The following is a 113,038-nucleotide window of genomic DNA, read 5'->3' on the forward strand; positions in this document are numbered from 1 at the left end:
GGCGCTCACCGAGGGCAGCCGCCGCAGGGTGTTGTCGGCGGTGCTGGTGAGCCCGGCGCCCCACTCGGAGCCGGGATCGACGCCGACCTGGCCGATCGAGTCGACCACGGTCGTGCCCTTGCGCAGCACGATCGCGTCGTCGCCGTTGTAGAGCGATCCGCCGTAGGTCTGGTCGGCCTGGGCGAGGATCGCCGGCGCGGCCGTCGAGGCGGCGAAGACGAAGACGTCACCGGGGGCGACCGTGCCGGTCAGCGGCACGTTCGTCGAGGTGGTGGCGCCGTTGAAGAAGAGTTGGAGCTGGTAACCGGCGGCGGCCAGGTCGATCGGCGCGCCGGTGCCGTTGTAGAGCTCGACGGCCTTGTTGTTGGACGAGCCCTCGACGTACTCGGAGATGAACAGGTCGGTAGGCGCGGCGCTGGCCGCGGGGGGTGCGATCCCGATGGCCGTGACGGAGACGGCGGCGGTGGTCGCGAGCGCGGCGAAGGTGCGGCGCGTGCGCATGGAGCCTCCACGATGGGTGGACAGGAACTAACGCACGTTAAGTGCCGTTCCGGTCCGCCGTCCATCCCCCGGGCAGCCGTTTGATGAATATCCGTCAGCGCTGGTTGTCGAGCCGGTGCACCAGCTCGGCCACGTCGACGCTGTATTCGCACCAGTCCCGGTCGGGGCGGTAGCCCAGCTCCGCGTTGACCTTCAACATCGCCTCGTTGGCCTGCGCGTTCCAGGTCTGCACCTCGGCCAGCTCGGGCTCGGCGGACCGCAGCTCCAGCAGCATCCGGGCCTTGATGGCCCGGTCGATGCCGTAGCCCCGGTGGTCGCGGACCACGATGGTGTCGTACTGGTCGGCCCGGGTCGGGTGCTGCGCCGGCACCACCACCTCGGTCAGCCCGGCCACCTCGCCGGTCTGCTCGTGCAGGGCCAGCACGATGTAGGGCTTCATGCCCCGCCGGTGCAGCGTGTCGAGGCTCTCCCGCAGCCGCTGCGGGTCGTAGGAGCTGGGCCGCAGCTCGCCGTCGTCGACGTCACGCACCTCGGCCTTCGCCCGCGCGTACGCCTCGATCAGGTCGTCCGGCGGCCCGCCCGGGCAGAACTCGACGTGGTAGCCGGCGCCCACCTCGGTGGCCATCTCGGCCAGCGCCGGCCACTCCACCGTGCCCAGGTCGAGCACGCTGCGGGTCTCGACGTATTCCCTGGTGAAGCCGAGCGCCTCGTAGAACGCCACGGCCGGGGTGTCGCCGACCACCTCCACGCCGATCGACTGGAAGCCCTCGTCCCAGACCCGGCGGGCGGCCACCCGGACCAGCTCGCGGCCGAGCCCGGTGCGCCGCAGCTCCGGGCGGACCAGCACCTCCAGCACACCCATGCCGCCGAGGAGCAGCACGTTGACGTGACCGAGCATCGGCCCGGGCGTGCCGTCCGCGGTTGGGTCGCCCTCGGCGACCCAGGAGATCCGGCGCTCACCCGGCATGACCTCGGAGAGGTACTCGCGCAGGGAGCTCGCCCGCCAGGGCGGATCCTGCGGCAGATCGGCCGCCAGCACCGCGTTCAGCGTGTCCAGCAGCGACGCGATCTCGGCGGACGACGCGGTCAGCGGGTCCCACTCGCGCACCATCACCCGTCTAGCTTGCCGTCAACGGCTGCCCGGGGGAAGGGTCCAGTCCGTGAATGTACGCGACCGGTCACGTCACGTACCGCTGAGCCGTCCGTATTCGTCGGCCTTGTCGAAGACGTCCTGGGCATAGCGGCGTACATCGTTGTAGGACAGGATGGCGCCCCACCAGTCGCCCGGGATGGTCATGTTCCGGCCGCCCTTGCACAGGTAGCGGCCGGCGGCCAGGGCCGCGTCGTCGATGTCGTGCGGGTTCCTGACGCCGTCGTTGTCGGCGTCCGCGCCGATCTCCTGCCAGGTGCTCGGGATGAACTGCATCGGGCCGAGCGCCTTGTCGTAGACCGGGTCGTGGTCGAGCTGGCCCCGGTCGGTGTCGAGGATCCGGGAGCGGCCGCCCTGCCCGTCGAGCGGGGCGCCGAGGATCTCCGGCGCGGCGACGCCGTCTGGCCGGAGCGTGGCTTTGTTGGCCGACCCGTGGCGGGACTCCACGTAGCCGATCGCGGCCAGCGTGGTCCAGCTCAGCTGGCAGCTGCGCTGCGTCTGGGCGAGCACCAGCTCGGCGTAGCCGTACGCCTGCATGGCGACCTGCGGGATGCCGGTGGCCGCGCTCACCTGCTGCGCCCAGCCGGCCAGCGCGTCCGCCGGCCGGGCGGGTGTCACCGGGCCGACGACCGGGCCGGTCGGCGTGCCACCCGGCGTGGCCGTGAGCGTCGGGAGGGGGGTGCCCGGCAGTCCCGTCGCGCCGGGGCCCACCGGGACGCCGGTCGCCCCGGGCGCCGCGCCCGTCTGGGGTACGCCCAGCACCGGGGCGTTCGTGGTGGCGTCGACGGCCACCGGCTGCGGCTTGCGGACCGCCGCGGGCACCAGCAGCGCGCCGGCCGCGGCGGTGGCCGCGACCAGGGCGAGCAGGAAGAGAGCGGGCAGGGTCGTGCGCCCGCTGGGCCGGCGCGACCAGGCGCGGGTGGCCCGGGCCGCGCCGACGGCGAGCTGCCGGGGCGGCACCCCGACCGCGTGCGCGAACGGCACCCGCCGCCGTCGACCGGCCACCGGCTCGACGGTCGGTGCGGCCTCCGCGGCGACCGGCTCCGTCTTCGGCTCGGCCTCCGCGGCGACCGGGTCCACCTTCGGACCGGCCGGCTCGGCCTTCGGGTCGACCGGCTCCGCCGGCGGGTCCACGGGCGCCGTCTTCGCATCCGCCCTGCCGTCGGCGGCCGGCTCGGGTGCCGGGTTGCTGCGGGGGCGGGGGACGGGGCCGGCGCCGCCGTCGGGCGGCGCGGCCGGTCGCAGGGGCCGAACCGTCGATCGCTGCTCGCCGTCCACCACCCGTCGAGTATCACCCATGGCTGTCGGGGCGTCAGGTCCGGTCGTACGCTGATGGCATGCCCCGCTACGACTTCCGCTGCCGCGCATGCGGCGACACCTTCGAGGTCAACCGCCCGATGGCCGAGGCCGGCCAGCCGGCCTCCTGCCCGCAGGGACACGCCGACACGGTGAAGCTGCTCTCCACCGTCGCGGTCACCGGCCGGGGCGGCTCCGGGCCGGTCGGCGGGCCGTCCGCCCCGGCGGGCGGCGGCTGCTGCGGTGGCGCCTGCGGCTGCTGACGACCCCGCCCACCCTCGGCCCGCCGGTCGGTCCGGCCTGCCGCCCGTGTGATCCTTTGGCACCTTGGGTCGGAATCTGCCCGACCGTTCTCACGATGCGTGACCGCGTGACCATAGGGCAGCATGAAGCCGACGTCACGGGGCGGAGGTTCCACGCATGTCGCCACGGATCGACCTCCCGAGCGGTTGGGTGACCTTCGTCTTCACCGACATCGAGGGCTCCACGCGGCTGGCCCAGCTGCTCGGTCCGGGCTACCGCCCGGTGCTGCGGGAACACCGCCGGCTGCTGCGCCACACGCTGGCCGGCACCGACGGGGCGGAGCTGCTGACCGAGGGCGACTCGTTCTTCCTCGCCTTCCCGGACGCGGCAACGGCGGTGCACGCCTGCCTCACCGCGCAACGCGCGCTGGCCGGCCACGACTGGCCCACCCCGGAGGCCGCGCCCCGGGTCCGGATGGGCCTGCACACCGGCTACGCCGAACCCCGCGACGGCGAGTACGCCAGCCCCGAGGTGCACCGGGCGGCCCGGGTGGCCGCCGCCGCCCACGGTGGACAGGTGCTGTGCTCCGCCGCGACCGCCCGGCACGCCGACCCGCTGCCCGACGGAGTGTCCCTGTTGGACCTCGGGCTGCACCGGCTGCGCGGCTTCGACGACCGGGAACGGTTGTTCCAGCTCGTCGCGCCCGGCCTGGAGCGGAGCTTTCCGCGGCCGCGTACCGCCGACGCGGTGGCGCACAACCTGCCCACCCAGGTCACGTCGTTCGTCGGCCGGGAGGCCGAGCGGGCCGAGCTGCGGCGGCTGGTCGAGACGTACCGGCTGGTGACCGTGCTGGGCGCGGGCGGCGCCGGCAAGACCCGGCTGGCGGTGGAGCTGGCCTCCGGGGTGGTCGAGGCGTACCCGGACGGGGTGTGGTTCGTCGACGTCGCCGCGGTGACCGACCCGGGGCTGGTCGCGTTCGAGATCGCCGCCGTGCTCGGGCTCCGCCCGGAACCCGGCCGCCCCATGGTGGACACCCTCGTCGAGTACGCGGCGGCGCGGCGGATGCTTGTCGTGCTGGACACCTGCGACGCCCAGCCGGCCGCGTCGGCCGAGGTGATCTCCCGGCTGCTGGCCGGTGGCCGGGGCGTGCGGGTGCTGGCCACCAGTCGGGAGTCGTTCGGCGTGCCCGGCGAGGTGGTGTGGCGGATCCCGCCACTCTCGGTGGACCCGGGGCCGGACGGCGGGGCGAGCGACGCGGTGGCCCTGCTGCTGGACCGCACCACGGCGGCCCGGGGCGGCCGCGCGCCGGACCCCGCCGAGCAGGCCGACCTGCGCCGGGTGGTGCGCCGGTTGGACGGTCTGCCGCTCGCCATCGAGCTGGCGGCCGCGCGGCTGCGGGTGCTCTCGGCCGGGCAGCTCGCCGAGCGTCTCGACGACATGCTGGGCACCCTGGACGCCGGGCGGGAGGAGCTGGAGCCGGGCCCGGTGGAGGTCGGCTGGACCGGCAACCAGCAGGACACCGTCGACCTGGTGGCCGCCGCGACCGGGGCCGCTCCGGCCACCCCGGCGAGCCGGGCGGTGCAGCGCTCGGCGAACGAGCGGCACCTGACCATGCAGGCCACGGTCACCTGGTCGTACCGGACGCTGGGTGCGCGCTCGGCCCGGCTGCTGCGCTGGCTGGCCGTCTTCGCCGGCCCGGTGGACCTGCCCACCGTCCAGTGGCTGCTCGACGACGACCCGCTCGACCCGCTGTCGGTGCTGGTGGACAAGTCGATGGTGCTGGCCGAGCCGCACGCCTCGGGCAGCACCTACCGGATGCTGGACCCGATCCGGGCGTACGCGGCCCGCCGGCTCATCGAGGCCGGTGAGGAGCAGCACGCCCGGGACCGGCACGTCGCCTGGTCCCGGCACGCCCTGGACCGCGCCCACCTGGGCCCGGACGGCCGGCCGGTCACCCTCTCCCTGTACGCGCTCGACCCGCTCGCCGGGGAGCTGCGGGCCGCGCTGCGCTGGTGCGCCACGGGCGGCAGCGCCCGCTCCGGGCTGCGCCTGGCCGGGGGGCTGGACCAGTGGTGGCGGGAGCGCGGGCTGGCCCGGGAGGGGCGGCTCTGGCTGTTCCGGCTCTACGGCCGGATCGCCGAGACCGGGGAGCCGATCCCGGAGGCCGAGCTGGCGGCGGCGTACCACATGCACTCGCTGCACGCCGGGGCGGACGGCGAGTTCGCCGAGGAGCTGCGCTACTCGCAGCGGGCCGAGGCGGCCGCCCGGCAGGCCGGCGACCTGGGGCTGCTGGCCCGGGTGCTCGCGGGCCGGGCCGCGCCGCTCGTCGACATGGGACAGTTCGTCGAGGCGGAGCGGGTCTGCCGGGAGGTCATCGACTGGGCGTACGCCCAGGACGTGGTCTCCGACGCGCTGCTCGCCGTCTACAACCTGGCCGAGCTGCTCTGGCGGCGGGGCGCGCTGGACGAGGCGGCCGAGGTGCTCGGCGCCGCCCGCCCGGTGGAGGCGGCCCGCCCGGTCGAGCGGGGCCGCCGCTCGGTGGACATGCTGCTCGGCCTGGTGGCGCTGGCCCGGGGCGATCTCGTCGCCGCGCACGAGCACCTGCTGGTGGCGCTCCGGTCCCGGATGAGCCACGGCTACCTGGGCCGGGCCTGCGACACGTTGAACGCGATCGCGGTGCGCTGCGCGCTGGGCGGGGAGCCGGCGAGCGCCGCCCGGCTCTTCGGCGCGGCCCAGGCGACCCGGGCCAGCCTGCGCGCCACTCCGGGCATCTACGGCCCGTACTGGCTGGCCCGCCAGGCGGAACTGCGGCGCACCCTCGGCGACGCCGCCTTCGACGCCGCCTACGCCAGCGGCGCCGCCCTCCGTCTGGAGGAGGCCGCCGCCCTGGCCATGGACCTCGAACACCCCGACCTGGCCACCCCCGACTCACCCCGCTTCACGGCCCCCGCCCCGCGCCGCTCCACCGCGAGTTGATCAAGAGGTTCGCGTCGGGATCCCGGCCTCCCGGCGACGCGAACCTCTTGATCGACGACGAGGAACAGGGTCAGCGCAGGGCGGCTCGGCGTTCGGCGTCGGCCTTCATGCGGGCGGCGCGGTCGAGGTCGGCCTGCTGGACGGCCGCCACGGAGCCGAAGACGCTTACCGCTTCGTAGTAGGTCCAGGCCAGGCTGTAGCAGGCGGGCCGCACGATGGTGCTGTAGGTGGCGCAGACCCGCTTCAGGTCGGCGTAGAAGGCGCTGTCCAGCCGGGACTTGTTGGCCGAGAACTGGCCCATGGCCTTGTAGTTGCGGTAGCCGAAGTCGTGCCGGTAGCAGGAGAGGCTGAAGTTGAAGCCGAGTGGGTTGTCCGGGCTGGACGAGCAGTAGTCGGTCGACCAGTCGAAGGCGTACTCGGTCCAGGCGGACTTGTTGAGCCGGGCGGAGTTCCAGGCGCTGTAGCTGCTGGCGCTGGTCTGCGTCCAGCTGGAGAGCACGGCGAGCTTCTGTTCGGTGCTCACCGCGGCGGCGGCGGGGGTGGCCACGCCGATGGCGGTGAGCAGGGCGATCGTGCCGGCGGCGAGCAGGGTGCTGAGACGTCGGTACACCGGTACCTCCCCGGGGGTGGTGGGTCAGATGTCGATGATTTTCGATCACCTGCGGAACCGGGGGCGATGCTCCGGACGACGTGTTGGTGACATGCGTCGAAACAGACGAATGCCTTGCGCGAGCGGGCCCGAACCATATACTCGTGTACGAGTAATCGGATGCGAGGAGGACGGCGGTGGCGAAGCGACGCCCGGTCCGCAACCTGCTGGCCCTCGCCGTGCTCGCGGCCCTGGCCGAGCGGCCCCGCCACCCCTACGAGATCGCCACCGTCCTGCGCGCCCGCGGCAAGGACCAGGACATGCCGATCAAGTGGGGCTCGCTCTACACGGTGGTGGCGAACCTGGAGCGGCACGGCCTGCTGGCGGCGGTGGAGAGCGGCCGGCAGGGGCGGCGCCCGGAGCGCACCGTCTACCGGATCACCGACGCCGGGCGCGCGGAGCTCGTCGACTGGACCCGGGAGCTGGTCGCCGTCCCGGAGCGGGAGCAGCCCCGGTTCGAGGCCGGCCTGTCGGTGCTCGGCGTCCTCGGGCCCGACGAGGCGATCGAGCTGCTGCGGCAGCGCCTCGACCGGCTGGAGGGCCAGCTCGCCGCGCAGCGGGCCGCGCTGGCCGGCCACGCCCGCGAGGTGCCCCGGATCTTCCTCATCGAGGCCGAGTACGACCTGGCCGTCCGGGAGGCCGAGGCCACCTGGGTGCGCGGCCTGCTCGACGAGCTGACCACCGGCGCGCTGCCGGGGGTGGCCGAGTGGCGGGCCTGGCACGAGACCGGCGCGGTGCCGCCGGATTGGGCGGACCTGGCGGAGAGGGGGACCGAGCCGCACTGAGAGCGGACCCCGGCGGGGGTGCGGGAACACCACCGCCGGGGCCCTGACCTGCGAACCGAGACCGCGGGAACGGCAACCCGGCCGCGAGGTGGCAACCGCAACGATAACCGGGCTCCCGTCCCCGGGTCGGTTCGTGCCCGCACGACCCGAGACCGGAGGAAGAGATGAGCACGAAGGACCTGCACGCGCCCAAACGCAAGCTGCTGCCCGAGATGGAGGGGCGGACCGCCCGTTGGTACGCCCGCAACCGCGGCTCCGCCGCGCAACTGGCCGAGTACCGGCGGCAGGCCGCCCGGCTGGCCGAGGGGCTGCCGCCCGGGGCGGCGGTGCTGGAGGTGGCGCCCGGCCCCGGCTACCTGGCGATCGAGCTGGCCCGGCTGGGGGCGTACCGGATCACCGGGCTGGACGTCAGCCGGACGTTCGTGGAACTGGCGGGGGAGGCGGCCCGGCGCGCCGGGGTCGAGGCGACCTTCCGCCAGGGCGATGTGCACGAGCTGCCCTTCCCGGCGGACTCGTTCGACCTGGTCGTCTGCCAGGCGGCGTTCAAGAACTTCGTGCGCCCGGTCCGGGCGCTGGACGAGCTGCACCGGGTGCTGCGGCCGGGCGGCCGGGCGGTGATCCACGACCTGCGGGCCGACGCCTCGCCGGCGGACATCGAGCGGGAGGTGGCCCGGATGGGGCTGGGCGGGCTGGACGGCTTCTGGACCCGGTCGGCGCTGCGGATGCTGCGCCGGCGGGCGGTCACGGCCGGTGCCTTCGCCCGGCTCGCCGCGGAGAGCGCCTTCGGCGGCGCCGAGGTGGACCGGGACGGGCTGATCGGGCTGGAGGTCCGGCTGCGCAAGGCCGGCTGAACACGGCGACGCCCGGGACCCGCGAGCGGGCCCCGGGCGTCACCGGTCGGGTCAGCGCACGAAGCGCGGCGGGCTGACCGGGCCCTCGTTCCAGAGCCGGTCCAGCGCGGTCACGTAGTAGGTGTGCGCGCCGGCCGTCGCGGTGGTGTCCACCCAGGACTGCACGTCGCCGTCCGTGCCGCGGACGGTGGCGACCAGGTGGGACGCGTCGGCGAAATCGCAGCGGTCGGCCAGGCCGACGCCGTCGAACCGGTAGATCGCGTACGAGGTGGCCTCCCCGAACGGGCCCTCGCCGTCGGCCGGCTGCCGCCAGCTCAGGTGCACCCCGTCGTCCTGCCGCTCGGCGCGGGTGACCAGCGGCATGAGCAGCGGCTTGGACGGCAGCTGCGACATGGTCGGCACCAGCGCCGGGCGGGAGTAGTGCTCGGCCGCGTAGATGTCGGTGGCGCCGAGCCGGTTCGCCCGCACCTGCACCGCGGAGAAGTGCACGTTGCCGAGCACCTCCGGGTACGACCGGTTGAGCGTCAGGTGGTTCGACAGCTCCTGCGGGTTCATCCAGAAGGAGCCGTACGCCGGTTCACCGCTCTTGTAGTCGGCCTGCCCGATGTAGAGCTGGACGTCGGTGCCCCGCACGGTCTCCGCCCACCACGGCACCAGCCGCGCGTAGTCGGCGGCCGGGTACTGGCCGATGTACCAGTAGAGCTGCGGCACGATGTAGTCGATCCACTCCTCCTTGACCCACTTGCGGGTGTCGGCGGAGATGATGTCGTACGACTGCGAGCCGGTGGTGTCCGAGCCGTTCGGGTCGGCCGACTTGTTGCGCCAGATGCCGAACGGGCTGACCCCGAACTTCACCCACGGCTTCGCCGCCTTGATCTTGCCGCTCATCTCCTGGATCAGCAGGTTGATGTTGTCCCGCCGCCAGTCGGCCTTGTCGGTGAAGCCCCGGTTGTACTGGGCGAAGGTGGCGTCGTCCGGGTACTGGTACGTGCCGCTCGGGTACGGGTAGAAGTAGTCGTCGAAGTGCACGCCGTCGATGTCGTACCGCGTGACCGCGTCCATCATCGCGGTCTGCACGAACTCGCGGACCTCGGGGATGCCGGGGTTGTAGTAGAGCCGGCTGCCGGCGACCCCGGCCGGCGGGTAGGCGAACACCCAGTCCGGGTGCTGGCGCACCGGGTGGTTGGGGGCGAGCTTCGAGATGTCGGCGCCGGCGCCGCCGGGAGCCGGCATGGAGACCCGGTACGGGTTGAACCAGGCGTGGAACTCCAGGTTCCGCTTGTGCGACTCCTCGACGAGGAAGGCCAGCGGGTCCCAGCCCGGGTCCTTGCCGCGGACCCCGGTCAGGTACTCCGACCAGGGCTCGATCTCCGAGGGCCAGAACGCGTCGGCGGTCGGGCGGACCTGGACCACGACGGCGTTGTGGTGGAGCTTCTGGGCCAGGTCGAGCCAGGCCAGGTATTCGGCCTTCTGCTTGGCGACCTGGTCCGGGGCGGTCCAGGAGTCCTTGCTGGGCCAGTCGATGTTCGTCACCGAGGCGATCCACATGGCCCGGAACTGCCGCTTGGGGACGGCCGGGTCGGTGACGCAGGTGGTCGCGGTGGAGTCGGTCGCCGTGTCGCTCTCCGCGGCGCTCGCGGGGGTGCCGGCGACGAGCGCGCCGAGCAGCGCCACGGCCAGCCCGGCGGCTCTGAGCCGAGTTGCCTTCATGCGGTGCGGTCCCTTCGTTGGAACTCACGGGGGCGGTGTCGGGTGGCGGCGGACGGGCGGCGCATCCGGCAAGATTCGCCGCACAGTAACTGTCCCCGGTAGAAAACTTTCATCAATCGGGACACGACGCAAGACCTGCAGACGGATCGATGTGCAGGTGGGGCCGAACGTCCGAGGGTGAGCCGGGACACGGCCCGAATCGTGACCTGTCCGACACCTCCCGTATCGGGTTAGCGCGTCAGGGCCCTGGGTAGCTTGCCCGGTCACGGACCGCCACCGTGGTGGTCGCACGGGAGGTGGTCATGTCCGTCCTGCGGACGAAACCGATCCGGGACGTGCTCGCCCAGGGTGAGGCCGACGGCGAGGACGGCCGGCCCGGACTGCGTCGCCGCCTCGGCGCGATCGACCTCATGGGCTTCGGCATCGGCATCGTGATCGGCACCGGCATCTTCACGCTGACCGGTATCGAGGCGAAGAACCACGCCGGCCCCGGCGTCGTGATCTCGTTCGCCATCGCTGGCGTGGTCGCGCTGCTCGCCGCCCTCTGCTACGCGGAACTGGCGTCCAGCGTGCCGACCGCCGGCAGCGCCTACACCTACGCGTACGCGACGATGGGCGAGATCGTCGCCTGGATCATCGGCTGGGACCTGCTGCTGGAATTCGCGCTCGGCTCGGCGGTGGTGGCCCGCGGCTGGTCCGGCTACCTCGCCGAACTGTTCGACCTGCCCAGCGCCTGGTTCGCCGAGGAGGGCAGCGTCGTCAACCTCGGCGCGATCGCCATCGTGCTGATCCTCGGCGTGGTCGGCATCGTGGGCATCCGCGAGTCCGCCCGGGTGACCAACCTGCTGGTCCTGGTCAAGGTCGCCATCTGCGTCTTCATCGTGGTCGCCGGGGCGTTCTTCGTGAAGGCCGCCAACCTCAGCCCGTTCATCCCGACCACCGAGCCGGCCGGGGGCGGGGAGGACGGCATCCGGCAGCCGGTCACCCAGGCCCTCTTCGGGCTGGAGCCCTCCGTCTTCGGCTTCGCCGGGGTGCTCACCGCCGCCGCGGTGGTGTTCTTCGCGTACACCGGCTTCGAGGCCGTGGCGAACCTCGGCGAGGAGACCCGCAAGCCCCGCCGCGACCTGCCGCTGGGCCTGCTCGGCACGCTGGGCGTCTCGACGGTGCTGTACATCGGCGTCTCGCTGGTCCTGGTCGGCATGGTCCGCTACACCGACATCGACGAGGGCGCCCCGATCGCCTCGGCCTTCGAGGCCGTCGGCGCCGGCTGGGCCGCCATCCTGGTCTCCATCGCCGCCGTCGCCGGCCTGACCAGCGTTATCCTGGTCGACCTGGTGGCCATGGGCCGGATCGGCTTCGCCATCGGCCGGGACGGGCTCATCCCGCCGTCGATCGCCAAGGTCCACCCGCGCTGGGGCACCCCGTACCGGATCTCCGCGATCATGACGGTCGGCGTGGCCCTGCTGGCCGGCTTCCTGCCGCTCTCCGCGCTGGCCGACCTGGTCAGCATCGGCGCGCTCTGCGCGTTCGTGCTGGTCTCGATCGCGGTGCCGATCCTGCGCCGGCGGCGCCCGGAGCTGGAGCGGCCGTTCAAGGTGCCGTTCTCGCCGGTGCTGCCGATCGTCTCCGCGCTGGCCTGCCTCTACCTGATGCTCAACCTGTCGGTGGAGACCTGGCTCCGGTTCCTCGCCTGGATGCTGCTCGGCGCGATCATCTACTTCGGCTACGGGCACCGGAAGAACCGCCTGGCCCGCCGCGAGCACCGGGCGGACCCGGAGCCGGCCGCGACGAGCTGACCGACCCCCGGAGGACGACGTCGCGGTATCCGGGCACCGGGGATACCGCGATGTCACGTCTTCGGCTCAGGGGCGCGGCTGGGGCTCCGCCGTCGGGCCCTTCACCACGGGCCGGCCGTCGGTCCAGACCACCTCGTCGAGCCAGACCTGGCGGCCCGGGTCGGTGCTGCCCTCCTGCCCGGGCGGCCAGGCGTGGTACAGCAGCCAGGTGCGGCCGTCCTTGGAGACCATCGAGGCGTGGCCCGGGCCGGAGGCGACCGCGTTCGACCTCAGGATCGGGTTCTCCGCGGCCTTCACGCACGGCCCCGTCGGGCTCTCGCAGACCGCGTAGCCCTCGGCGTAGCTCGCCTGGTCGTAGGCGTTGGCGGCGAAGAAGAGCAGCAGCTTCCCGTCGTGCCGGTGGAAGAACGGGCCCTCGATCAGCGTGCCCTCCCACGGCTCGGTCTGCTTGAGCAGCTTCGTCGGCGTGCCGACCAGCCGCAGCCCGTCCGGCGAGAGGCGCTGCGACCAGAGCCAGGTGTCCACGCCGATGGCGTTGCCGTCGTTCTTCCAGAGCAGCCACAGGCTCCCGTCGGCGTCCCGGTACGGGCTGGCGTCGATCGAGCCGCCCAGCTCCGCCTGGCAGAGCAGCGGCCCCTCCGCGTCGTCCCGGTACGGCCCGAGCGGGGTGGCCGCCACCGCCCGGCCGAGGCACTGCCGGCCGGAGGCCCGGTCGGCCACCGTGTAGTAGAGGGCGAACCGGTCCGGGGCGAGCTGGATGACCTCCGGCGCCCAGGTCTTCCCGGCGTCGGCCCAGGCCGGCAGCTCCGGCAGCGCGTCACCGGCCGGGGTCCAGTCGACCAGGTCGGGCGAGGTGAGCACCGGGACGTTCCGGCCGCCCGAGTTGGTGTGGAACAGGTACCAGGTCTCGCCGACCCGGATCGCCTGCGGGTCGGGGGCATCGGTCCGGACGACCGGGTTGGTGTACACGGGTGCGCCCTCCGGCGTACTCGACGGGGTTTCTCCGCTGCTGCAACCGGCGACGAGCAGCGCGGCGGTCAGGGCCGCCGCGCCGCGTCGCCGGATCCGCCGGTCGATCATCCCTTGAGGCCGCTGCGGGACACGCCCTGGATGATGTGCCGCTGGGCGAGCACGAACAGGATCAGCACCGGCACGCTGGCCAGCACCGCCCCCGCCATGATCACCGGGTAGTCGGTCACGTAGGCGCCCTGGAGCAGGCCCAGACCGGCCGGCAGGGTCAGCCGCTCGGGGCTGAACAGCACGTAGACCGGCCACAGGAAGTCGTTCCAGTTGGTCAGGAACGACAGCACCGCGAGGGTGGCCAGCGCCGGCTTCGACAGCGGCAGCAGCACCCGGGTGAAGACCTCCCACTGGTTCGCCCCGTCCAGCACGGCCGCCTCCTCCAGCTCGGCCGGGATGGAGAGGAAGAACTGGCGCAGGAAGAAGACGCCGAAGGCGCTCGCCGCGCCGGGCACCACCACCACGGTGAGGCTGTCGATCCACCCCAGCTGATCGGCGATCACGAAGTTCGGGATGATCAGCGAGGTGGGCGGCAGGAACAGCGTCCCGACGATCAGCGCGAAGCTCAGCTTCCGGCCCCGGAACCGCAGCCGGGCCAGGGCGTACGCGGCCATCGACGCGGTGACCAGGACCAGCAGCGTGTGCAGGCTGGCGGCGAGCATGCTGTTGACGAACCAGCGCAGCACCGGGTTGGCGGTGTTGCCGAGGATCTGGTCGTAGCCGTAGGTGGAGAACGGGTTCGGCAGCCAGCTCGGCGGATCCTGCTGCGCGTCGTCGTACGTCTTCAGGGAGGTCAGAGCCATCCAGACCAGCGGGGTCACGAACACCGCGGTGATCAGGACCAGCGCGGCGTAGCGCACGGCCCGACGCACGTTCGTCATGGTCGTCCCCCTCAGTCTTCCCGGTAGCGGAACAGCCGGAAGTTGACGATGCTGACCACCGCCAGCATCAGCGCGAAGAGCACGCTCATCGCGGACGCCTGGCCCACGTCGTAGTTGCGCAGCCCCTCGTCGACGATCCGCCAGACCACCGTCCGGGTCTGCTCACCCGGCGCGCCCTGCGTGATCAGGAAGGACTGCCCGAAGACGTTCGCCGAGGCGAGGATCGTCGTGGTGAGCACGAACAGCAGCACCGGGCGCAGCCCCGGCAGGGTGACGTGGCGGAACCGGTCCCAGGCGCCCGCGCCGTCGACCCGCGCCGCCTCGTACAGCTCGGCCGGGATGTCCTGGAGCCCGGCCAGGTAGATCACCGCGTTGAAGCCGCAGGTCCACCAGACCGTCACGCCGACCAGGGACACCCAGGCCCACGGCACGTCGGTCACCCAGGGGGTGTCCGCGGGCAGCCCGACCGCGCCGAGCAGCCGGTTCACCAGGCCGAGGTTCGCGTCCAGCAGGAAGCGCCAGAGCAGGCCGATCACCGCGACGCCGAGCACGTAGGGGGCGAAGAAGGCGGCCCGGAAGAACGTCCGGCCGGGGAACTTCTCGTTCAGCAGCAGGGCCAGGCCCAGCGGGACCACCACCAGCAGCGGCACCGACAGCACCGTGAAGATCGCCGTCGCCCGGACGGCGGCCCACCAGTCCGCGTAGTCCGCCGAGTCGCTGGAGAACAGGTCGCGGTAGTTCTCCAGCCCGACGAACGGCCGGTTCGGCAGCTGGAGGTCCCACTGGTGCAGGCTGAACCAGACCCCGAACAGGATCGGCGCCAGCCCGAAGACCAGGAAGAGAACCAGGTACGGCGCGAGGAAGAGGTAGGGCGTCGCCCGGTGCCCCCGTTCCGTCACGCCCCGGCGGCGGGCGCGGCCCGCCGGGGGCGGCGCGTCACCACGCGCCGCCCCGACCTCGATCACGTCCGCCACGGCGGATCAGCTCCCGTACTTCTTGCGGTTGTCCTCGAGCTGCTTGTTCGCCTTGGCCACGCCGTCGTCCAGCGCCTGCTTCGGCGACTTCTTGCCGAGCGCGGCCTCGTTGAAGGCGTTGTAGAAGGTGACCATGACCTCGCCGAGACCCGGCGCGGCCGGCGGGAAGGCGGCGTACTCCAGCTCGGGAGCGAGCACGCTGATCTCCGGCAGGGCCTTGAACTCGGCGCCCTCCCTGACCTCCTTGCGGGCCGGGATCTGGCCACCCTTGGCCCAGTCGAGGGAGTGCTCGCTGAGCCAGTTGATGAAGACCTTGGCCCCGGAGACCTTGTTGTTGTCGGCGCTGCGCTGCTTGACGATCGTGAAGTTGTGCGAGTTCGCCCAGGCGGCCTTCTGGCTGCCGATCTGCGGCAGCGGCGCGACGCCCCACTGCAGGCCGGCGCTCTTCTTCAGGTCGTTGATCTGCCAGATGCCGTTCCAGTTGAAGGCGTTCTTGCCGCTCTTGAGCGCCAGGTAGTCGGCGTCCTGGCCCACGTTGGCGGGGGAGAAGCCCTGCTTGATCATGTCGACCAGCCAGGTGCACGCCTCGACGGCCGGGTCCGAGTTGAAGGTCGCCTTCGCCACCTCGCCGTCGAAGAGCGTCCCGCCCCACTGGTGCAGGAGGCTGTAGAAGGTCATGCCGCCGGTGAACTGGAACGGGCTGACCCAGAAGCCCTGGATGCCCGACTTCTTCAGCTCGGTGAGCGCCGCCGTGTACTCGTCCTTCGTCGTCGGCGGCTTGTTCGGGTCGAGGCCGGCCTTCTGCATGACGGCCTTGTTGTAGTAGAAGCCCAGCGGGTGCATGTCCAGCGGGATGCCGTACCGCTTGTCGTGGTAGAGGCCGCCCTTCCACACCGTCGGGGCGAAGTCGCCCTCGCTCAGCTGCAGGGCCGTGGCCACGTCGTCCAGCTCGGTGATCACGCCGCGGGCGGCGAAGGTGGCGAGCTGGTCCATGTGCATGACCGCGATGTCCGGCCCGTTGCCGCTGGAGACCGCGCCGGGCAGCTTGCTGTAGTAGTCCTGCCACTCGTAGGTGATCACGCTGACGGCGATGTTCTGGTGCTCGCTGTTGAACTGCTCGACCAGCTTCTTGAAGATGTCGCCGTCGCCGCCGGTGAAGCCGTTCCACAGCTTCAGGTCGACCTTCGGGCCGGTGTACGCCTTGCCGCCGTTGCCGGCCGCGGTGGACCCCTTGGTGCTGCTGCCGCCGCCGCAGCCGGCCAGCGTCAGCGTGGCCGCCGCGCCGAGCCCGACGCCGAGGCCGAGCAGCCGGCGCCGGCTCATCTCGTTCTGGATCATGCTTACTCCTTGGGGGACGGGATGCAGTATTGCCTGGTCACGACTGAGGTGCGAAGCGCAGCAGGTTCCAGGAGCAGGCGGGCAGCGCCACGGAGCACCGGCCGCCGTCGGGGGTGGGGGTGGTGAGCTGCCGGGGCGTCACCCGGGTGGGCTCGGCCTCGGTGTTCGTGGCGGCCGGGTCGGCGCCGGCCGCGAGGGTGACGTGTTCGACCGCGCGCAGGCCGGGCAGGCCGCGCAGGTCCAGGTCGACCGGGAGCTCGTTCGGGCCCCGGTTGACCGCGAAGACGGCCAGCTCGCCGGTCTCCTCGTCGTGCACGGCGACGGTGTCCAGCACCGGCACCTCGCCGTACCGCTTCGTCTCGTAGGTCGGGCCGACCGGCTCGGTGCGCAGCACGGTGCCGCGCGCGTGCCGGGCGGTCAGGGCGAACGGGTGGAAGATGCTCTGCCGCCAGGCCGGCCCGCCGGTCCGGGTCCGGATCGGGGCGATCACGTTGGCGAGCTGGGCCTGGCAGGCCACCCCGACCCGGTCGGCGTGCCGGAGCAGGGTGATCAGCAGGTCGCCGACCACCACCGCGTCGACCGCGGTGAAGTCGTCCTCGATGAGGGCCGGCGCCTCGACCCAGCCGCGCCGGTCTAGGTCGGCCTGGAGGCGGGACTGGTACCAGACGTTCCACTCGTCGAAGGAGATCTTCAGCTTGCGCTTCTGCCGCTGCTTCGCGGCCACGTGGTCGGCGGTGGCGACCACCTCGCGGATGAAACTGTCCATGTCCACGGCCGAGGCCAGGATGCTGGCCCGGTCGCCGTCGGACGGGTCGTAGTAGGTGTGGGCCGAGATGTAGTCGACGTGCTCGTAGGTGTGCTCCAGCACGGTCGCCTCCCAGGAGGCGAAGGTCGGCATCCCGCGGTTGGAGCTGCCGCAGGCGACTAGGCTGATCGAGGGGTCGATCATCTTCATGGCGCGGGCGGTCTCCGCGGCGAGCCGGCCGTACTCGTCGGCGGTCTTGTGGCCGACCTGCCACGGGCCGTCCAGTTCGTTGCCGAGGCACCAGAGCCGCACCCCGTACGGCTCCTCGGCGCCGTGCTTGCGGCGCAGGTCGGACAGCTGGGTGCCGCCCGGGTGGTTGGCGTACTCCAGCAGGTCGCACGCCTCCTGCACGCCGCGGGTGCCGAGGTTGACGGCCATCATGGGCTCGACGCCGGCCTCGGCCGCCCAGGTCATGAACTCGTCCAGCCCGAAGGCGTTGGTCTCGACGGTCTTCCAGGCCAGGTCGAGCCGGCGCGGGCGGTCGCCGACCGGGCCGACGCCGTCCTCCCAGCGGTAGCCGGAGACGAAGTTGCCGCCGGGGTAGCGGACGACGGAGACGCCCAGCTCGCGGGTCAGCTCCAGCACGTCGCGCCGGAAGCCGCGCGGGTCGGCGTCCGGATGGCCCGGCTCGTAGACCCCGCCGTAGACGCAGCGCCCCATGTGCTCGACGAAGGAACCGAAGAGGCGACGGTCGGCCGTGCCGACGGTGAAGGTCGGGTCGATCGTCAGCTGCGCGTTCGGCACGGGTGCCACCCTTTCCTCGGTGCTGTCCCGGTGACCTCGGTCACCGGTGTCCCTGGTTTGTACAACGTTGTAAGCAACGATGTAAAGGGGTCGTTACGTCGTCGTGACGCGGTAGAGTGCGCCCCAGCAGTCACCCGGGAGGAAGTTCAGTGCGGCACAGGCTCAAGGACGTCGCGGAACGGGCCGGCGTGTCGGTGAAGACCGTCTCCAACGTGGTCAACGGCTACCAGCACGTCCGCGCGGACACGCGCGCCCGGGTCGAGGCGGCCATCGCCGAACTCAACTACCGGCCCAATCTCTCCGCCCGCAACCTGCGCAAGGGGCGCACCGGGGTGATCGCCCTGGCCGTGCCCGAGCTGGACATCCCCTACTTCGCCGAGCTGGCCCGGCACGTGGTCACCGCCGCCGCCGAGCACGGCTGGACGGTGCTGATCGACCAGACCGGCGGCGGCCCCGAGCAGGAACGCAAGGCCGCGAGCGGCATCGGTGACCACATGATCGACGGCCTGATCTTCAGCCCGCTCGCGCTCACCGCCGACGACCTCGCCGGCCTCGACGGCATGCCCATGGTGCTGCTCGGCGAGCGGGTCGACCACGGCCCCGCCGACCACGTGGTGGTCGACAACGTGGCCGCCGCCCGGGAGATCACCACCCACCTGGTCGGGCTCGGCCGCCGCCGGATCGCCGCGATCGGCTCGCAGCGCACCCCCGAGGGGGCCAGCGCCCGGCTCCGCCTGACCGGCTACGCCGCCGCGCTGGCCGACGCCGGCATCGCGTACGACGAGCGGCTGGTGGCGCCCGCGCCGGCCTGGCACCGCGCGGACGGCGCGGCCGCCATGCGGCACCTGCTCTCCACCGGGGTACGCCCCGACGCCGTCTTCTGCTTCAACGACACCCTGGCCCTCGGCGCGCTGCGCGCCCTGCACGAGGCCGGCCTCCGGGTGCCCGACGACGTCGCCGTGGCCGGCTTCGACGACATCGAGGACGGCCGCTTCTCCATCCCCACCCTCAGCACGGTGGCCCCCGACAAGGAACGCATTGCCCGCCTGGCGGTAGAACTCCTGGCCAACCGCCTGACGGCCGACCCGGAAACCCCACCCCGCGAACTGGTGGCCCCACACCGCCTGGCCCTCCGCGAATCCGCCCCCTGACTCGCCCCTCCTCGGCCCGGCGCGCCCCGTCTCGATGATCATGAAGTTGTTGTCCTCGCCTGCGGCGTGTCGTGGCAACAACTTCATGATCGACGCGCGGGTGGGTCAGTCGAAGAAGCGGGCCAGGTGGGACTTCGGCGGGGGTGGGGCGTCCGGTGCCAGGGGGGTCAGGTCGGCGAAGATGGAGGCGCCGTCGCAGCCCACGTGCAGCGGGTACCAGCGCGGGGTGCCGGGCGGGCGCTGACCGCAGACGCCCTTGATGGTCTGCACGTCCAGCAGGCGGACGTGGGTCGGGTCGGCGACCGCGTTCACGTGCCGCCACCAGGGGCTCATCACGTGCAGCACGCCACCCGGGCGCAGCACCCGGTGGCACTCGTCCAGCAGCGGCAGGAAGTCGATCAGGTGCTCCAGGATGTGCACCGCGAAGAACACGTCCACCGAGTCGTCGGCCAGCGGCAGGGAGCCGGACAGGTCCGCCACCGCGTTCACCCCGGGCGCCGGGTAGATGTCCAGCCCCAGGTTGCCCGGCCACTGCTTGGTCGCCCCGCAACCCAGGTCCATCACCACGGGCGCGCGCCCGGCGACGCTCACCCGGCACCAGACGCCGAGCACCCCGGCCAGCCGGCCCACCAGGTCCCGGACCAGCCGTAGCTGGGCCGGGTCGGCGACCGCGCCGTCGAGGTGGGCGACGCCCCGGTCGAAGCGCACCTCCACGGTCAGCCCGCGCAGCCGCTCGTCGTGCCGGGCCAGGTCGGCCCACGCCTCGGCGAGGAAGCCGTCGACCTCCCGCAGCCGCTCGCCCGACAGTGCGGATTGCGCCATCGCCACCATGCGCCCACCTCCGGGCGGCGCGATACCCGCATCCCCGCCCGATATGCCTCACCTGCCCGAATCCGGGCCGCCGCCAGCCGGCGGCGGCGGTCAGCCGGCGATGGTGCGGCGGGCGGTGCGGGAACCGCGCATCCGTTGGCGGGGCTGCGAAGCGGCCGCCTTCGGCCGCTTCAGGTGGTAGCGGTGCAACTCGTTGTTGCCGGGCAGCGACGGGTCCTCGCTCATCGCGACCAGTTCCCAGCCCTGGTCACCGGCCCGGTTCAGGTGGGCCAGCGCGGTGTCGCCGTACGGCGTGACGTCGATCATGGAGCCGTCCGGGCCGTACCAGATGAAGACGACCTCCCACCCGATGTCGGTGGTGGCGGCCTGGCGGCGGCGGACCAGCAGCGCGTACTCCCACTTGAGCATGGGGTCATTCTCACCCCGCGCGCCCGGGTCGGCACGGATCAATCCTCGGCGATCCGTCCGTCCGCCACCCGCAGCCGCCGGTTCACGCTCACCGCGTCCAGCATCCGCCGGTCGTGGGTCACCAGCAGCAGGGTCCCCGGGTAGCCGGCCAGCGCCGATTCCAGCTGCTCGATCGCCGGCAGGTCCAGGTGGTTGGTCGGCTCGTCCAGCACCAGCAGGTTCACCCCGCGCCCCTGCAGCAGGGCCAGCGCGGCCCGGGTCCGCTCGCCGGGGGACAGGGTGGCCGCCGGCCGCAGCACGTGGTCGGCCCGCAGGCCGAACTTGGCCAGCAGCGTCCGCACGTCCGCCGGGTTCAGGTCGGGTACGGCAGCGCCGAACGCGTCCAGCAGCGGCTGGTCGCCGAGGAAGAGCCCCCGGGCCTGGTCCACCTCGCCCACCACCACGCCCGGGCCGAGCGCGGCGTGCCCCTCGTCCAGCGGCAGCCGGCCGAGCAGCGCGGCCAGCAGGGTGCTCTTGCCGGAGCCGTTCGCCCCGGTGATCGCCACCCGGTCGGCCCAGTCGATCTGGAGGTCCACCGGGCCGAGGGTGAAGTCGCCACGGCGTACGACGGCGCCCCGGAGCGCGGCCACGACGGCGCCGGCGCGGGGCGCGGCGGCGATCTCCATCCGCAGCTCCCACTCCTTGCGCGGCTCCTCGACCACCTCCAGCCGCTCGATCAACCGCTCGGTCTGCCGGGCCTTCGCGGCCTGCTTCTCGGTGGACTCGGAGCGGAACTTGCGGCCGATCTTGTCGTTGTCGGTGGCCTTGCGGCGGGCGTTCTTCACGCCCTTCTCCATCCAGGACCGCTGCGTCCGGGCCCGCGCCTCCAACTGGGCCCGGGTGCCGGCGTACTCCTCGAACTCCTCGCGGGCGTGCCGGCGGGCCACCTCGCGCTCCTCCAGGTAGGCCGCGTAGCCGCCGCCGAAGTGGTTGACCTGCCCCTGGTGCAGGTCCAGCTCGACGATCCGGGTGACCGTCCGGGTGAGGAACTCCCGGTCGTGGCTGACCAGCACCGTGCCGGCGCGCAGCCCGGTGACGAACCGCTCCAGCCGGTCCAGGCCGGCCAGGTCCAGGTCGTTGGTGGGCTCGTCGAGCAGGAAGACGTCGTACCGGCTCAGCAGCAGCGAGGCCAGCCCGGCGCGGGCCGCCTGGCCGCCGGACAGGCCCGTCATCGGGTGCTCCAGGTCGACGCGGAGCCCCAGCTCGGCGGCCACCTGCTCGGCCCGCTCGTCCAGGTCCGCCCCGCCCAGGTCGAGCCAGCGCTCCAGCGCCGTGGCGTACGCGTCGTCCGCGCCCGCCGCGCCGGCGGTCAGCTCCTCCGTGGCGGCGTCGAGCGCCGCCTGCGCCGCCGTCACCCCGGTGCGGCGGGCCAGGAAGTCCCGGACCGTCTCGCCCGGCCGGCGCTCCGGCTCCTGCGGCAGGTAGCCGACGGTGGCGGCCGGCGGGTTCAACGCCACCGAGCCCTGCTCCAGCGGCTGGAGCCCGGCGAGGGTGCGCAGCAGGGTGGACTTGCCGGCGCCGTTCACCCCGACCAGCCCGACCACGTCGCCCGGGGCGACCACCAGGTCCAGGTCGGTGAAGAGGAGGCGGTCGCCGTGCCCGGCGGTGAGGTCCTTGGCGATCAACGTGGCGCTCATGAGGAGACCGAGCCTACCGGCGCGGCGAATCGGTTGACCCGCGCTCGGGGCCGGTCCGGGGTGAGGAAGACTCACAGCCGTGGTGACCACTCTGGCGATCGACTGCGGGGGCGGCGGGATCAAGGCCTCCGTGCTGGACGCCGCGGGGACGATGCGGGCCCGCCCCCTGCGCGTTCCCACGCCGTACCCGCTGCCGCCGACCCTGTTCGTCAAGACGCTGCTGGACCTCGGCGGCCGGCTGCCCGCGGCGGACCGGCTCACCGTCGGAATGCCCGGCATGATCCGGCACGGCGTGGTGGTGGCCACCCCGCACTACGTGACCCGCTCCGGCCCGCGCAGCCGGGTCGACCCCGACCTGGTCGCCGAGTGGTCCGGGTACGACGTGCGCAGCGCCCTGGCCGAGGCGTTCGGCGTCCCGGCGCTGGTGCTCAACGACGCCGAGGTGCACGGCGCGGGCGTGGTCGCCGGGACCGGCTGCGAACTGGTGCTGACCCTCGGCACCGGGCTGGGCAGCGCGCTCTTCGACGGCGGGGTGCTCGCCCCGCACCTGGAGCTGTCGCACGCCCCGGTGCGCTGGAACACCACCTACGACACCTACGTCGGGGAGCCGGAACGGCGGCGGCTCGGCGACGCGTTCTGGTCCCGGCGGATCCGCCAGGTCGTGGACGGCCTGCGGCCGGTCTTCCGCTGGGACCGGCTCTACCTGGGCGGCGGCAACTCGCGGCTGATCCGGCCGGAACAACTGGCCCGGATGGGCGACGACGTCGTGGTCGTCCCGAACACGGCCGGCATCGTCGGTGGTGTCCGGGCCTGGGACCTGGTGGGCGACCGGTTCGACCCGACCCCCTGAGCGCGATCACACCCGAAGGAACACTCGCGGTACGGCTGGTGTTGTGCCAGCGTCGGACAAAGGGCTGGCGCGACACGAGGAGGTGCGTCGAGTGGATCTTCTGGCGGAGTACCGGCGGGCGACCATGTTCTTCGAAGCAGGTGACCCGACCGGAGCGGCCCGGCTGCTCGAGCCCATCGTCGAGGCCGAGCCCGGCAACTCCTCGGTCCGGCAGCTGCTGGCCCGGGCGTACTTCCAGTCGGCCCAGCTCAACCGGGCCGAGGAGCAGCTGCGCGAGCTGGTCGACCGGGACCCGAGCGACCACTACGCGCACCACGTGCTGGGCCGGACGCTGGAGCGGATGAACCGCCCCGCCGACGCGCTGCGGCACCTGCGCATCGCGGCGGCCATGTACTCGACCAACGCCGACTACACCACGGCGCTGCGCCGGGTGGAGGGCAAGGTCGGCGGCCGCTGACGGTCGACCACGAAGGGCAGCCCTGCCGGGCTGCCCTTCGTCGTACCTACGATGGGCTGGTGAAGCTCAAGCTCGACCTCCACGACATCTACAACCGCGGCCACGACATCGACCGCGCGCTGCGCGGGATCATGGACGAGGCGGTGGCGAAGAAGGCCACCCTCGTGGAGATCATCCCCGGCAAGGGGTCCGGCCAGCTCAAGAAGAAGGTGCTGCGCTTCCTCGACCAGAAGGACGTCAAGCAGCTCTACCACCGGGTCGAGAAGGACTCGAAGAACTTCGGCCGCCTCTTCGTCCACTTCCGCTGGAAGTAGGAGCGGGCATCGGCGCCGGTCGTCTTCGGGCAGCGCGGTTCACCGGCCCGGCAGAGCCGGCGTCACCAAAGTTCGCAGTCCGGGGGATGCGCGGCGTACGGGTTGGTATGCCTGTGGGGTGGCGGAGCGTGGGAACAGCGAGCAGTCCGCAGCAGACGGCGAGGGGCCGACCGAGGATGGTGGGACGGCGCCTCGACCATCGCCGGCGGCGCGGCTGGGTCTGCTGCTCGGCGCGTTGGGGGTCGTCTACGGCGACATCGGCACAAGCCCGCTGTACGCGCTGAAGACGGTCTTCACCCTCGACCGCAGCCTGACCCCGGACGCTCCCGACGTGTACGGCGTGATCTCGTGGGTCTTCTGGTCGATCATCCTGATCGTGTCGGTGAAATACGTCATTTTCGTCCTGCGGGCCGACAACGAGGGCGAGGGCGGAGTGATGGCCCTGGCCGCCCTCGCGCGACGGGCGCTGATCAAGGCCGGCGAAAGGCGCGCCGCCGCGGTGCTGGCGCTCGGGGCCTTGGGCGCCGCTCTGTTCTACGGCGACAGCGTGATCACCCCGGCGATCTCGGTGCTGTCGGCGGTCGAGGGGCTGGAGGTCATCTCCCCGCGGTGGGCGGTGGTGGTCCTGCCGGCGTCGGCGGTGATCCTCACCCTGCTCTTTGCCCTCCAGCGTTGGGGTACCGGACGGGTCGGGGCTGTCTTCGGGCCGATCATGCTGCTGTGGTTCGCCTGCCTGGGCGTCGCCGGCGCGGCCGAGGTGGTACGTCACCCGAGTGTGCTGGCCGGGCTGTCACCGACGTACGCCGCCCTGTTCGTCGTGGAACACCCGGTCATCGCGTTCATCGCGATGGGCGCCGTCGTGCTGGCGATCACCGGCGCCGAAGCTCTCTACGCGGACATGGGGCACTTCGGCCGCGCCCCGATCCGCCGGGCCTGGTTCGCGATCGTGTTTCCCGCGTTGACGCTCAACTACCTCGGCCAGGGCGCGCTGATCCTACGCACACCGGAAAGCCGGCAGAATCCGTTCTTCCTGTTGCTCCCGGACTGGGCGCAACTGCCGATGGTCCTCGTGGCCACCGTGGCCACCGTCATCGCCTCGCAGGCCGTGATCACCGGGGCGTTCTCGGTTTCCCGGGAGGCCATGCGGCTGGGCTTCCTGCCACACCTGCGCATCCGGCAGACCTCCCGCCGCGAGTACGGGCAGATCTACGCCCCGGGAGTGAACTGGAGTCTGTTCGCGGCGGTCCTGGTGGTGGTGTTCGCGTTCGGCTCGTCCACGAACCTTGCCGCCGCCTACGGGGTTGCGGTGACCGGCACCTTCATGATCACCACGACCCTGGTCCTGGTGGTGGCGCGGGCGCGGTGGCGCTGGGGCACCGGGCGGCTGGTGCTCTTCGGGGTCGTCTTCGGCAGCATCGAACTGACCTTCTTCACCGCGAACCTGGCCAAGGTCACGCACGGCGGTTGGCTGACGCTGCTCATCGCGATCTGCCTGTTCACGGTCCTGCTGACCTGGCGGCGCGGGGCCGACCTGGTCACCGCCCGGCGGACGGAGCGGGAAGGACCGCTCCCCGATTTCATCGACACCCTGCACGCCACGAACATCCCCCGGGTGCCGGGCACCGCGGTGTTCCCCCACCCGAACAAGGAGACGACGCCGCTGGCACTTCGCGCGAACGTGGCTCACAACCACGTTCGGCACGAGAGGATTGTGATCATCACCGGTCGTACCGCCAACGTCCCGCACATTCCTTGGGACGCACGGCTGACGATCGACGACCTCGGCGACCCGGATGACGGCATCATCCACATCACCGCCGTCTTCGGCTTTCAAGACCCCACCGACTTCCCCGAGGTCCTGCGCCGGGCCGCCGTTCACCCCCTCGCCAGGGGGATAGCCCTCGACGAGGTCTCCTACTTCGTTTCGAGGATCACCCTGCGTTGCACCCGTCAGCCGGGTATGGCCGTCTGGCGAAAACGTCTGTTCATCGCTCTCGCCCACAACGCCGCCAGCCATGCCGAGTTCCTGCACCTGCCCGAGGAACGCACCATCGTCCTCAGCGCCGAGGTCCCGGTCTGAACCTGCGATCGCGTCGCAGGTCAACGTCCTGGTCTTCGCCGACCCGCGGGAAGTGGCCGCACCGCAAGGCCGGGATCACCGGCGCCGGTCGCCGGCCGACAGGTGGGGCGCGAGGTAGCGGATCATCGGCCCGTCCGGGTCCTGGTAGTCGAGGACGATGTCCGGGTCACCGCCCGCCGGGAACCCGTCCTGGGCGGGAACGCCGGTCACCCGGACGTCCACGCACAGCACGTCACGACCGGTCCCGGTGGCGGGCCCGCCAGTGATGACCACGACGCCCGGCTGTCCCCGTTCGCCGGCCGGGAAGCCGGCCTCTCCCGGCTCCGACCCGGCCGGGCGGCAGCGGCAGACGCGGCCCCGGGCGTGCAGGGCCTGTGCCAGGTGGTCCGCCACGGCGAGGCGGGACGCGGGGCAGGCCACCTCGATCCGGAGGCCCTTGTCGACCGACGCCGAGACGATCGCGTCGGCGATCGTCGCCAGGGCTGCCCGCTCCCTCGCGATCGCGGAGAGGTCGGGCAGGGAGGCGCTGTTCGCCCAGCTTGGCTTCACCTTCCTACAGGCGGGAGCGACCCGGCTGCCCGTTACATCGTGGGCGGTACGGGAACGCCGATTTCGGGACGGGCCACCCCGAAGCGGCCGATAATCCTCGGGGACGCAGCGTCGCCCGCGACCCGGCGTCGACGGGGGCGGGAGGCCGGGCATGACGACCGGAGGCAGCGGCGAGCTGGTGCGCCGGCCGAACGGTTCGACCCGGGCGACCCTGCTGGAGCTGCTCTTCGACGTCGTCTTCGTGGCGGCGCTGGCGCTGGTCTCGATGCTGATCGCCGAGCGGGCCTCGTGGAACGGCCTCGCGCCGGTCGTGATCATGCTGATGGCGGTCTGGTGGACCTGGTCGATCACCTCGACCACCACCGACTTCTACGATCCGGACCAGCGGCCGATCCAGGGCATCCTGATGATCACCATGCTGGGTGCCGTGGTGACGGCGGCGGCGCTGGCCGTCGACTCGCACGCGCTGGTCTTCGCGGTGGGCTACGTGATCCCGCACCTGGTGCGTGGGGTGGTGCTGGTCGGCGTGCTGCACCGGCACCGGCACATGGCCGAGCAGCGGGCCGCCCGCTTCCTCTTCTGGTTCGTGGTCTCCAGCTTCTTCTGGGTCGGTGGCGCGCTGCTGCCGGACGGCTGGTCCTGGACGCTCTGGGTCGTCGCGGTGACGATGGACTACGTCTCGGCCGCGGCGCGCTACCCGACGCCCGGCCTCGGCCGGGTGCCCTTCGGGCAGTACGAGAAGACCACGGAGCACCTGGGCGAGCGCTACCAGCAGTTCGTCATCCTGGCGCTCGGCGACATCATCCTGGTGCCGACGCTGGAGATCGCCCGGTCCGAGTTCACCCTGGCCCGGGCGACCGCGTTCCTGACCGCCTTCATCGCCATGCTGCTGCTCTGGCAGGTCTACGTCCTGGGGGCGGGCGACATCGTGCGGACCGCCGCCCCGCGGCTGTTGCGGCGGGCGACCCGGCTCGCGCCGTACACGCACCTGGTCATGCTCGCCGGCATCGTCTGCACCGCCGCCGCGTTCGACCTGGTCGTCGAGCGGCCCACGGGCGACACGCCGCGGCGGTGGATCGCGCTGATCTTCGGCGGACCGGCGCTCTTCCTGCTCGGCCGCACCCTGTTCACCTACAAGATCGTCGGCACGGTCCCGTGGCACCGGGTGTTCTGGCTGCTGATCCTGGTGGCCGCGATGCCGTGGGTGGGTGGCTGGCCGCCGGTGCTGGTCACCACCCTCGTCGTGCTGATGCTGGCGGGGGTGGTGACCGGCGACGCCCTGGGCGGGCGGTCGAGCCGCCCCGGGCTGAGGGGGCGTCCCGGTTGATCATGTTCAGCCGATTGGCGGGCCCCCGTCGCCCGATTAGTTGCCCAGGGTAACTGATTGTCTGACAGCAAGCACCGAGGTGGTTGATCTTGTAGAGGCGTCCGCCGTGACACTCTCTGCCCGGGTCGCTCCCGCCTCGGGGGCGTCGCCATGACCTGCGGAAACAAGCACCAGTGAGCCTCCGGCCCGGAAAACCCGCCGGAGGCTCACGATCGTCCATGGAAAGGCACAACGAATGTCGCAGCCGACCCCGCCCCCGCCGCCTGGGTTCGCCCCCGCGCCCCCGCCGAAGAAGGGGATGTCGACCGGGCTGAAGGTCTTCCTCATCATCGCCGGCCTGGCCGTCCTGCTCTGCGGCGGCGGCTTCGTGGCCTGCACCGCGCTGGTCGGCAAGGCGGCCAGTGACGTCAGCAAGAGCCAGGAGGCGAAGGCCGGGCACGTCGAGCTCAAGTCGTGTGAGGCCGAGTCGGCCGGCGACGAGTTCCTGGCGAACGTGAAGTTCGACGTCGAGGTGAACAACACCAGCAAGGACCAGAACACGTACCTCGTGGACGTGTTCGTGCTCGACGCCAAGGGCACCCGGGTGGGCAGCACCACCACCATCGTCTCCGACGTGCGACCCGGCCAGAAGGCCGTCGAGCAGGGCATGGTCGTGCTGAGCCAGAAGGTGACCGGCGACGTCTCCTGCAAGATCGACAAGGTCTCCTGACCCGCTGAACCGTGGCCCCCGGGCGATCCCCCGGGGGCCACACGGCTCGCCGCCGGCAGCGTCAGCCCTGCTTGCGGACCCGGTAGGCCAGGTGGGTGACCCCGTTGCCCTGGACGACCCTGTTGGGGCCCTCCAACAGGACAGGGGCGATCTTCAGGCCGGCGAAGAACGGGATGCCGTCGCCCAGCAGGACCGGGACGAGGTCGACGTGCACCTCGTCGAGCAGGCCGGCCTCCAGCACCTGCGTGGCGATGGTGCCGCCGTTGACGCCGACCTCCTTGTCGCCGGCGATCGCCTTCGCCCGGTCGATCGCGGCCTCGATGCCGTCGGTGACGAACACGAACGACTCGCCCTCCCGGTCCCAGCCGTCCGGCACGTGGTGGGTGACCACGACGACCGGCACGTCCATCGGGTGCCGGCCGCCCCAACCGTTCGTCATGTCGAACAGCCGCCGGCCGACGACGAGCGCGCCGGTCCGCTCGGTCAGCGCGCGGATGTGTTCCGCGCTCGCCGCCGACGTGTGGAAGCTCAGGTCCGGGTTGGCCGTCTTCGTCTCCACGTCGCCGTTGCCGTACCACTGGAAGAGGTGTTCGAACCCGCCGTGGGTCGCGTCGGCGATGTAGCCGTCCAGCGACATGGTGGCTCCGGTCGTCACCTTCGTCATGATCTGCTCCTCGGGATCGTGGGTCTGTCCTTCACCCGGGGGTAGAAGCTGGCTCAGCTCCCCTCGACATCCGTCCCGGAACTTCTTCTACAGGAGATAGGTCCGCGCCACCGCCAGCATCTCCGAGCTGTGCGAGCCGACCACGCCGACGTCCGCCGGCCGGGCCCGGAACCCGGGCAGCCCGCCCAGCCCGTCGCTGGCGTCCATCGCCCGCAGGTTCACCTGTCCCGCCTTCGGCACCAGGGTCAGGGTGACCTCGACGCCCTCCGGCGGCGGGGCGTGGAAGACGACGCCGAAGCCCCACCGGCCGTCGCGGGCCTTGACCGGCACGTCCCGCCCGGCCACCGTCGCCGAGCGCACCTCGGCCGTGGACGTGTCCACGTGCAGGGTCAGCAGCCGGACCGGACGCTGGGGCAGCACCCGGACCCGCAGCACCCGCTGGTCTCCCGAGCGGGTGTCGGAGATCGTCTCCAGCTTCGGGGCGGGCAGGTCCGCCGCCTGCGCCGGCCCGGCCCGCAGCTCACCGTCACCCAGCCCCGGGAAGTCGTCGGCCACCGAGACGGTGCCGTCGACGTAGCCGTCGGTCCACGGCTGCGGGTCGTCCTCGTGGCTGAGCCACCGGGCCGTGCCGGTGCCGGCGTCGAGGGCGTACATCAGGTGGGTCGGCACGGGGTGGGCGGCGTCGAAGCGGTCCACGGCCAGGCCGACGCCGGCGAGCACCACGGCGGCGAGCGCGGCGGCGCCGGCCGGCAGCACGCCCAGCCGGCGGGCCCGCAGCGCCCCCAGGCCGCGCTGGCCGCCGGCCTGCGGGTGCAGCAGGTCCACCACGGGCAGCGCGGCCAGCCCGAGCAGCACCGCGAAGAGCGCCGCCACCCCACCCATGCCCATGCCGAGCGCGGGGAAGAGCAGCACCACGGTGGGCAGCAGGATCACCACGCCCACGGCGCCGGCCAGGGTCACCGCGACCACCGGCCAGGGGCCGTCCTGCCGGGTGGCCAGCGCCGCCATCCCGGCCAGCGCGCCGGCCAGGGCGGGCAGGGTCGTCAGGTACGCGCCACCGGGCACCAGCACGGCGAGCAGCACCCCGAACAGGGCCAGCCAGACCAGCCCGCCGAAGGCCAGGGCGGCCGGGCCGGCCCAGCGGCGGGTCAGCGCGTACCAGGTGAACAGGATCGCGGCGGCGAGCGCGACCACGGCGAGCCGGTACCAGACCGGCCGGTACGGGTCGAGCAGCTCGGCGTAGCCGGGGCGGACGGTGGTGACCGCGGTCCAGAGCAGCCACGCGCCCAGCGGGGCGGCGACGACCGGCACCAGGGCCAGCCCGGCGCCGGCCGCGAGCCGTCCGGCGGTGGCCCGGCCGTGCCGGCGCAGCAGCCAGCCGAGCACGCCGACCGCGAGCAGGGCGGCCAGCGCCAGCGGCAGGGTCAGCCAACCGGGGTAGCGGACCAGCCCGCCGGGCACCGGGAAGTAGGTGTCGTCGTGGTCGGAGCCCAGGTCGCGCAGGTCGGTCCGGCCGAACTCGCGGGCCAGACCGAGGGCGTTGTCGCCGTGCATCTGGAGGCTGCCCCGGTTCATCGCGGCCGGCACGTCGAGCGGGGTGTGGTAGACCGCGCCCCCGTCGATGTACGCCGAGTTCAGGCCGACGAACCGCTTGTCGAGGAACGCGGTGAAGTCGGTGTCGTTGGGCAGCGCCCGGTAGATCTCCACCGCGAACGAGGTGCCCACCGGGTGCGGGGCGGCCCGGCCGAAGGCCTCCACCAGCTTCGCGTTGTTCCGGGACGTCTCGAACATGATCACGGGACCGGTGGAGCCGCGCGCCTCCAGGTTGAGCACCACGCCGCCGTCGGCGGCCAGCGGGTGGTCGGCGGCGAAGCCGGCGGCTCCGCACAGGCACGCCTCCTCCGCGTCGGTGAGCACGAGGACCACGTCGTTGCGGGGACGCGGGCCGGCGGCCAGCGCCCGGGCCACCTCCAGGATGGTGGAGGTGCCGGCCGCGTCGTCGTTGCCGCCCGGCCCGGACTGCACCGAGTCGTAGTGGGCCACCAGGAAGACCCGCCCCGTGGGGTCGGTGCCGGGCAGCCGGGCCACCACGTTGCGCACCCGGGCCAGGGTCGCGCCGCCGGCCGCCCCGCTGAGCTGCCCGGCCTCCGGAGCCACGGTGTCCTGCACCTCGGTCTCCAGGCCCAACCCGCGCAGCACGCCCACGACGTGCTCGCGGACCTGGTCGTTGGCGGCGCTGCCGGCCACGTGCGGCCGCGCCCCGATGACCTTGACGTTCTGGTACGCCCGCTCGGCGCTGAACGCGTCCGCGGGCGCGTCGGCGGGGCGCGGCGCCGGGGTGGCCAGGTCGACCAGGACGCCGGCGCCGACGGCGAGCAGGGCGGCGAGCGCCGCGAGCGCGGCGGGCAGCCGCCGACGCGGCCGGGACAGCGCCCGGTCCGCTGGCCGGGTGGGACGGATGCCCGGCCGCGCCGGCGCACGGTCGACGGGGCGGGTGGGGGGTACGCCCACGGATGACTCCTCGGGGTGGTTCGGGGGTGGGCATCATCCTGCACCCCCGCGGCCTGCGGCGGCACTCCCGCCGGCCGGTGCGCTCCGGGTCGCGGGCGGGTCGCGGCGTAACATCGGTCCCCGGCCGTGCCGCTGTCCGTGGGGTGGGTTTCGCTCGCCCCGCCCGCGCCGACTCCGGTCGTGTTGTGTGCGACCGTTGTCTGATACAGGATCAGCAGGGCATTCGGAAGGAGCCCCGACATCACCAGCGAACTCCCGCGTCTCGCGGCGGTGACCCGGCCGCACCGGGGGACCGGTATGCCGGGTGCCCCCGTCGTGCCGCAGGCCGGGCTCGGGCACTACGCCAGCGTGCCGCCCGGCGAGCGGCTGCGGGTCCTGCTGGTCGAGGACGACGAGGGCGACGCCTTCCTGGTCGGCGAGCTGCTCGCCGAGACCAACTCGATGATCGACCTGCTGATCGCCACCAGTCTCAGTGAGGCCCGGCAGCGGGTCATGGGGGTCGACTGCGTCCTGCTCGACCTGGGTCTGCCCGACGCGCAGGGCCTGGACGGGCTCCGCCAGGTGCTGGAGATGGCCAGCGGGGCGGCGGTCTGCGTGCTCACCGGCCGCTCCGACGAGCACCTGGGCATCGTCGCGGTCGCCGAGGGCGCACAGGACTACCTGGTCAAGGGGCAGGTCGACGGGGTCCTGCTGACCCGGGCGCTGCGCTACGCGGTCGAGCGCAAGCGGGCCGACGAGAACGCCCGCCGGCTGCGCGAGGTGGAGCTGCGCCAGGCCGAGTCGGCGCGCCTGGAGCGCGGCCTGCTGCCCCAGCCGCTGATGACCACCGACCAGGTGTCGGTGCACACCTTCTACCGGCCGGGCCGGCACGCCGCGCTGATCGGCGGCGACTTCTACGACGTGGTGCAGACCCGGCCGGACCGGATCGACCTGATCGTCGGCGACGTCTGCGGCCACGGCGTGGACGAGGCCGCCCTCGGCGTCGAGCTGCGGGTCGCCTGGCGGGCCCTGGTCCTGGCCGGGGTGCCGGACGACGAGGTGCTGCCCGCGTTGGAGCAGGTGCTGATGAGCGAGCGCCGGCTCCAGGAGATCTTCGCCACGGTGGCCACCGCCCGGCTCGACCTGGCCGCCGACCGGGCCACCGTGCGACTCGCCGGTCATCCGCCGCCGCTGCTGCTCAGCGGGGGTAAGGTCGCCCCGGTGCCGGCCAAGGGCGGTCTGCTGCTGGGCGTACGGCCGCGCCGACCCGTTGCCTTCGACCTGGAGTTCGACACCGATGACTGGTCCCTGCTGATGTACACCGACGGCCTCATCGAGGGTCGGGTGGGCACCGGTGACGACCGGCTGGACGTGCCGGGACTGACCGATCTGCTCGCCGACCCCGCCAACCGCGCGGTGCCCCTGGCCGAGCTGCCCGCCTGGCTGGTCGGCCGCGCCGAGCAGCTCAACGGCGGCCCGCTCGCCGACGACGTGGCCATGCTGCTGGTCAGCCGCGGCGGTGGCCGGTGAGCGCGAGGAGTGAGCCGGTTCTGCGAGCCCCGCAGTCGCGAACGGAGACTGTTCGGTGAGCGCGAGGAGTGAGCCGGTTCTGCGAGCCCCGCAGTCGCGAACGGAGACTGTGCTGTGAAGGCGTACCAGCAGGGGTGGACCCTGCGGCGGCGGGTCGGCGCGCTGCTCGGCGTGGTGCTGGTGCTGCTGCTCGGGCTGGCCGCGGCCGAGGCGACCCTCGCCGCCAAGAACCGGCAGAACATCGACGCGGTGCTGCTCAAGACCGGCCCGCTGCGGGTCCAGGCGCAGGAGCTGATGAGCGCCCTGCTCGACCAGGAGACGGCCGTCCGCGGCTACGCGGTGAACGCCGACCGCAAGGACCTGGAGCCCTACCAGGCGGGTGTGGACCGGGAGCGGGACACCTTCGCGGAGATGCGGAAGCTGGCCGTCGACTACCCGGACGTGCTGGACGCGCTGGACGTCGTCGAGCAGCGGTCGGCGCAGTGGCGGTCCGGCGTCGCCGAGCCGGTGATCAGCACCACCGAGCGCAGCGGCCCGGCCGCCGGCCAGGCGCTGATCACCGACCAGACCCGGCAGCAGTTCGACGGCATCCGGTCCGCGGTGGACGGCCTCCAGGGCGAGATCCTGGAGGTCCGGCAGGAGACCGCCGACAAGGTCAACGCGACAAGCAACGTGCTGGTGGTGCTCCTGATCATCGCGGCCCTCGTGGTGGCGGTGGCCGGCGCGGTGCTGCTGCTCTCGCTGGACCGGATCCTGATCCGGCCGCTTGCCGGCCTGGTCGGTCAGGTGCGCGAGGTCGCTTCGGGCGACTACCGGCACCGCATCGAGGGGTCCGGCCCGCCGGAGTTCCGCCTGCTCGCCGACGACATCGACATCATGCGGCAGAAGATCGCCCGGGAGCTGGACGAGGTACGCGAGGCCCGCGAGCGCATCGAGTGGGTCAACAGCCAGCTCCAGAAGCAGGCCGAGGAGCTGACCCGCTCCAACCGCGACCTGGAGCAGTTCGCGTACGTCGCCTCGCACGACCTCCAGGAGCCGCTGCGCAAGGTGGCCAGCTTCTGCCAGCTCCTCCAGCGGCGCTACTCGGGTCAGCTCGACGAGCGGGCCGACCAGTACATCGCCTTCGCGGTGGACGGCGCGCAGCGGATGCAGCGGCTGATCAACGACCTGCTCGCGTTCTCCCGGATCGGCCGGCTCACCACCGGCTTCACCGAGGTCGACCTGAACAAGGTGATGGGCGATGTGGCGGGGCAGACCGAGGCGGCCCGGCAGTACGCCGACGCCGAGCTGACCTGGGACCGGCTGCCGGTGATCCGCGGCGAGGAGCCGCTGCTGACGAACCTGCTGGCCAACCTGGTCAGCAACTCGATCAAGTTCCGCCGGCCGGACGTGCCGCCGAAGGTGCACGTCTCCGCCCGGCTGGTCGACGACGAGTGGGAGATCAGCTGCCGGGACAACGGCATCGGGATCGAACCGGAGTTCGCCGACAAGATCTTCGTGATCTTCCAGCGGCTGCACTCCAAGGACGCGTACCCGGGCACCGGCATCGGGCTGGCCATCGTCAAGAAGATCGTGGAATACCACGGCGGCCGGGTCTGGGTGGACACCGAGACCCCGGAGGGCACCACGATCCGGTTCACCCTCCCGGCCCTGCCGGAGGACGTCGAGGCGGCGCGGGCGGCGGAGCGGGCCGCGGTTGAGGAGTCGACCGGGGACCCGGAGACGACCGGGGACGACGGCGCCGAGGAGGCCGCGGTGAGTGTGGCGCGGCAGCCGGACGGCGCGGGACGCGAAGAGACGCCCGAGGGGGCGGCCCGGGACGGTACAACGGGTGGCATGAAGGAGACGGTGGGATGACCGCGCCGGCGGACGGCAAGAGCCCGATCGAGGTCCTGCTCGTCGAGGACGACCCGGGTGACGTGCTGATGACCCAGGAGGCGTTCGAGGAGCACAAGCTCCGCAACCGCCTCACGGTCGTCTCGGACGGCGCCGAGGCGCTGGCCTACCTGCGCCGCGAGGGCCAGTACGCGGACGCGGTGACCCCCGACCTGGTGCTGCTCGACCTGAACCTGCCCCGCCGGGACGGCCGGGAGGTGCTGGCGGAGATCAAGAAGGACGAGCAGCTCTGCCGGATCCCGGTCGTGGTGCTCACCACCTCCCAGGCCGACGAGGACATCCTGCGCAGCTACCAGCTGCACGCCAACGCCTACGTGACCAAGCCGGTGGACTTCGAGCGCTTCATCTCGGTGGTCCGCCAGATCGACGAGTTCTTCGTCAGCGTGGTCAAGCTGCCGCCGCGTGGCTGACCCGCTGCTGGAGGAGGTCGGCGCGCTGCTGCGGGAGGCCGCGGCCGACGTCGTGGTGCCGCTGTTCCGCCGCCTCGACGACGCCGACATCTCCGAGAAGGCACCCGGTGAGGTGGTCACCGTCGCCGACCGCAAGGCCGAGGCGTTGATCTCGGCCGGGCTGCGCCGGCTGCGTCCCGATTCCGTGGTGGTCGGCGAGGAGGCGGTTGCCGAGGACCCGAGCCTGCTGCGGCACCTGCGGGGTGCCGGTGACGTCTGGCTGGTCGACCCGGTGGACGGCACCTCCAACTTCGCCGCCGGCCGGCGCCCGTTCGCCCTGATGGTGGCGCTGCTGACCGACGGGGTGCCGGCCGCCTCGTGGGTCTACGACCCGCTGGACGGCACGATGGCCACCTGCCGGGCGGGCGACGGCACCTGGCTGGACGGCACGCCGGCCCGTACGGCCGGGCGGGAGTCGTTGCCCGGCGCGCTGCGCGGCACCGCCATGACCCGTTTCCTGCCCCCGGACTTCCGCCGCAGCGTGGAGGCGGGCGGCGAGCGGCTTGGCGAGCTGCTGCCCGGCCAGCACTGCGCCGGCCGGGAATATCTGGACGTGCTCACCGGCGCGCAGCAGTTCGTGCTGTTCTGGCGCACCCTGCCCTGGGACCACGCCCCGGGCACGTTGCTGGTCCGGGAGGCCGGCGGGGTGGCCCGCCGTTTCGACGGCACCGACTACCACCCGGCCGACGACGGCAAGGGCCTGCTGGTCGCGGCCAGCGAGGAGATCTGGGACGAGGTCCGGGCCGCCCTGCTGGGCGGCTGACGGTGCGGTCCGCGACGGCCCCGGCACGGTCCGTCGACGATCCGCGTCCACCGAGGTCGGGGGCGTGGCGCGGAGCGTACGGTCCGGTATCGTGACCGGCGGTCTCCGCCAGCAGGCCGCCGCCCGGCGCCGGTGGAGCCGCCGCCGCGCAAGGTCGACTCGGGGGCCGGCGGTCGACGGAAGGACCTTCACGTGCCCAGGACCAGGCTCACCCGCCGGCGCGTCCGCCGGTCGTTGTTCGCCCTGCTCGCCGCGACGGCCCTGCTGCTGGGCGCCGGTCCCGCCCCCGCCGGGGCGGCCGCCGCGGCGCCCACCCCGAGCGCCCCGAACGAGGGCGGCAGCAAGCAGCTCCGGGCGGCCCTGGAGGCGGCGGCGAAGGGCCACATCGAGGCCAAGAACCGGCTGGACAACTCCAAGCGCCGGCAGGCCGCGCTGACCGGCCAGCTCAAGCAGCTGGAGGTACGCCTGGTGGAGCTGACCGCGCAGGTCGGCGAGGTGGCCGGGCAGTCCTACCGGCTGGGCCGGCTGACCCCGGTGTCGATGCTGCTGGCCAGCTCCGACCCGGACGCGTTCCTCCAGCGGGCGGCCGAGCTGGACATGATGGCCCAGCGGGACAGCAAGCGCCTGCACGACCTCAACGAGGCGAAGTCCCAGGCGGCCGAGGCCAAGGTGGCCATCGACACCGAGGTCCGGGAGCAGCAGAAGCAGCTCGCCGTGCTGGCCAAGAAGAAGCGGGACGCCGAGGTGGCGCTCGCGAAGGTCAGCTCCGGCTCCGGCTCCGGTTTCAGCGGCGGCTCGTCGTCGGCCAAGCCGGCGCCCCGCAACCCGGACGGCTCGTGGCCGTCGGAGTCCTGCTCGGTGAACGACCCGACGCCGGCCGACGGCTGCATCACCCCGCGCACCCTGCACATGCTCCAGCAGGCCCAGGCGGCCGGCTACAAGCGTTACGTTTCCTGTCACCGCAGCGGCGGGGACGGCGAGCATCCCAAGGGCCGGGCCTGCGACTTCTCCGCCGCCACAGGCGGCTTCGAGGACGTCTCCGCGACTGGCGGCGACAAGTCCTACGGGGACAGCCTCGCCTCCTGGGCCAAGAACAACGCCAGCCGGCTCGGCATCATGTACGTCATCTGGTACCGCCAGATCTGGATGCCGAACACGGGCTGGCGGGCGTACAGCGGGGGCGGCAGTCCCGCCGCGGACCACACAAACCATGTTCACATCTCGATGTATTGACCTCTCCTTCGAGGAACGCTGCGTAGCATCGCCACGGTGAGCAGCACATCGTCCGACGTCGTCGCGGAGCCGGCGCCGAGCGCGCCGGTCCCGCCCCGGGCCCTGCCGAACGGGCTCGCCGCGTTCCTGGTCTTCCTCTCCAGCGGGGCGGTGCTGGTGCTGGAGACGGTCTCGCTCCGCCTGGTCGGCCCGTACGTCGGGGTGACCCTCCAGGTGACCAGCTCGGTGATCGGCATGGCGCTGGCCGCCATCGCGTACGGGGCGTGGATGGGCGGTTGGCTGGCCGACCGGCGGGACCCCCGCACCCTGCTCGCCCCGGCCCTGGTGCTGGCCGGCATCGCCACCGCGGTCACCCTGCCGGTGGTCCGGTACGCCGGTGAGGCCCTGCGCGGCGGGGCGGCGAGCGCGGTGCTCCTGCTGACCGCGCTGGCGGTGCTGCTGCCGGCGGCGCTGCTGGCCGGAGTCACCCCGCTGGTCGTGAAGCTCCAGCTCGCCGACCTGCGCCGCACCGGCCAGGTGGTCGGCCGGCTCTCCGGCATCGGCACCCTGGGCGGCATCACCGCCACCCTGGCCACCGGCTTCGTGCTGGTGGCGGCGCTGCCCAGCACCGTCATCGTGCTGGCGCTGGCCGGCGTGCTGGGGGTGACCGGGCTGGTGCTGGGGGCGTACCTGCGCCGGGGGTCGGGGACGGGGCTGCCCGGTCCGACCCGCGCGAAGGCGGCCCTGGCGGTGCTCGGCCTGGCCGGGGCCGGCCTGTCCGCGGTCGCCCCGAACCCGTGCGACGTGGAGACCGCGTACCACTGCGCCCGGGTGGAGGTGGACGGGCAGTGGACCCAGGGGCGGACGCTCTACCTCAACTCGGCGGAGCACTCGTACGTGGACCTGGCCGACCCGACCCACCTGAAGTACGCGTACACGCAGTGGATCGGCCTGGTCGCGGACCTGGCCCGGCCGCCGAAGCAGCGGATGGACGCGCTGCATCTGGGCGGCGGCGGCTTCACCATGCCGCGCTACCTGGCCGCGACCCGGCCGGGCAGCGACAACCTGGTCTTCGAGATCGACGGCGGCCTGGTCGAGCTGGACCGGCGGGAGCTGGGCGTGCGCACCGGGCCGCAGTTGCGCGCCCGGGTGGGGGACGCGCGGGTGCTGCTCGGCGCCGAGCCCGCCGACAGCCGCGACTTCATCGTCGGTGACGCGTTCGGTCACCTGGTGGTGCCCTGGCACCTGGCCACCCGGGAGATGGCCGCCGACATCCGCCGGGTGCTCCGCCCGGACGGGATCTACGTGCAGAACGTCATCGACCACCCGCCGGGCCGGTTCATCCGGGCCGAACTGGCCACCGTCGCCGCCGAGTTCCGCAACGTCGCGCTGATCGCCCCGCCCGGCGCGATCGCCGGGCAGCACGGCGCGAACTTCCTGATCGTGGCCTCGGACGCGCCGCTGCCGCTGGCCGGGATCCCGGCCCAGCTGCGGCTGCTCCCCGAGCCGGCCCGGCTGCTCGACGGGGACAAGCTGGCGGCGTTCGTGGGGGACGCGCTGGTGCTCACCGACGACTTCGCCCCCGTGGACCAGCTCCTGGCGACCGCCTGAACGGGTGACTTTGCTGACCGATTTCGACCCTCCAGGTGTACGAGGGCCGACCACGGGCAACTGGACCGACCATGGGTGCAGCGGTCAGGAACGGCGCGCAGCTGCTCGGTGAGCGGTATCGGCTGGTCGAGCAGCTCGGCGCGGGGGGCATGTCGGTCGTCTGGCGCGGCTACGACGAGGTGCTCGGCCGGCAGGTGGCGATCAAGGTGCTCGCCTCGCGGCTGGCGAGCGACAAGGCGTTCCGGCATCGGATCCGGATCGAGGCGCAGGCCGCCGCGCGGCTCTGCCACCCCAACATCACCAACGTGTACGACTACGGCGAGTCCCAGCAGGTCGGCCTGACCGTCCCGTACGTGGTGATGGAACTGGTCGACGGCGGGCCGCTGAGCAGCCGGCTCGGGCGGGGCGGTCAGCTGCCCTGGCGGGAGGCGGTGACGATCGGCGCGGAGGTGGCGTCGGCGCTGGCCACCGCGCACGCCCGGGGCGTGGTGCACCGGGACGTGACCCCCGGCAACGTCATGCTCACCTCGACCGGGGTGAAGGTCGTCGACTTCGGCATCTCGGCGCTGGTGGGGGAGAGCGAGAAGGGCCCGGACGGCGCGCTGCTCGGCACGCCCGCCTACCTGGCCCCGGAGCGGCTGGACAACGGCCAGGTCTCCCCGGCCACCGACGTCTACGCGGTCGGCCTGCTGCTCTACCGGATGCTCACCGGCCGGCTGCCCTGGCGGGCCAGCACCACCACCCAGATGCTCCGCGCCCACATGTACAACGAGCCGGACCCGATGCCCCCGGTGGTGGGCCTCCCCGACGAGGTCGCCGAGCTGGTCCGGCGCTGCCTGGCGAAGCGCCCCGAGGACCGCCCGGCGACCGCCGAGGTGGCCCGTACGCTGGCCGAGGCCGCCGGGATCGCGGCGATCGTGCCGGTCTCCCCGGCGCTCGGCCAGTTCGACCCGGCGCTGACGGAGAACGCGGGCACCACCATCCTGCCCTGGTCCACGGCGACCGACGCGCTGCCCTTCTCGGCCGTCCGCACCCGTACCCGCCGTGCCGCGGCCCGCCGGCGCAAGGTGGAGGCCGGGGTGGCCGCCGCCGGCCTCATCGCGGTCACCGCGACCCTGTGGGGGATGACCTCGAAGAGCCCGGCCAGCGGTGGGGTGGAGCCGACGGAGGTCCGGATGGGGCTGCCCGAGCCGGTCCCGTGTGCCGTCGACTACGTGCTCCGCCGCGACTCCGGCAAGGACTTCACCGCAGACCTGACCCTCACCAACACCGGCACCCGCGAGCTGCGCGACTGGACCATGAGCTTCACCTTCCCCGGGAAGCAGACGGTCGGGACGGCCCAGCCGGCGGTACGCCAGCAGGGCAACACGGTGCTGCTCCAGGCGCCGGCCGCGGAGGCCGCGCTCGCCCCGGGCGCCTCGAAGAAGGTCTCGCTGACCGGCAGCTACACCGGAAGCAACCCCCTGCCGGTGCAGTTCAAGGTCGGGGACAGCACCTGCGGCGTGCAGGTGTCCGGCGTGGCCGGCTCGGTGCCGACGACGACGCCGCCGACCACCACGCCGCCGGCGAAGGCGCCCGCGAAGGCACCCGCCAAGACCGCCGCGAAGAGCGGCACCGCCGGCAAGGCCAAGACCGACAAGGCCGGCAAGGGCAAGGAGAGCGGTAAGGGAAAAGGCAGGTAGCCCGGCCGAAGGGGGGTGGGCACGGCGGCAGGGACAAGAAGAAGTGACGGTCAGCCCAGCGCGGCGAACTGCTGCACCCGGGCGATCGCGCCCTCCACGATGAGCACGCTGTCCGGCTGGAGGACGGTGTCCGGGCCGGCATAGTGGAACGGCTCGCCGGGGGGCTTCGCGCCGATGACCATCACCCCGTACCGGTCGGTCGGGGTCAGCTCGCGCAGCGGCCGGCCGACCAGCGACGCGGGCACCCGGACCTTGGCGATGGCGAAGTCGTCGTCGAACTCGATGAAGTCGAGCATCCGGCTGACGATCAGGTGCGCGACCCGTTCGCCGGTCTCCGCCTCCGGAAAGATGATGTGGTGCGCGCCCACCGAGTGCAGGATCTTGGCGTGCTTCTCCGAGGTGGCCCGCCCCCAGATCTGCGGGATGCCCAGCTCGGTCAGCGCCAGCACGGTGAGCACACTCGCCTCGACCGACTTGCCGATGGCCACCACCACCCGCTGGAAGTCCGCCACGCCCACCTGGCGCAGCACGTTCTCCTCGGTGGTGTCCGCCTGCACCACCCGGTCCAGCCGGGACGCCCAGCGCTGCACCCGGTCCTGCTCGTGGTCGATGGCGAGCACATCCTGGTCGAGTTGCAGCAGCGAGCCGGCGAGCCGGGAGCCGAACCGGCCCAGGCCGATCACCACGACGCTGTTGTCGTCCGTCCTCCTAGCCGACAATGGGTTGCTCCTCCGGGTAGCGGTACAGGTGTCGCCGGGTGTTCAACGCGATCGCGGACCCGAGGGTGAGCGGGCCGACCCGGCCGATGAACATCAGCACGATGAGCACGTACTTGCCGGGCCGCGACAGCTCCGGGGAGAGGCCGGTGGAGAGGCCCGTGGTGCTGAACGCGGAGGTCACCTCGAAGAGCGCCGCGAAGTTGCGCAGGTCGGCGGTGAACACGATCAGCAGGATCGTCCCGAGGACGACCAACGCCACGCTGAGCAGCGTCACGGTGAGCGCCTGGCGCTGGCTGGCCGTGGCCACCCGCCGGCCACCCACGTTCACGTCCGGCTCGCCCCGCAGCTCGGCCCAGATCACGAAGCCGAGCAGGAAGAACGTGGAGACCTTGATGCCGCCCGCGGTGCTGGCGCTGCCGCCGCCGATGAACATCAGCACGATGAGCAGCGGGTAGCTCTCGTTGCTGAGCTGGTCCACGTTGATCACGTCGAACCCGCCGGTGCGGCTCAGCGCGATCTGGGTGAACGAGGCCAGCACCTTGCCGGGGGTGTCGTAGGTGCCGATGGTGGCGGGATTGGTCCACTCGGAGAGCAGCAGGAAGCCGAAGCCCAACCCGATCAGCGCGACGGTGCCCCAGATGGTCAGCTTCGTGGCGACCGCCCAGCGGTTCGGGCCGCGCCACTCCCGGACGGCCTCGAACAGCGCCGGGAAGCCCAGGCCGCCGACGATGGCGCCGAGGCTCAGCGGCAGCGCCACCCACGGGTCGCGGGAGAAGGCGACCAGGCCGTCCGAGTAGAGGGTGAAGCCGCCGTTGTTGAACGCCTGGATCGCGTGGAAGGCGGCGTACCAGAGCGCCCGCCCGGGTGGATAGTCGTAGACCAGCCAGAGCCGGCCGGTGATGATCGCGGTCATCACCGCCTCGGTGGCGAAGACCGTCGCGATGATCCGGACCAGCAGCCAGCCGACGTCGCCCACGCCGAACTCCGCGGTCTCGGCCTGCACCAGCAGCCGGTTGCGCAGGCCGAGCTGCCGGGACACCACCAGGATCACCAGCGCCGCGACGGTCAGGATGCCCAGGCCGCCGAGCTGGGTCAGCACGGTGATCATGGCCAGGCCGAAGTCGTTCCAGTAGTTCGGCGTGTCGTTGACGGCGAGGCCGGTGACCGAGACCGCCGAGGTCGAGGTGAACAGCGCGATGACGAACGGGGTGAAGCGGCTCTCGCTGGTGGCCTGGGGCAGCATCAGCAGGCCGGTGCCGAGCAGGATCACCGCCAGGAACCCGAACGGCACCAGCCGTACGGGATTCCGGAGCAGGCGGCGCACCAGGTCATCTTCCGCCCGGACATTCACCGGCAGGTCAGGAACCGACCAACTGCCGCCGAACGTTCGCGTGCCGAGGTGACCGGGTCAGCCGGCGCTGAGCATGCCCTCGTGCGCCTTGGCCCGGGAGCTGGCAAGCTCCCGGGCGAGCGCGGTCAGCCCGGCAGCGAGGCACGTCCGCGCCAGCACCGCAACTGTCTCCCGCTCAGCCTCGTACCAGTCGATCGGCGCCGCGGCGGCCGACGGCGGAGGCGCCGGCGTGACCCGGGAAGCGAGTTCGGCCCCGCCGAGCAGCCCGCCCGCTCGCCGGTGGCACGCCAGCCGGTCCAGCGCGAGGAAGGTCAACCCGAGACGGCTCAACCCGTCCGCCCACTCGCCTTGGTCGATCTCGGCCTCGCGCCGCTCCCTGGCGAACAGACGGGTGACGTCGTGGAGGCGGAACCGTGGCCGACCGGCCGGATCCGGACCGAGTGTTTCCAGCAGGCGAGCGTCGATCAGTTCGTCGAGGGCTGCGGCACCCCTGGCCGGAGTGGTGCCGAGCAGCGCGGCCGGGAACCACTCCGGGAACGAGGGCACCTCCAGCGCGCCGAGCAGTGCGAAGGCCCGCCGGGCCACTGGACTGAGCGCTCCGTACGCCAGTTCGAGACCGGGCCGGAGCGCAAGGTCGCCATGGCGCAGCTCGTCCAGCCGACGCCGCTTGTCGGCGAGGCGGTCGGTGAACGTCTCCACCGTCCAGCACGGACGGGCCGCCAGCCGGGCGGCCGCGATCCGCACCGCGAGTGGCAGCCCGCCGCAGATGGCCACGAGCTGACGGGCGGCGGCGAGGTGAGCGTGAATCCGCTGGGCACCGACCACCCGAGACATCAGCTCGACCGCCGTCGCCGCGTCCAGCGGGCCGAGATCGATGGTCGTGATGCCGGGAATTCCGGTCAACGGCAGCCGGCTCGTCAGGAGCACGGCGCTGCCGTCCGACGGGATCAACGGTTCGATCTGCCGATGTCCTGCCGCGTCGTCGAGGACCAGCAGCACTCGCCGGCCGGCGAGGCTGGCCCGAAACAGCGCCGCACGGGCGTCCAGCCCGGTGGGCAGGCCCGTGCCGACGTAGCCCAACGTGTACAGCAACTGCCCAAGCACCTCGCCCGGGTCGTCGCTGGTGCCGCGCAGTGACGCGTACAGCTGTCCGTCGGGAAAGTGCGGGGCCAGGCGATGAGCCGCATGCACCGCGAGCGCCGTCTTGCCGACGCCGGGTGGCCCTGACACCGAGGCCAGGCGGACGGCTCCGGTGTCGAGGCAGCTGAGTGCGGAGCACAACTCCGCCACCTCGTCGGCTCGCCCCACGAAATCGGGCAGGTCCGCCGGCAGTTGCCGCGGCGGCATGTCTCCCTGGGCGGGCGCCGGTCGAGGGGGCACCTCCGCGAGGACGTCTCGCGCGGAGCCTTCGTCCCGGCGACTCGCCCAGAAAAGGGCGTGTCCGGCACTGACGAAGTCGGCCCGCTCGTCGCCCGTCAGCGCGAGCGCGGTGGCGAGCTGCTCGATCGTCTGTGGTCGGGGAGCACGCCCCGCCCCGCGTTCGATCGCTCCGACTGAACGTGTGCTGATGCCCGCCCGCTCGGCAAGCGCCTCCTGCGTCAATCGACGCCGTATGCGGTGCCGCCGCAACAGGCCGACGAATCTGTCCGACATATTGACTCCCCGTGATGTATCTCGAATCGACGATACTCGAAGGCGCCGTCCGGTGGTGGGGTTCGAAAGGGGCTCGGTCAGAACTGAGCCTTACGTTGTCGAGCCGCGTCATTCTCGTCGTCTCGCCTCCCGGCGCGGGAGACATTCCCGGCCGGCGCCCTCCTCGACGTCCTTCGAAACGTCCGGCGCAACGTCATGGTGCGGTAGTGATCCGACGACTTGGATGAATGCATCGGTTGCACCTGGCGACCCTTGAGTGAGGAGGTTCCGGTGACTCGAATGGTGACGACGCTCGCCGATCGGATCGTCGGCATGGTGGTGCCCCGGGTGGAGGCCCGCGCGAGCGACACCTGCTACGAGAAGTTCTGCTACTGCCGCGGTCTCTCGCTGTACACCCAGTGGTGCTGCCCGGCGTACCCGTGCAAGCCGTGCCGGTACGTCGGCGAAGGCTGCTGACAAGGCGAAACGGCCCGTCGGAGCCGGGCGCCTCAGCCGGCTCCGACGGGCGCCAACCCCCCGTACCCGCGTCCGTCCTGTTGACGAGGAGCCCGATGGACTACTCAGCTGTTGCCACCGCCCTGGTAGGGGTGCTGGCCGCCGTCAATCTTCTGTTCACCTTCGGTGTCATCCGTCGGCTGCGCGAGCACACCGCCGAGCTTGCCAAGCTACGCAGCGGCGGGGCTGGGCGTGACGACAGCGCCGTATCGTTGCCGGCAGGCTCCCGTATCGGCGACTTCCTCGCCGAGAGCGTCGACGGACATCCGGTCACGCTCGACTCGCTGGGCAGCCGGCCGCTGGTCGGCTTCTTCTCCCCGTCCTGCTCCCCGTGCAAGGAGCGGCTTCCCGGTTTCGTCGCGCACGCGGCCTCCCGGCCCGGTGGGCGGGACGGCATCCTGGCCGTCATCGCTGGCAGCCCGGACGAGGCCGCCGCCCTGCTCGAGCAGTTGCGGCCGGTGGCGACCGTCGTGGTGGAGCCCGATCGGGGCCCGGTGCAACAGGCCTTCGCCGTGGACGGCTTCCCTGCCTTCGTGCTGGCGGAAGGTGGCCGGGTGCAGGTGTCGGACTTCGAGCTTGCCTCGATCACCGACGCCGACGCCGCAGCGCTGCCGTCGGCTCGCTGAACCGACGCCGATGGTCGTTCGCGCCGCCAACCGTGCGCTGGCAATCGCTCGTCGCGCGGCGCCGGCACAACTCGCCGGCTACCTGTCCGCCCAAGTCCTCGGCGGACTGACCCCGCTGGCCGTGGCATGGTTGACCAAGGCGGTCGTCGACCGGCTGGCCGCTGGCACGGTGAGTTGGTCGGACATCGTGGGCCTCGCCGCGACACTCGCCGCGATCGGTGTCGCGGCGGCGCTCGCTCCACACGCCATCCGCTATCTCAGGCTGGAAATGGAACGCCGGGTACGCCTCGACTGCACGGGCCGGCTGTACGCGGCCGTCGACCAGTTCATCGGCCTGCGGAGATTCGAGGACCCGGCCTTCCTGGACCATGTGCAGACCGCCCAGTCCGCCGGCATCAACGGTCCCGGCGAGGTGGTCGACAGCGGGTTCGGGATGCTGCGATCGTTGATCACTGTCCTCGGCTTCGCCGGCACGCTGCTCCTGCTCGGCCCGTGGATGGCGGTGGTGGTGCTGGCCAGCGCGGTACCAGCCATGGTGGCCGAGATCGCGGTCAGTCGACGCCGGGCTGCCATGGTGGCGCGAATCGGGCCGGCGCAACGACGGGAGCTTTTCTTCTCCAGCCTTCTCACCAACCCGGACGCCGCCAAGGAGGTCCGGCTCTTCGGAGTCGGCCGCTACCTGTGGCGGCGCATGACCACGGAGATCGACACCATCAACCGGGAGCACCGCCGGATCGACCGACGCGAGCTGGCGGTGCAGGCGGTGCTGGCGTTGCTGAGCGCAGGGGTGACTGGCGCCCTGCTGCTGTTCACGGTGCGGTCCGCCGTGCGCGGCGAGCTCTCGGTCGGTGACGTCGTGCTGGTCGTGGCCGCGGTCGCCAGCGTCCAGGCGGCCCTTGCCGGTCTGGTCACCGACACCGTCTCGGCCTACCAGGCGCTTCTCCTGTTCCGCCATTACCTCACCGTGGTCGACGCGGGGCCCGACCTCCCCGTTCCCGCCCATCCTCGACCCGTTCCTCCGCTGCTCCAGGGAATCGAGCTGCGTGACGTCTGGTTCCGCTACGCCGACGATCAGCCGTGGGTCCTGCGCGGAGTGAACCTCCTGATCCCGGCAGGATCGACCACGGCAGTGGTGGGTCTCAACGGTGCGGGTAAGTCGACCCTGGTCAAGCTTCTCTGCCGGCTCTACGACCCCACCCGGGGTGCGGTGCTGTGGGACGGCGTCGACCTGCGGGAATTCGATCCCGTCAGGTTGCGGGAGCGGATCCGTACGGTGTTCCAGGATGCGCTGGCCTATGACCTGACCGCTCGGGAGAACATCGCCCTGGGCGACCTCACCGCCCTGACCGATCAGGCCCGGATCGAGGCGGCAGCACGCACCGCCGGCATCCACGACGTCCTGGCCAAGCTGCCCCGCGGATACGAGACCCTGCTGACCCGGATCTTCTTCGCCGAGTCCGAACACGGTGATGCCGAGACCGGTGTCGTGCTCTCCGGCGGCCAGCAGCAACGCCTGGCAATCGCGCGGGGCCTGATCCTCGGTCGGTCGGACCTGCTCATCCTCGACGAACCGAGCTCGGCGCTGGACGCTGAGGCCGAACACGACGTGCATGCCAGGCTGCGTGACGCACGGCGAGGCCGGACGGGTCTGCTGATCTCCCACCGGCTCGGCGTGGTGCGGGAGGCAGATTCCATCGTGGTGCTCGCCGAGGGCGAGATCACCGAACGTGGCAGCCACGATGAGCTCATCGCCGCGGAGGGCGCGTACGCGGCCCTGTTCGAGTTGCAGGCGGCGGGTTACCGCGCCCCGACCGTGGAGGCCGCGGCATGAGTATGACGTTGTTCGGGGCGGGCCTGCTGCTCGTCGCTGGCCTGGTGGCGCTGCGAGCGCGGATGACGCTTGTGACAGTCGTCGGGATGAGCATGGCACCCACGCTCCTTCCCGGCGATCGGGTGGTGGTCCGGCGGCTGCCGACCGCCCGGATTCGGCGGGGAGACGTCATAGTGCTCCGGGTCGCGGGGCCGTGCCGGCCCGGCGACCGGAAGGACGAAGCGAAGACCCCCTGGCTGGTCAAGCGGGTCGCGGCTGGCCCAGGCGAGCCGATGCCCGCGGTACTGCCGACCTGGACGCGGGGCTCCGGCGTCGTCGAGCCCGCAACGTTCGTGGTGCTCGGGGACAACCCGGGCCTGAGCCGGGACTCGCGGCACTTCGGCGCTGTGCCGGCCGACGGGGTACTCGGCGTGGTGGTCCGCAAGGTGGGCGGTGGTTCGGTGACGGCACCTGCGAGCGCCAACGGCCCCGCACCATCGAATCCGCCCGTGCCGCCAACCTACCGATCAGTGACGGACATCGGCGTGAACAGCTGAACCAGGTCGTCCAGCCTGATCGTCACCAGCGCCATGATCAGCCCGAACGGAGCCATGAGCGCGAGCGTGCCGGCGTCCGGGGTGGGCCCCCGCAGGACGGCGTAGACCCCTACAAGAGCCAGCAGACCCAGCACGGCGTTTCGTGCCACATGGTGCCACCCGAACGGAGCGGCCCCGCTGCCACCGAAGCAGCGGCACGAGGCTGTCAGCCCTCGCCGCAGGACCGCGCTGATGGCTACCGCGAAGCCGGTCAGAAGCGCCGAGGCCAGGCCCATCCCAGCCGCGGTAAATGCCGGCGACGGGAGCGTCAGAAGCAGGCCACACGCCACAATTTCCGCCCCCACCACGGTCAGTGCCAATGGGGTGACGAGGTGAGGCGGCACAATTCTGAGGGCTGCCACGGAAGTCGAGAACTCACGAAAGCGTCGACTGTCCCTAACCTTGCTCACAGCGGCGACGAGGAACACCGCGAGAAGGAGGAATCGAATTAACGCGGCCACATATGACACGAGCTGTTCCCCCCGATTCGATGGACCCTGCGTCCGAAGCCTGCGTCGTAAAGACTGATGCTCGCCCTCCCGGGTGCCGGTCCGGTGCCGCCCACGTGGTGAAAACGCATTGACCCGCGTCGGGCCCCTTAGATTATGACCAACTTCTGCTCCGAATGGGGGGCAGGTCGACGGGCAGGCTCTGTGCGCCCGTTCGTGCCGGATGCCGGAGCGGGCTTGCGCGCCAGGTCATCTCCCTTCCGGAGATTCACCGGCAGGTCAGGAACCGACCAACTGCCGGCCAACCCGGGCCGGTCTGCTGTGCGTACCCCTCGACGACAGGAGACGGCGTTGCGACGTACCCTTTCCGCCCTCGGCGTGGCCGGCGCGCTGCTCGCGGCGGCCGTGGTGGCCCCGGCGGTGGCCGCCCAGGCCGACCCGGAGCCCCGCGCCGAGCGGTCCCGCGCGGTCCAGCGACCCATCGTGATCGGCCACCGCGGCGCCAGCGGCTACCGCCCGGAGCACACCCTGGAGGCCTACCGGCTGGCGATCCGCCAGGGCGCCGACTTCATCGAACCGGACCTGGTCTCGACGAAGGACGGCGTGCTGGTCGCCCGGCACGAGAACGAGATCTCCGGTACCACCGACGTGGCCGCCCACCCGGAGTTCGCGGCCCGGAAGGCGACGAAGACCATCGACGGGGTCAAGGTCACCGGCTGGTTCACCGAGGACTTCACCCTGGCCGAGCTGCGGACGCTGCGCGCCAAGGAGCGCCTGCCCCAGGTGCGGGTGGCCAACACCGCCTTCGACGGCAAATTCCCGGTGCCGACCTTCCAGGAGGTCATCGACCTGGTCCGCGCCGAGTCGAAGGCCCGGGGCCGGACCATCGGTGTCTACCCGGAGACCAAGCACCCCAGCTACTTCGCCTCGATCGGGCTCGCGCTGGAGGAGCCGCTGGTCGCCACGCTCAAGGCCAACAAGCTGACCCACCGCAACGACCCGGTCTTCGTGCAGAGCTTCGAGACGGCCAACCTGCGCAAGCTCGACCGGATGATCGACGTGCGGCTGGTGCAGCTCATGGACGCGGCTGGCGCCCCCTACGACTTCACGGCCGCCGGTGACCCGCGCGGCTACGCCGACCTGGCCACCGCCGCCGGCCTGGCCTGGGTGGCGACGTACGCCGACGGCGTCGGCCTCAACAAGAACCTCATCGTGCCCCGGGACGCCGCCGGCAGGCTGCTCGCGCCGACCTCGGTGATCCGGGACGCGCACCGGGAGAAGCTGGTGGTGCACGCCTGGACCTTCCGCGCCGAGAACCAGTTCCTGCCGGCCGATTTCCGGACCGGCGCCGACCCGAACGCCCGCGGCGACATCACCGCCGAGTACGAACTCTTCTTCGGCCTGGGCCTGGACGGCGCCTTCGCCGACCAACCGGACACGGCCGTGGCGGCCCGCGCGGGCCTCTGACCGGCGTCCGCGCCGGGGCGACTCGGGGCCCCGGCGCGGACCCATTTGTGGTGATGTGTGGTGCGTGAACGCGCACCACACGTCTTTCCGGAGTACGTCAATCGGGCCGGGGTGGCTCGGGAATCGCTGCGTCCACTCCGCACCTCCGCGAGTGCGCCAACGGCCGTCTTCGGTGAGGATCGGAGGGGTTTCCATCGTCCGTGGGATTTATGTCCGCTTTGCGTAACATGTTCCATTAAGGGTCGTTTCGACCCGTGTCAAGGATCCACGACACGGGGGATGTACATGAGAATTACCTCTGCGCCGAGCAGGCGAGCGAGCATCGGAGCGCGGGTGGCCGCCCTCGGGGTGCTGGCCGGCGCACTGCTGCTGGGTGGCACGCCGGCCCTGGCCGCCCAGACGATCAGCATCGATCCGGACGACGTGCCGACGACGGCGGCGGACGCTCCCCAGTTCTGCTATCCGGGCGGCGGGCCCTTCCCGGACGAGGAGACCTGGGTGTTCGACCTGTCCGGCGAGCCGGAGACCAGCGGCGTCTTCCAGTCGTTGTCGACGACGTTCAGCACGCCCGGCGGCACCGTCACGCGGCCGATCCCCGGCTCGCCGAACAGTGAGATCGTCGACTTCGAGGGCGTGAGCCGGGCCTTCATCCGGCTGCCGGCCCACTGGACCCTCACCGCCGCCACCGCGGTGATCTCCGGGACGGCCGAGAACTTCGTGCTCGCCCACACCTGCGCCGCCTCCGACGGGGCCCCGGGCGACCCGGGAGATCCCGGCGACCCGGGAGATCCCGGCGACCCCGGGGATCCCGGCGACCCCGGGGATCCCGGCGACCCCGGGAACCCGGGCGACCCTGGGAACCCGGGCGATCCGGGCTACCCAGGAGACCCGGGCTACCCGGGCTACCCGGGCCACCCGGGAGACCCGCAGGTCAGCCTGTCGATCGACAAGAAGGCCCGGGTCGAGTCGGACTGCCGCGAGCGGTGTGCGAACGACGGCTTCGCGGCCGAGGGCGACAAGATCTTCTACACCTACCGAGTGGCCAACACCGGAGCCGTGCGGATCACCGACGTCGAAGTCGACGACCCGACCGCCGGGTACGTGGCCTGCAACAGCACCACGCTGGCGCCGGGCACCAGCACGGACTGCCACGCCGTCCATCCCCACGAGGTGGACTGGCGCGACGTCGAGAACGGCAAGGTGGAGAACACCGCGCGGGCCACCGGCCGGTATCGCTACCGGACCGTGGTCTCCGACCCGGTCACGGTCACGATCTGCATCCGGGACGGCAAGTACGACCACCGCAAGGACGACAAGGACGACAAGGGCGGCTGGGACGACAAGGGTGGCTGGGACGGCAAGGGCGGCAAGCCCGAGCTGCCCGTTACCGGCGACAGCGTCGCCCAGACCTCCTACCTGGGTGGGGGCCTGCTGGCGGCCGGCGGCCTCCTGATCGGGCTCAGCCGGGTGCGCCGGAAGGCACGCCTCCAGCTCTGACCCCACGACCGATCGCGGCGGCCCGGCGGAACACTCCGCCGGGCCGTCGCGCGTTCCGGATCGATGGCGGGGCGCGACACAGCGGCGTCCGGCCGGGTGGTGCCGGCGGCCATCGGGCACGGGGTGGCGATCCACCGGCCGGGGGCGGTTGTAACGGCCGGCCACCCCACTCTGGTTACTTGTGTGTTTCGGCCACATAGCCCGTGCGTGACGTCACTTCTAGCGTGGGCCGACAACTGACACTTCCCCCTGTCCCCACCTGGAGTCGCAATGACGATCCGGCACACGCGACGGGTGTTCCTTTCCGCCGCCACGGTGATGGCGGCCGCGCTCGCCACCACCGCCTGTGGCAGCCCGCAGGACACCGCTTCCGGCGGCGGCGACGCCGCACCGGTCAAGGTCGGCCTCGTGTATTCCCAGTCCGGCCCGCTGGCCAGCTACGGCAAGCAGTACATCGAGGGCTTCAAGGCCGGCCTCGACTTCGCCACCAAGGGCACCGGCAAGGTCGGTGACCGGAAGGTCGAGCTGACCGAGGTCGACGACGCGGGTGATCCGGCGAAGGCGGTCTCCGCGGCCAAGGACCTGATCGGCAAGGGCACGAAGATCATCGCCGGTTCCACCTCGTCGGGCGTCGCCCTCCAGGTCGCCCCGATCGCGGCGCAGAACAAGGTGCTGTTCATCTCCGGCCCGGCCGCCACCGACGCGGTGACCGGCTCGAACAAGTACACGTTCCGCTCGGGCCGGCAGTCGTACCAGGACGTGGTGACCGCCAAGTCGTTCATCGGCGACGCCGCCGGCAAGAAGGTGGTCGTCTTCGCCCAGGACGGCGCCTTCGGTGACGCGAACGAGGCCGCCGTGAAGGCCGTGATCGGCGGTGCCGGCGCGACCGTGAGCAGCGTCCGGGCCCCGGCCAGCGCGACCGAGTTCACCCCGTTCGCCAGCCAGATCAAGGCCGCCAAGCCCGACCTGCTCTTCGTGGCCTGGGCCGGCACCACCGCCCCGGCCATGTGGCAGACCCTCGACCAGCAGGGCGTGCTCTCCTCCACCACGGTCGTCACCGGCCTGGACATCCGCGCCTCCTGGCCCACCTTCGGCGCGGCCGGCAGCAAGATCTCCTTCCTGTCGCACTACTTCGACGGTGCCAGCGACACCGAGGCCGCCAAGGCCGCGAAGGCCAAGATCCCGGGCGGCACGCTCGACCTGTTCCACCCGGACGGCTTCGCCGCCGCCCAGATGGTCGTGCGCGCCGTGCAGGAGGGCGGCGACGACGTGGACAAGATGATCAAGGCGCTGGAGGGCTGGCAGTTCGACGGCGTCAAGGGCAAGATGACGATTCGCGCCGAGGACCACGCGCTGCTCCAGCCGATGTACCAGGCGAAGCTCTCCGGCAGCGGCACCGCCTTCACGGCGGCCGCGCAGAAGACCCTGACCGGTGACGAAACCGCGCCGCCGGTCGCGCAGATGAAGGGCTGACCAGTGCTCGCCACCCGCGGTCTGACCTGGCGGATCGGTGAGGTCGCCATCGTCGACTCCGTCTACCTCGACCTCGCGCCCGGGGAGTTCCTCGGCGTGATCGGGCCGAACGGCGCCGGCAAGACCTCCCTGTTCAACCTGATCACCGGCCTGCGCCGGCCCACCGAGGGACGGATCCTGCTGGACGGGGCGGACATCACCGAACTCCCCCCGCACCGCCGGGCCCGGCTCGGCCTGGGGCGCACCTTCCAGGCGTCCTCGGTCTTCGGTTCGCTGACGGTGCGGGAGAACGTCCGGCTCGCCGTACAGGCGCACCGGGGTGGCTCGATGAAGCTGTGGCGGCGGGCGGCGGCCGACCGGGAGGTGGCCGCCGCCGCCGACGCGGCGCTCGACCGGGTCGGCCTGCACCACCGGGGTACGGCCCTCGCGGGCACCCTGGCCCACGGCGAGAAGCGCAAGCTGGAGATCGCCCTGCTGCTCGCCGGGGAGCCCCGCGTGATGCTGCTGGACGAGCCGATGGCCGGGGTGAGCGCCGAGGACGTGCCCGAACTGGTCAGCGTGATCAGGTCGCTCACCGGGGACAGCGGCCGGTCGGTGCTCATGGTGGAGCACCACATGGACGTGATCCTGGAGCTGGCCGACCGGATCGCCGTGATGCACCACGGCGCGCTGCTGGCCTGCGACACCCCGGACACCGTGATGGCGAACGCCACCGTGCAGGAGGCATACCTGGGGGAGGCGCTGTGACCGTCGAACCTGTCCTCAGCGTCGAGAACCTGTCGGTGCGGATCGCCGGGCTGCACATCCTCCAGGGGGTGTCGTTCGAGGTCGCCCCGACCGGCGTGACCGTGCTGCTCGGCCGCAACGGCGTCGGCAAGACCACCACGCTGCGCGCGGTCGTCGGGCTCACCCCGCGCAACGGCGAGGTCCGGGGCACGGTCCGGATGGGGGCGCGCAGCCTGCTGGCCCGCCCCACCCACCGCCTGGTCCGCGACGGCCTCGGCTACGTGCCGGAGGACCGCTGCGTCTTCGCCGGGCTCACCGTCACGGAGAACCTGCGGCTGGCCGAGCGGCGGGGCACCACCCCGGCGTACGACAAGGTCTATGCCCTTTTCCCCGAGCTGGACCGGCGCGGACGGCAACGGGCCGGCTCGCTCTCCGGCGGGCAGCAGCAGATGCTCGCGATCGGCCGGGTGCTGCTCAACGACAACCGGCTGCTGCTGGTCGACGAGCCGACCAAGGGGTTGGCGCCGAAGGTGGTGACCGAGGTGGCCGAGGTGCTGGAACGGGTCGCTGAATCCGTGCCGGTGCTGCTGGTCGAGCAGAACCTGGCCGTGGTGCGGCGGTTGGCGAAGGACGCCGTGGTGCTCTCCGCCGGCCGGGTCGCCTGGACCGGCGACGCGCACGACCTGCTGCTGGAGACCGCCTTGACCAAGTCGCTGCTGGGCGTGGGCGCGGAGGTCAAGGCATGAGCACGGTGATCCTGTTGACGCTGACCGGGCTGGGCCTGGCCGCGCTCTACTTCCTGGTGGCCTCCGGCCTCTCCCTGGTCTTCGGCCTGGCCGACGTGCTCAACTTCGCGCATGGCCTCTTCCTCGGCGTGGGGGCGTACGCGACCTGGTGGGCGGCGGGCAACCTGCCCGGTGCCGGCCCGGACGGCCTCGGCTTCCTCGTGGCGGTCGCCTTCGGCGTGCTCGCCGGTGCGGTGGTGGCCGTGCTCGTCGAGCTGGTGCTGATCCGGCCGCTCTACTCCCGCACCATCGAACAGGTGCTGGTCACCGTCGGCCTGTCGCTGGCCGGGGTGGCGCTGCTCCAGGCCACCTGGGGCGCCGACGCGCGGCCGTTCCCGCGCCCCGGCTGGACCCGGGACGTGACCTCGGTGCTCGGCGCCCAGGTGCCGAACGCCGGGCTGCTGCTGATCGTCGCCGCCGCCGTGGTGCTCGGCGCGCTGCTCGCCTTCCTGCGGTTCACCCGGTACGGCCTGATCATCCGGGCCGGCGTGGAGAACCGGGAGATGGTGACCGCGCTGGGCATCGACGTGCGCAAGGCGTTCACCCTGGTCTTCGCGATCGGCGGGGCGGCCGCCGCGCTGGCCGGCGCGCTCGGCTCGGTCTACTTCGGCACCGTCTCGCCCGGGCAGGGCGGCTCACTGCTGATCTTCGCGTTCATCGTGGTGGTGATCGGCGGCATGGGCTCGGTGGTCGGGTCCGCGTACGCGGCGGTCGCGGTGGGGCTGCTGCAACAGTTCGTCAACTACTACGGCACGTCCGGGCTGGGCGACCTCTGCGTGGTCGGCCTGCTCGCCGTGGTGCTGCTGCTGCGTCCCCAGGGCCTGGCCGGAAAGGTGGCTCACGCATGACCGAGGTCAAGAGTCCCGAGGTCCCCGCGCCGCCCGCGGCGGTGCCCGACGAGCTGACCCCCGGGCACTCCCGCTGGCACGGCCTGCGCCCGTACGCGCCGCTGGTCGCCCTCGTGGTGGCCGCGATCGTGCCGTACTCCACGGTCAACCTGCCGGGGATCTTCGAGGGGCCGCTGAACTCGCCCGGCACCCTGCAACTGCTCGCCATCTGCCTGGTCTTCGGCGGCCTGGCGGCCGGCTACGACCTGCTCTTCGGGCGGACCGGAATGCTCTCCTTCGGGCACGCCCTCTACTTCGCCGCCGGGGTCTACGGCACCGACGTGCTGGTCACCCGGGCCGGGCTGCCGCTCTGGCAGGCCGCCCTGCTGACGGTCAGCGGCGGGACGATCCTCGCCGCGCTGCTCGGCGCGGTCGCGCTGCGCACGGTCGGCATCGCGTTCGCCATGGTGACGCTCGCCTTCGCCCAGGTGGGGGCGATCCTGGTGGCCCGGGACTTCGGCGGGCTCACCGGCGGCGAGGAAGGGCTGCCGCTGGACGTCTCCGGGCTGCCGGCCGCCCTCGTCGGGGTCACCAACACGGTGAACCTCTACTGGCTGGCGCTGGCGTACCTGGCCCTCGTGGTCCTCGTGGTGCACCGGGTGAGCGGCTCGCCGACCGGGCGGGTGCTGGCCGGGCTGCGCGACGACGAGCGGCGGATCGGGGTGCTGGGGCTCGACCCGTACCGGTTCAAGCTGGTCGCGTTCACCCTGGCCGGCGGCCTGGCCACGGCCGGCGGGGTGGTCTACTGCCTGATCGTCGGCGGCGCCAGCCCGCACGTGACGTCGAGCGAGCTGACCTTGTCGCTGCTGGTCATGGTGGTGCTCGGTGGTCCCGGCACCCGCTGGGGCCCGGTGCTCGGCGGCATCCTCTACATGTACCTGGACCACCGCCTCACCGCCTTCGGCACCAGCGACGCGGTCAACAGCCTCCCGGCCGTCCTGAGCCACCCGCTGAGCCAGCCCCTGTTCGTCCTGGGCACCGTGTTCATCCTGGCGGTCTACTTCTTCCCCGGCGGCCTGGCCAGCCTCCGCACCCGTCTAACCCCCCTGACAACGGCCCTCCGCCGCCGCTGACCCCCGCCCTGCCCGCGTTGATCATGAAGTTATTGTCACGACACGCCGTGGTCGATGGCGATAACTTCATGATCAACGGGGTCTGAACGGGAGGTGGGCATGGGGGATCGCAGGTTCGCCGTCGTCAGTGGGGGTGGGACCGGGATCGGGGCCGCCGTCGCGCGGGGGCTCGTCGATGACGGGTACGACGTGATGATCGTCGGGCGGCGGCTCGATGTGCTGCTTGGTGCCGCTGAGCGGATCTCGGCGGAGTGCGGGCGGGCGGGTGCCGTTAGCGCGGTGGCCGCTGATTTGACCGATCCTGGTCAGGTGTCGGCCGTCGTTTCGGCGGTTGGGGAGCGGGCCGTCGACGCTGTCGTGAACAACGCCGGTGGTTACCTGGGCGGACCGACCGACACGCTCGCCGACGTGGCGGGCTGGTGGCGGGCCAACCTCGACGCCAACGTGCTCACCGCGGTCCTGCTCACCGAGGCGCTGCTGCCCGCCCTGCGCCGCCCCGGCGGCCGGGTGGTGCTGCTCAGCTCGATCGCCGCCCAGCGGGGCGGCGGCGGGCCGTACTCGGCGGCGAAGGCCGCGCTGCACGGCTGGGCGTACGACCTCGCCGCCCAGCTCGGTCCGGAACAGATCACGGTCAACGTGGTCAGCCCCGGGTACGTGGCCGAGACCGAGTTCTTCGGCGACCGGATGACCCCGGAGGGGCACGCCAAGCGGGTGGCCGCCACCCTCGTCGGCCGGCCCGGCGTGCCGGACGACATCGCGGCGGCCGTCCGCTACCTGGTCGGCCCGTCCGCCGGCTACGTCACCGGCCAGGTGCTCGGCGTCAACGGCGGCTCCGTCCTCGGCCGCTGAGACGCGGAAGGGCGGCGGCCCCCCGTGTGGCCGCCGCCCTCCTCGCGTCGTGGGTCAGCCGTTCAACATCTCGTACGCCGACGCGGTGGCCTTCTGCACCTCGTCGCCGGTGGGCGCGGTGAGCTTCGGCGCCTTGCCGAAGTCGTAGTACCGGGTGACCAGCTTCATGGCCTTCTGCTTGCCGGCGGCCGGGACGTCCAGCGTCAGCGAGGTGAGGTTCCCGTCCGGGCCGACGACCGCGGTGAACGGCACCTTCTTGGCCGCGTCGCCCAGCGCCGACACGTCGACCGCGTCGAAGGCGCTCTGCACGTCGGCGTTGTCGGTCAGGTCGGCGAAGCCGGTGTACGTCCCGTTGCCCTTGTCCTCGACCGTGTCCGAGGTCCGGATGATCGCGGCCGTGTTGGCCGGGTCGGCCCCCTGGTAGACCGGCGCCTCCGACCCGTCGGACAGCTTGGTCCGGTCCAGCGCCATCCACCGCTTCGGGAGCTTCAGCATGTCGTGCAGGCCGGGCATGCCGGTCAGCTTGACCCGCATCCAGAGGTCCTCCTCGATCACCCGGAACGTCATGTTCATGGTGAACTCCGGGTCGTCGTTCTTCTGCGACATCCCCAGCTCCATGGCGTGCGCCGCCGGGTCCACCACGCCCGTGAACTTGTCGGCGCCGTCCAGGGTGGAGAAGCGGAACGCGGGGTCCTTGTCGTCCGGCACGGCGGCCAGGAGGGTGGCCTTCGGGTCGGCCGGCGCCGAGGCGCCAGGGGTGGATCCGGCGCTCTCGGAGGCGCCGTCGCCGGTGCCGCATCCCGCGGACAGGGCGGTGGCTGCCAGCACGGCGGTCGCGAGGGCCGCGACCCGCCGGAACGTCGCGGCGGTGCCGGTACGCTGCGTCATCTTGGTTCGACTCACTTTCCCAGTTGGCTGTTGCACCGGCATTCTGGCAGGCCGTCACGGCCGTCCCGCTGCCGTTATGCTGCCGTCCGACTGCCGCGGGCCGCCGCGGCGGGCGGCCGGGGGGTACAGGAGCGGAAACTCGCATGTCAGAGGCGTTGCGCTTCGAGATCCTGGGCCCGCAACGGGCCTGGTACGCGGACCGCCCGCTCGACCTCGGCCCCGGCAAACAGCGTGCCGTGCTGGCCGTGCTGCTGCTCGCCGCGGGACGTCCCGTACCGACCGGGCAGATCGTCGACGCGGTGTGGCCCGAGGAGCCACCGGCGAACGGCCCGAACGTCGTGCAGAAGTACGTGGCCGGGCTGCGCCGGGTGCTCGAACCCGACCGGTCGCCGCGTACGCCGGCGCAGGTGCTGACCCTCACCGACGCCGGGTACCTGCTGCGGATCCCGCCGGAGGCGGTGGACGCGGTCCGCTTCGAGCGGGGCGTGCGGCGGGCCCGGCAGTGGCAGGCGGCGGGGCGTACCGAGGACGCGCTGGCCGAGGTGACCGGAGCCCTGGAGCGGTGGCAGGGGGAGCCGTTCAACGGGTTCACCGGCGCCTACTTCGACGCCGCCCGGCACCGGCTGGTGGAGCTGCGGGCCGTCGCCCTGGAGACACGTACCGAGCTGGAGCTGGCCAGCGGCCGGCACGGCGAGCTGGTCGGCCGGCTCGTCGAGCTGGTGGCCGAGTTCCCGGTCCGCGAGCGGCTGCGCCACCAGCTCATGCTGGCGCTGCACCGCGGCGGCCGGCAGGCCGAGGCGCTCGCCGCTTACCGGGACTTCGCCGACCTGCTCCGCGAGGAGTACGGCATCGAGCCCGGCGAGGCGCTCCAGGACCTGCACCGACGCATCCTCCGCTCCGACCCCACCCTGACCGCACCGGCAGCCTCGTCAGCCCCACCGGCCCCGCAGACGCCGTCGGTCCCGCACGGGCCGTCGGCCACGCACGGGCCGTCCGCCACCCACGCGCCGTCCGCCACGCATGCGCCGTCAGGCCCGCCGGCGCCGTCGGCCACGCACGGGCCGTCCGAGCCGTCCGCCCCGCCCGCGCTGGAGGCCGTGCCGCCGGCCCCCCGGGCCGGCGGCCCCCCGGACGGCACGGGCCCACTGGACGGGTCGACGTCCGCCGCACCGGAAGTGGCCGCCGTCCGGCCGGCGCCCGCCCCGATACTGGACGCCACCGGACCGGCCCCTGCTCCCGCAGCCACCGGACCGGCCCCTGCTCCCGCAGCCACCGGACCGGCCCCTGCTCCCGCAGCCACCGGACCGGCCCCTGTGCCCGCCCCGGTGTCGGACGTCACCGGGCCGGCCTCCGCTGTCGCGCCGCTCCCGCCGGCCACGCCGGGCTGGGCCGCCGGCCCGGTCGGACCGCTGACCCCGGTGCCGCACGCCCTTCTGGTCGCCATGAACCAGCCGGCCGATGCGCCGGCCGACCGACGGGCGCCCGGCTGGGTCCGGCTCACCGCGACGGTCGCCGGCACCGCCACGGTGCTGGCGTCGTTCGGCTCGCTCACCTGGGCCGTGGTCCTCGGGTACGCGCTCTGGCGGCGTAGCTGGCGTCTCGCCCTGGCCGGCCTGGGCTACTTCCTGCTCGTCCTCAGCGTGTTCGTCCTCGCGGTCAGCAGCCCGGAGAACGAGGAGATCAGCGACGGGGAGGCGATCTACCTCATCGTCACGATGGGCACCTGCTGGCTGCTCGGCGCCGCGCACGTCGTGCTGCTCAACCCCACCCTCTGGGCGGCCGTCGGCGGGCTGTTCTGGACCGGCCGGCAGCGCACCGACGAGCAGCGGCGGCTGCGCCGGGAGCAGGCCCGCTACCTGCTGCACCACTATCCGGCCGCCCGGGCCGACCTGCGCATCGGCCGCCCGGACCTGCTCCGCACCTACGACGACGGCGGCCTGGTCGACGTCAACGCGGTGCCCGATCCGGTGCTGGCCACGCTGCCCGGGCTGACCGGCGACCAGCGCCGCCAGATCGCGGTCGACCGCTGGCTGCGCGGCCCGTACGGGTCGCTCGAGGAACTGGCCGGGCGGTGCCACCTGCCGCCCGCGGCGACCGAGACGCTCCGGGACGTGCTGCTCTTCCTGCCGCCCGAGCCGCCGCCCGTCCGGCACTCGTGACTCGGACCGGCGGCGGTTCGCCTGGTAGAAATGCCGGATGGGTCAGGATCGGATGGCCGTCCGGGAGCGCGCCGAGGCGGTGCTGCGGCGGCTGGCGGGTGAGCACGCCCGGCTCCGCGAGGACCAGTGGCGGGCCATCGAGGCGCTGGTGGTCGACCGGCGGCGGGTGCTGTGCGTGCAGCGCACCGGCTGGGGCAAGTCGGCCGTCTACTTCGTGGCCACCGCGCTGCTCCGCGAGGGTGGTGAGCACGGCCCCACGGTGATCGTCTCGCCGCTGCTGGCGCTCATGCGCAACCAGGTCGAGTCGGCGGCCCGGGCCGGCATCCGGGCCCGCACCATCAACTCGGCGAACCTCGACGAGTGGGACCAGATCACCGCCGAGATCCACGCCGGGGCGGTGGACGTGCTGCTGATCAGCCCGGAACGCCTCAACAACCCCGACTTCCGGGACGGGGTCCTGCCGAAGCTGGCCGCCACCACCGGCCTGCTCGTGGTGGACGAGGCGCACTGCGTCTCCGACTGGGGGCACGACTTCCGTCCCGACTACCGGCGGCTGCGCACCTTCCTCGCCAACCTGCCCGAGCGGACCCCGGTGCTCGCCACCACGGCCACCGCCAACGCCCGGGTCACCCAGGACGTCGCGGAGCAGTTGGGCGACGCGCTGGTGCTGCGCGGCACCCTCGACCGGGAGTCGCTGCGGCTCGGCGTACTCGATCTGCCCAGCCCGGCGCACCGGCTGGCCTGGCTCGCCGACCACCTGGACCGGCTCCCCGGCTCGGGGATCATCTACACGCTGACCGTGGCGGCGGCCGGCGAGACCGCCGAGTTCCTCCGCGCCCGGGGCTGGTCGGTGGCCGCCTACACCGGGCAGGCCGAGGACGCCGACCGGCGGGCCGCCGAGCAGGACCTGCTGGACAACAAGATCAAGGCGCTGATCGCCACGAGCGCGCTCGGCATGGGCTTCGACAAGCCCGACCTCGGCTTCGTGGTGCACCTGGGCGCGCCGCCGTCGCCGATCGCCTACTACCAGCAGGTCGGCCGGGCCGGCCGTGCCGTCGAGCACGCCGAGGTGCTGCTGCTCCCCGGCGTCGAGGACGCGGCGATCTGGCGGTACTTCGCCTCGCTCGCCTTCCCGCCCGAGGAGCAGGTGCGGGCCGTGCTCGCCGCCCTGGACACCGGGCGGCCGATCTCCACCCAGGCCCTCGAACCGGTGGTCGACCTGCGCCGGGCCCGGGTGGAGCTGATGCTCAAGGTGCTCGACGTGGACGGCGCGGTCCGCCGGGTGCGCGGCGGCTGGCTCGCCACCGGCGAGCCCTGGGTCTACGACGAGGCCCGGTTGCGCCGCGTCGCCCAGGCGCGCACCGCCGAGCAGCAGGCCATGCGGGAGTACGCGACCACGCCCGGCTGCCGCATGCGCTACCTGCGGGAGTGCCTGGACGACGCCGGGGCGGGGGACTGCGGCCGGTGCGACAACTGCGCCGCCCCGCTGTTCGGCCCCGAGGTGTCCGACGGCGCGCTGACCGCCGCGCAGACCTTCCTGGGTCGCCCCGGCGTGGAGATCGCCCCGAAGAAGCTCTGGCCGACCGGGCTGGAGGCGGTCGGCGTACCCCTGAAGGGCCGCATCTCCCCGGCGGAGCAGGCGCTGCCCGGGCGGGCCGTGGGGCGCCTGTCCGACCTGGGCTGGGGCGGCCGGCTGCGCGGCCTGGTCGGGCCGGACGCGCCGGACGGCCCGGTCCCCGACGACGTGTCGGCGGCGGTGGTCGAGGTGCTGAAGTCGTGGGCGCACGGCGACGACCCGTGGCCGCGTCGCCCGGTCGGCGTGGTCGCGGTCGGCTCCCGCACCCGGCCCGAGCTGGTCGGCTCGCTCGCGGAGCGGATCGCCGCGGTGGGCCGGCTGCCGCTGCTCGGCCGGGTCGTCTCCACCGGCCCCTCCGGAGCCGGCGGGCCGCGGGGGAACAGCGCCCAGCGGGTACGCACGCTGCACGACGCCTTCACCGTGCCCGCCGACCTGGCCGACGCGCTGGCCGGGCTGGACGGGCCGGTGCTGCTCGTCGACGACCTGGTCGACTCGGGGTGGACCATGAGCATGGTGGCCCGGCTGCTGCGCCGGGCCGGCGCGCCCGACGTGCTCCCGCTGGCGCTCGCGGTGGCCGGCTGAACCGTCGCACCCGGGGTGCGGAAAGTTCCCGACCCGGCCGGAATGCGAGCGTCGCCACCGTCGGCGGACCGTCGGCGGGCCGACCCCCGACCGGCGGTACGGTGGGCCCATGACCGAGCAGCGACCCGTCGTCCAGACGTACGCCGTCAGCGGCATGACCTGCGAACACTGCGTCCGGGCGGTCACCGAGGAGCTGTCCGCCCTGCCGGGCGTGGACGAGGTCCGGATCGACCTCGCCAGCGGCACGGCCACGGTCACGAGCGCCGCCCCGCTGCCCGTCGAGTCCGTCCGCGCGGCGGTCGACGAGGCCGGCTACGAGCTGGCCGCCGGCGTTGCCTGAGTCACCGCCCCTCGCCGGCCCCGACGCGCCGCCGCCCGGCGCCGCCGTCACGGGACCGGCCCACGACCGGTCGGAGCCGGTCCGCGACGTGGCGCCCCCCGGCACCGGGATGGTCGTGCCCGTGGCCGACGACGGCGCGCCGGTCCCCGGCGCGTCCGCCGCGAGCGGGCCGGTCGAGGTGGACCGGGCGACGCTGCGGCTCGCCCTGACGGTGGGCGGGCTGGTGCTCGCCGTGCTGCTCGGCTTCGGTCTCGGCCGGCTGAACCCGCCGCCGAACCCGACCCGCACCGGGAGCCTCCCGGTGACCGGCGAGCACAGCCACGCACCCGGCGTCGGGGCGCACTCGCACGGCGGGGCCACCGTCACCCAGGGCGGCGACGCCGACGCGGCGGGGCTGTCGATCAGCTCGGCCGGCTACACGCTCGCCCCGTCGACCGTGGAGTTCGCCCCCGGCCGGGCCGGTGAGCTGCGGTTCCAGATCAGGGACGAGCGGCGGCGGGCGGTCACCCGGTTCGCCGTCGTGCACGACAAGCCGATGCACCTCATCGTGGTGCGCCGCGACCTCACCGGCTACCAGCACCTGCACCCGACCATGGCCCCCGACGGCACCTGGTCGGTGCCGGTGACCCTGGCCGAGCCGGGCGCCTGGCGGGCGTACGCGGACTTCACCGCCGTGGCCGACGACGGCCGGCAGACGGCCGTGATCCTCGGCGCCGACCTGGCCGCGCCCGGCGGGTACGCGCCCCGGCCGCTGCCCGCCCCGGCCACCTCGACCACGGTCGACGGGTTCACCGTCGGCTACGAGGGCACCCCGGCGGTGGGGCAGTCGGTGCCGCTGCGGTTCCGGGTCACGGCGCCCGGCGGTGGGGCCGCGCCGCTGGAGCCCTACCTCGGCGCGTACGGCCACCTGGTCGCGCTCCGCGAGGGCGACCTCGGCTACCTGCACGTGCACCCCGAACCGGTGCGGGACGGCGACGCGGTGACCTTCTGGCTGACCGCGCCCGGGCCGGGCCGTTACCGGATGTTCCTGGACTTCCAGGTCGGCGGCGTGGTGCGCACGGCGGCCTTCACCGTCCCGGTGGCCTGAGCCGCGGGTCAGCCCGCCCGGCGGACCGGGCGACGGGCCAGGTAGCGGAGCAGGTCGCGGATGTGGTGCTTCTCCTCGGCGGGGACGTTCGGGTCGGCCAGCCGCTCCAGGATCACCCGCACGTCGGCCTCCACCGGGCCGTCCTCGGCGCGGCGGCGCGGCACCGGGCCGGCGTCGGGGAGGCCCAGCGCGCGGAAGGCGGCCGCCACCGGCAGGTCGAGGGCGGCACAGAAGCCGCGCACCTTGGCCAGCTCGGGGTAGTCCTGCCAGTCGCCGGCCAGCCAGCGGAAGACGGTCGACCGCCCCACGCCGGTGTGCGTGGCGAGATCGGTCACCGTCCAGCCGCGCTCCTCGCGGGCGTCATCGATGGCGCGTCGCACGAAACGCGCGAAGGCCATCTGCGGTGAAACGTCTGCCGAACCCATGCCGGGGGGTCTGTCCCTTTCCGCCGGAGCACCCGACTCTCGGGCACCGAGCCTAGTACGCCAGTTGAAATAAGTAACTGACTGATCGGTCGGAAGGTCCCGTGGGCGGGACCACTGCGGGCATCGACAGTTGTGGGATGTCAACTAAACTCGACGGACCGCCGGAGCAGCGCAGACGTCGAGGAGCAGCATGGCCGAGCCGGACCGTCCCGTGCCCCACCGTCCCGGGGCGGTCAGCCTCTTCTTCGTGGCGAAGGCCGGCGTCTTCGCCCTCGGCTTCTGGATCTGGCTGCTGGTGCTGGTCGTGCGCGGCAGCCAGGCGACCGGCGTACACCTGATCGCCGCGGCCGGCGCGATCACCACGACGCTGGTCGGCGTGGTGCTGGGCGCCCGGATGGCGCTCCAGCGCAACGCCGCCGCCCGGCACGCCGAGCTCAAGCGGCTGCTTGTCGACATCTCGTGGAACGCGTTCGCCGCCGCGGGCAACGCCGACGAGTCGGGGACGGTGGTGCCGTTCCCGACCCCGGCGCAGGACAGCGACCGGCCCGCCAACCGCGGCCCCGGCGAGCGGGTCCCCGCGTTCGACCGCGGGGAGCGCAACCGGGGCGACCGACGGCGCTAGGCGCGGTCGGCGAGCAGCGTCTCCAGCCGAGGTGTGACGCCCCACTGGTCGACCAGCTCGCGATACTCGGCGCGCTGGTCGTCGGTCGGCGCGCTCCCGGTGCGCCGGGCCCGGATCAGCAGGTTGCGCGGGGTGTGCCGGGAGTCGACGAACTCCACCACCTCGGCGCGGTAGCCGTGCAGCCGGAGCAGGCCGGCGCGCAGCGCGTCGGTGAGCACGTCGGCGAACCGCTCGCGCAGGATGCCCTGCCGGGTGAGCAGCTCGTACGGCCGCGGCGCGGGCCGGGCCCGGAGCTGGGCGGCCACGTCGTGGTGGCAGCACGGGGCGGCGAGCACCCAGCGGGCACCCCAGCGCAGCGCCCGGGCCAGCGCCTCGTCGGTCGCCGTGTCGCAGGCGTGCAGCGCGAGCACCAGGTCCGGGGCCGGTTCGACCTGGGCGTCGAGGATGGTGCCGGCCACGAAGCTCACCCGGTCGGCCCAGCCCAGCCGCTCGGCCAGTTCGGTGTTGCGCCGGCGCTGGTCCTCGCGGACGTCCACCCCGACAAGCGTCACGTCCAGCCCGCGCTGCGACAGGTAGCGGTGCGCGGCGAAGGTCAGGTAGGCGTTGCCGCAGCCCAGGTCCACCACGCACAGCGGCCCGGTCAGGTCGTCCGGCAGGGTGGCGGCCAGCGCCCGGAGGAACGCGTCCACCTGGCGGCGCTTGGCAGCCGAGCCGCCGATCTCGGCGAAGATCGGGTCACCCGGGTCGAGCAGCCAGTCCTTGGCCCGGTCGTGGCCGCCGGGCTCCGGCGCCGGCCGGCTCGCCGTCGCCCGGTGCACCTGTGCCTCGCCCGACTTGGTCACCCGGAGCTGGATCGTGCTGTCCGCGGTCTCCACGTGCCAGTTGCCGAAGGGCTCGGCGAGCAGCGCGTCGACCGCCGTGCCGGCCTCCGCGCCCGGCGCCACGTTCCGGGTGTACGGCCGGGCCCCGTCGGAGGTGGAGATCTGGAGCCGGGGGCCACCCTTCAGCGTGACCGGACGCAGCTCGGCGCGGACCACGGAGGGGCGCTGGCCGCGGCGGCGCCCGGCGGCGACCGCCCGGGTCAGGGCGGGGTCGAGCAGCAGCGCCCGCACCTCGCTCAGCGCGGCATCCAGCGGTTCCGGCATGGCTTCCTCTTCCTGGGGTCGGCCGGGGCAGGTGGAACGGGGACGTCCCCCGCACCGGGTGACCGGTACGGGGGACGTCGGATGTCTCGCGGGTCAGTCGGCGGTCGCCTCGGCCGGCGTGCCGGTGCTCCCGCCACCGCGGCGGCGCCGGCGGCGGCGCGGCTTGGCAGCCGAGTCGCCCTCGGCGGCCGCGGCCGGCTCGGCGCCACCCTCGGCGGAGATCACCGCGGTGGCCTCGCCGGCCACCGTCTCGCCGGCCCGGCGACGCCGGCGGCGGCGCGGGCTACGGGTGCCCTCCTCGGCGGACGCCTCGGTCGACGCGCTCTCGGTCGCCACCCCTTCGGGCGCCGCACCGGTGTCGCCGTCGCGACCCCGGCGGCGCTCCCGGCCGCGGCCGTCGCCCCGGCCCTCGCCACGCCGCGAGCCGCGGTCGCCGCGCTCGCCGCGCCGCGAGCGGCCACCGCCCAGGTCCTCCTCGACCTCGGCCGACAGGCCGGCGCGGGTGCGCTCGGCGGTCGGCAGGGTGCCGCTGATGTCCCGGGAGATGTCCAGGTCGGTGTAGAGGTGCGGGGAGGTGTGGTAGGTCTCCGGTGGCTCGGGCATGTCGAGCCCCAGGGTCTTGTCGATGATCCGCCAGCGGGGCATGTCGTCCCAGTCGACGAAGGTCACCGCGACACCGGACGCCCCGGCCCGGCCGGTGCGGCCGATGCGGTGGGTGTAGGTGTCCTGGTCCTCGGGGCAGTCGTAGTTGATGACGTGGGTGACGCCGGTGACGTCGAGCCCGCGGGCCGCCACGTCGGTGGCCACCAGAATGTCGATCTTGCCGGCCCGGAACGCCCGCAGCGCCCGCTCCCGCGCGCCCTGGCCCAGGTCGCCGTGGACGGCGGCGACCGCGAAACCGCGGAAGTCGAGGTCCTCGGCCACCCGGTCGGCGGCCCGCTTGGTCCGGGTGAAGATCATGGTGAGCCCGCGGCCCTCCGCCTGGAGGATGCGCGCCACGATCTCGACCTTGTTCATCGAGTGGGTGCGGTAGACCAGCTGCTGGGTCTGCGGCGACGGGCCGGTCTCGGCGGTGTGCCCCGCGTGGATGGTCACCGGCCGGCGCAGGAAGCGCCGGGACAGCGCGACGATCGGGTCCGGCATGGTGGCCGAGAAGAGCATGGTCTGCCGGTCCTCCGGCAGCATGGCCAGGATCTTCTCGACGTCGTCCAGGAAGCCCAGGTCGAGCATCCGGTCGGCCTCGTCGAGCACCAGCGCGTGCACCCGGTCGAGCCGGAGGTGCTTCTGCTTGGCCAGGTCCAGCAGCCGGCCCGGGGTGCCGACGAGGATCTCGATGCCCTTGCGCAGCGCGTCGATCTGCGGCTCGTACGCGACGCCGCCGTAGATCGGCAGCACCCGGACGCCCCGGGTGCGCCCCGCGGCGTCGAGGTCCTTGGCGACCTGGAGGCCCAGCTCGCGGGTGGGGACGACGACAAGCGCCTGCGGCACGCCGTCGCCGCCCTCGGAGGGGGCGAAGACGCGCTCCAGCAGCGGGATGCCGAAGCCGAGGGTCTTGCCGGTGCCGGTCGGCGCCTGGCCGATCAGGTCGACGCCGCGCAGCCCGATCGGCAGCGCGTACTCCTGGATGGCGAAGGCGCGGGTGATGCCGGCGGCGGCCAGCGCCTCGACGGTCTCCTGGCGGGCGCCGAGCTCGGCGAAGGTGGGAGCCTCCGGACGGACCGGAGCGGTGGGGGCCAGTTCCTGGCCTTGAATCTGCTCGCTCATATGGATTTGGGGGTGCCCTCTCGTGGTGCGCCCCGTCATGTCCTCAGGGCGCGAACGGTATGGCGCGGGCCACACGGTCGGGGGCGGTGATCGCCGAGCCGGACCGGGCCGCACACGCGCGCCGGGGACCGGTGCTGATCAGCTCAGCTGAACGAATCGGTGCCCACGGCAACTGTGTCATCTTAGCTGAACGGGACCGGGGCCGTCCTGATTCCGGTCACCGCACGGCGGCCGGGGGTGACCGGTGTGACCTGGGTCACGTCCCAGCGGGTCTTGTGCCCGGACGGTAGCCTGCGCTCGTGTCCGCCCCCGACCCCGCCCTGGTCGACCTGCTCGGCCTCGTGGCGTACGGCGAGCTGCTCGCCTTCGACCGGCTGGCCGCCGACGCCCGCCTCGCCCCCGACCTGCGCCGACGGGCCGCGCTGAGCGAGATGGCCGCCGCCGAGATCGCGCACTACCGCTGGATCGCCGACCGGATCACCACGCTCGGCGTGACCCCCGACGAGGCCATGGCCCCCTACGTCGAGGCGTTGCGGGCGTACCACGACTCGACCGAGCCGAAGGACTGGCTGGAGGCGGTGACCAAGGCGTACGTGGGCGACGCCATCAGCGACGACTTCCTGCGCGAGATCGCCGGCGGCCTCGACGGGCCCGACCGGCGCCTGATCCTCGACGTGCTGCACGACTCCCGGTACGCCGACTTCGCCGCCACCGAGATCCGGGCCGCCGTCGAGGCCGACCCCCGGGTGGCCAACCGGCTCTCCATGTGGGCCCGGCGGCTGGTCGGCGAGGCGCTCTCCCAGGCCGGCCGGGTCGCCGCCGCCGACCGGGGCGCCCTCACCGCGCTGATCTCCCGCGAGGGCGTGGACGTGTCGGCGCTGTTCCGCCGGCTGACCGACGCGCACACCGCGCGGATGACCGCCGCGGGGCTCAACAACTGACGCCCGGCTCCGCCGTGACGGGATGCCCCCCGCCACGGCGGGCCGGCGGGTATCAGCGGACGGTGAAACCGACCGCGCGGGGCGAGGCCTCCGCGATCTCGACGTAGGCGACCTTCGTGACCGGCACGATGACCCGCCGGCCCTTCTCGTCGGTCAGGGAGAGGGTGCCCTCACCCTTGGCGACGGCGTCGGTCACGATCTGCTCGATCTCGGCCGGCGACTGCGCGCTCTCCAGGACCAGCTCCCGCGGCGCGTACTGCACGCCGATCTTGACCTCCACTGTGCCTCCTCAACTGGGGCGAAAAAGCCACCGTGGGAAGGCTATCCGATCTGGCGGCCCGATGTTCAGGCTGACTCACCTTGCAGCGGGAAGCTGGCGATGCCCCGCCAGGACAGGGCCGCGACCAGCGCCTCGGCCTCCGCCTTGGGCACCTGACGGCCGCCGGCCAGCCAGAACTGGGCGGCCGTCTCGGCCGCGCCGACCAGGCCGGAGGCGAGCAGTTCGGCGTGCGCCCGGCTCACGCCGGTGTCCGAGATGATGGTGTCGGTGATCGCGGCGATGCAGCCCTGCTCCACCCGCTCCACCCGCTGGCGGACGGCCGGGTCGTTGCGCAGGTCCGACTCGAAGACCAGCCGGAACGCCTCGCTCTCGTGGTCGACGAAGTCGAAGTACGCGCGCACCGAGGCGCCGACCCGCTCCTTGTTGTCCTGGGTGCCGCGCATCGCGTCGTGCACCTTCGCCACGATGGCGTCGCAGTGCGTGTCCAGCAGCGCCAGGTAGAGCTCCATCTTCCCGGGGAAGTGCTGGTAGAGCACGGGCTTGGAGACTCCCGCCCGCTCGGCGATGTCGTCCATCGCGGCGGCGTGGTAGCCCTGCGCGACGAACACCTCCTGGGCGGCCGCGAGCAGCTGCTTGCGCCGCGCCGAGCGGGGCAGGCGGGTGGGCCGGCCGGCGGTCTGCGCACCGTTCCCCACAGCGGTCATGGGAACCTCCGAGTTTCTCTGTACGAGCCGGCACTTATCACCCGAACCGGTCCGGGTTCGTGAACCCGGCGCGGAATTGGCCCGCCGCTGTAACTTATCGCCACTGTCACCACACGGTAGCCTCAGCGGGGGCGACCAAGGAGCGCGCGGTGAGTGAATCAGGGCAACCCGGAGCCGCCACCCCGGGAGAGCACGGCGACGGCACGGGTCAGCAGGACGACCTGGCCCACGCCGGCAGCGGGTGGGCGCCCCCGGCGACCGGCTGGGCCCGGGGCGCACCGGCGCCCGGCGCCTGGCCCCGCGCCGACCTCACCACCGGCTGGGGCGCCTCGTCCCCCCGGCACGGCGACCTGCCGGCCCCGCTGCCGGGGCTGGCCGCCGAGGAGCCGCCGGCCCGGGTCAACGGCCGTCACGTCAACGGCGTGCACCACGCCGGGGAGGAGTCGCCCGTCACCCGCCAGGCGCCGGTCAGCGCCCCGCCCGCGGACGAGCCGCGCCGGGAGACCGACGGCGGCCGGCTGGTCGTGCCGGCCCCGCGGCCGGCGCCCGCGGTCGAGCAGCCGACCGCCGAATCGGAGCCCGGGTCCCGGCACGCCTCCGACGACACGCCGCGCGCCACCCGCTGGGCGGAGAGCGGCCCGACGTCCGCGCCGCCGGCCCTGCAGGTGCCGCCGGTCGGCGCCGCCGCCTCCGGCTTCGAGGTGCCTCCCGGCTTCCACGCCCCGACCGCCGAGCGCTCCGAACCCGCCCCGTCGCTCTCCAGTGGCTGGGCCGACCGCCTCACTCCGGAGCAGCCCCCGACCGAGGCGCCCGCCGCCGTCGGCTGGGCCGACCGTTTCCCGCCCGAGCAGCCCCCGACCGAGGCGCCCGCCGCCGCCGGCTGGGCCGACCGTTTCCCGCCCGAGCAGCCGCCGGCCGAGGCGCCCGCCGCCGGCCGGGTCGACCGCCTCCCCCCGGAGCAGCCGCCGCCCGCCGCCGGCTGGGCCGACCGCTTCCCGCCCGAGCAGCCGCCGGCCGAGGCGCCGTCGCTCTCGCGGGGTTGGGCCGACCGGCCCACCTCGGCCCCGCCCTCCGGCCCGGACGCCGGTGAACGCCGGCCGGTCGCCGAGCAGCCGCGCGCCGCGGCCGACGACCGGGATGCCGGGGAGCGCCGGCCGGTCGAGGAGCCGGAGTGGTCCGGGCCGGCCTGGAACCGCCCGAGCCCGGTCGGGAGTTGGGCGCCGCCGTGGGGCCGCGAGGACCGGCAGGCCGGCCGCCGCGCCCGCGAGGAGGAGCCCCCCGGCCCCCGCGCCGGCGAGGACGAGCCGGTCGGCCGCCGCGCCGGCGAGGACGAGCCGGTCGGCCGCCGGGCCAGCCGCGAGGAGTGGGCGCCCGAGCCGTCCCGGCCGTACGAGCCGGCCCGGTTCGAGCCGCCCGGCGCGTACGACCCGCCGCGGCCGGAGCCGGTCCGCCCGTACGAGCCGGTCCGGGCCGAGCAGCCCGCGGGCTACGAGCCGCAACGTCCCGAGCCGTCCCGGCCGTACGAGGCGCCCCGGAGTGAGCCCGAGCCCCGCCCGGCGTACGATCCGGCCGCCCGGGAGATCCCCGAGCGGCCGCCCTGGGCCGGGCCGCCCGTGCCGGTGACCCCGTTCAGCGCGCCCCCGCACACCGCCCCGACCAGCGCCCCGCCGGTGCCCCGCGAGGCGCCCGCCGGCCCGCCGTCCATCGGTCACGCGCCGGCCGCCCGCGCCGCCGAGGAGCGGGAGGGCATGCCGTACCGGCTGCCGGGCGCGGCCGACCAGCCACCCGCCGAGCCGTGCGGCCCGTCGCGGGTCCCCGCCACCAGCGCCCCCTTCGACCGCGCCCCCGCGCCCGCCCCGACGAGCGCACCTCCCTACGCGGCCCGCCGGTCCGCGCCCGAGCCGGTGCCGACCGCCGAGGCGGTCGCCGACCCCCGGTCGGCCGAGCCCACCCCGGTGCTGCCGCAGCGCGTCCCCGCCGAGCCTGACGTGCCCGTCGTGCCGGAGCCGCCCGCCGTGGAACCGTCCGCCGAGACCCCGGAACTCGCCCGCATCGCCACCCACCTGCGCCGCGACGACGAGCCCGCGCCGCTGCGCGAGCGGCCGGAGGGCTTCGACGTCAACGCGATCCTCGACGCCGTCCGCGAGGTGGCCGGCGTCCGGGACGCGGCGCTGCGCCGCACCCCGGCGGGGGCGCACAGCCTCCGGCTGGACCTCGCCGACGGCGCCGACCCGGCCGAGGTGAGCCGGATGGTGGCCCGCCTGCTCCAGGAGCGGATGGGGTTGGCCGCCGCCCCGCAGAACCTGTCCGGCGCCCCGGCGGCTCCGCCGCCCCCGGTCCGCCGCCGGTCGGCCCAGCCGCGAACCGATCGCCCCGCCGAGCCCCGCCCGGCCGAGGACCGGCCCGGCGCGCTCCGGTCGGCACCGCAGTCCCGCCCGGCCGACGACGTGACGAGCCCGGCACGGTCCGTCGCGCAGTCCCGTCCGGCCGAGGATCTGACGAGCCAGGCCCGGTCGGCGCCGCAGTCCCGCCCGGCCGAGGAGCTGGGTGGGCCGGCGCGGTCCGGCACCAACCGTCCGGCCGAGAACCGGTCCGGGGAGGGTCGGTTCGCCGCGCCCGAGGCGCGCGCCGGCCGGCCCGCAGAGGCGCCGGCCGAGGGCGCCGACCCGGGCATCGAACCGCCGCGCCGCCGCCGGCAGGCCAGCGGCCACCGGGGCCGGGCCGCCGTGGAGGAGTCCTCGCTCGCCACCGCCCCGGCTGGCACGTCCACCGGCAGCCCGGTCACGCTCGGCACCTCGTACTCCGGCGGGCAGATGAGCACGACGGAGACCGCGCCGTCGCGACCGCTGGAGACCGGTGGCCTGCCGGGGCCCCGGGTGGTGATCGACCACGTCCAGGTGAGCACCTTCGGCCTCGACGCCACCGTGGAGGTCCGCCTGATCGCCGGGGACCGGACGGCGGAGGGCCACTCCACCGGGCCGGCCGTCGACGGCTACGTGCTGCGGCTCTGCGCGGTGGCCGCGGCCGCTGCGGTGGACGAACTGCTCGGCCGGGCCGCGCCGGCCGGCGAGCGGGGCCGGTGCTTCGTCGAGCACGTCGCCGTGGTGCCGTTCGGCAACTGCGAGGTGGCGACGGTCGTGGTGCTGCTGGTCTGTGACGGCTGGGTGGAGCAGCTCGCCGGCTCGGCCCTGGTCGCCGGGGATCCCCGGCAGGCCGTGGTCCGGGCCACCCTGGCCGCGGTGAACCGCCGGCTGGAGGCGCTGCTCGCCTGAGCCGGTGTCGGGCCGGGCCGGTCCGGGAAGACTGGAGCCATGAAGCCCGCCGCCCTCTGGCCGGACCACCTCCTGCCCGCGCACCACGTCCCGCCGCCGTGGCCCGGCCGGAACGTCCGGCTCGACGGCACGGTGACGTACGTGCGCGACACCCCGGCCACCGCTCCCGGCGCCGAGCCGGCGCTCTACGTGCACGGCCTCGGTGGCTCGTCGCAGAACTGGACGGACCTGGCCGGCCTGCTCGCCGACCGGCTCGACGGCCAGGCGATCGACCTGCCCGGTTTCGGGCGCAGCGAGCCCGGCCGGCGCTACACCGTGCCGGCCTTCGCGGACCGGGTGGTCCGGTGGATCGAGCACAGCGACCGGGGGCCGGTGCACCTGTTCGGCAATTCGCTGGGCGGCGCCGTCACGGTCCGGGTGGCGGCGCTGCGGCCGGACCTGGTGCGGACGCTGACCCTGATCTCCCCGGCCCTGCCGTTCCTGGACTTCCGGCGCTCGTTGCAGGGGCGGATGCTGCCGCTGCTGGCGATTCCCCGGGGCGAGCGGCTGGCCGCCTGGCGGCTGGCCCAGCTCGCCCCCGAGGTGATGGCCCAGCAGGTGATGGAGGCGTGCATCGCCGACCTGACGCGGATCAGCGAGCAGCGCCGGCTGGAGGCGGTGGAGGAGATCCGGATCCGCTACGAGGTGGCCCACTACGCCGCCGCCTACGTCCGGACGTTCCGTGGCCTGGTCTCCAGCTTCCTGCGGTCGTACCTGCCGGGGACGGGCTCGCTGTGGCGGCTGGCGGCCGGGGTGCGGGCACCGACGCTCGTGGTGGGCGGGCGGTTGGACCGGCTGGTCGACGTGCGGGTCGCGCCGCAGGCCGCCCGGGTGATCCCGGACAGCCGCCTGCTGCTGCTCGACGGGGTCGGGCACGTGGCCCAGCTGGAGGTGCCCCGGACCGTGGCGCGGGCGGTGCTGGCGCTGCTGGCCGAGGCGTCCCCCGCCGGTTCGCCGCCCGGCGGGGACCGCACCTCGGCGGCGCAGCCGAGGATCGTGGCCGAGCGCCCGGAGGGGCAGGCGAGCGAGCTGATCGCCGAAACGGGGGAGAGCGGGCGGCGGCGCGACATGGCAGGCTGACCCGGATGCCCACCTCCGTCCGTCCGCGTGCCGCGCGGCCCACCGCCCCGCCCGCCGGCCGCTGGCGTTCCGCAGTCGTGGTCTGCGCCTTCCTCGCCGCCGCGCTGGTCGGCATCGGCGTCGCCCTGCGGCACCCGTCGGCCGAGGCGCTTGTCGATGTCGGTTCGGCGGCCCGGTCGTCCGTGCCGGCCAGTGCGCCGCAGCCGTCGGGCGCGTCGCCGTCACCGTCACCGTCGCCGTCGACGGACCCGGTGTCGCGCGCCCCGGTGGCGCCGGTGCTGAGCCTGCCCGGGCCGGTGCCCGCGCACGGGCGGGGAAGCTTCGGCTACGACGAGCGGACCGGCGGGGTGCTGGGCCGGGCCGGGGTGCTGCGCCGGTTCCGGGTGGCGGTGGAGGACGGCTCGGGTGAGGACGTGCACGCCTTCGGCGACGCCGTGCAGCGGGCGCTGGCCGGGCCGGGGAGCTGGGTGGACGGTGGCCGGCTGCGGTTGCAGCGGGTCGGCCCGGGCAGCGCCTCCGACTTCACCATCTACCTGGCGACCCGGGACACCGCGGGCCGGCTCTGCGGCGCCGGGGGCATCAACATCCGGGTGGGCGGGGTGCCGTACACGTCCTGTCGGGTCACCGGCAAGGTGGTGATCAACCTGGACCGGTGGCGGACGTCGGCGCCGCACCTGGTCGCGGCGAAGCTGCCGCTGGACACCTACCGGCTCTACGTGATCAACCACGAGGTGGGTCACCAGTTGGGGCACCACCACGAGGCCTGCCCGGGGGCGGGCCGGGCGGCGCCGGTGATGCAACAGCAGACGCTGTTCCTGAACGGCTGCCGGCCGAACCCGTGGCCGTACCTGTCCGGGAAGCGGTACACCGGTCCGGCGGTGTGAGGACCTGATCCTGGCGATGAGCAGTATTTCGCGGGAAGACTGGCAAAAAGAGCTAATTGCCCGAATTGCCATGGCACGCTGGTGTCATGACGCCGTCGTCCCCTTACGACCCGCCTGAGGACCCCGCGCCGGCCGGCGACCGCCCGTCGCACCGGCTCGACTTCGACCGTCCGCCGGCCCACCCCGGGACCCCGGCGCCGGCCCGTCCCGGCCTGCGCCGGATGCGGCGCCGCCGCCGGCGGGCCGTGTTGCTCCTGGCGGTGCTGCTCGCCGCGGGCGCCGGCGCCTTCGAGGCGACCCGGCTGGCCGGCCCGGACTGGCCGGTGCACCTGTCCACCCGGCATCCGCTGTCCGCCGCCGATCCGTCGCTGGCCAACGGCGCCGGCGCGGGGATCCGGACCGAGCCGAGCGGGTACCCCACGGCGGGCGCCGGCAGCTTCGCGGCCGCCGACGGCCGGTCACCCGTACGCGGCCACGACGGCCCGCTGCGCCGCTACCGCGTCGAGGTCGAGCGGGACGCCGGGCAGGACGCGGACGAGTTCGCCGCCACCGTGGACGCGGTGCTCGGCGACCCGCGCAGCTGGATCGCCTCCGGGCGGCTGCGGGTGCAGCGGGTGCCCGAGGCGGCCGCCGCCGACTTCACCATCTACCTGGCCACGCCCGCCACCTCCGAGCGGATGTGCGCCGAGGGCGGCCTGAGCACCGAGCGGTACACCTCCTGCCGGCTGCCCGGACGGGTCGTCATCAACCTGGCCCGCTGGATGGAGGCGGTGCCCGACTACGGCGCCCCGCTGGAGGTCTACCGGACGTACGTGGTCAACCACGAGGTCGGGCACGAGTTCGGCGAGCTGCACCAGGCCTGCCCGGGGCCCGGCGAGCCGGCGCCGGTGATGCAGCAGCAGACCTACGGGCTGGACGGCTGCGTGGCGAACGCCTGGCCGTACGTCGACGGGGTCCGCTACTCCGGCGAGCCGACCGACGGGGTCTGAGTTATTCCCGCTCCCGCATGTCGGGCGACGTGTCCCTCCTCATGGCCGATCCCTACCGGCGCGAGCGACAATGGCGCGGTCCCACCGCCGATCCCGGGGAGTCCACCGTGTCGTTGCCCCCGCTCGTCGAGCCCGCCGCCGAGCTGACCGTAGACGAGATCCGTCGCTACTCGCGCCACCTGATCATCCCGGACGTCGGGGTGGAGGGGCAGAAGCGGCTGAAGAACGCCCGGGTGCTCTGCGTCGGCGCCGGCGGTCTCGGCTCGCCGGCCCTCATGTACCTCGCCGCCGCCGGCGTCGGCACCCTCGGCATCATCGACTTCGACACCGTCGACGAGTCCAATCTCCAGCGCCAGATCATCCACGGCGTCTCCGACGTCGGCCGGTCCAAGGCCGAGTCCGCCGCCGCCTCGATCCGCGAGATCAACCCGCTGGTCAACGTGGAGATCCACAACACCGCGCTGGACCGGGACAACGTCCGGGAGATCTTCTCCGGCTACGACCTGATCGTCGACGGCACCGACAACTTCGCCACCCGCTACATGGTCAACGACGCGGCCGTGCTGCTCGGCAAGCCGTACGTCTGGGGTTCGATCTACCGGTTCGACGGCCAGGCGTCGGTGTTCTGGGCCGAGCACGGTCCCTGCTACCGCTGCCTCTACCCGGAGCCGCCGCCGCCCGGCATGGTCCCGTCCTGCGCCGAGGGCGGCGTGCTGGGCGTGCTCTGCGCGTCCATCGGGTCGATCCAGGTCAACGAGGCGATCAAGCTGCTGGCCGGCATCGGCGAGCCGCTGGTCGGCCGGCTGATGGTCTACGACGCCCTGGAGATGAGCTACCGCAAGATCAAGGTCCGCAAGGACCCGAACTGCGTGCTCTGCGGCGAGAACCCCACGGTCACCGACCTGCTGGAGGACTACGAGGACTTCTGCGGCGCGGTCTCCGACGAGGCGCAGGAGGCGGTGGTCGACTCGACCATCACCGCGCTGGAGCTGAAGGAGTGGCAGGACGCCGGCAAGGACATCTTCCTGGTCGACGTCCGCGAGCCGGCCGAGTACGAGATCGTCCGGATCCCCGGCGCCACCCTCATCCCCAAGGGCGAGATCATCTCGGGTGACGCGCTGGCGAAGCTCCCGCAGGACAAGCAGATCGTGCTGCACTGCAAGTCCGGCGTCCGCTCCGCCGAGGCGCTCGCCGCGCTGAAGGCGGCCGGCTTCCGGGACGCCGTGCACGTCCAGGGCGGGGTGCTGTCCTGGATCAAGCAGATCGACCCGTCGCTGCCGGCGTACTGAGGTGGCGTCGAAAGGGCCCTCCCGGTGTTCCGGGAGGGCCCTTCGTCATACCGCCGGTGGGCCGGGCCACCCCTGGCCGAGCTACCGAGGCGTAACCACGTTTGCGCCGGTAGCGTGACTGCCGTGGTGGATCTGGACGCGGCGATCGGCTTCGTCGTGGCGCACGGCGACGCGGTGGACCGCGCCCGCCTCTCCCGGCTGCGCACCGGCGCCCCGGTGCCGCCGGAACTGCTCGACGCGGCCGAGTCCGGGCAGGCGCCCGGCGGCGGCTGGCCCGCCGTGCTCGACGGCGAGGTCGCCTCGGTCGACGCGACCTGCTACCGCCTGGCCGAGCTGGACGACCTCGGGGCGCTGGGCCGCCCGGCCGCCCGGCACGCCCTGGACTGGCTGGCCGCCCGGCAACTCGCCGACGGCGGCTGGGACGAGGACCCCTCGCTTGCCGGCTTCGCCCCCGAGTGGGCCACCCCGGGTGATCCCGAGGCGCGGCTGTTCCTGACGGCCAACGCCGGGTTCTGGCTCACCGTGGCCGGACTGGACGCCCGCGCCGCCGGCCCGCTCGACCACCGGGTCGGCGGGGCGTACGCCGGTGTGGTGCAGGCGGCCGCCCAGGCGCTCGCCGCCCAGCTCGCGCCCGACGGCAGCTGGCCGTCCTTCCTGCCGGCCGGCTGGCTCGCCGCGGCCGTGCTGCACCGCCAGCAGATGTACTACGAGTCGGCCCGGATCCAGGCGGTGCTGGCCGAGCGCATCCCGCAGATGTCCCCGGCCGACGTGGCCTGGCTCGCCGCCACGCTGCGCCGGGTGGACGTGGGCGAGGAGCAGTGGCTGCTGGTCTCGGCCCGCCGGCGGCTGGCCGAGACCCAGCGCAGCGACGGCGGCTGGGACAGCGACGACGGCCACCAGTTCGACGTGCACACCACGTTGCGGGCGATCCGGGCCTGCCGCCCGACCACGCCCGAGGCCCCGGTCTCCGGCGCGCCGTTCGTCGCGCCGCTGGTGCCGCCGCAGCGCACGGCGCCCCCGGGTGAGCTGGTCCTGCCGCCCGTCGTGCCGTTGCCGAGGCCGGCCCCGCCGGCCGCCCCGCCACCGGAGTCGGCGCCGCCGGAGCCGGCCGCCCCCAGCGCCTGAGCCGTCCGGGCCCGGCCGGTCAGCGCAGGTGGCCGTCCCCGGTGACCACGTACTTGGTGCTGGTCAGCTCGGGCAGCCCCATGGGGCCGCGGGCGTGCAGCTTCTGGGTGGAGATGCCGATCTCGGCGCCGAAGCCGAACTCGCCGCCGTCGGTGAACCGGGTGGAGGCGTTCACCATCACGGCGGCGGCGTCCACCCGGGCCACGAACTCGCGGGCCGCCGGCTGGGAGTCGGTGACGATCGCCTCGGTGTGGCCCGTGCCGTGCCGCCGGATGTGCGCGACGGCCGCGTCCAGCGAGTCGACCACCGCGACCGAGATGTCGGCGGAGAGGTACTCGGTGTCGAAGTCCTCCTCGGTGGCCGGCACCACGGCGTCGGAGTGGGCCGCCACCCGCGCGTCGCCGTGCACGGTCACCCCGGCGTCGGCGAAGGCGGCCAGCACGGCCGGCAGGAAGGCGTCCGCGATGCCCGCGTGCACCAGCAGCGACTCGGCGGTGTTGCAGGTGGAGAGGCGCTGGGTCTTCGAGTTCAGGGTGACGGCCACGGCCTTGGCCAGGTCGGCGGCGGCGTCCACGTAGACGTGGCAGTTGCCCACCCCGGTCTCGATCACCGGCACGGTGGACTCCTCGACCACGGTGCGGATCAGCGACGCGCCGCCGCGCGGGATCAGCACGTCGACCAGGCCGCGGGCGCGCATCAGCTCCTTGACCGAGTCGCGGGTGCTGGAGTCGAGGAGCTGCACCGCGTCGGCCGGCAGGCCGGCGCCGGCGACCGCGTCGCGCAGCACCGCGACCAGGGCGGCGTTGGAGTGCGCCGCCGAGGAGGAGCCGCGCAGGAGCGCCGCGTTGCCGGACTTGAGGCAGATCCCGGCCGCGTCGACGGTCACGTTGGGGCGGCCCTCGTAGATGATGCCCACCACTCCGAACGGCACCCGGACCTGGCGCAGTTCCAGCCCGTTGGGCAGGGTCGCGCCGCGGACCACCTCGCCGACCGAATCGGGCAGCGCGGCCATCTGGCGCAGCGCGTCGGCGATGGCGGCCACGCGGCCCTCGTCGAGGGCCAGCCGGTCCAGCACGGCCGCGCTCAGCCCGGCCTCGCGCCCGGCCGCCAGGTCCGCTGCGTTCGCGGTCAGGATCTCCGGGGTACGCGCCACCAGCGCGTCGGCCATCGCGTGCAGCGCGGCGTCCTTGACGGTACGGGTGGCGACGGCGAGATCCTCCGCCGCGCCCCGGGCCCGCCGGGCCTGCTCGACCACGCTCATGCCGGCACTCCGCTTCGCTCCGTGCCGTCCTGAGGCACCTCCGCGCTGAACCGATGATTCGCTCGCTGACGCTCGCTCAATGCGCACTCCTCACAGCAGCACGAGGTCGTCGCGGTGGACGACCTCCCGTTCGTACGCCGGGCCGAGCGCCGCGGCGAGTTCCGTGGTGGAGCGGCCGAGCAGCCCGGGCAGCTCGACCGCGTCGTAGTTGACCAGCCCGCGGGCGACCGGCGCGCCCTCGGTGTCGACCAGGTCCACCGGGTCCCCGGCGGTGAACGCGCCGTCCACCGCGGTGATCCCGGCCGGGAGCAGCGACTTGCGCCGGCCCACCACCGCCTGCACCGCGCCCGGGTCGAGGTGCAGCCGGCCGCGCGGCGCGGTGGCGTGCGCCAGCCAGAAGAGGCGGGCCGCCGGGCGCCGGCTGCTCGGGTGGAAGAAGGTGCCGACCGGCTCGCCGGCCAGTGCCGGCGCGGCCAGCGGCGCGGCCGTGAGCACCACCGGGATGCCGAAGCCGGTGGCGATCCGGGCCGCCTCGACCTTGGTGACCATGCCGCCGGTGCCCACGCCGGCCCGGCCGGCCCCGCCGATGTCAACGCCGGCCAGGTCGCCCTCGCTGTGCACCTCGGTGATCCGGGTGCTGCCGGCGCGGGCCGGGTCGCCGGTCCAGAGCGCGTCCACGTCCGACAGCAGCACCAGCAGGTCGGCGTCGACCAGGGCGGCGACCAGCGCGGCCAGCCGGTCGTTGTCGCCGAACCGGATCTCCTCGGTGGCCACCGTGTCGTTCTCGTTCACGATCGGCACGGCCCGCAGGTCGAGCAGCTTGCGCAGGGTCCGGTACGCGTTGCGGTAGTGCGCCCGCCGGGTCACGTCGTCGACGGTGAGCAGCACCTGCCCGACGGTCAGCCGGTGCCGGGCGAAGGCCGCCGCGTACCGGCCGATGAGCAGGCCCTGCCCGACGCTGGCGGCGGCCTGCTGGGTGGCCAGGTCGCGGGGGCGCCGGGGCAGCCCGAGCGGGGCCAGGCCGGCGGCGATCGCGCCGGAGGAGACCAGCACCACCTCGCGCCCCGCGGCGGCCAGCGCGCCGAGCGAGTCGACGAGCGCGTCGACCCGGGTGTCGTCCAGGCCGCCCGCCGGGGTGGTCAGCGAGGACGAGCCGATCTTGACGACGATCCGGCGGGCCGAGGTGACTGCTTCGCGCACCCGACCATTCTGCGCGCTGCGGTCCGCCGTCCCTCGGCGCGTTCCCATATCGTGGCAGCCCGTGACACCTGACGAGTACGTCGAGGCGGTGCTGGACCTGGTCGAGCGGATCCCGCCCGGCCGGGTGATGTCGTACGGGGCGGTGGCCGACGCCCTCGTGGACCGGTCGGGGCGGGCGTCGGCCCGCCTGGTCGGTTCGATCATGGCGCGGCACGGGGGCGGGGTGCCCTGGCACCGGGTGGTGAACTCGGCCGGCCGGCTGCCACCGGGGCACGAGGTGGAGGCGCGGGCCCGGCTGCGCGCCGAGGGCTGCCCGCTGCGGCCGTCCGGGGTGGACATGGCGGCGGCGGCCTGGTCGCCTCGGCAAGGGGCGTGACCGGGCAGGTCACGAGATCGGGCCGTTCGGCCGAGTCATGTGGGCGCGTCGGGGCTGATCCGCCACGGCAGCGGAGGGTTACGCTCCGGTCACCGCTACGACACGGGGGTGTCGTCCATGCCATCCGTCTCTCCGCCACGCGCGCGTCGCGCCCTGGCCGTTCTCACCACCGCCGCACTGCTCGGTCTGCTGCCGGCGGTCCCCGCCCAGGCTGCTCCGGCCGGCCCGGACCACTCCACCGACGTCACGGTCCCGGACACCGGCTGGAGTCCGGACCCGGTCGCCGACGGCGTGCCACGACCGCCGTCCCGGAACGTCGCGAAGGTCAAGGAACAGCAGCGGCAGCAGCGGCGGGCCACTGCACTCGACGCCGTCCCGACCGGATTCGTCCGGGACGGTCACCTGCCCAGGGACCTGCCGCCGGCCGCCCAGCCCTACAACGTCAACCCGGCCCCGGTCGTCGACCGGGGGGTGCACGACTCGTCGGGTGTCCGGATGTTCAATTTCCTCGGCAAGACCTGGGACCACCCGGTCGCCCAGGCCCAGTGGGGGCTTTCGAACCTGGCCGCCTACCGGCTCACCACGGACCCGCTGTTCCTCCAGCGGGCCGTCGCCAACGCACAGCGCAACCTGGACCGCCGGGTCGAGTCCCGGGGCGCCTGGTTCTACCCGTACGACTTCGACCTGAGTCGTTGTGCTGGCCGTCCCCTGCTGCGGGCGCCCTGGTACAGCGCGATGGCGCAGGGGCAGCTGCTCGCCCTGTTCGCCGGCCTCGCCGAGGTCACCGGTGACGCGAAGTGGCGCACCGCGGCCGACAACACCTTCCTGAGCCTGATCCTGCCGGCCACCACGGGCGCGCCCTGGGGCAGCTGGATCGACCCGAACGGGTATCTGTGGCTCGAGGAGTACCCGGTGACCTTCGGCACCACCGGTGAGCGGGTGCTCAACGGCCACATCTTCGCCCTCTACGGGGTCTACGACTACTGGCGGCTCACCGGAGACAGCCGCGCCGTGGCGGTCTTCGACGGGGCGGCCAGCACCGTCCGGCGCTACGTGCCGAACCATTTCCGGGTGGTCCAGTGGGCCAGCAACTACTCGATGGGCTGCGCCAACCCGCACGTCAAGTACCACCAGATCCACACGGCGCAGACCCTCAAGCTCTACGAGATGACCTGGTCGGCGACCTTCGCCCAGTACGCCGACCTGCTGCGCTCCGACTACCCGGTGCCCGGGGTCGACGCCAACGTCTCCTTCTCCGCCGGCACCCACACCGGCTACACGTTCAGCAGCACCGGTGCGATCACCGGCACCAAGGGGCTGACGCTGGGCCGTGCCTCCATCGCGCACGCCGACCAGCGCATCCGCGTCCGCGGCCGGGGCATCCACTACCGCATCACCAACGGGGCGCTGGCGGGCTACCTGGTGCCCGAGGCCTACGGCCGGCGGGTGCTGCTCGGGAAGGCGGTCGAGCACGTCTACACGCCCACCCGGGTGTTGTCCTTCCAGCCGGGGACCTACTCCGGGTACGCGTACGACAGCAAGGGAACGGTCATCGGGTCGAAGACGCTCACCTTCTCCAAGGCGTCCATGGCGCCGCTGGGCGCCAGCGCCTGGGTGAACGGGCGGCTCAGCTACCAGGTCACGGCCGGGGCGTACCTCGGTTACTGGCTGCCGGAGACCACGGGTCTCACCGTCAACTGACCGTCCAACCGCAGCTCGGCGTGGCGCGGCCCGTCCCGGAACTCCGGGACGGGCCGCGTGGCGTCCGAGGCACCGCAGCGGGGGATGTGACCCAGCTCATGACGTGAGTATCATTCGGCTCCATGACCGCCACGGGCCTGCCGCGCCGGGTGCACGTCGGATACGCGCTGGGCTCCCTGGTCACCGGGGCGTTCGGCACCGTCCCCGGGCTGCTCCTGCTGCCGTACCTCACCGACACCCTGGGCGTCGCGGCCGGGGTGGCCGCCCTGCTCGTGCTCCTGCCGAAGGCGTGGGACGTGCTGGTGAACCCGGTCGCCGGGCGGATCTCCGACCGGACCCGGTCCCGCTGGGGTGCGCGCCGACCCTGGCTGCTCGTCGGCGGGCTGGCGCTGGCCGTGCTCTTCGCCTCGATCTTCGCGGCGCCGTTCGGCGCCGGACCGGCCGCCGGGACGTACGTGGCCCTGGCGTTCCTGGCCACCGCGACGGCGTTCGCCTTCTTCCAGGTGCCCTACGTGGCGATGCCCGCCGAGCTGACCGAGGACCCGGCGGAGCGTACCCGGCTGATGAGCTGGCGGATCGCGGTGCTGGCGCTGGCCATCCTGGTCTCCGGCGCGGTGGCCCCGGCCGTGGTGACCGCCGGCGGCGACGGCGTGCCGGGGCACCGCTGGATGGGCCTGTTCGTGGCGGCGCTCATCGTGGCCGGCACGGTCGGCGCGTTCCTCGGCACCCGGTCCGCGCCGACCGGCACGGTGGGGGAGAGCGAGCCGAGCCTGCGCGCCCAGCTCGCCGTGGCCGGCCGGAACCGGCCGTTCCGGGTGCTGCTGGTCTGCTTCGTGATCCAGTCCGCCGGGGTGGCCACCGTGCTGGCCGGGGTGAAGTACTTCGCCGACCAGGTGCTCCGCGCCCCGGACAGCGGTCCGACGCTGCTCTTCGCCTGCTTCGTCGGCCCGGCGCTGCTGGTCATGCCGCTGTGGACCCGGGCCGGCGCCCGGCTGGGCAAGCGCGCCGCGCTGGTCGCCGCGTCGCTGCTCTTCGCGGCCGGTGCGCTGGCCCTGGTCGCGTCCCCGGCGCTGCCGGCCGCCGGGGTCTACGCCGTGGTCGCGCTGATCGGCGTCGGCTACGCCGGCCAGCAGGTGTTCGCGCTGGCCATGCTGCCGGACTGCATCGCCTACGACACCGTGCGCACCGGCCGGCGGCAGGCCGGCGTGTTCACCGGCCTGTGGACCGCCGGGGAGACCTTCGGCCTGGCCCTCGGCCCCGGAATCTACGGCCTGGTCCTCCAGCTGTCCGGCTACGTCTCCTCGTCCACCGGGGTCGCGGCGGACCAGACGGCGACCGCCCGGCTCGGCGTGCTGCTCGGCTTCACCGTCCTGCCGGCCCTGCTGGTCGCCGCCCCGGTGGTGCTGCTGCGCGGCTACACCCTGACCCCGGCCCAGTTGGCCGCCGCGCCCGCCGCCGGCGGGGTCGCGCCGGCGGCGCGGGCCTGAGGCACGCGAGTCCGTCCGCCCGGCCGGACCGTCACGAGAGGAACAACCCGAGCACCATGACCGACACGGCAGGGACGGGCGCGCTGCCCGTCGAGGGGGTGCCCGCGGCGCGGGTGCTCGACGAGATCCGGGCCCTGCGGGCGGCCGACCGCCCGACCCACGGCGGGCGGCTGTTCGCCTACGTCTACGACCCCGGTGTGGCCGGGCTGGACGAGTTGGCGCAGGCGGCGCACGCGGAGAGCGCGCACGTCAACGGTCTCGACCCCACTGCCTTCCCGTCCCTGCTGGCCATGGAGAACGCGCTGGTCGGGGCGGCCGCCCGGCTGCTCGGCGGCGGCCCCGGCACGTCCGCGCCGGACGTGGTGGGCAGCGTCACCAGCGGCGGCACCGAGTCGCTGATCCTGGCCGTCAAGGCGGCCCGGGACGCCCGGCCCGACCTCACCGAGCCGCGGATCGTGGTGCCGGTCAGCGGGCACGCCGCCTTCGCCAAGGCGGCCCACTACCTGCGGGTGGCCCTCGACCCGGTGCCGGTCGACCCGGTGACCCTGCGCCCGGCCGTCGCGGACGTGGCCGCCGCCATCCGGCCGGAGACCGTCCTGGTCGTCGCCTCCGCCCCGTCGTACGCGCACGGCGTGGTCGACCCGGTGGCGGAGATCGCGGCCGTGGCCGCCGCGGCGGGCGTGCGCTGTCACGTGGACGCCTGCTTCGGCGGCTGGACACTGCCCTGGCTGCGCCGGCTCGGCGCGCCGGTGCCCCCGTTCGACTTCACCGTGCCCGGGGTCACCTCGATCTCGGTCGACCTGCACAAGTACGCGTACGCCCCGAAGGGGGTGTCGGTACTGCTGCACCGGGATGCGGGGCTGCGCGCGCCGCAGTTCTTCGCGTACGCCGACTGGCCCGGCTACACGATGGTCAACCCGGTGATCGCGTCGACCCGGTCGGGCGGGCCGATCGCCGCCGCGTACGCCACCCTGCGCCACCTCGGCGAGGACGGCTACCTGCGGCTGGCCGAGGTGACCCGGGACGCGGTCGCCGGGCTGGCCGACGCGGTCCGCGTGGTCGACGGGCTGCGGCTGCTGGCCGAGCCGGAGTCGACGGTGGTCTGCTTCACCGCCGACGACCCGGAGCTGGACCTGTTCGTGCTGGTGGACGAGCTGACCGCCCGGGGCTGGCACACCCAGCCGCAGCTCGCGTACGCGGGCCTGCCGGCCAGCGTGCACCTCACGGTGACCGCCGCGGTGGCCCCGCGGGTGGCCGAGTTCGGCCCGGCGCTGGCCGAGGCGGCGGCGGCCGCCCGGGCGGCCGGGCCGGTCGTGCTGCCGCCCGAGCTGCTGGCGCTCGCCGGCAGCCTCACCCCGGAGGCGCTCACCCCGGACCTCATCGCCGGGCTCGCCGCCGGCCTCGGACTCGGCGCGGGAGCGGCGCCGGACCGGATGGCGGCCGTGAACACGCTGCTCCAGGCGGCTCCGGTCCGGCTGCGGGAGCGGCTGCTCGTGGAGTTCGTCGGGCTGCTCCAGCGCCCGACCTGGTGAGCACGACGAGGGCCCGGAACCCCGCGGTCCCGGGCCCTCGCGGGTGGTCAGCTCGCGTCGACCGCGGTCACCGCGAAGGAGGTGCTGTTGTCGGCCGGGTCCACGTCCTGCGGGGCGGCCTCCCAGAAGTAGCTCCCGGCCACGGTGAGCGTGCCGGTGCCCAGCTCACCGCCCGGCGTGCCGGCGGGCGCGCTGAGGAAGACGTCGAAGGTCCGCTCCTCGCCCGGCATGAACCGGCCGCCAGGCACGGTGAACCAGTTCGGGAAGCTCGGCATGTCCTGCGGCTCGATGTGGTGGACCGCCACCCCGGAGGGCAGGTCGGCCTCGACGTCGAGCGCGAAGGTCGGGGCGTCGTTGCCGTAGCGCACGGTGACCGGCATCCGCCCGAGCAGGCTGCCGTCCGGCTGCCGGTTGAGCGTCACCGCGCCGCCCCGGATGCTCAGGTCGGTCTCGGTGGCCTGCACGTACGGCCGCGGCTTCCGCAGGCTGCCCGTCGTGGAACGGAAGAGGGTGGTGAAGCCGGTGGCGTCGGCGGCCCGGGCGGCGCCGGCCGGGACCACCTCGATCCGCCCGCCGTCGGCGACCATCGGGTGGTCGCGGGCGGTGGTCCACACGTGGAAGCCGAGCCGGAAGGTGACGCTCCGCCCGGCCTCGACCCGGTCACCCAGGCAGCTGATGACCAGCCGGTTGTCCACGAGCCGGTCGTAGAGGCAGGCACCGCCGGGCTCGATGGTGGCGAACGAGGCGCCGGCCGGCTCGGTGATCACCAGGTTCACCGACGTCGCGGTCGGCTTCCGGTTGGTCACCGTGGCGGCGAGCGTCCCGACGTACCCCTGGTCGGTCGGCTCCAGGACGAGCCGCTGGGCCGTGACGTCGATGCCGCCGGTGGTCCCGCTCGGCGCGGCGGCGGCCGGTGCGGCCAGGGTGAGCAGGGCGGCGGCCCCGCCGAGCAGCGCGGTGGCGGCCCGTGTCGTACGTGTGGTCATGCTGGTCCTCCCGTGAATCCCCGTTGTTGGACGGCGGCGCTTCCGCCGGTCCGATGCTGGTGACACGTCCGATGAGGACGGTCGGTTGCGGCATGCTCTGTCGCGAAGGCGACGCGGCGGGTCTAGCCGGCCGTGCGCAGCTCGACCTGGTTGTCCTTGTACTTCAGGTCGTCCCACCACCGCTCCTGCGGGTCGTAGTGGGTGACCCGCAGGGTCGGCGGCCCGGGAGCGGCTGACGGGTCGTAGCGGAACGTGAAGGTGTACGTCTTCCGCTTCCCCGCCGGCAGGCCGTCCAGGACGCAGGTGCCCGGGCCCTCCGACCGCATCGTCCGGCACCGGCTCAGGTCCCCGCCCGCCGGCTCGCCGATGCTGTAGAACTCGGAGAAGCCGAGCAGGGGCACGTCCACCGGTCCCTTGTTGGTCACCGTGACGGTCACCGTGGCGGTGCGGTTGCCCTTGGTGTCGGCCGGCCCGACGGCGAGGTCGCCGGCCGTCAGGGTGAGGTCGGTCAGGCGGGGGTCCACGCCGAACTTCGTCGGCCCCGCCGTCTGGGTGAACCGCTCACCGGTCCAGGCGTACGTCCGCCACTGCCGCTGCGGCGACCACTCCGGGATGCTGCAACAGGGCTGGATGTCGGCCACGTAGGCCCGGATCCTCCCGTCGTCCTGCACCGAGAAGTCGGTGATGTCGTCCATCCCCTCGTGGGTGACGACGACCCGGCCCAGGGTGACGATCCGGCCGGCCTCGTCCCGGTCGAACGCCAGCACCTGCTTCGCCGAGGCCTCGCCGTAGCGGCAGGCCACCAGGGCCACCGTCTCGGTCGCGCCGTCGCCGTCGAGGTCGCCGTAGCGGGGGTCGGCCAGCAGCCTCGGCACGGAGTCCGTCTCCGCCGCGGACCGGAGTCGGACGTTGTCGGTGACGCAGGTCGTCGGGGCGTACCCGGGCCAGTCCGGCAGGTCCAGCCGGGCGGCGAGCAGTTGGGGCTTGCTGATCCGCCCGTCCGGGGCGGCCGGGGTGGGGCTGGCCGTGCTCGGCGTCGGTGGCGGCGGGGTCGGCGAGGCGGTCGTCTCCGACGGGGTCGGAGTGGCGGTCTGCGCCGGCCCCGGTCTCGGGTCGGGGCGCCGGTTCAGGGCGGCGTTCGCGCCCACCGGGATGGCCACGGCGAGCACCACGGCCGCCGCGGTGACCACCGCGGCACGGCGCCGCCGGCGGCGGACGGTCTCCCGCACGGCCGTCGTCCCGGCCGGGTGCACCGCCGGGGCGTACGCCTCGCGGAACGCGGCGAACTCGCCGCTGACCAGGATGTCGTCGAGCTCAGTCATGGTGGTTCACCTCGTTCGTGGTGGCGAGCTGGGCCGCCAGCGCGGCCCGGCCCCGGTGCAGCCAGGACTTGACCGTGCCCTCCGGCACCCCCTCCTGCTCCGCGATCTGCGCGACCGTGAGATCGGCCAGGTAGTGCAGCACCACGGCGCGGCGCTGGACGTCCGGCAACTGGGCCAGCGCGGCGCTCAGCGCCACCCGGTCCGGGCCGGGACCCGGCACGTGCTCCTCGCGCTGCCGGTGCAGCCAGGACTGCGCCGTGCGCAGCCGCCGCCACCGGCTCGTGGCCAGGTTCCAGGCGACCCGGCGTACCCAGGCCACCGGGTCGTCGTAGCGGGACACCCGCGACCAGCGGGCGAACGCCCGACAGAACGCCTCCTGGACCAGGTCCTGCGCCTGCGACAGGTCGCCGCAGTAGGCGGCGAGCTGGAGCGTCAGGGACCGGAAGTGCGCGTGGTAGAGCCCGTCGAAGTCGATCGCCTCGCCCCGGTCCGGGCGTTCCGGCCGGTCCGCTGTCCCCCCGGGTGGCGGCTCGCCGAGCCGTGGCTCCCTCGTCACCGTCATCTGATCCTCCCCGTGCACGTGCCGCCGGCGCGGTCACGCCCGTCACACGCCCTGACGCCGGCACCGGTTGCGTCGGTTGCCGTTCCGGGTGCTGTGGTTGACTGTCAACTCGAAGACAGGCGAGGGAGGCGCGAGGTGCAGTTGCCGGCCGTGCTCGGCGAGCCGATCCGGTTCGTGCTGAACTGGGGCCGCCGCTACTCCCTCTGGGTGTTCAACTTCGGGCTCGCCTGCTGCGCCATCGAGTTCATCGCCACCAGCATGGGCCGGCACGACTTCATGCGGCTCGGCGTGATCCCCTTCGCCCACGGTCCCCGCCAGGCCGACCTCATGGTGGTCTCCGGCACGGTCACCGACAAGATGGCCCCGGCGATCAAGCGGCTCTACGACCAGATGCCCGAGCCGAAGTACGTCATCTCGTTCGGCGCCTGCTCCAACTGCGGCGGGCCCTACTGGGACTCCTACTCGGTGACCAAGGGCGTCGACCAGCTCATCCCCGTCGACGTCTACGTGCCCGGCTGCCCGCCCCGCCCGGAGGCGCTGCTGCACGGCATCCTCCGCCTCCAGGAGAAGATCGCCGCCGAGGAGTCCGGCGTCGGCGGCGTGCCGCGCCCCGACCGGCTCGCCCCGCCGGTCGACCCGCGGCCCGCGGAGAGCACCCCCCGGCCGGTGGAATCCCTCACCGCGCCACCGGTACGTCCCCCGGCCGGCTGACCCGCGAGGTGGCGGTCGAGGTCTAGCCTGCGGACCATGACCCAGTCCGCGGACAAGCGTTCCGCCTTCATCGTCGACGTGCTCACCGATGAGTTCGGCGCGTCGATGGCGATCGACCCGGCGGCGTTCCGCCGCAAGTTCCGCAAGATGGCCGCCTCACCGTTCGCCTTCTACCGGGGCAGCGCCTCGCTCTTCTACGCCGACCAGCGCGGAGACTTCGCCAGCGACCGGTTCCTCGACGAGCGGACCAGCCGGGTGTGGATCCACGGCGACCTGCACGCCGAGAACTTCGGCACCTACATGAACGCCTCCGGGCAGCTCGTGTTCAACGTCAACGACTTCGACGAGGCGTACGTCGGGCCGTTCTCCTGGGACCTGAAGCGCTTCGCCGCCAGCGTGGCCCTGCTCGGCTACGCCAAGGCGCTCTCCGACCGGGTGATCGGCGAGCTGGTGGCCGGCTTCGCCCGGTCGTACCTGGCCGAGCTGCGGGCCATCGCGGCCGGCGGCGACGACGCGATCGGCTCGATCACCCTGGACAACGCCGACGGCGTGCTGCGTCGGGTGCTCCAGCAGGCCCGGCTGAACACCCGGGTCGACCTGCTCGCCACGCAGACCACCATCGACAACTACGAGCGGCGGTTCTCCCTCGGCGACGGGGTCTACGAGGTCGACGCCGCGACCCGGGAGCAGGTCTGCGCCGCGTTCCAGGACTACCTGGGCACGCTGCCGGAGGGCAGCGCCCGGCTCCGCCCGGTCGCCGCGAACATCAAGGACGTGGTGCTGCGCAAGGGAGTGGGCATCGGCTCGGCCGGGCTGCCCTCGTACAACCTGCTGCTGGAGGGGCACACCCAGGCGCTGGAGAACGACGTCGTCATCTACATGAAGCAGGCGCAGGTGCCGGCGGTGGCGCGGCACATCGACGACGAGCGGGTCCGCTCGTACTTCCGCCACCAGGGGCACCGGACCGCCGAGTCGCAGCGCGCGTTGCAGGCGCACGCCGACCCGTGGCTGGGCTTCACCGAGCTGGACGGCACCGGCCAGCTCGTCGCCGAGGTCTCCCCGTACGCGGCCGACCTCGACTGGGCCGACGTCAACGAGCCCGAGGAGCTCGGCGGGGTGCTCACCGACCTGGGTCGGGCGATGGCCCGGATGCACTCGGTGGCCGACGACGAGTCCAGCCACGACCTGGTGGACTACTCCACCGAGGAGGCGATCGTCGGGGTCGTGGACGCCGACGCGGAGAGCTTCGTCGACTACCTGATCGACTTCGCGCACACCTACGGCATCCGCGCCCGCGAGGACCACCAGCTCTTCGTGGACCTGTTCCGCAACGGCCGGCTCCCCGGCATCTGAGGCTCCGGGGCGGCGGAGCCCGCGTTCGGCCGCCCCGCCTCACCGCTCGAAGTCGAGCACCACCTTGATGTCCTCGCCGCCGGAGGCGTACGCGTCGGCGTACGAGGAGACCGGCACCCGGCGGGTGATCAGCGAGTTCAGCCACGCCTGGTCGGCCCGGGCGAGCGCCTGCGCGGCCAGGTCCCAGTGCCGGCGGTTGGCGTTCACCGAGCCGAAGACCACGTTGTTCTCCAGCACGAGGTCCCGGTTGAGCGCCCCCGCGTCGAAGTCGATGGTCCGGCCGCCGCTGGACACCCCGGTGAGGCAGACGACGGCGTTCGGCCCGGCCTTGCACATGGCGTCAATCACCACCACGGGCGCGCCGGTGCACTCGACCACCACGTCCGGCGCGAAGTCCAGCTCCGCCACGGTCGTGGTGTGGTACGTCGCGCCGAGCGCCCGGACCAGCTCCGGCTTCGGCCCGGTCTTGTTCCGGTCCAGCACGTGCACCGAGAGCCCGCGCTGGATGCCCAGCAGGGCGGCCAGCAGCCCGATCGGACCGGCGCCGGTGACCAGCACGTTCTGCGGCTGCCACACGGCCCGGCTGCCGATCCGCTCGATGTGGTCCCACGCCTTCGCCACCACGCTTGTCGGCTCCAGCAGCATCCCGACCGGGGCGAGCATCGGGTCCAGGCCGACGGCGAACCTCGGCTGCACCCGCCAGCGGTCCCGGGCGAAGCCGGGCAGGCCCTTGATCCCGTGTTCGGTGTACCGGCCGTTGCGGCACATGTCCCACTCGCCCACGGCACAGTTCGGGCAGGGCACCGGGTCGGGGTGTCGGACGATCCCGGCCACCAGGTCGCCGGGCTGGAGGGTGCCCGTCGGGTCCTCCAGCACCCGGCCCAGCGCCTCGTGCCCGAGCACCAGCCGTTCCTGGCCGGGCGGGGCCTGGCCGTACTCGCCCGCGATGATCTCCTGGTCGGTCCCGCAGATGCCGACCGCCAGGGCCTGCACCAGGATCGCGCCCTCCTCCGTGGGCGGCTCGGGCCAGTCGTCGTCGAGACGCAGGGAATTGGGGACGCCGGGAGTCACAGTGACAGCGCGCACGGTGTTCATCCTTCCCCGCCCGAGGCCCACGTGCCCGGCAAAGCGGCGGATCCCGCCCGGGAGAGCGTGGACGGCCCGACACGGCTCCGGGCCGGCGGCCATAGGATCAGCGGCATGACTCCGGAAGAGGTCGGCCGGCGGGTGGTCGCGCTGCTCGCGCCCGTCGAGGCCACCGCGTCGGTCTCCGGCGGTCAGGGTTACGCCCGCGCCACCGTCGACGTACCGCCGGCGAGCTGGCGCGACGCGGTGCGCGCGGCACGCGGCGACGACGAGCTGGGCTGCGACTTCTTCGACTGGCTGTCGGCCGTCGACGAGCTGGCCGAGGGCTTCGACATCGTGGCCCACCTGTGGTCGGTCCGGCACCGGCACGGCCTGCTGCTGCGCACCCGGGTGCCCCGGGAGGCGCCGGTCGTGGCGTCCGTGGTCGACGTCTTCCCCGGCGCGGCCTGGCACGAGCGGGAGACCCACGAGATGTTCGGCATCGGCTTCGAGGGGCACGGCGAGCTGCGGCCGCTGCTGCTGCCGCCGGAGTTCGAGGGCCACCCGCTGCGCAAGGAGTTCGTGCTCGCCTCCCGGGTCGCCAAGCCGTGGCCGGGCGCGAAGGAACCGGGTGAGTCGGAGGCGGGCGGCGGCCGCCGGCCGATCCGGCCGCCGGGCGTGCCGGCGCCGGGGGAGTGGGGCACGACGCCCACGCCGGCCGGTGCGGCCGGGATGGGCGAGGGCCCCCGCGGGGGTACGCCGGCCCGCCCGGCCCGCGAACGGCCGGCCCGTCCCGCGCCGGGCGAGCGGCCAGCCCGCCCCGCGCCGGGCGAGCGGCCGGCCCGGCCCGCGCCGGGGGCCGACGCCGAGGACGGGGAGGGCTGATGCCGGACTGGTTGGAGCTGGTCCTCCGGGTGGCGGCCGTGCTGGTCGCGTTCCTCACCCTGCCGCTGATCGTGGGGCAGGCCGAGCACAAGGTGATGGCCCACATGCAGGGCCGGCTCGGCCCGATGTACGCGGGCGGCTTCCACGGCTGGGCGCAGCTGGTGGCCGACGGCATCAAGTTCGTGCAGAAGGAGGACGTCACCCCGCGCGACGCGGACCGGCCGGTGTTCCGGCTGGCCCCCGCGGTGGCCCTGGTGCCCTACCTGCTCGCCCTGCTGGTCATCCCGCTCGGCCCGGGCGACCTGGTGGGGCAGCCGCTCGACATCGGCCTGTTCTTCGTGCTGGCCGTGGTCGGCATCGGTGTGCTGGCGGTGCTCATGTCGGCCTGGGCCTCGGCCAACAAGTACAGCCTGCTCGGCGGGCTGCGCGGTGCGGCCCAGCTGCTCGGCTACGAGCTGCCGCTGGTGCTGGCCGCCGCCTCGGTGGCGATGGCGGCGGGCACGCTCAGCCTGCCCGGCATCGTGGAGGCGTGGCACCCCTGGTGGCTGATCTGGCAGGCGCCGGCCATGGTGATCTTCTTCGTCGCCGGGCTGGCCGAGATCCGCCGGCCCCCGTTCGACATGCCGGTGGCCGACTCCGAGCTGGTCTTCGGCTACATGACCGAGTACACCGGCCTGCGCTTCGCGTTCTTCCTGCTGGCCGAGTACGTCGGCATCGTGGTGATCGCGGCCCTCACCACGGTGCTGTTCCTGGGCGGCTGGCAGGGCCCGTTCGCCGACGCCCAGCTCGGCTGGCTGTGGACCCTGCTCAAGGTGTTCGCCGTCGCGTTCGTGATCATCTGGCTGCGGGTGAGCTACCCGCGGCTGCGCGAGGACCAGCTCCAGCGCCTCTGCTGGCTGGTGCTGGTCCCGCTGGCCCTGGCCCAGCTGGTGCTGACCGCCGCCGTCCGCCTGGCCATGTGAGGACGGGCGGGCTCAGGCAGCGTCGCGCAGCGGGGTGTGCTCCGGGTCGACCCGCTCGGCCGGCGGGGCCGGCTGCGGGGGCGTGCCGTCGCCGAACGGGCGGCCGCCGAGCTGCTCGCGGCCGTGCGGGGTGAGCCAGTTCGCCAGGTCCGGGCCCAGCGGCACCACCCCGGTCGGGTTGATGTCCCGGTGCACCTCGTAGTAGTGCCGCTTGATGTGGTCGAAGTCGACGGTGTCGCCGAAGCCCGGGGTCTGGAACAGGTCCCGGGCGTACGCCCAGAGCACCGGCATCTCGGTGAGCTTCTGCCGGTTGCACTTGAAGTGGCCGTGGTAGACCGGGTCGAAGCGGACCAGCGTGGTGAACAGCCGGACGTCCGCCTCGGTGATCGTGTCGCCGACCAGGTAGCGCTGCCCGGTCAGCCGCTCGGTCAGCCAGTCCAGCCGGTCGAAGAGCCGGTGGTACGCCTTCTCGTACGCCTCCTGGCTGCCGGCGAAGCCGCACCGGTAGACGCCGTTGTTCACGTCCGCGAAGACCGCCGCGTTGACCTCGTCGATCTCGTCGCGCAGCCGCTCCGGGTAGAGCTGCGGCGCGCCCGGCCGGTGGTACGCGGTCCACTCCGTCGACAGGTCCAGGCTCATCCGCGCGTAGTCGTTGGTGACCACCTGCCCGGTCGGCACGTCCACGATCGCCGGCACGGTGATGCCCCGCTCGTAGCCGGGGAAGCGCCGGAAGTAGGCGTCGGCCAGCCGCTCGATGCCGAGCACCGGGTCCCGGCCGCCCGGGTCGAGGTCGAAGGTCCAGCTCCGCTTGTCGTGGGTGGGCCCGGCCACCGCCATCGAGATGGCGTCCTCCAGCCCGAGCAGCCGCCGGACGATGATCAGCCGGTTCGCCCAGGGGCAGGCCCGGCTGACCGCCAGCCGGTACCGGCCCGCCTCCACCGGCCAGCCGCTCGCCCCGTCGGCGGTGATCCGGGTGGCGATGTAGCGCTGGTCCCGGGTGAACTCGCCGCCCGGCTCGACGTACTTGCCGCCGGTCCGGTCGAGGATCTCGTCGCCGCCCACGTCGCCTCCCGAAGATGTCTCGTTCCGGTCCCATCATTGTCGTTCCAGCCGCTCCTGGCAGGCCGAGCGCGAAGGGCGGGGGCTAGGCTGCCGCGGTGACCGATGTGGAGGCGGCGGCCCGACGCTTCATCGCGGACGTGTGGAACGCCGGCCGCGAGGAGAGCGCGTACGACCTGATCGCCGAGGACTGCCCGGGGCTGGGCGGGACGGGCCCGGAGGCCACCCTGGCCTGGCACCGGGACCGGCGGGCGTCCTTCCCCGACCTGCGCTACAAGATCGTCGAGGTGGTTGCCGGCCGTGACCGGGTGGCCGTGCACTGGCGGGCCGCCGGCACCCAGGCCGGGCAGTTCGGCGCGGTGCCGCCGACCGGCCGGGTGGTCAGCTACTCCGGCGCGAGCTTCCTCCGCTTCGACGAGACCGGCCGGATCGTCGACGTGTGGAGCGTCAACGAGCTGTTCCAGGTCCTCCAGCAACTCGGCGTCGAGATGCTTCCGCCGCTGCCGGCCACCGAGGCCTGACCCGACCGGCGGCCGGTCGGCGGGCGATCCGCCGGGTGGTGGTCGCGCGCGCAAGGGGCACAGGGCAGGATGGGCGGCATGAGCGAGCGCAGCGGTGTGCCCGGCGAGGGGTTGGTGAAGGGCCTTGCGGTCACGCTGAAGACGATGACCCGCCGCTCGACCACGCAGCAGTACCCGGACGTGGCCCCCGAGCTGCCGCCCCGCTCCCGCGGCGTGATCGCGCTGCTGGAGGAGAACTGCACGGTCTGCATGCTCTGCGCCCGCGAGTGCCCGGACTGGTGCATCTACATCGACTCGCACAAGGAGGAGGTGGCGGTCCCCGGCGCCGCCCGCCCCCGCCAGCGCAACGTGCTCGACAAGTTCGACATCGACTTCTCGCTCTGCATGTACTGCGGCATCTGCATCGAGGTCTGCCCGTTCGACGCGCTCTACTGGACGCCGGAGTTCGAGTACGCCGAGTACGACATCAAGGACCTGCTGCACGACAAGGACCACCTGGGCGAGTGGATGGCCACCGTCCCGCCGCCACCGGCCCACGACCCGCACGGCGACCCCTCGAAGGAGGAGACCACCGCCGCCCGCAAGGCCGCGGCCCCCGCCGCGCGTCCGGCCCCGACACGCCCCGAGCCCGGCGCCGAGCAGGGCGGAGGCGCGCCGTCATGACGGGTGCCGACGTGCTGCTGCTCGCCCTCGGCGCGGTGGCGGTGGGCGCGGGCGCGCTGGTGGTGGCCACCCGGCACCTGGTCCGGGCCGGGCTCTGGCTGGTGGTCTGCCTCGGCGCGCTGGCCGGTGACTACCTGGTGCTCGGCGCCGAGCTGGTGGCCTGGGTGCAGGTGCTCATCTACGTCGGCGCGGTGGTGGTGCTGCTGCTCTTCGCGGTGATGCTGACCCGGGCCCCGATCGGCCCCTCCGACGACCTCGACCGGCCCGGCTGGCCGGCCGCGCTGATCGGCGCCGGCAGCGGCCTGGGCCTGGCCGTGCTGCTGGTCGACGCGTTCCGCTGGTCGCGGGTCGGGCTGCCCGCCACGGGCACCGCCGAGCGCCTCGGCGAGCAGGTGTTCCGCTCCTGGGTGCTGCCCTTCGAGGTGCTCTCGGTGCTGCTGCTCGCCGCCCTGGTCGGCGCCATCGTGCTATCCCGTCCCGACATCGGCCGCCCCGGCGCGAGCCCGGCGGCCGGCCCGGCCCGCCCCGGCGTGCCCGGCGGTCCGGTCGAGCCGGCCCGCCCCGTGGTGACCGCCGGCGACGAGGGCGGGCGCGCGTGAGACCGGTCATCCCGTACGTCACCGCCGCGCTGCTGTTCGGCCTCGGCGTCTACGGCGTGCTGCGCCGCCGCAACGCCGTCCTCGTGCTGATGGCCGTCGAGCTGATGCTCAACGCCGTCAACCTGATCCTGGTCACCGCCGACACCACGGTCCGCGCCGCGCTGCCGCACTCCGGCCAGGTCTTCGCGCTCTTCGTGATCGTGCTCGCCGCCGCCGAGATCGGCGTCGGGCTGGCCATCGTGCTCCAGCTCTACCGGCTGCGGGCCAGCGTCACGGTGGACGACGTGCCGCTCACCGAAGCGCCCGCCGGGGTCGCCGCCGACCGGGGCGAGGGGGAGAAGTGACCGGACTGCTCGCGGTGGCGCTGCCCGGCGTACCCCTGCTCGCCGGCCTGCTCGGGCTGCTGCTGCCGCCCTCACCGCGTGGGGCGACCACGGGGGAGGGCCCGGCGCGGCGGGCGGCGATCGCCCTCGGCGTGGCCGGCGCGGCGGTCGCGCTGCTGGCGGCGCTGGCGTTGCTGCTCCGGGTGGACGGGCCGGTCGAGGGCGCCACCGAGTGGGTCGACCTGGGCGGGTTGCGGGTCACCCTCGGCTGGCGGCTCGACGGGGTCGCCGTGCTGGTCGCCGTGGCGGTGGCCGCGGTGGCCCTGGCCGTGCAGGTCTACTCGGTCGGATACCTGCGGCGCGGCCCGCACGACGACGTCGAGGTGGACCACCGCTACCCGCCCTACGCGGCCCAGATCAGCCTCTTCACCGCGGCCATGCTGACCGTGGTGGTCTCGGGCGACCTGATCCTGCTGCTGGTCGGCTGGGAGGTGATGGGCATCTGCTCCTACCTGCTCATCGCCCACGACCGGCGGCTGCCCGAGGCGCCGGCCGCCGCCGTGAAGGCGTTCCTCGTCACCCGGGTGGGTGACGTCGGCTTCCTGCTCGGCATCGCGCTGCTGGGCGTCGGCGCGGGCAGCTTCCGGATCGCCGACGTGCTGGCCCACGACTATTCGACCGGCACGCTCACGGCGGCCTGCCTGCTGCTGCTCGCCGGGGTGGCCGGCAAGAGCGCGCAGTTCCCGCTGCACACCTGGCTGCCGGACGCGATGGCCGGCCCCACCCCGATCTCCGCGCTGATCCACGCGGCCACCATGGTCGCCGCAGGGGTCTACGCGGTGGCCCGGCTCTTCCCGCTCTTCGCGCAGGCCCCGGCCGCCCTCGCCGTGCTCGGGGTGATGGCGGCGGTCACCCTGCTGCTCGGCGCGTTCGCGGCCACCGCACAGGACGACATCAAGCGGGTGCTGGCCTGGTCGACGGTGTCCCAGATCGGCTACATGACCGGCGCGCTCGCGGTCGGCGCCCCCGCGGCGGCCCTGTTCCACCTGCTCACCCACGCCGCGTTCAAGGCGCTGCTGTTCCTCGCGGCAGGCGTGGTCATCCACGCGGTCGGCACCACCCTGATGTCCCGGATGGGCGGCCTGCGCACCGCCCTGCCGGTGACCTTCTGGTGCATGGTGATCGGCCTCGGCGCGCTGGCCGGGGTGCCGCCGCTGTCCGGCTTCTGGAGCAAGGACGGCGTGCTCGCCGCCGCGCAGGCCGCCGCCCTGGACGGCGCCGGCCCCGCCCCGGCCTGGGTGGGCTGGCTGGTCTGGCTGGCCGGGCTGCTCGGCGTCGCGGTCACCGCCTGGTACGCGACCCGCCTGCTGCTGCGCACCTTCTTCGGCGCGACCCGGATCCCGCTGGCGCATCCGCACGACCCGCCGGCCGTGCTGCGCTGGCCGGTGCTGCTGCTCGCGGTGCCCGCCGCGCTGCTCGGCCTGGCCGCCTTCGCGCCCTGGTTCGCCGATCGGCTGCGGGTGCCGGCCGACTCCTCCGACGAGGCCGTCGAGCTGGTCCACCTCGCGCCGAACCTGGTCCTGCCGTTCCTGCTGCTGCTGGTCGGCGCGGGCGTCGCCTGGGCGGGCTGGCGCCGCGACCCGGCCGCCGACCCGGCGCGCTTCCTGGGTCCGCTGCGGCCGGTCTTCGCCCGGGCGTTCCGGCTCGACGACGTCCAGCACGCCCTCGTCGTACGCCCGACGACCGCCCTGGCCCGGGCCGTGCGGACCGGGGACGAGCTGGGCGTGGACGGCCTCGTGGAGGGCAGCGGCCGGGCCGCGGTCGAGCTGGGTGGCGGGCTCGCCGCGCTGCACCGGGCCGCGCTGCCCCGCGCGGCGGCCGGGGTGCTGGCCGGCGCGCTGCTGATCGGCCTCGCGGTCGCCCTGATCGGAGTGACCTCATGACGTTCGGGCAGTTCCTGCTGGTCGCGGTCCTCGCGGTGCCCGCGTTGGGCGCGGTCGCGGCCGCCGCCGCCCCGGGCGACCGGGCCGGCCGGCTGGTCGGCACGGCCGCCGCCGCGCTGACCCTGCTCGCCACGCTGCCGCTGGTCGGTGGCGACCACGGCTGGTTCGGCTACGGCCCCCGGCCGGCCGTGCAACCCTGGCACCGGCTCGACGTGCCCTGGGTGCCCGGCCTCGACCTGCGCTTCCACCTCGGGGTGGACGGCATCTCCTGGCCGCTCGTCGTGCTCACCGCGCTGCTCACCCTGCTCTGCTGCGGCTACACGCTCTGGCGGGTGCCCTCCGGTGGCGGCAGCGGGCGGGCCCTGGTGGCGCTGCTGCTGGTGGTCGAGGTGGGCATCCTGGGCACCTTCCTCGCCCTCGACCTCGTGCTGTTCTTCCTGTTCTTCGAGGTCGTCCTGCTCCCCATGTACGCGATCATCGCCGGCTGGGGCGGCCGCGACCGGCGCCGGGCGGCCCGCAAGTTCGCCCTCTACACCCTCTTCGGCTCGGTGCTGCTGCTGGTCGGCGTCTACGTGGTCGTGGCCGCCACCGGCACCGCCGACCTCGTGACGCTGACCGGCGGCGCCGGGCTGTCCCGGGGCACCCAGCTGGCCGCGTTCACCCTGCTGGCGCTGGCCTTCGCCGTGAAGAGCCCGCTCTGGCCGCTGCACTCCTGGCTGCCCGACGCGCACACCCAGGCCCCGACCGTGGGCAGCGTGATCCTGGCCGGGGTGCTGCTCAAGATGGGCACGTACGGGCTGATCCGGGTGGCCGTCGGCGTGGCCCCCGAGGGCGCCCGCTGGGCCGCCCCGGTGCTCGGGGTGCTCGCCGTCGCGGCAATCCTTGTCGGCGGACTGGTCTGCCTCGCCCAGGACGAGCTGAAGCGGCTTATCGCCTACTCCAGCGTCGGGCACATGGGCTTCGTGCTGCTCGGGGTCGCCACGCTCACCGCCACCGGCCTCCAGGCCGCGCTCATCGGCAACATCGCGCACGGCGTCATCACCGGGCTGCTGTTCTTCCTGGCCGGGGCCGTCAAGGACCGCACCGGCACGGGGTCGCTCGCCGAGCTGTCCGGGCTGCGGGAGACCGCCCCCCGGTTGGCCGGGCTGCTCGGCTTCGCGGCGGTCGCCTCGCTCGGGCTGCCCGGGCTGGCCGGCTTCTGGGGCGAGGCGTTCGCCGTGGTGGCCGCCCTCCGGCGGGGCGGCGGGCTGTGGACCACCCTGGCGGTGCTCGCGGCGCTGGGCGGGGCGCTGACCGCCGCGTACTTCCTGCGGTTGCTGCGCCGGGTCACCCACGGGCGGCCCAGCCCGGCGGTGGCCCCGCTCGCGCCGGGCCTGGCCGGGGCGGAGCTGACCGCCTGGGCGCCGCTGGTGGTGCTCGCCCTCGCCGTCGGCCTGGCCCCCGCACTGGTCCTGTCCTACGCCTCCGGCCCGGTCGGCGCCCTGCTGGGAGTGGTCACCAAATGAGCCTGGTGCAGAGCGTGGACAACGTGGCGCTGCTGCCGGCCTACCTGGCCGCCGGCACGGCCGTGCTGGTGCTCCTGGTCGACCTGCTGGCGGCCCGGGCCGCCGCCACGGTGGCCGTGGCCGCCCTCGGCGCGGCGGGCACCGCGCTCGGCGCGGCGCTTGTCGGCGCGGCCGGCGAGCGCCGCACCTTCTGCGTCGGGGCGGACTGCTCCTGGCTCTGGACCGGGCGGGCCGCGCTGGTCGCGGTGGTCATCGCGCTGCTCACCCTCGGCGTGCTGGCGCTCTCCGGCCCGCTGCTGCGCGCCGGCCGCGTCCCGGTCGGCGAATACTGCTTCCTGCTGGCCTGCGCGATGACCGGCGGCGTGGTGCTCGGCGCTGCCGGTGACCTGATCACCCTGGTCGTGGCGCTGGAGACGCTCACCCTGCCGCTCTACGTGCTGGTCGGGCTGCGCCGGGGCAGCCTGGCCGGTGCCGAGGCGGCGGTGACCTTCTTCGTGGTCAGCGTGGTGGCCACCACGATCACCCTGCTGGGCGCGGCGCTGCTCTACGCGGTGACCGGCACCCTGCACCTCGACCGGCTCGGCGCGGCCTTCGACGCCGCCGGGGACGGCCTGCTGGACCTGCCGTTGACCACGGTCGCCGTGGCGCTGGTGGTGGCCGGGCTGGCCTTCAAGGTCGCCGCGGTGCCGTTCCACGCCTGGGCGCCGGCCACCTACGACGGCGCGCCGCTGCCGGTGGCGGCGTACCTGTCGACGGCCTCGAAGCTGGGTGGCGTGGTGGCCCTGCTCGCCGTGGTGCAGCGGGCGCTGCCGGCCGGCGTGACCGGTCCGGTGCTGGCCCTGCTCGCGGTGCTCACCATGACCGTGGGCAACCTGGTGGCGCTGCGCCAGCGGCGGACGGTCCGGCTGCTCGCCTGGTCGTCGGTCGCCCAGGCCGGCTACATCCTCGCCCCGCTGGGCGCGCTCGCGCTGGCCGGCGGGCGCACCGCCGACGCCCGCGCCGGGGCGTACGCCGCGGCCGTCGCGTACACCGTCTTCTTCGTGCTGCTGGAGCTGGCCGCGTTCGCCGCCGTGGTGGCGCTGCGGCCGGCGGACGGTGACGGCGGCACCCTTGCCGACCTGCGCGGCGCGGCGCGCCGGCACCCGTGGGTGGGTGGCGCGTTCGCGCTGGCCCTCATCGGGCTGGCCGGGCTGCCGCCGGGCCTGGCCGGCCTGTTCGCCAAGGTGACCGTGGTCCGCGCGCTGCTGGCCGGGCACGCCGGCTGGCTGGCCCTCGTGGTGGCGCTGAACGCGGTGCTCGGCCTGGCCTACTACCTGCGCCTGGCCGCCACCCTCTACGCCGCGCCCGGCGCGGTCGCGGCCCGCCCGGCCCGGATCGTGGTGGTCGCGCTCGGGGTCGCCACCGCCCTGGCCGTGGTGCTCGGTTTCGCACCGCAGCTGGTGCTCGACGTGGCGGCCCGCTGACCGGTTCGTGCCCCGCTGCGCAGCTGGCACAGCCCGCTCACAGGAATCCTCAGCCAACTTTCAGCCATGAGCTGGATGGTGGACGGGTACCGGTGTTGTTGAACCGGTCAGCGGGCCCCGCGCGGCCCGCGCACCGAAGGAGCGATCGTGCATCACAACCGTCTCAAGACCGCAGCGCTGCTCGGCCTGTTGACCTCGCTGATCCTCGCGGTCGGCTACTGGTTCGGCGGTAGCGGCGGTCTCGTCATCGCCGTCGTCGTCTCGTTGCTGATGAACGGCGTGACCTACTTCTACTCCGACAAGCTCGCGCTGCGCTCGATGCGGGCGCAACCGGTCAGCGAGGCACAGTTCCCCGAGCTGTACCGGATGGTCCGGGAGCTTTCCACCCAGGCGGGCAAGCCGATGCCCCGGCTGTACGTGAGCCCGACGGCGCAGCCCAACGCGTTCGCCACCGGCCGTAACCCGGAGCACGCGGCGGTCTGCGTCACCCAGGGCATCGTCGAGATCCTCGACTACCGGGAGCTGCGGGGCGTGATCGGGCACGAGCTGTCCCACGTCTACAACCGGGACATCCTGATCTCCAGCGTGGCGGCCGGCCTGGCCGGCATCATCACCGCGCTGGCGAACATCGCCTGGTTCATCCCGCTGGGCTCCTCCGACGACGAGGACGGCCCGAACCCGGCCGTGCTGCTGCTCACCCTGATCCTCGGCCCGATCGCGGCCACCCTGATCCAGCTGGCGATCAGCCGGAGCCGGGAGTTCCAGGCCGACCAGTCCGGCGCCGAGCTGAGCCGCGACCCGCTGGCCCTGGCCAGCGCCCTGCGCAAGATCCACGCCGGTACGCAGGCCCGCCCGCTGCCGCCGCAGGGCCAGCTCACCAGCACCGCGCACCTGATGATCGACAACCCGTTCAAGCGGGGCGGCGGCATCGCCGCGATGTTCGCCACCCACCCGCCGATGGAGCAGCGGGTGGCCCGGCTGGAGCAGTTGGCCCGCAGCTCCGGGCCGGTGCAGTTCCAGCGCTGACCCGCACCGACCGACTCCGCCCGCGTCCGTCCGGACGCGGGCGGAGGCGTCTCAGGACATGGCCTCGGGCAGCCGGTCGGGCCGGGCGAAGAGCACGACCCCGAGCAGCAGCACCCCGGCGACCAGGTAGGCGGTGGCCGGACTCAACAGCTCGGCCGTGCCGCCGAGCAGGAAGATCCCGCAGCCGGAGACGACGATGTTCCCGGCCACGATGGTCGCCTCCACCTGTCCCATCCGCTCCCGGGGCGCCAGCCGGGCGAAGGTCGCCTGCGCACCGACCAGCCAGCCGCCACCCGCGCCGATCAGCGCGTTCGCCGACGCCAGCGCCCAGGCCGGGGCGTGGACCGCGGTGAGCAGACCGGCCAGCAGCAACGCGCCGCCCAACGAGGCGGCCGCCGCCACCTGACCGGCCACCCGGCCCAGCCAGGTCCGTCGCGCCGCCACCAGCACGAAGACCGCCCCGCCGAGCGCCGAGGCGGCCAGCACGACGGGACGCCACCCACCGCCGGCCAGGTCGGGGGCCAGGGTCTCCGGCAACGCCCCGGACAGCACCGTGCCGAGGGTGAGCAGCGCGACGCCGCGCAGCACCGGGTGGCCGGCGATGATGCGTACGCCGGCGGTGGCCGGCGGGCGGGCCTTCCGACGCTCCCCCCGACCGGCCGGAAGCCCGGCCAGGACGACCGCGGCCAGCAGGAACGACACCAGGTCGACCAGGAGCGCTGCCCGGGGGCCGAGCGCCACGGTCACGCTGGCCCCGGCGAGCAGGCCGGTGACCTGGCCGACCTGGTTCGCGAAGGCGGAGAGCCCGAACAGCGGCAGTCGCAGCGGGCCGTCCACCGCCTCGGCGGCGATCGCCACGTTGACGCTGGAGTACGCGGCCCGGACCGCTCCCAGCAGGCCCGCCGCGACGATCGCCGGCAGCGGCCGGGGCACGGCGGTCGGCACCGCGATCAGCGCCGCGCCGGCCAGCGACAGCCCGACCAGCATGGTGCGCCGTGCCGGCACGTCCAGCCAGCCGCTGAACACGGTCGCGACCAGCAGGGCGGGGAGCGTCCGAGCGGCGTACACGGCGGCCGGGCCGAGCACCGACCCGGTCTGGTCGTACGCGAGCAGCAGCAGGGCGGCCAGCCCGACAAAGTCGCCCAGTTCGGAGATGCCGCGGGCGATGACGAGCCGGGCGGCGACCGGGTGGCGGAACAGGGCTCGGTAGCCGGGCGGGGGCGCGAGCCGTTCGTCGGCATCGGTCATCAGCTCGACCGGTCCCCTTCCTTCGCCCCGATCCGCTGGTCGTTGGCGTGCTCACGCAGCCGGCGGGCGGGTGGACGTACCAACCGAGAGCGGAGCCGGCGGCGACCGGTGGGCACTGCCGCACGGCCCGGACGGCGACGGCGGAGTCTGTGCACGCATGGACCCGGTTCGATCAGCAAACTACCCTCTCCGCGCCGGCGCGGCAGCCCCGCCCGGGCCGGCCCTGTGAGGGAGCCGACCGTCCGCGGGACGACCTGCGGCGTTAGGGTCGGAAGGGAATCCGCTCGTTACTTCTCCACGGAGGTGCACCCTTGGCCGCACTGCGCCAGTACCTGGGCGTCTGGCGGATTCCCGGCGCCCCGATGCTGCTGATCCTCGGCGTCATCGGCCGGCTCGGGATCGGCATGACGCCGCTGGCGCTGCTGCTGGTCGTCGCCGAGGTCACCGACAGGTACTCGCTCGCCGCCGTCGCCGGCGGCATCTACGCGCTCTCCGGCGCCGCCCTCAGCCCGATCGCCGGGCGGATCGCCGACCGGGTCGGCCCCACCCCGGTGCTGCTGGCCACCGCCGTGGCCCACCCGCTCGCGCTCTTCGGGCTGCTCGGCGCCAGCCGGTCCGGCTCTGACAACCTCCCCCTGATCTACCTGGCCGCGGGTGTCGCGGGCGCCACCTACCCGCCGCTGACCGCCGCCATTCGGGGCGCCTGGAACGACCTCACCGCCCACGCCACCGGCCGGGCCCACCTGCGCAACACCGCGCTCGCCGCGGAGACCTCCCTCTTCGAGGTCGTCTTCGTGCTCGGCCCGCTGCTGGTGGCCGGCTTCGTCCTGGTCGCCGACGCCGCCGCCGCGCTGGTCGGCGCCGCCGTGGTCACCCTGGTCGGCACCACCGCCGTGGCGCTCGGCCGGGTCATGCGCGGCTGGCGGCCGCACCCCCGCGAACACCACGCCAAGGGCCTCGGCCCGCTGAGGCTCGGCGGCTTCCCGGCCCTGCTGCTCTGCGTCGCCAGCCTGGGCATCGCCTTCGGCGCGGCCGGCGTCATCGTCCCGGCCTTCGCCGGGAACGCCGCCACCGACGACCCGGAGAGCCTCGCCGGCGTGCTGCTGGCCGTCTGGGGTGTCGGCAGCGCCTTCGGCGGCTTCTGGTTCGGGGTACGCAAGCCCGCCGCCAACATGAGCCGCCAGTTCGCCTGGCTGCTCGGCGCGGTCGCGGCCAGCTTCGCCGTCTTCGCCGTGATGCCCGGGCCGGCGGCGCTCGGCGTCGCGCTGGTGCTGGGCGGGGCCACCATCGCCCCCGCGCTGACCCTGGAGAACACCCTGGTCGGCCGGATCACCCCGGCCGGCATGCTGAACGAGGCGTACACCTGGGTGGTCACCATGTCCGTGGCGGCTAGCGCCGCCGGGGGAGCGGTGGCGGGGCTCATCGTCGACCACGCGGGCGGCGTGCCCTGGGCGTTCCTGTTCGCCGGGGCGGCGGTCGCCGTCGGGGCCGCGGTCGCCGCGCCGCCCGCCGGCCCGATCGCCCGGGCCGAGGCCGCCGCGGTACGCGCCGAGCAGTCGCTCGTCGCCTGATCAGATTCCCGTGGGCGGGGTAAAGCCCACGTATGTTCCTCTTCTTCTCGAATCGGATCGGCTGTCTCGGCTCGATCCTGGTCAGCGCGGTGCTGACCGTGATCCTGCTGCTGATCTTCTCGCGCTGACCGCGGTCGGCGGACCTCAGAGACCGAGCCCGCCGACCACCGTCACTTCCTGGCTGGTGAAATCGCCCGTGAGCATCGGCATGGCCCGGCCGATGGCCGCCCGGGTCTCGGGAAGCCGCAGGGAGGCGTCGTGGTGCTCCTTGCTCTGCCACACCTCGCTGACCCAGATCGTGACGTCGTCCTGGTCGGAGACGCCCACCACGTACAGCTCGCAGCCTGCCTCGCGGAGCCCCTCGACGCCGCTCAACAGGATGGCCACGACGTCGTCCCGGCAGCCGGGCCTGGTCCTCATCGACCCGAGATAGCCGTAGGTCATCGTCCGCTCCCCGCTCCCGTGGGTCAGGCGGCCGCCCGGCGGTGATCCGGGCGGCGGCCTGACGGATGTCCTACCGGTAGTTCGTGAACTGGAGCGCGACGCCGAAGTCCTCGCCCTTGAGCAGCGCGATGACGGCCTGAAGGTCGTCCTTCTTCTTGCCGGTGACCCGGAGCTGGTCGCCCTGGATCTGCGCCTGCACGCCCTTCGGGCCCTCGTCGCGGATCTTCTTGCTGATCGCCTTGGCCTTGTCCGAGTCGATGCCCTGGATGACCTTGGCGTCGATCTTGAAGACCTTGCCCGACGCGCGGGCCTCGCCGGCGTCCAGCGACTTCAGCGAGATGTTCCGCTTGACCAGCTTCTCCTTGAAGACGTCCAGCGCGGCCCGGACCCGCTCCTCGGTCTCCGCCTGGAGGCCGATCGCCTCCTCGCCCGACCAGGAGATCTCGGCGCCGGTGCCGCGGAAGTCGAACCGCGTCGCGAGCTCCTTCTCCGCCTGGCGGAGGGCGTTGTCGACCTCCTGCCGGTCGACCTTGCTCACGATGTCGAACGACGGGTTCGCTGCCATGATCATGCTCCTGCTGTCCGGCGGTCTGTCCTGATCCGTCCCCCACTGACCAGCGGTGGGACCCCCTGACGGTACCCGGTTGCGACGGACCTGGGGGCAACCGCTATCCTTGCTTCCGCCGCCGCGTCGCGACGCGGTGGTGTGCCCTGGCGGGTTGCCCGAGCGGCCAATGGGAGCGGACTGTAAATCCGTCGCGAAAGCTACAGAGGTTCGAATCCTCTACCCGCCACCAGGCAACGGCAAGGCCCTTGACCTGCGGAAACGCGAGTCAGGGGCCTTCGTCGTTTGCTGCTGCTGTCGACCTCCGTTGCCCCTCGCTCACCGGGTGATCGGGCACGTAACGGGCACGCCTAGCTGCCACCTCCTGGCGCTCGGCTAGGTTGTGGCCATGCCGGAGAAAGACGAGGCGGCTGCTGGGAGCGAACCGGAACGGCTCGCGCAGCGGGTCCGTGACGAACTCGCCGCGGCGGGGCTCCCGCTGGCCATGCCTGGTCTCGCCCCCGAGCTGGCCGTCGGGGCGGAGGTCCGCGTCGACAGGTGGGGCGAGTACTTCCACAGCGAGGCGCCCCAGGTCGTGGTGGGCCGGTCTGTGAGCCCTCAACTCCGAATGAGCGCCGGGAGCGCCCTACAGCGCGGGCAGATCGACCATCCCGCGATCCGGCAACAGGGAGAAGCCATGATCGCGATGGCTGACGCCGTAGTCGCGATCCTCGGCGCAGCAGGGTTCACTGCCGTGCACCGGAACAACGACTTGAGCCCGTTCGACATCCGCGTCGTCAGCGGCCCCGACACTCGGGCGCTGCCTTCATGGGCGCCGGTGAACGAGAAGGAGAACGATCACTCCTGAAGGCACCGGGGTTCGAACCCGCACCGTCAGTTCGGAAGAGCGCGCTCAAACGGTCGTGATGCCCAAAACGCGGGTTCGTTGTTGCCGGCACGCCTACGCCTCGTGCCCGCCCGTGACCGCTCGACGCAGTAGCTACTGGCCCGTGGATGGCCCGGCGGCTTGGATGATCTGTAGGCTCGGCGGACCTTTCCAGTGGGCACCGTCGGTCTTCCTATGCTCAGCGGGGCAGGCGCAGGGATGTATGGCCGGAGGACTCAATGCACGAACGGACAGTGATCGTCGCGCACGCAGCAGGCTTCGAGCACGACGAAGACGACGAGGTCGTGGAGGCCGGCTTCGCCGAGGGCGTGGATGGATCGGGGTTCGCGCTGATGTTCCAGCGCACGGACTACGAACCCGACGAGCAGGACATCAGGCTCGGCATGGACACGTACTGCCTCACTACCGGCGACGGCCGCACGCATTACGGCGGCCTGCTCGCCGCGGAGTTGGACGATGGCCAACTCACCCTGCGCCTCTCCCCAGACGCCGCCGGAACGATCGGAATCGCCGAGATCACCACTGTCCGGCTCGACGTCGACGCTGCCTCGCTTTCTGCCTTTCGAGACGGTCTGCCGCTGGTCGTGAACTGGGGCCGCAGCCACGACATTCCGACGCTGCGCGGCTTTGATTGTCCTGGCGCCGGTTGATCGGCCGAAGCTGAGGCGGATCTCCTCGTCGGGCAGTTGTAGACCGTCCGGGGAGGCTGGTAGCCCTTGTGGTGCCCGGCGAGGGGATCCGCAGCGGCATCTCTGAGGAGGGTCGGGGTTCGGGGCGGAGCCCGAGGTCTTCGAGGTCTTGTCGTCCGCCAATGTGGCCGGCCGGCCCGGCCGATGCCGGCCGGAGGTCGCCAGCAGGCCGGGGCCGGGCCGGCGCGCCGCTTGCGGGCCGCCTTGACCGGGCACGGAAGACCAAAGATCACTCCGGAGGGGCACGCAACGGGCACGCGGGGGAGTCCGGACCGTCCAACGGGAGAGAAAAGCGGCCCTGACCTGCCCGGACTTCCATCGATGACCTTGATAACGGGCAAAACTGTAAATCCGTTGCGAAAGCTACAGAGGTTCGAATCCTCTACCCGCCACCAGGTGCAGGGACGCCCCGTGAGCTACGTGCTCCGGGGCCTTTCTCGTGGGGCCGGTGAGCCGTCTCGGGTCGTACCCGAGCGGCAATTCGCATTTCGGTCCGCCGGTCGCCGGGCCGCTGCGACGATGAGCGCGTGCAGCCCCACCGGCGCCCCGGCGCCGGGTGACGCGAACGGGCAGGTGGAGAGCATGTCCAACGGCAACGACGTCCGTCCCTTCCGGCTCGACACGTCGGACGAAGCGCTCGCCGACCTGCGCCGCCGGATCGAGGCCACGCGCTGGCCGAGCCGGGAGCTGGTCGACGACCGCTCCCAGGGCGTGCAGCTGGCGACGGTCCAGGAGCTGGCCCGCTACTGGACCACCGGCTACGACTGGCGCGCGTGCGAGGCGAAGCTGAACGCGCTGCCGCAGTTCACGACCTCCATCGACGGCGTCGAGATCCACTTCATCCACGTGCGGTCGAAGCACGAGGACGCCCTGCCGCTGATCATGACGCACGGCTGGCCGGGGTCGGTCGTCGAGCTGCTCGGGTCCGTCGGTCCGCTCACCGACCCGACGGCGCACGGCGGCACGCCGGAGGACGCGTTCCACCTGGTGCTGCCGTCCCTACCCGGCTACGGCTTCTCGGGCGAGCCGACCGAGCCCGGCTGGGACGCCAACCGCATGGCAGGCGCGTGGGCGAAGTTGATGGACCGCCTGGGCTACCCGCGCTACGTCGCGCAGGGCGGCGACGTGGGCGCCGCCGTCACGGACGCGATGGGCCGCCAGGGGCCCGAAGGGCTGCTCGGCATCCACCTCACCCTGCTGGCCGGGGCGATCGGCATCAAGGACAAGCTGCCGGCGAACACCGAGCAGGAGCGCGCGGCGCACGGCGCGCTCGACACCTTCATGAAGGACGGCTTCGGCTATTTCCTTGAGCAGTCCACCCGGCCGCAGACGATTGGCTACTCGCTGCTGGACTCACCCGTCGGGCTGGCGGCATGGATGCTCGACCACGACACGGACAGCTACTACAAGATCGCCCGCGCGTTCGTCGACGGCGAGCCCGTGGGCGGTCTCACCCGGGACAGCGTCGTCGACAACATCACGCTCTACTGGCTGACGGGCACCGGCGCCTCCTCCGCCCGGTGGTACTGGGAGTTCGGCCGGTTCCAGGCCGCGGCCGCGGCGTCCGGCCAGGCTCCTCCGCCGGTTTCGGTGCCGGTCGGCTTCACGGCGTTCCCCGGTGAGCTCTGGGTTGCCCCGCGTGGCTGGGTCGAGGCGGTCTACCCCGGCCTCGCCTACTACAACGAGGTCGAGAAGGGCGGCCACTTCGCCGCCTGGGAGGAGCCGGAGCTGTTCGCGACCGAGGTGCGGGCCGCGTTCCGGCCGCTGCGGCAGTCCTGAGGCGCTCCGGTCCCGTCGCCGCTCCTGGCTCGGTGAGCCGCGGCCCACGGCCGCGGTCGTCCGGGCCGCTCCGTCCGAAGGCCGACTGTCGCCGGGGCGGGGCCCGCCATTTGGATGGAATTGACCTGGATCATCCTCTGGCGTTCTGGCCGGGGGGAGGTATGGTGGTCTATGCCCCGGGGTGGATGCCGTCCTCCGGGTCTACTGGATGATGTCGCGGCGTCGCAGCGGGTGAACGGGGCTTTTGGGTGGCTTGATCGGTTCGCGTTGAAGGTCGGAATCCGCAGTGGACGGAACGGTCGACGGTCAGTCACACCTCTGATCTGGCTAGGCGTCCCTGGGGGTCTGGACCGAACGGCGGAACCTTCGCGACGGTCGGATCTGGCCTGCTCCCACGACTTTTCTGGGTGCCGGCCCTGTGGCACGATCGTGGAACCTCCACCATCCCTGTGAACTATCCCCGACAGGAGAGCGGACATGTCTGGTCGAAGGCTGGGCCGGCTGCTTGGCTCAATGCTGGCAATCGCCGCCGTGGCGAGCGGCATCCTCGTCGGCGCTGGCCCGGAGCTGGGAGACGCGCAGACCGCTGACGTCATCTGGAACATGCCTGCGGTGCGCTGACGGGCACCGTCCGATCTGAGCCGGACGACGGGTCGACGGAAGGGGCGGCATGTCGGGACAGCCCCCCAAGGGCTCGCGTTCGAATGACCACGCCTGGCTGATCACAGCACCGCTGGTGCTGTTCGCCGTCGTCTGCTCGACGGTCACCGGGCTGGCCAACCACCACCCGTTCGGCGGCTGGCCGCTGGCGGTGCTGCTGCTGGTGGCCATGGTGGCCGCCGGGCTGCCGGTGCTCAACTTCACCGTCCGGCGTCAGTCGCTCGGCGTCACGCTCACCGAGATCCCGCTGGTCCTCGCGTTCTACCTGACCCGTCCGTTGACGGTCGTGGTCATCTACACCGCCGCGGCGGTCATCACCCATCTGTGGCACCGGATGGGCACGACCAAACTCTGGTTCAACGTCGCCCGCGCCGCTGCCGGCTCCTCGCTCGCCGTGCTGGTGCTTCAGGCGCTCCCGCCGGTCGAGGGGATCGGCCCCCGCACCTGGCTGACGCTCTTCACCGCCGCGATCATGGTCAACGTCGTCAGCATCACCTCGGTGGCCGGCGTCTACACCCTGTTGCAGGGGTGGCAGACCGGCCGCGAGGCGTTCCGCAAGTCGCCGTCGGCCCTTCTCTCCGCGTCGATCAACATCGTCGCGGGTCTGATCATCCTGATCCTGATCACCTCCACCTGGTGGTCGCTGCTCCTGCTCGCGGCGCTGATCGCCGCGCTGACCCTGGTCTACCGGGCGTACACGCAGTTCTTCCGGCAGCACCGCACCCTCGCCGACATGTACGAGCTGAGCCGGGCGGTCAGCGGCAGCGGCCAGGACGGCACTCTCGCCGATGCCCTGCTGGGCCGGGTCCGGGCCCTGCTTCAGGCGGAATACGCGACCCTCTGGCTGCCCGCCCAGGGCCGGCACCCCGAAGTGCTGCTGACCTCCCGGATCGCCGACACGGGGCTGCTCGACGTGGCCCCCACCCCCGCCGCGCTGCGGGAGCGGGTCCGCCGGCAGGGCAGCACCCTCGTCCTGGGCCGGGGCCCCGTGGCCGACGCCGAGCTGCGTACCGCCCTCTCCGAGCAGCGGGTGAAGGACGTCATCGCGGTCCCGCTGCGCTCGGGGCCCGTGGTCATCGGCACCCTAGAGGTGGCCAACCGGCTCGGCGCCAGCAACTCCTTCGGCCGCACGGACGTCCCGCTGCTGGAGACCGTCGCCGCCCACGCCGCCGTCGCCCTGGAGAACTCCCGGCTCGTCGACCGGCTGCGGCACGACGCCGAGCACGACGCGCTGACCAAGCTGCCGAACCGCCGGCGGGTCACCGCGGCGGTGGCCGAGGCGGTCCGGATCGCGGCGCCCGGCGACGTGGTGGCCCTGCTGCTCTTCGACGTCGACCGCCTGCGCCAGGTCAACGAGTCGCTCGGCCATGCGGCCGGCGACAAGGTCCTCGTCGAGGTGGCCGAGCGGCTGCGCGCCTGCGCGCCCTCCTCCGCCCTCGTCGGTCGGGCCGGCGGCGACGAGTTCCTCGTGACGCTGCGGCTGGAGAGCACCGAGGCGGCGCTGGAGCTGGCCGGCCAGCTGCGCGAGCAGATCCGCGACGAAATGGTCTTCGACGCGCTCACCCTGGACGTGGACACCGTGGTGGGTGTGGCCGTCCACCCCGACCACGGCAGCGACGCGGCGGCCCTGCTCCAGCGGGTCGACCTGGCCGCCACGGCCGCCAAGTCGGTCCCGGGCAGCGTCCAGCTCTACAGCCCGGCGCTGGAGTCCCGGTCGCTGCGCCGGCTGGGCCTCGCCGGTGACCTGCGCCGAGCCTTGGACGACGGAGAGCTGGAGGTCTACTTCCAGCCCAAGGTCACGCTGCGGGACCGGCGCCTGGTCGGCGTGGAGTGCCTGGCCCGCTGGGAGCACCCGGCGCACGGCACGGTGGTCCCGGACGACTTCGTGGCGGTGGCCGAGCACACCGGCCAGCTCGGCCGGCTCACCGAGTTCGTGCTGCGGGAGAGCCTGCGGCGCAGCCGGGACTGGAGCCACGGCGAGCAGACGCTCGCCATCTCGGTCAACCTCGCCGCCCGCACGCTCACCGACCAGCACTTCCCGGCCCTGGTGCGGGATCTGCTGGAGGAATACGGCGTGCCGGCGCAGCGGCTCACCCTGGAGATCACCGAGGCCGGCGTGCTGGACGGCACCGAACGTCCCATCCCGACCCTGAAGCGCCTCCGCGACCTCGGTGTCCGCCTCTCGGTGGACGACTTCGGCACCGGCAACTCGTCCCTGGCCCAGCTGCGCCGGCTGCCCGTGCACGAGGTCAAGGTGGACCGCTCGTTCGTGCAGGGGATGGCCACCGACCCGGGCGACCTGGCCATCGTCAACGCCGTGGTGACGCTGTCGCAGCAGTTCGGCCTGGCCGTGGTGGCCGAGGGCGTGGAGAGCGAGCTGACCCTGGAGCTGCTCCAGGACATCGGCTGCGAGATCGGCCAGGGCTTCCTGTTCAGCCGGCCCCTGCCGTACGAGCGGTTGGAGGCCTGGTTCGGCGCCCAAGTCGACCCCGAGACGATCGCGGCGGGCGAGCTTCCCCGCCTGCGGGTCGTGCCCTGAGCTGCGCGGACGCGACAACGGGGGATCCGATTTCACCTCGGCGGCGGGGTCGTGTACTGTTTCCTCTGCGCGACACCCCACGGGGTGATCGGGTAGGCCCCCTTAGCTCAGTCGGCAGAGCGTCTCCATGGTAAGGA

At 73.4% G+C, this 113,038-nt stretch carries 100 protein-coding genes, 2 tRNA genes and 1 pseudogene (2 of these 103 cut by a window edge); 67 read left to right on the plus strand and 36 right to left on the minus strand.

What is annotated here, in order from left to right:
- The 3 genes from NLX85_RS11655 to NLX85_RS11665 all read right to left on the minus strand — a co-directional run.
- On the minus strand, window positions 1–501 hold the start of the coding sequence (locus tag NLX85_RS11655) for a lamin tail domain-containing protein (RefSeq protein WP_254334437.1). It extends 2,772 nt beyond the left edge of the window; 501 of the gene's 3,273 nt are visible here — the first part of the coding sequence; it begins with the start codon at window positions 499–501; its stop codon lies beyond the left edge, outside the window.
- A 94-nt stretch (window positions 502–595) separates the two neighbouring features.
- Window positions 596–1,612, minus strand: a complete 1,017-nt coding sequence (locus NLX85_RS11660) for an N-acetyltransferase (protein ID WP_254335527.1) — start codon at window positions 1,610–1,612, stop codon at window positions 596–598.
- 72 nt (window positions 1,613–1,684) lie between these two features.
- Window positions 1,685–2,950: a lytic transglycosylase domain-containing protein gene (locus tag NLX85_RS11665; RefSeq protein WP_254334439.1), complete on the minus strand. Its 1,266-nt coding sequence runs from the start codon at window positions 2,948–2,950 to the stop codon at window positions 1,685–1,687.
- A 38-nt stretch (window positions 2,951–2,988) separates the two neighbouring features.
- On the opposite strand from NLX85_RS11665, the gene NLX85_RS11670 reads away from it, so the two are divergent.
- Both NLX85_RS11670 and NLX85_RS11675 read left to right on the plus strand, forming a co-directional pair.
- On the plus strand, window positions 2,989–3,210 hold the full coding sequence (locus NLX85_RS11670) for a zinc ribbon domain-containing protein (RefSeq protein WP_254334441.1): 222 nt from the start codon (window positions 2,989–2,991) through the stop codon (window positions 3,208–3,210).
- A gap of 157 nt (window positions 3,211–3,367) precedes the next feature.
- The gene (locus NLX85_RS11675) at window positions 3,368–6,166 is read left to right on the plus strand and encodes an adenylate/guanylate cyclase domain-containing protein (protein WP_254334443.1); all 2,799 of its coding nucleotides are present in this window, start codon (window positions 3,368–3,370) and stop codon (window positions 6,164–6,166) included.
- Between the two features lie 70 nt (window positions 6,167–6,236).
- Here NLX85_RS11675 and NLX85_RS11680 read toward each other — a convergent pair whose 3' ends face one another.
- Window positions 6,237–6,776, minus strand: coding sequence for a phospholipase (locus NLX85_RS11680; protein WP_254334445.1), 540 nt, complete (start codon window positions 6,774–6,776; stop codon window positions 6,237–6,239).
- A 176-nt stretch (window positions 6,777–6,952) separates the two neighbouring features.
- Here NLX85_RS11680 and NLX85_RS11685 point away from each other — a divergent pair, with 176 nt between their 5' ends.
- A complete protein-coding gene (locus NLX85_RS11685; RefSeq protein ID WP_254334447.1) occupies window positions 6,953–7,600 on the plus strand; it encodes a PadR family transcriptional regulator in 648 nt (215 codons plus the stop codon).
- A gap of 164 nt (window positions 7,601–7,764) precedes the next feature.
- A complete protein-coding gene (locus NLX85_RS11690) occupies window positions 7,765–8,451 on the plus strand; it encodes a class I SAM-dependent methyltransferase (protein ID WP_254334450.1) in 687 nt (228 codons plus the stop codon).
- Between the two features lie 51 nt (window positions 8,452–8,502).
- On the opposite strand, the gene NLX85_RS11695 is transcribed toward NLX85_RS11690, so the two are convergent.
- On the minus strand, window positions 8,503–10,161 hold the full coding sequence (locus NLX85_RS11695) for a glycoside hydrolase family 10 protein (protein WP_254334452.1): 1,659 nt from the start codon (window positions 10,159–10,161) through the stop codon (window positions 8,503–8,505).
- A 302-nt stretch (window positions 10,162–10,463) separates the two neighbouring features.
- On the opposite strand from NLX85_RS11695, the gene NLX85_RS11700 reads away from it, so the two are divergent.
- The gene (locus NLX85_RS11700; RefSeq protein WP_254334453.1) at window positions 10,464–11,957 is read left to right on the plus strand and encodes an amino acid permease; all 1,494 of its coding nucleotides are present in this window, start codon (window positions 10,464–10,466) and stop codon (window positions 11,955–11,957) included.
- A gap of 66 nt (window positions 11,958–12,023) precedes the next feature.
- On the opposite strand, the gene NLX85_RS11705 is transcribed toward NLX85_RS11700, so the two are convergent.
- From NLX85_RS11705 to NLX85_RS11725, 5 genes are read right to left on the minus strand one after another with little or no spacing between them, the layout of a single operon-like run.
- Window positions 12,024–13,037: a glycoside hydrolase family 43 protein gene (locus tag NLX85_RS11705; RefSeq protein ID WP_254334455.1), complete on the minus strand. Its 1,014-nt coding sequence runs from the start codon at window positions 13,035–13,037 to the stop codon at window positions 12,024–12,026.
- Window positions 13,034–13,858, minus strand: a complete 825-nt coding sequence (locus tag NLX85_RS11710; RefSeq protein WP_254334457.1) for a carbohydrate ABC transporter permease — start codon at window positions 13,856–13,858, stop codon at window positions 13,034–13,036. Before NLX85_RS11710 ends, NLX85_RS11705 begins: the two co-directional genes overlap by 4 nt.
- Window positions 13,859–13,869: 11 nt before the next feature.
- Window positions 13,870–14,832 (minus strand): carbohydrate ABC transporter permease, encoded by a 963-nt coding sequence (locus NLX85_RS11715; protein WP_254334459.1) that lies wholly within the window; start codon window positions 14,830–14,832, stop codon window positions 13,870–13,872.
- Between the two features lie 6 nt (window positions 14,833–14,838).
- Window positions 14,839–16,170, minus strand: coding sequence for an ABC transporter substrate-binding protein (locus NLX85_RS11720; RefSeq protein ID WP_254334461.1), 1,332 nt, complete (start codon window positions 16,168–16,170; stop codon window positions 14,839–14,841).
- Window positions 16,171–16,207: 37 nt separating this feature from the next.
- Entirely contained in the window at window positions 16,208–17,719 is a 1,512-nt protein-coding gene (locus tag NLX85_RS11725; protein ID WP_254334464.1) for an alpha-N-arabinofuranosidase, read from the minus strand.
- A 149-nt stretch (window positions 17,720–17,868) separates the two neighbouring features.
- On the opposite strand from NLX85_RS11725, the gene NLX85_RS11730 reads away from it, so the two are divergent.
- Window positions 17,869–18,870 carry a LacI family DNA-binding transcriptional regulator gene (locus tag NLX85_RS11730; protein ID WP_254334465.1) on the plus strand — a complete coding sequence of 334 codons (1,002 nt, stop codon included), beginning with the start codon at window positions 17,869–17,871 and terminating at the stop codon, window positions 18,868–18,870.
- Between the two features lie 105 nt (window positions 18,871–18,975).
- Here the strand turns inward: NLX85_RS11730 and NLX85_RS11735 are convergent, their stop codons facing one another.
- From NLX85_RS11735 to NLX85_RS11745, 3 genes are all read right to left on the minus strand, one after another.
- Window positions 18,976–19,701 carry a methyltransferase domain-containing protein gene (locus tag NLX85_RS11735; protein WP_254334467.1) on the minus strand — a complete coding sequence of 242 codons (726 nt, stop codon included), beginning with the start codon at window positions 19,699–19,701 and terminating at the stop codon, window positions 18,976–18,978.
- A gap of 90 nt (window positions 19,702–19,791) precedes the next feature.
- A complete protein-coding gene (locus NLX85_RS11740) occupies window positions 19,792–20,109 on the minus strand; it encodes a hypothetical protein (protein ID WP_254334469.1) in 318 nt (105 codons plus the stop codon).
- Between the two features lie 38 nt (window positions 20,110–20,147).
- Complete coding sequence (locus NLX85_RS11745; RefSeq protein ID WP_254334471.1) at window positions 20,148–21,785, minus strand: ABC-F family ATP-binding cassette domain-containing protein; 1,638 nt, start codon at window positions 21,783–21,785, stop codon at window positions 20,148–20,150.
- Window positions 21,786–21,864: 79 nt separating this feature from the next.
- Between NLX85_RS11745 and NLX85_RS11750 the strand changes: the two genes are divergently transcribed.
- From NLX85_RS11750 to NLX85_RS11765, 4 genes are all read left to right on the plus strand, one after another.
- Window positions 21,865–22,635: an ROK family protein gene (locus NLX85_RS11750; RefSeq protein WP_254334474.1), complete on the plus strand. Its 771-nt coding sequence runs from the start codon at window positions 21,865–21,867 to the stop codon at window positions 22,633–22,635.
- A gap of 91 nt (window positions 22,636–22,726) precedes the next feature.
- Window positions 22,727–23,092 carry a M48 family metallopeptidase gene (locus NLX85_RS11755; RefSeq protein ID WP_148430834.1) on the plus strand — a complete coding sequence of 122 codons (366 nt, stop codon included), beginning with the start codon at window positions 22,727–22,729 and terminating at the stop codon, window positions 23,090–23,092.
- A gap of 59 nt (window positions 23,093–23,151) precedes the next feature.
- Window positions 23,152–23,406 carry a Smr/MutS family protein gene (locus NLX85_RS11760; protein WP_046564396.1) on the plus strand — a complete coding sequence of 85 codons (255 nt, stop codon included), beginning with the start codon at window positions 23,152–23,154 and terminating at the stop codon, window positions 23,404–23,406.
- 223 nt (window positions 23,407–23,629) lie between these two features.
- On the plus strand, window positions 23,630–25,486 hold the full coding sequence (locus tag NLX85_RS11765) for a potassium transporter Kup (RefSeq protein WP_254335529.1): 1,857 nt from the start codon (window positions 23,630–23,632) through the stop codon (window positions 25,484–25,486).
- A gap of 75 nt (window positions 25,487–25,561) precedes the next feature.
- Here NLX85_RS11765 and NLX85_RS11770 read toward each other — a convergent pair whose 3' ends face one another.
- A complete protein-coding gene (locus tag NLX85_RS11770) occupies window positions 25,562–26,035 on the minus strand; it encodes a hypothetical protein (protein ID WP_254334476.1) in 474 nt (157 codons plus the stop codon).
- A 151-nt stretch (window positions 26,036–26,186) separates the two neighbouring features.
- Between NLX85_RS11770 and NLX85_RS11775 the strand changes: the two genes are divergently transcribed.
- A complete protein-coding gene (locus tag NLX85_RS11775; RefSeq protein WP_254334478.1) occupies window positions 26,187–27,362 on the plus strand; it encodes a low temperature requirement protein A in 1,176 nt (391 codons plus the stop codon).
- 235 nt (window positions 27,363–27,597) lie between these two features.
- On the plus strand, window positions 27,598–28,071 hold the full coding sequence (locus tag NLX85_RS11780) for an FxLYD domain-containing protein (protein WP_254334480.1): 474 nt from the start codon (window positions 27,598–27,600) through the stop codon (window positions 28,069–28,071).
- Window positions 28,072–28,132: 61 nt separating this feature from the next.
- On the opposite strand, the gene NLX85_RS11785 is transcribed toward NLX85_RS11780, so the two are convergent.
- Both NLX85_RS11785 and NLX85_RS11790 read right to left on the minus strand, forming a co-directional pair.
- Entirely contained in the window at window positions 28,133–28,735 is a 603-nt protein-coding gene (locus NLX85_RS11785; RefSeq protein ID WP_254334482.1) for a dihydrofolate reductase family protein, read from the minus strand.
- 87 nt (window positions 28,736–28,822) lie between these two features.
- Window positions 28,823–31,246 (minus strand): M28 family peptidase, encoded by a 2,424-nt coding sequence (locus NLX85_RS11790; protein ID WP_374628077.1) that lies wholly within the window; start codon window positions 31,244–31,246, stop codon window positions 28,823–28,825.
- A gap of 297 nt (window positions 31,247–31,543) precedes the next feature.
- Between NLX85_RS11790 and NLX85_RS11795 the strand changes: the two genes are divergently transcribed.
- The 7 genes from NLX85_RS11795 (at window position 31,544) to NLX85_RS11825 (ending at window position 40,368) form a co-directional block, all read left to right on the plus strand.
- On the plus strand, window positions 31,544–32,755 hold the full coding sequence (locus NLX85_RS11795) for a PP2C family protein-serine/threonine phosphatase (RefSeq protein WP_254334484.1): 1,212 nt from the start codon (window positions 31,544–31,546) through the stop codon (window positions 32,753–32,755).
- Window positions 32,756–32,869: 114 nt separating this feature from the next.
- Window positions 32,870–34,612: an ATP-binding protein gene (locus NLX85_RS11800; protein ID WP_254334485.1), complete on the plus strand. Its 1,743-nt coding sequence runs from the start codon at window positions 32,870–32,872 to the stop codon at window positions 34,610–34,612.
- Complete coding sequence (locus tag NLX85_RS11805; protein ID WP_189195360.1) at window positions 34,609–35,061, plus strand: response regulator; 453 nt, start codon at window positions 34,609–34,611, stop codon at window positions 35,059–35,061. Before NLX85_RS11800 ends, NLX85_RS11805 begins: the two co-directional genes overlap by 4 nt.
- Entirely contained in the window at window positions 35,054–35,863 is an 810-nt protein-coding gene (locus NLX85_RS11810) for an inositol monophosphatase family protein (protein WP_254334487.1), read from the plus strand. Before NLX85_RS11805 ends, NLX85_RS11810 begins: the two co-directional genes overlap by 8 nt.
- A gap of 192 nt (window positions 35,864–36,055) precedes the next feature.
- Complete coding sequence (locus NLX85_RS11815) at window positions 36,056–37,096, plus strand: coiled-coil domain-containing protein (protein ID WP_374628078.1); 1,041 nt, start codon at window positions 36,056–36,058, stop codon at window positions 37,094–37,096.
- Window positions 37,097–37,132: 36 nt separating this feature from the next.
- Entirely contained in the window at window positions 37,133–38,686 is a 1,554-nt protein-coding gene (locus NLX85_RS11820; RefSeq protein ID WP_254334489.1) for a fused MFS/spermidine synthase, read from the plus strand.
- Between the two features lie 71 nt (window positions 38,687–38,757).
- Entirely contained in the window at window positions 38,758–40,368 is a 1,611-nt protein-coding gene (locus tag NLX85_RS11825) for a serine/threonine-protein kinase (protein WP_254334490.1), read from the plus strand.
- Window positions 40,369–40,418: 50 nt separating this feature from the next.
- Here NLX85_RS11825 and NLX85_RS11830 read toward each other — a convergent pair whose 3' ends face one another.
- The 3 genes from NLX85_RS11830 to NLX85_RS11840 form a co-directional block, all read right to left on the minus strand.
- Window positions 40,419–41,087 carry a TrkA family potassium uptake protein gene (locus NLX85_RS11830; RefSeq protein WP_254334491.1) on the minus strand — a complete coding sequence of 223 codons (669 nt, stop codon included), beginning with the start codon at window positions 41,085–41,087 and terminating at the stop codon, window positions 40,419–40,421.
- A complete protein-coding gene (locus tag NLX85_RS11835) occupies window positions 41,077–42,411 on the minus strand; it encodes a TrkH family potassium uptake protein (RefSeq protein WP_254334492.1) in 1,335 nt (444 codons plus the stop codon). Before NLX85_RS11835 ends, NLX85_RS11830 begins: the two co-directional genes overlap by 11 nt.
- Before the next feature lie 84 nt (window positions 42,412–42,495).
- The gene (locus NLX85_RS11840; protein WP_254334493.1) at window positions 42,496–44,091 is read right to left on the minus strand and encodes a helix-turn-helix domain-containing protein; all 1,596 of its coding nucleotides are present in this window, start codon (window positions 44,089–44,091) and stop codon (window positions 42,496–42,498) included.
- 270 nt (window positions 44,092–44,361) lie between these two features.
- Between NLX85_RS11840 and NLX85_RS11845 the strand changes: the two genes are divergently transcribed.
- The 4 genes from NLX85_RS11845 to NLX85_RS11860 all read left to right on the plus strand — a co-directional run bounded on the left by NLX85_RS11845 (window position 44,362) and on the right by NLX85_RS11860 (window position 47,579).
- On the plus strand, window positions 44,362–44,547 hold the full coding sequence (locus tag NLX85_RS11845) for a hypothetical protein (RefSeq protein ID WP_254334494.1): 186 nt from the start codon (window positions 44,362–44,364) through the stop codon (window positions 44,545–44,547).
- Between the two features lie 131 nt (window positions 44,548–44,678).
- Window positions 44,679–45,212 carry a TlpA disulfide reductase family protein gene (locus NLX85_RS11850; RefSeq protein WP_254334496.1) on the plus strand — a complete coding sequence of 178 codons (534 nt, stop codon included), beginning with the start codon at window positions 44,679–44,681 and terminating at the stop codon, window positions 45,210–45,212.
- Window positions 45,213–45,222: 10 nt separating this feature from the next.
- Window positions 45,223–47,043 (plus strand): ABC transporter ATP-binding protein, encoded by a 1,821-nt coding sequence (locus NLX85_RS11855; protein ID WP_254334498.1) that lies wholly within the window; start codon window positions 45,223–45,225, stop codon window positions 47,041–47,043.
- Window positions 47,044–47,045: 2 nt separating this feature from the next.
- The gene (locus tag NLX85_RS11860; RefSeq protein WP_254334500.1) at window positions 47,046–47,579 is read left to right on the plus strand and encodes a S26 family signal peptidase; all 534 of its coding nucleotides are present in this window, start codon (window positions 47,046–47,048) and stop codon (window positions 47,577–47,579) included.
- On the opposite strand, the gene NLX85_RS11865 is transcribed toward NLX85_RS11860, so the two are convergent.
- A complete protein-coding gene (locus tag NLX85_RS11865; RefSeq protein WP_254334502.1) occupies window positions 47,543–48,088 on the minus strand; it encodes a MauE/DoxX family redox-associated membrane protein in 546 nt (181 codons plus the stop codon). The genes NLX85_RS11860 and NLX85_RS11865 overlap by 37 nt on opposite strands.
- 330 nt (window positions 48,089–48,418) lie before the next feature.
- Here NLX85_RS11865 and NLX85_RS11870 point away from each other — a divergent pair, with 330 nt between their 5' ends.
- The 8 genes from NLX85_RS11870 to NLX85_RS11905 all read left to right on the plus strand — a co-directional run bounded on the left by NLX85_RS11870 (window position 48,419) and on the right by NLX85_RS11905 (window position 56,824).
- Window positions 48,419–49,534, plus strand: coding sequence for a glycerophosphodiester phosphodiesterase (locus NLX85_RS11870; RefSeq protein ID WP_254334504.1), 1,116 nt, complete (start codon window positions 48,419–48,421; stop codon window positions 49,532–49,534).
- 285 nt (window positions 49,535–49,819) lie between these two features.
- Window positions 49,820–51,031, plus strand: coding sequence for an LPXTG cell wall anchor domain-containing protein (locus NLX85_RS11875; RefSeq protein WP_254334506.1), 1,212 nt, complete (start codon window positions 49,820–49,822; stop codon window positions 51,029–51,031).
- 270 nt (window positions 51,032–51,301) lie between these two features.
- On the plus strand, window positions 51,302–52,504 hold the full coding sequence (locus NLX85_RS11880) for a substrate-binding domain-containing protein (protein WP_254334513.1): 1,203 nt from the start codon (window positions 51,302–51,304) through the stop codon (window positions 52,502–52,504).
- A 3-nt stretch (window positions 52,505–52,507) separates the two neighbouring features.
- The gene (locus NLX85_RS11885) at window positions 52,508–53,251 is read left to right on the plus strand and encodes an ABC transporter ATP-binding protein (RefSeq protein WP_254334515.1); all 744 of its coding nucleotides are present in this window, start codon (window positions 52,508–52,510) and stop codon (window positions 53,249–53,251) included.
- Complete coding sequence (locus NLX85_RS11890; protein WP_254334516.1) at window positions 53,248–53,976, plus strand: ABC transporter ATP-binding protein; 729 nt, start codon at window positions 53,248–53,250, stop codon at window positions 53,974–53,976. Before NLX85_RS11885 ends, NLX85_RS11890 begins: the two co-directional genes overlap by 4 nt.
- The gene (locus tag NLX85_RS11895) at window positions 53,973–54,863 is read left to right on the plus strand and encodes a branched-chain amino acid ABC transporter permease (RefSeq protein ID WP_254334517.1); all 891 of its coding nucleotides are present in this window, start codon (window positions 53,973–53,975) and stop codon (window positions 54,861–54,863) included. Before NLX85_RS11890 ends, NLX85_RS11895 begins: the two co-directional genes overlap by 4 nt.
- Complete coding sequence (locus NLX85_RS11900) at window positions 54,860–55,975, plus strand: branched-chain amino acid ABC transporter permease (protein ID WP_254334518.1); 1,116 nt, start codon at window positions 54,860–54,862, stop codon at window positions 55,973–55,975. Before NLX85_RS11895 ends, NLX85_RS11900 begins: the two co-directional genes overlap by 4 nt.
- A 99-nt stretch (window positions 55,976–56,074) precedes the next feature.
- The gene (locus NLX85_RS11905) at window positions 56,075–56,824 is read left to right on the plus strand and encodes an SDR family NAD(P)-dependent oxidoreductase (RefSeq protein WP_254334519.1); all 750 of its coding nucleotides are present in this window, start codon (window positions 56,075–56,077) and stop codon (window positions 56,822–56,824) included.
- Between the two features lie 54 nt (window positions 56,825–56,878).
- Here NLX85_RS11905 and NLX85_RS11910 read toward each other — a convergent pair whose 3' ends face one another.
- Window positions 56,879–57,712 (minus strand): hypothetical protein, encoded by an 834-nt coding sequence (locus tag NLX85_RS11910; protein WP_254334520.1) that lies wholly within the window; start codon window positions 57,710–57,712, stop codon window positions 56,879–56,881.
- A 143-nt stretch (window positions 57,713–57,855) separates the two neighbouring features.
- Here NLX85_RS11910 and NLX85_RS11915 point away from each other — a divergent pair, with 143 nt between their 5' ends.
- The 4 genes from NLX85_RS11915 to NLX85_RS11930 all read left to right on the plus strand — a co-directional run bounded on the left by NLX85_RS11915 (window position 57,856) and on the right by NLX85_RS11930 (window position 63,456).
- Window positions 57,856–59,871 (plus strand): BTAD domain-containing putative transcriptional regulator, encoded by a 2,016-nt coding sequence (locus NLX85_RS11915; protein WP_254334521.1) that lies wholly within the window; start codon window positions 57,856–57,858, stop codon window positions 59,869–59,871.
- Window positions 59,872–59,908: 37 nt separating this feature from the next.
- Window positions 59,909–62,029: a RecQ family ATP-dependent DNA helicase gene (locus NLX85_RS11920; RefSeq protein WP_254334522.1), complete on the plus strand. Its 2,121-nt coding sequence runs from the start codon at window positions 59,909–59,911 to the stop codon at window positions 62,027–62,029.
- A gap of 109 nt (window positions 62,030–62,138) precedes the next feature.
- Window positions 62,139–62,369, plus strand: coding sequence for a heavy-metal-associated domain-containing protein (locus tag NLX85_RS11925; protein WP_254334524.1), 231 nt, complete (start codon window positions 62,139–62,141; stop codon window positions 62,367–62,369).
- The gene (locus tag NLX85_RS11930) at window positions 62,362–63,456 is read left to right on the plus strand and encodes a hypothetical protein (RefSeq protein ID WP_254334526.1); all 1,095 of its coding nucleotides are present in this window, start codon (window positions 62,362–62,364) and stop codon (window positions 63,454–63,456) included. The genes NLX85_RS11925 and NLX85_RS11930 overlap by 8 nt, the downstream gene beginning before the upstream one ends.
- An 8-nt stretch (window positions 63,457–63,464) precedes the next feature.
- Here NLX85_RS11930 and NLX85_RS11935 read toward each other — a convergent pair whose 3' ends face one another.
- Window positions 63,465–63,881 (minus strand): helix-turn-helix domain-containing protein, encoded by a 417-nt coding sequence (locus NLX85_RS11935; RefSeq protein WP_091317762.1) that lies wholly within the window; start codon window positions 63,879–63,881, stop codon window positions 63,465–63,467.
- 190 nt (window positions 63,882–64,071) lie between these two features.
- On the opposite strand from NLX85_RS11935, the gene NLX85_RS11940 reads away from it, so the two are divergent.
- Complete coding sequence (locus tag NLX85_RS11940; protein WP_254334528.1) at window positions 64,072–64,503, plus strand: hypothetical protein; 432 nt, start codon at window positions 64,072–64,074, stop codon at window positions 64,501–64,503.
- Here NLX85_RS11940 and NLX85_RS11945 read toward each other — a convergent pair.
- Complete coding sequence (locus NLX85_RS11945) at window positions 64,500–65,648, minus strand: SAM-dependent methyltransferase (RefSeq protein ID WP_254334530.1); 1,149 nt, start codon at window positions 65,646–65,648, stop codon at window positions 64,500–64,502. The two genes, NLX85_RS11940 and NLX85_RS11945, sit on opposite strands and share 4 nt — an antisense overlap.
- A gap of 93 nt (window positions 65,649–65,741) precedes the next feature.
- Window positions 65,742–67,412 carry a DEAD/DEAH box helicase gene (locus NLX85_RS11950; protein ID WP_254334532.1) on the minus strand — a complete coding sequence of 557 codons (1,671 nt, stop codon included), beginning with the start codon at window positions 67,410–67,412 and terminating at the stop codon, window positions 65,742–65,744.
- Window positions 67,413–67,711: 299 nt separating this feature from the next.
- Between NLX85_RS11950 and NLX85_RS11955 the strand changes: the two genes are divergently transcribed.
- Window positions 67,712–68,353 (plus strand): ferritin-like fold-containing protein, encoded by a 642-nt coding sequence (locus tag NLX85_RS11955; RefSeq protein WP_254334535.1) that lies wholly within the window; start codon window positions 67,712–67,714, stop codon window positions 68,351–68,353.
- A 52-nt stretch (window positions 68,354–68,405) separates the two neighbouring features.
- On the opposite strand, the gene NLX85_RS11960 is transcribed toward NLX85_RS11955, so the two are convergent.
- Both NLX85_RS11960 and NLX85_RS11965 read right to left on the minus strand, forming a co-directional pair.
- Window positions 68,406–68,633 carry a DUF3107 domain-containing protein gene (locus tag NLX85_RS11960; protein ID WP_091317774.1) on the minus strand — a complete coding sequence of 76 codons (228 nt, stop codon included), beginning with the start codon at window positions 68,631–68,633 and terminating at the stop codon, window positions 68,406–68,408.
- Window positions 68,634–68,698: 65 nt separating this feature from the next.
- Window positions 68,699–69,337, minus strand: coding sequence for a TetR/AcrR family transcriptional regulator (locus NLX85_RS11965; RefSeq protein ID WP_107079693.1), 639 nt, complete (start codon window positions 69,335–69,337; stop codon window positions 68,699–68,701).
- A gap of 149 nt (window positions 69,338–69,486) precedes the next feature.
- On the opposite strand from NLX85_RS11965, the gene NLX85_RS33410 reads away from it, so the two are divergent.
- From NLX85_RS33410 to NLX85_RS11995, 6 genes and pseudogenes are all read left to right on the plus strand, one after another.
- A complete protein-coding gene (locus NLX85_RS33410; RefSeq protein WP_308210713.1) occupies window positions 69,487–72,609 on the plus strand; it encodes a hypothetical protein in 3,123 nt (1,040 codons plus the stop codon).
- A gap of 39 nt (window positions 72,610–72,648) precedes the next feature.
- Entirely contained in the window at window positions 72,649–73,728 is a 1,080-nt protein-coding gene (locus NLX85_RS11975) for an alpha/beta fold hydrolase (RefSeq protein ID WP_254334537.1), read from the plus strand.
- 5 nt (window positions 73,729–73,733) lie between these two features.
- Window positions 73,734–74,612, plus strand: coding sequence for a DUF3152 domain-containing protein (locus NLX85_RS11980; RefSeq protein WP_254334539.1), 879 nt, complete (start codon window positions 73,734–73,736; stop codon window positions 74,610–74,612).
- Window positions 74,613–74,698: 86 nt separating this feature from the next.
- Window positions 74,699–75,601 (plus strand): DUF3152 domain-containing protein, encoded by a 903-nt coding sequence (locus NLX85_RS11985; protein WP_254334540.1) that lies wholly within the window; start codon window positions 74,699–74,701, stop codon window positions 75,599–75,601.
- A gap of 41 nt (window positions 75,602–75,642) precedes the next feature.
- Entirely contained in the window at window positions 75,643–76,890 is a 1,248-nt protein-coding gene (gene moeZ, locus NLX85_RS11990; protein ID WP_254334542.1) for an adenylyltransferase/sulfurtransferase MoeZ, read from the plus strand.
- Window positions 76,891–76,962: 72 nt separating this feature from the next.
- Window positions 76,963–77,832, plus strand: a pseudogene (locus NLX85_RS11995) (hypothetical protein); the annotation flags it as partial.
- A gap of 202 nt (window positions 77,833–78,034) precedes the next feature.
- Here the strand turns inward: NLX85_RS11995 and NLX85_RS12000 are convergent.
- Both NLX85_RS12000 and proB read right to left on the minus strand, forming a co-directional pair.
- Complete coding sequence (locus NLX85_RS12000; protein WP_254334551.1) at window positions 78,035–79,276, minus strand: glutamate-5-semialdehyde dehydrogenase; 1,242 nt, start codon at window positions 79,274–79,276, stop codon at window positions 78,035–78,037.
- Between the two features lie 90 nt (window positions 79,277–79,366).
- Window positions 79,367–80,524 (minus strand): glutamate 5-kinase, encoded by a 1,158-nt coding sequence (proB, locus tag NLX85_RS12005; RefSeq protein WP_254334553.1) that lies wholly within the window; start codon window positions 80,522–80,524, stop codon window positions 79,367–79,369.
- A gap of 13 nt (window positions 80,525–80,537) precedes the next feature.
- Between proB and NLX85_RS12010 the strand changes: the two genes are divergently transcribed.
- From NLX85_RS12010 to NLX85_RS12025, 4 genes are all read left to right on the plus strand, one after another.
- The gene (locus tag NLX85_RS12010) at window positions 80,538–80,852 is read left to right on the plus strand and encodes an MGMT family protein (protein WP_254334555.1); all 315 of its coding nucleotides are present in this window, start codon (window positions 80,538–80,540) and stop codon (window positions 80,850–80,852) included.
- A gap of 117 nt (window positions 80,853–80,969) precedes the next feature.
- Window positions 80,970–82,553 carry a D-glucuronyl C5-epimerase family protein gene (locus NLX85_RS12015; RefSeq protein ID WP_254334557.1) on the plus strand — a complete coding sequence of 528 codons (1,584 nt, stop codon included), beginning with the start codon at window positions 80,970–80,972 and terminating at the stop codon, window positions 82,551–82,553.
- Between the two features lie 122 nt (window positions 82,554–82,675).
- Window positions 82,676–84,040, plus strand: coding sequence for an MFS transporter (locus NLX85_RS12020; protein WP_254334559.1), 1,365 nt, complete (start codon window positions 82,676–82,678; stop codon window positions 84,038–84,040).
- 56 nt (window positions 84,041–84,096) lie between these two features.
- A complete protein-coding gene (locus NLX85_RS12025) occupies window positions 84,097–85,572 on the plus strand; it encodes an aminotransferase class V-fold PLP-dependent enzyme (RefSeq protein WP_254334560.1) in 1,476 nt (491 codons plus the stop codon).
- A gap of 47 nt (window positions 85,573–85,619) precedes the next feature.
- Here NLX85_RS12025 and NLX85_RS12030 read toward each other — a convergent pair whose 3' ends face one another.
- The 3 genes from NLX85_RS12030 to NLX85_RS12040 form a co-directional block, all read right to left on the minus strand.
- Window positions 85,620–86,558 carry a hypothetical protein gene (locus tag NLX85_RS12030; RefSeq protein ID WP_254334561.1) on the minus strand — a complete coding sequence of 313 codons (939 nt, stop codon included), beginning with the start codon at window positions 86,556–86,558 and terminating at the stop codon, window positions 85,620–85,622.
- A 122-nt stretch (window positions 86,559–86,680) separates the two neighbouring features.
- Entirely contained in the window at window positions 86,681–87,880 is a 1,200-nt protein-coding gene (locus NLX85_RS12035; protein ID WP_254334563.1) for a hypothetical protein, read from the minus strand.
- Complete coding sequence (locus NLX85_RS12040; RefSeq protein WP_254334566.1) at window positions 87,873–88,442, minus strand: SigE family RNA polymerase sigma factor; 570 nt, start codon at window positions 88,440–88,442, stop codon at window positions 87,873–87,875. Before NLX85_RS12040 ends, NLX85_RS12035 begins: the two co-directional genes overlap by 8 nt.
- Window positions 88,443–88,577: 135 nt before the next feature.
- Here NLX85_RS12040 and NLX85_RS12045 point away from each other — a divergent pair, with 135 nt between their 5' ends.
- Together NLX85_RS12045 and NLX85_RS12050 are read left to right on the plus strand one after the other, a co-directional pair.
- Entirely contained in the window at window positions 88,578–89,153 is a 576-nt protein-coding gene (locus NLX85_RS12045) for an NADH-quinone oxidoreductase subunit B (protein WP_091317803.1), read from the plus strand.
- A gap of 36 nt (window positions 89,154–89,189) precedes the next feature.
- A complete protein-coding gene (locus NLX85_RS12050; protein ID WP_254334567.1) occupies window positions 89,190–90,506 on the plus strand; it encodes a DUF2252 domain-containing protein in 1,317 nt (438 codons plus the stop codon).
- 39 nt (window positions 90,507–90,545) lie between these two features.
- Here the strand turns inward: NLX85_RS12050 and NLX85_RS12055 are convergent, their stop codons facing one another.
- Entirely contained in the window at window positions 90,546–91,592 is a 1,047-nt protein-coding gene (locus NLX85_RS12055) for a glucose 1-dehydrogenase (RefSeq protein WP_254334569.1), read from the minus strand.
- Window positions 91,593–91,706: 114 nt separating this feature from the next.
- On the opposite strand from NLX85_RS12055, the gene NLX85_RS12060 reads away from it, so the two are divergent.
- Both NLX85_RS12060 and nuoH read left to right on the plus strand, forming a co-directional pair.
- Entirely contained in the window at window positions 91,707–92,456 is a 750-nt protein-coding gene (locus tag NLX85_RS12060) for an NADH-quinone oxidoreductase subunit C (protein ID WP_254334570.1), read from the plus strand.
- A complete protein-coding gene (gene nuoH, locus NLX85_RS12065; RefSeq protein ID WP_254334571.1) occupies window positions 92,456–93,418 on the plus strand; it encodes an NADH-quinone oxidoreductase subunit NuoH in 963 nt (320 codons plus the stop codon). Before NLX85_RS12060 ends, nuoH begins: the two co-directional genes overlap by 1 nt.
- 12 nt (window positions 93,419–93,430) lie before the next feature.
- Here the strand turns inward: nuoH and NLX85_RS12070 are convergent, their stop codons facing one another.
- On the minus strand, window positions 93,431–94,480 hold the full coding sequence (locus NLX85_RS12070) for a glutathione S-transferase family protein (protein WP_254334572.1): 1,050 nt from the start codon (window positions 94,478–94,480) through the stop codon (window positions 93,431–93,433).
- A 95-nt stretch (window positions 94,481–94,575) separates the two neighbouring features.
- Between NLX85_RS12070 and NLX85_RS12075 the strand changes: the two genes are divergently transcribed.
- The 8 genes from NLX85_RS12075 (at window position 94,576) to htpX (ending at window position 102,520) form a co-directional block, all read left to right on the plus strand.
- On the plus strand, window positions 94,576–94,998 hold the full coding sequence (locus NLX85_RS12075; RefSeq protein WP_254334573.1) for an ester cyclase: 423 nt from the start codon (window positions 94,576–94,578) through the stop codon (window positions 94,996–94,998).
- A gap of 78 nt (window positions 94,999–95,076) precedes the next feature.
- The gene (locus NLX85_RS12080; RefSeq protein ID WP_374628079.1) at window positions 95,077–95,661 is read left to right on the plus strand and encodes an NADH-quinone oxidoreductase subunit I; all 585 of its coding nucleotides are present in this window, start codon (window positions 95,077–95,079) and stop codon (window positions 95,659–95,661) included.
- Window positions 95,658–96,260: an NADH-quinone oxidoreductase subunit J gene (locus NLX85_RS12085; RefSeq protein ID WP_254334576.1), complete on the plus strand. Its 603-nt coding sequence runs from the start codon at window positions 95,658–95,660 to the stop codon at window positions 96,258–96,260. Before NLX85_RS12080 ends, NLX85_RS12085 begins: the two co-directional genes overlap by 4 nt.
- Window positions 96,257–96,604, plus strand: coding sequence for an NADH-quinone oxidoreductase subunit NuoK (gene nuoK, locus NLX85_RS12090; protein ID WP_091262852.1), 348 nt, complete (start codon window positions 96,257–96,259; stop codon window positions 96,602–96,604). Before NLX85_RS12085 ends, nuoK begins: the two co-directional genes overlap by 4 nt.
- Window positions 96,601–98,526 carry an NADH-quinone oxidoreductase subunit L gene (locus NLX85_RS12095; RefSeq protein ID WP_254334578.1) on the plus strand — a complete coding sequence of 642 codons (1,926 nt, stop codon included), beginning with the start codon at window positions 96,601–96,603 and terminating at the stop codon, window positions 98,524–98,526. Before nuoK ends, NLX85_RS12095 begins: the two co-directional genes overlap by 4 nt.
- Window positions 98,523–100,031 (plus strand): NuoM family protein, encoded by a 1,509-nt coding sequence (locus tag NLX85_RS12100; RefSeq protein ID WP_254334579.1) that lies wholly within the window; start codon window positions 98,523–98,525, stop codon window positions 100,029–100,031. Before NLX85_RS12095 ends, NLX85_RS12100 begins: the two co-directional genes overlap by 4 nt.
- Window positions 100,028–101,494: an NADH-quinone oxidoreductase subunit N gene (locus tag NLX85_RS12105; protein WP_254334581.1), complete on the plus strand. Its 1,467-nt coding sequence runs from the start codon at window positions 100,028–100,030 to the stop codon at window positions 101,492–101,494. The genes NLX85_RS12100 and NLX85_RS12105 overlap by 4 nt, the downstream gene beginning before the upstream one ends.
- A 147-nt stretch (window positions 101,495–101,641) precedes the next feature.
- Complete coding sequence (gene htpX / locus NLX85_RS12110) at window positions 101,642–102,520, plus strand: zinc metalloprotease HtpX (protein ID WP_254334583.1); 879 nt, start codon at window positions 101,642–101,644, stop codon at window positions 102,518–102,520.
- 51 nt (window positions 102,521–102,571) lie between these two features.
- Here the strand turns inward: htpX and NLX85_RS12115 are convergent, their stop codons facing one another.
- On the minus strand, window positions 102,572–103,768 hold the full coding sequence (locus NLX85_RS12115) for an MFS transporter (protein WP_254334585.1): 1,197 nt from the start codon (window positions 103,766–103,768) through the stop codon (window positions 102,572–102,574).
- Window positions 103,769–104,079: 311 nt separating this feature from the next.
- On the opposite strand from NLX85_RS12115, the gene NLX85_RS12120 reads away from it, so the two are divergent.
- On the plus strand, window positions 104,080–105,339 hold the full coding sequence (locus NLX85_RS12120; protein WP_254334587.1) for an MFS transporter: 1,260 nt from the start codon (window positions 104,080–104,082) through the stop codon (window positions 105,337–105,339).
- Between the two features lie 144 nt (window positions 105,340–105,483).
- On the opposite strand, the gene NLX85_RS12125 is transcribed toward NLX85_RS12120, so the two are convergent.
- On the minus strand, window positions 105,484–105,783 hold the full coding sequence (locus tag NLX85_RS12125) for a putative quinol monooxygenase (RefSeq protein ID WP_254334589.1): 300 nt from the start codon (window positions 105,781–105,783) through the stop codon (window positions 105,484–105,486).
- 70 nt (window positions 105,784–105,853) lie between these two features.
- Entirely contained in the window at window positions 105,854–106,348 is a 495-nt protein-coding gene (locus NLX85_RS12130; RefSeq protein ID WP_212831324.1) for a YajQ family cyclic di-GMP-binding protein, read from the minus strand.
- 148 nt (window positions 106,349–106,496) lie between these two features.
- Here NLX85_RS12130 and NLX85_RS12135 point away from each other — a divergent pair.
- The 7 genes from NLX85_RS12135 to NLX85_RS12165 form a co-directional block, all read left to right on the plus strand.
- Window positions 106,497–106,580, plus strand: a tRNA-Tyr gene (locus tag NLX85_RS12135).
- Between the two features lie 156 nt (window positions 106,581–106,736).
- Window positions 106,737–107,195: a hypothetical protein gene (locus tag NLX85_RS12140; RefSeq protein ID WP_254334590.1), complete on the plus strand. Its 459-nt coding sequence runs from the start codon at window positions 106,737–106,739 to the stop codon at window positions 107,193–107,195.
- A gap of 272 nt (window positions 107,196–107,467) precedes the next feature.
- Window positions 107,468–107,884, plus strand: a complete 417-nt coding sequence (locus tag NLX85_RS12145) for an Imm10 family immunity protein (RefSeq protein WP_254334592.1) — start codon at window positions 107,468–107,470, stop codon at window positions 107,882–107,884.
- A 621-nt stretch (window positions 107,885–108,505) separates the two neighbouring features.
- Window positions 108,506–109,702 (plus strand): epoxide hydrolase family protein, encoded by a 1,197-nt coding sequence (locus tag NLX85_RS12150; RefSeq protein ID WP_254335535.1) that lies wholly within the window; start codon window positions 108,506–108,508, stop codon window positions 109,700–109,702.
- Between the two features lie 477 nt (window positions 109,703–110,179).
- Entirely contained in the window at window positions 110,180–110,323 is a 144-nt protein-coding gene (locus NLX85_RS12155) for a hypothetical protein (RefSeq protein WP_212831301.1), read from the plus strand.
- 49 nt (window positions 110,324–110,372) lie between these two features.
- Window positions 110,373–112,901, plus strand: coding sequence for a bifunctional diguanylate cyclase/phosphodiesterase (locus NLX85_RS12160; RefSeq protein ID WP_254334594.1), 2,529 nt, complete (start codon window positions 110,373–110,375; stop codon window positions 112,899–112,901).
- Between the two features lie 96 nt (window positions 112,902–112,997).
- Window positions 112,998–113,038, plus strand: a tRNA-Thr gene (locus NLX85_RS12165) (it continues 32 nt past the right edge of the window).

This window comes from Micromonospora sp. A3M-1-15, from assembly GCF_024213425.1.
GTDB lineage: Bacteria > Actinomycetota > Actinomycetes > Mycobacteriales > Micromonosporaceae > Micromonospora > Micromonospora chersina.

Excerpts from the sequence above, each read along its gene's own strand:
- NLX85_RS11660 (WP_254335527.1), bottom strand. The coding sequence starts at position 1,612 with ATGGTGCGCGAGTGGGACCCGCTGACCGCGTCGTCCGCCGAGATCGCG.
- NLX85_RS11665 (WP_254334439.1), bottom strand. The coding sequence starts at position 2,950 with ATGGGTGATACTCGACGGGTGGTGGACGGCGAGCAGCGATCGACGGTT.
- NLX85_RS11670 (WP_254334441.1), top strand. The coding sequence starts at position 2,989 with ATGCCCCGCTACGACTTCCGCTGCCGCGCATGCGGCGACACCTTCGAG.
- NLX85_RS11675 (WP_254334443.1), top strand. The coding sequence starts at position 3,368 with ATGTCGCCACGGATCGACCTCCCGAGCGGTTGGGTGACCTTCGTCTTC.
- NLX85_RS11690 (WP_254334450.1), top strand. The coding sequence starts at position 7,765 with ATGAGCACGAAGGACCTGCACGCGCCCAAACGCAAGCTGCTGCCCGAG.
- NLX85_RS11695 (WP_254334452.1), bottom strand. The coding sequence starts at position 10,161 with ATGAAGGCAACTCGGCTCAGAGCCGCCGGGCTGGCCGTGGCGCTGCTC.
- NLX85_RS11700 (WP_254334453.1), top strand. The coding sequence starts at position 10,464 with ATGTCCGTCCTGCGGACGAAACCGATCCGGGACGTGCTCGCCCAGGGT.
- NLX85_RS11705 (WP_254334455.1), bottom strand. The coding sequence starts at position 13,037 with ATGATCGACCGGCGGATCCGGCGACGCGGCGCGGCGGCCCTGACCGCC.
- NLX85_RS11710 (WP_254334457.1), bottom strand. The coding sequence starts at position 13,858 with ATGACGAACGTGCGTCGGGCCGTGCGCTACGCCGCGCTGGTCCTGATC.
- NLX85_RS11720 (WP_254334461.1), bottom strand. The coding sequence starts at position 16,170 with ATGATCCAGAACGAGATGAGCCGGCGCCGGCTGCTCGGCCTCGGCGTC.
- NLX85_RS11735 (WP_254334467.1), bottom strand. The coding sequence starts at position 19,701 with ATGGTGGCGATGGCGCAATCCGCACTGTCGGGCGAGCGGCTGCGGGAG.
- NLX85_RS11740 (WP_254334469.1), bottom strand. The coding sequence starts at position 20,109 with ATGCTCAAGTGGGAGTACGCGCTGCTGGTCCGCCGCCGCCAGGCCGCC.
- NLX85_RS11745 (WP_254334471.1), bottom strand. The coding sequence starts at position 21,785 with ATGAGCGCCACGTTGATCGCCAAGGACCTCACCGCCGGGCACGGCGAC.
- NLX85_RS11775 (WP_254334478.1), top strand. The coding sequence starts at position 26,187 with ATGACGACCGGAGGCAGCGGCGAGCTGGTGCGCCGGCCGAACGGTTCG.
- NLX85_RS11780 (WP_254334480.1), top strand. The coding sequence starts at position 27,598 with ATGTCGCAGCCGACCCCGCCCCCGCCGCCTGGGTTCGCCCCCGCGCCC.
- NLX85_RS11785 (WP_254334482.1), bottom strand. The coding sequence starts at position 28,735 with ATGACGAAGGTGACGACCGGAGCCACCATGTCGCTGGACGGCTACATC.
- NLX85_RS11795 (WP_254334484.1), top strand. The coding sequence starts at position 31,544 with ATGCCGGGTGCCCCCGTCGTGCCGCAGGCCGGGCTCGGGCACTACGCC.
- NLX85_RS11805 (WP_189195360.1), top strand. The coding sequence starts at position 34,609 with ATGACCGCGCCGGCGGACGGCAAGAGCCCGATCGAGGTCCTGCTCGTC.
- NLX85_RS11825 (WP_254334490.1), top strand. The coding sequence starts at position 38,758 with ATGGGTGCAGCGGTCAGGAACGGCGCGCAGCTGCTCGGTGAGCGGTAT.
- NLX85_RS11840 (WP_254334493.1), bottom strand. The coding sequence starts at position 44,091 with ATGTCGGACAGATTCGTCGGCCTGTTGCGGCGGCACCGCATACGGCGT.
- NLX85_RS11855 (WP_254334498.1), top strand. The coding sequence starts at position 45,223 with ATGGTCGTTCGCGCCGCCAACCGTGCGCTGGCAATCGCTCGTCGCGCG.
- NLX85_RS11860 (WP_254334500.1), top strand. The coding sequence starts at position 47,046 with ATGACGTTGTTCGGGGCGGGCCTGCTGCTCGTCGCTGGCCTGGTGGCG.
- NLX85_RS11875 (WP_254334506.1), top strand. The coding sequence starts at position 49,820 with ATGAGAATTACCTCTGCGCCGAGCAGGCGAGCGAGCATCGGAGCGCGG.
- NLX85_RS11880 (WP_254334513.1), top strand. The coding sequence starts at position 51,302 with ATGACGATCCGGCACACGCGACGGGTGTTCCTTTCCGCCGCCACGGTG.
- NLX85_RS11895 (WP_254334517.1), top strand. The coding sequence starts at position 53,973 with ATGAGCACGGTGATCCTGTTGACGCTGACCGGGCTGGGCCTGGCCGCG.
- NLX85_RS11900 (WP_254334518.1), top strand. The coding sequence starts at position 54,860 with ATGACCGAGGTCAAGAGTCCCGAGGTCCCCGCGCCGCCCGCGGCGGTG.
- NLX85_RS11905 (WP_254334519.1), top strand. The coding sequence starts at position 56,075 with ATGGGGGATCGCAGGTTCGCCGTCGTCAGTGGGGGTGGGACCGGGATC.
- NLX85_RS11910 (WP_254334520.1), bottom strand. The coding sequence starts at position 57,712 with ATGACGCAGCGTACCGGCACCGCCGCGACGTTCCGGCGGGTCGCGGCC.
- NLX85_RS11915 (WP_254334521.1), top strand. The coding sequence starts at position 57,856 with ATGTCAGAGGCGTTGCGCTTCGAGATCCTGGGCCCGCAACGGGCCTGG.
- NLX85_RS11920 (WP_254334522.1), top strand. The coding sequence starts at position 59,909 with ATGGGTCAGGATCGGATGGCCGTCCGGGAGCGCGCCGAGGCGGTGCTG.
- NLX85_RS11925 (WP_254334524.1), top strand. The coding sequence starts at position 62,139 with ATGACCGAGCAGCGACCCGTCGTCCAGACGTACGCCGTCAGCGGCATG.
- NLX85_RS11935 (WP_091317762.1), bottom strand. The coding sequence starts at position 63,881 with ATGGGTTCGGCAGACGTTTCACCGCAGATGGCCTTCGCGCGTTTCGTG.
- NLX85_RS11940 (WP_254334528.1), top strand. The coding sequence starts at position 64,072 with ATGGCCGAGCCGGACCGTCCCGTGCCCCACCGTCCCGGGGCGGTCAGC.
- NLX85_RS11945 (WP_254334530.1), bottom strand. The coding sequence starts at position 65,648 with ATGCCGGAACCGCTGGATGCCGCGCTGAGCGAGGTGCGGGCGCTGCTG.
- NLX85_RS11950 (WP_254334532.1), bottom strand. The coding sequence starts at position 67,412 with ATGAGCGAGCAGATTCAAGGCCAGGAACTGGCCCCCACCGCTCCGGTC.
- NLX85_RS11965 (WP_107079693.1), bottom strand. The coding sequence starts at position 69,337 with ATGACCGCTGTGGGGAACGGTGCGCAGACCGCCGGCCGGCCCACCCGC.
- NLX85_RS11975 (WP_254334537.1), top strand. The coding sequence starts at position 72,649 with ATGAAGCCCGCCGCCCTCTGGCCGGACCACCTCCTGCCCGCGCACCAC.
- NLX85_RS11980 (WP_254334539.1), top strand. The coding sequence starts at position 73,734 with ATGCCCACCTCCGTCCGTCCGCGTGCCGCGCGGCCCACCGCCCCGCCC.
- NLX85_RS11985 (WP_254334540.1), top strand. The coding sequence starts at position 74,699 with ATGACGCCGTCGTCCCCTTACGACCCGCCTGAGGACCCCGCGCCGGCC.
- moeZ (WP_254334542.1), top strand. The coding sequence starts at position 75,643 with ATGGCCGATCCCTACCGGCGCGAGCGACAATGGCGCGGTCCCACCGCC.
- NLX85_RS12000 (WP_254334551.1), bottom strand. The coding sequence starts at position 79,276 with ATGAGCGTGGTCGAGCAGGCCCGGCGGGCCCGGGGCGCGGCGGAGGAT.
- proB (WP_254334553.1), bottom strand. The coding sequence starts at position 80,524 with ATGGGAACGCGCCGAGGGACGGCGGACCGCAGCGCGCAGAATGGTCGG.
- NLX85_RS12015 (WP_254334557.1), top strand. The coding sequence starts at position 80,970 with ATGCCATCCGTCTCTCCGCCACGCGCGCGTCGCGCCCTGGCCGTTCTC.
- NLX85_RS12020 (WP_254334559.1), top strand. The coding sequence starts at position 82,676 with ATGACCGCCACGGGCCTGCCGCGCCGGGTGCACGTCGGATACGCGCTG.
- NLX85_RS12025 (WP_254334560.1), top strand. The coding sequence starts at position 84,097 with ATGACCGACACGGCAGGGACGGGCGCGCTGCCCGTCGAGGGGGTGCCC.
- NLX85_RS12030 (WP_254334561.1), bottom strand. The coding sequence starts at position 86,558 with ATGACCACACGTACGACACGGGCCGCCACCGCGCTGCTCGGCGGGGCC.
- NLX85_RS12035 (WP_254334563.1), bottom strand. The coding sequence starts at position 87,880 with ATGACTGAGCTCGACGACATCCTGGTCAGCGGCGAGTTCGCCGCGTTC.
- NLX85_RS12040 (WP_254334566.1), bottom strand. The coding sequence starts at position 88,442 with ATGACGGTGACGAGGGAGCCACGGCTCGGCGAGCCGCCACCCGGGGGG.
- NLX85_RS12050 (WP_254334567.1), top strand. The coding sequence starts at position 89,190 with ATGACCCAGTCCGCGGACAAGCGTTCCGCCTTCATCGTCGACGTGCTC.
- NLX85_RS12060 (WP_254334570.1), top strand. The coding sequence starts at position 91,707 with ATGACTCCGGAAGAGGTCGGCCGGCGGGTGGTCGCGCTGCTCGCGCCC.
- nuoH (WP_254334571.1), top strand. The coding sequence starts at position 92,456 with ATGCCGGACTGGTTGGAGCTGGTCCTCCGGGTGGCGGCCGTGCTGGTC.
- NLX85_RS12080 (WP_374628079.1), top strand. The coding sequence starts at position 95,077 with ATGAGCGAGCGCAGCGGTGTGCCCGGCGAGGGGTTGGTGAAGGGCCTT.
- NLX85_RS12085 (WP_254334576.1), top strand. The coding sequence starts at position 95,658 with ATGACGGGTGCCGACGTGCTGCTGCTCGCCCTCGGCGCGGTGGCGGTG.
- NLX85_RS12100 (WP_254334579.1), top strand. The coding sequence starts at position 98,523 with ATGACGTTCGGGCAGTTCCTGCTGGTCGCGGTCCTCGCGGTGCCCGCG.
- NLX85_RS12105 (WP_254334581.1), top strand. The coding sequence starts at position 100,028 with ATGAGCCTGGTGCAGAGCGTGGACAACGTGGCGCTGCTGCCGGCCTAC.
- NLX85_RS12115 (WP_254334585.1), bottom strand. The coding sequence starts at position 103,768 with ATGACCGATGCCGACGAACGGCTCGCGCCCCCGCCCGGCTACCGAGCC.
- NLX85_RS12125 (WP_254334589.1), bottom strand. The coding sequence starts at position 105,783 with ATGACCTACGGCTATCTCGGGTCGATGAGGACCAGGCCCGGCTGCCGG.
- NLX85_RS12130 (WP_212831324.1), bottom strand. The coding sequence starts at position 106,348 with ATGGCAGCGAACCCGTCGTTCGACATCGTGAGCAAGGTCGACCGGCAG.
- NLX85_RS12140 (WP_254334590.1), top strand. The coding sequence starts at position 106,737 with ATGCCGGAGAAAGACGAGGCGGCTGCTGGGAGCGAACCGGAACGGCTC.
- NLX85_RS12150 (WP_254335535.1), top strand. The coding sequence starts at position 108,506 with ATGTCCAACGGCAACGACGTCCGTCCCTTCCGGCTCGACACGTCGGAC.
- NLX85_RS12155 (WP_212831301.1), top strand. The coding sequence starts at position 110,180 with ATGTCTGGTCGAAGGCTGGGCCGGCTGCTTGGCTCAATGCTGGCAATC.
- NLX85_RS12160 (WP_254334594.1), top strand. The coding sequence starts at position 110,373 with ATGTCGGGACAGCCCCCCAAGGGCTCGCGTTCGAATGACCACGCCTGG.